The 113,423-nt window shown below is 62.3% G+C and carries 109 protein-coding genes (2 of these 109 cut by a window edge); 54 read left to right on the top strand and 55 right to left on the bottom strand.

Annotated elements, in window-relative coordinates:
* The 8 genes from kdsB to MOV80_RS03180 all read right to left on the bottom strand — a co-directional run.
* On the bottom strand, positions 1–390 hold the 5' portion of the coding sequence (gene kdsB / locus MOV80_RS03145) for a 3-deoxy-manno-octulosonate cytidylyltransferase (RefSeq protein WP_019100470.1). It extends 384 nt beyond the left edge of the window; 390 of the gene's 774 nt are visible here — the first part of the coding sequence; it begins with the start codon at positions 388–390; the stop codon falls past the left edge of the window.
* Positions 387–569: a Trm112 family protein gene (locus MOV80_RS03150; protein ID WP_043591984.1), complete on the bottom strand. Its 183-nt coding sequence runs from the start codon at positions 567–569 to the stop codon at positions 387–389. Before MOV80_RS03150 ends, kdsB begins: the two co-directional genes overlap by 4 nt.
* Positions 559–1,581, bottom strand: a complete 1,023-nt coding sequence (gene lpxK / locus MOV80_RS03155) for a tetraacyldisaccharide 4'-kinase (protein WP_249604829.1) — start codon at positions 1,579–1,581, stop codon at positions 559–561. The genes MOV80_RS03150 and lpxK overlap by 11 nt, the downstream gene beginning before the upstream one ends.
* Positions 1,582–1,585: 4 nt before the next feature.
* Positions 1,586–1,999, bottom strand: a complete 414-nt coding sequence (locus tag MOV80_RS03160) for a biopolymer transporter ExbD (RefSeq protein WP_043591986.1) — start codon at positions 1,997–1,999, stop codon at positions 1,586–1,588.
* A gap of 2 nt (positions 2,000–2,001) precedes the next feature.
* Positions 2,002–2,616, bottom strand: coding sequence for a MotA/TolQ/ExbB proton channel family protein (locus tag MOV80_RS03165; protein ID WP_107731578.1), 615 nt, complete (start codon positions 2,614–2,616; stop codon positions 2,002–2,004).
* A gap of 581 nt (positions 2,617–3,197) precedes the next feature.
* Complete coding sequence (locus tag MOV80_RS03170; protein WP_043591988.1) at positions 3,198–3,887, bottom strand: HAD family hydrolase; 690 nt, start codon at positions 3,885–3,887, stop codon at positions 3,198–3,200.
* On the bottom strand, positions 3,884–4,558 hold the full coding sequence (hda, locus tag MOV80_RS03175; RefSeq protein WP_043591991.1) for a DnaA regulatory inactivator Hda: 675 nt from the start codon (positions 4,556–4,558) through the stop codon (positions 3,884–3,886). Before hda ends, MOV80_RS03170 begins: the two co-directional genes overlap by 4 nt.
* Positions 4,559–4,568: 10 nt before the next feature.
* On the bottom strand, positions 4,569–5,663 hold the full coding sequence (locus MOV80_RS03180; protein ID WP_019100717.1) for an AI-2E family transporter: 1,095 nt from the start codon (positions 5,661–5,663) through the stop codon (positions 4,569–4,571).
* A gap of 85 nt (positions 5,664–5,748) precedes the next feature.
* Between MOV80_RS03180 and purM the strand changes: the two genes are divergently transcribed.
* From purM to MOV80_RS03235, 11 genes are all read left to right on the top strand, one after another.
* Positions 5,749–6,786, top strand: a complete 1,038-nt coding sequence (gene purM, locus MOV80_RS03185) for a phosphoribosylformylglycinamidine cyclo-ligase (protein ID WP_249604830.1) — start codon at positions 5,749–5,751, stop codon at positions 6,784–6,786.
* A 13-nt stretch (positions 6,787–6,799) separates the two neighbouring features.
* Positions 6,800–6,982, top strand: a complete 183-nt coding sequence (locus tag MOV80_RS03190; RefSeq protein WP_019100719.1) for a hypothetical protein — start codon at positions 6,800–6,802, stop codon at positions 6,980–6,982.
* Positions 6,979–7,608: a phosphoribosylglycinamide formyltransferase gene (gene purN / locus MOV80_RS03195; protein WP_019100720.1), complete on the top strand. Its 630-nt coding sequence runs from the start codon at positions 6,979–6,981 to the stop codon at positions 7,606–7,608. Before MOV80_RS03190 ends, purN begins: the two co-directional genes overlap by 4 nt.
* A 4-nt stretch (positions 7,609–7,612) precedes the next feature.
* Positions 7,613–8,785 (top strand): DUF3108 domain-containing protein, encoded by a 1,173-nt coding sequence (locus MOV80_RS03200; RefSeq protein ID WP_249604831.1) that lies wholly within the window; start codon positions 7,613–7,615, stop codon positions 8,783–8,785.
* Entirely contained in the window at positions 8,775–10,031 is a 1,257-nt protein-coding gene (locus tag MOV80_RS03205) for an RsmB/NOP family class I SAM-dependent RNA methyltransferase (protein WP_081554313.1), read from the top strand. The genes MOV80_RS03200 and MOV80_RS03205 overlap by 11 nt, the downstream gene beginning before the upstream one ends.
* 111 nt (positions 10,032–10,142) lie before the next feature.
* The gene (locus tag MOV80_RS03210; protein ID WP_019100723.1) at positions 10,143–11,522 is read left to right on the top strand and encodes a chloride channel protein; all 1,380 of its coding nucleotides are present in this window, start codon (positions 10,143–10,145) and stop codon (positions 11,520–11,522) included.
* An 86-nt stretch (positions 11,523–11,608) separates the two neighbouring features.
* Positions 11,609–11,920 (top strand): Grx4 family monothiol glutaredoxin, encoded by a 312-nt coding sequence (gene grxD, locus MOV80_RS03215; RefSeq protein WP_019100724.1) that lies wholly within the window; start codon positions 11,609–11,611, stop codon positions 11,918–11,920.
* 124 nt (positions 11,921–12,044) lie between these two features.
* Complete coding sequence (locus MOV80_RS03220; protein ID WP_051002576.1) at positions 12,045–12,857, top strand: EAL domain-containing protein; 813 nt, start codon at positions 12,045–12,047, stop codon at positions 12,855–12,857.
* A gap of 137 nt (positions 12,858–12,994) precedes the next feature.
* Positions 12,995–13,627: a uracil phosphoribosyltransferase gene (gene upp / locus MOV80_RS03225; protein WP_019100726.1), complete on the top strand. Its 633-nt coding sequence runs from the start codon at positions 12,995–12,997 to the stop codon at positions 13,625–13,627.
* Between the two features lie 74 nt (positions 13,628–13,701).
* Complete coding sequence (locus MOV80_RS03230; protein WP_039754110.1) at positions 13,702–14,172, top strand: GNAT family N-acetyltransferase; 471 nt, start codon at positions 13,702–13,704, stop codon at positions 14,170–14,172.
* Positions 14,173–14,218: 46 nt separating this feature from the next.
* Positions 14,219–15,463, top strand: a complete 1,245-nt coding sequence (locus MOV80_RS03235; RefSeq protein WP_019100728.1) for a uracil-xanthine permease family protein — start codon at positions 14,219–14,221, stop codon at positions 15,461–15,463.
* Positions 15,464–15,663: 200 nt separating this feature from the next.
* On the opposite strand, the gene MOV80_RS03240 is transcribed toward MOV80_RS03235, so the two are convergent.
* Positions 15,664–16,563 carry a LysR family transcriptional regulator gene (locus tag MOV80_RS03240; protein WP_039754100.1) on the bottom strand — a complete coding sequence of 300 codons (900 nt, stop codon included), beginning with the start codon at positions 16,561–16,563 and terminating at the stop codon, positions 15,664–15,666.
* Positions 16,564–16,757: 194 nt separating this feature from the next.
* On the opposite strand from MOV80_RS03240, the gene MOV80_RS03245 reads away from it, so the two are divergent.
* The 4 genes from MOV80_RS03245 to MOV80_RS03260 all read left to right on the top strand — a co-directional run bounded on the left by MOV80_RS03245 (position 16,758) and on the right by MOV80_RS03260 (position 17,881).
* Positions 16,758–16,925, top strand: coding sequence for a hypothetical protein (locus MOV80_RS03245; RefSeq protein WP_019100730.1), 168 nt, complete (start codon positions 16,758–16,760; stop codon positions 16,923–16,925).
* A gap of 32 nt (positions 16,926–16,957) precedes the next feature.
* A complete protein-coding gene (locus MOV80_RS03250) occupies positions 16,958–17,128 on the top strand; it encodes a hypothetical protein (RefSeq protein ID WP_019100731.1) in 171 nt (56 codons plus the stop codon).
* A gap of 152 nt (positions 17,129–17,280) precedes the next feature.
* A complete protein-coding gene (locus MOV80_RS03255) occupies positions 17,281–17,469 on the top strand; it encodes a hypothetical protein (RefSeq protein WP_019100732.1) in 189 nt (62 codons plus the stop codon).
* A gap of 244 nt (positions 17,470–17,713) precedes the next feature.
* Positions 17,714–17,881: a hypothetical protein gene (locus MOV80_RS03260; RefSeq protein WP_162896996.1), complete on the top strand. Its 168-nt coding sequence runs from the start codon at positions 17,714–17,716 to the stop codon at positions 17,879–17,881.
* A 43-nt stretch (positions 17,882–17,924) separates the two neighbouring features.
* Here MOV80_RS03260 and MOV80_RS03265 read toward each other — a convergent pair whose 3' ends face one another.
* Positions 17,925–18,428: a GNAT family N-acetyltransferase gene (locus MOV80_RS03265; protein WP_019100734.1), complete on the bottom strand. Its 504-nt coding sequence runs from the start codon at positions 18,426–18,428 to the stop codon at positions 17,925–17,927.
* A 161-nt stretch (positions 18,429–18,589) separates the two neighbouring features.
* On the opposite strand from MOV80_RS03265, the gene MOV80_RS03270 reads away from it, so the two are divergent.
* Both MOV80_RS03270 and MOV80_RS03275 read left to right on the top strand, forming a co-directional pair.
* Positions 18,590–19,141 carry a hydrolase gene (locus MOV80_RS03270; protein WP_118268588.1) on the top strand — a complete coding sequence of 184 codons (552 nt, stop codon included), beginning with the start codon at positions 18,590–18,592 and terminating at the stop codon, positions 19,139–19,141.
* A gap of 465 nt (positions 19,142–19,606) precedes the next feature.
* The gene (locus MOV80_RS03275) at positions 19,607–19,942 is read left to right on the top strand and encodes a DUF2322 family protein (RefSeq protein ID WP_043592017.1); all 336 of its coding nucleotides are present in this window, start codon (positions 19,607–19,609) and stop codon (positions 19,940–19,942) included.
* A 76-nt stretch (positions 19,943–20,018) separates the two neighbouring features.
* Here MOV80_RS03275 and rplI read toward each other — a convergent pair whose 3' ends face one another.
* The 9 genes from rplI to MOV80_RS03320 all read right to left on the bottom strand — a co-directional run bounded on the left by rplI (position 20,019) and on the right by MOV80_RS03320 (position 28,266).
* On the bottom strand, positions 20,019–20,468 hold the full coding sequence (gene rplI / locus MOV80_RS03280) for a 50S ribosomal protein L9 (RefSeq protein WP_043592018.1): 450 nt from the start codon (positions 20,466–20,468) through the stop codon (positions 20,019–20,021).
* A gap of 21 nt (positions 20,469–20,489) precedes the next feature.
* Positions 20,490–20,717 (bottom strand): 30S ribosomal protein S18, encoded by a 228-nt coding sequence (gene rpsR, locus MOV80_RS03285; RefSeq protein ID WP_043592020.1) that lies wholly within the window; start codon positions 20,715–20,717, stop codon positions 20,490–20,492.
* A 5-nt stretch (positions 20,718–20,722) separates the two neighbouring features.
* Complete coding sequence (priB, locus tag MOV80_RS03290) at positions 20,723–21,022, bottom strand: primosomal replication protein N (protein WP_019103684.1); 300 nt, start codon at positions 21,020–21,022, stop codon at positions 20,723–20,725.
* Between the two features lie 18 nt (positions 21,023–21,040).
* Positions 21,041–21,418 (bottom strand): 30S ribosomal protein S6, encoded by a 378-nt coding sequence (gene rpsF, locus MOV80_RS03295; protein WP_043592023.1) that lies wholly within the window; start codon positions 21,416–21,418, stop codon positions 21,041–21,043.
* A 341-nt stretch (positions 21,419–21,759) separates the two neighbouring features.
* Positions 21,760–22,062, bottom strand: coding sequence for a hypothetical protein (locus MOV80_RS03300; protein ID WP_019103591.1), 303 nt, complete (start codon positions 22,060–22,062; stop codon positions 21,760–21,762).
* 25 nt (positions 22,063–22,087) lie between these two features.
* Positions 22,088–22,414, bottom strand: coding sequence for a metal-sensitive transcriptional regulator (locus tag MOV80_RS23405; protein ID WP_043592068.1), 327 nt, complete (start codon positions 22,412–22,414; stop codon positions 22,088–22,090).
* Between the two features lie 92 nt (positions 22,415–22,506).
* Positions 22,507–24,003 carry a multicopper oxidase family protein gene (locus tag MOV80_RS03310; RefSeq protein ID WP_118266634.1) on the bottom strand — a complete coding sequence of 499 codons (1,497 nt, stop codon included), beginning with the start codon at positions 24,001–24,003 and terminating at the stop codon, positions 22,507–22,509.
* Between the two features lie 175 nt (positions 24,004–24,178).
* Entirely contained in the window at positions 24,179–24,934 is a 756-nt protein-coding gene (gene rlmB, locus MOV80_RS03315; RefSeq protein ID WP_019103594.1) for a 23S rRNA (guanosine(2251)-2'-O)-methyltransferase RlmB, read from the bottom strand.
* Positions 24,935–25,002: 68 nt separating this feature from the next.
* On the bottom strand, positions 25,003–28,266 hold the full coding sequence (locus MOV80_RS03320; protein WP_249604832.1) for an EAL domain-containing protein: 3,264 nt from the start codon (positions 28,264–28,266) through the stop codon (positions 25,003–25,005).
* A 312-nt stretch (positions 28,267–28,578) separates the two neighbouring features.
* Between MOV80_RS03320 and mfd the strand changes: the two genes are divergently transcribed.
* The 3 genes from mfd to MOV80_RS03335 all read left to right on the top strand — a co-directional run bounded on the left by mfd (position 28,579) and on the right by MOV80_RS03335 (position 35,096).
* On the top strand, positions 28,579–31,983 hold the full coding sequence (gene mfd, locus MOV80_RS03325) for a transcription-repair coupling factor (RefSeq protein ID WP_249604833.1): 3,405 nt from the start codon (positions 28,579–28,581) through the stop codon (positions 31,981–31,983).
* 670 nt (positions 31,984–32,653) lie between these two features.
* Positions 32,654–34,006, top strand: a complete 1,353-nt coding sequence (gene xseA, locus MOV80_RS03330) for an exodeoxyribonuclease VII large subunit (RefSeq protein WP_019100244.1) — start codon at positions 32,654–32,656, stop codon at positions 34,004–34,006.
* A gap of 370 nt (positions 34,007–34,376) precedes the next feature.
* On the top strand, positions 34,377–35,096 hold the full coding sequence (locus MOV80_RS03335; RefSeq protein WP_118266629.1) for a hypothetical protein: 720 nt from the start codon (positions 34,377–34,379) through the stop codon (positions 35,094–35,096).
* A 157-nt stretch (positions 35,097–35,253) separates the two neighbouring features.
* Here MOV80_RS03335 and MOV80_RS03340 read toward each other — a convergent pair whose 3' ends face one another.
* Entirely contained in the window at positions 35,254–35,595 is a 342-nt protein-coding gene (locus MOV80_RS03340) for a DUF6616 family protein (RefSeq protein ID WP_019100242.1), read from the bottom strand.
* A gap of 274 nt (positions 35,596–35,869) precedes the next feature.
* Between MOV80_RS03340 and MOV80_RS03345 the strand changes: the two genes are divergently transcribed.
* Positions 35,870–36,319 carry a hypothetical protein gene (locus MOV80_RS03345; protein ID WP_152596947.1) on the top strand — a complete coding sequence of 150 codons (450 nt, stop codon included), beginning with the start codon at positions 35,870–35,872 and terminating at the stop codon, positions 36,317–36,319.
* 60 nt (positions 36,320–36,379) lie between these two features.
* On the opposite strand, the gene MOV80_RS03350 is transcribed toward MOV80_RS03345, so the two are convergent.
* Entirely contained in the window at positions 36,380–37,777 is a 1,398-nt protein-coding gene (locus tag MOV80_RS03350) for an amino acid permease (protein ID WP_043592678.1), read from the bottom strand.
* 573 nt (positions 37,778–38,350) lie between these two features.
* Here MOV80_RS03350 and MOV80_RS23410 point away from each other — a divergent pair.
* Positions 38,351–39,748, top strand: a complete 1,398-nt coding sequence (locus MOV80_RS23410; RefSeq protein WP_107731570.1) for a methyl-accepting chemotaxis protein — start codon at positions 38,351–38,353, stop codon at positions 39,746–39,748.
* Positions 39,749–39,815: 67 nt separating this feature from the next.
* Here MOV80_RS23410 and adhE read toward each other — a convergent pair whose 3' ends face one another.
* The 3 genes from adhE to MOV80_RS03375 form a co-directional block, all read right to left on the bottom strand.
* On the bottom strand, positions 39,816–42,485 hold the full coding sequence (gene adhE / locus MOV80_RS03365) for a bifunctional acetaldehyde-CoA/alcohol dehydrogenase (RefSeq protein ID WP_118266625.1): 2,670 nt from the start codon (positions 42,483–42,485) through the stop codon (positions 39,816–39,818).
* A gap of 429 nt (positions 42,486–42,914) precedes the next feature.
* Positions 42,915–44,030: a carbonic anhydrase gene (locus MOV80_RS03370; RefSeq protein ID WP_240333854.1), complete on the bottom strand. Its 1,116-nt coding sequence runs from the start codon at positions 44,028–44,030 to the stop codon at positions 42,915–42,917.
* A 158-nt stretch (positions 44,031–44,188) separates the two neighbouring features.
* Positions 44,189–44,554 carry an ester cyclase gene (locus tag MOV80_RS03375; RefSeq protein ID WP_081574635.1) on the bottom strand — a complete coding sequence of 122 codons (366 nt, stop codon included), beginning with the start codon at positions 44,552–44,554 and terminating at the stop codon, positions 44,189–44,191.
* A 328-nt stretch (positions 44,555–44,882) separates the two neighbouring features.
* On the opposite strand from MOV80_RS03375, the gene MOV80_RS03380 reads away from it, so the two are divergent.
* The 3 genes from MOV80_RS03380 to MOV80_RS03390 all read left to right on the top strand — a co-directional run bounded on the left by MOV80_RS03380 (position 44,883) and on the right by MOV80_RS03390 (position 47,778).
* Positions 44,883–45,815: a LysR family transcriptional regulator gene (locus MOV80_RS03380; protein ID WP_081574633.1), complete on the top strand. Its 933-nt coding sequence runs from the start codon at positions 44,883–44,885 to the stop codon at positions 45,813–45,815.
* A gap of 93 nt (positions 45,816–45,908) precedes the next feature.
* The gene (locus MOV80_RS03385) at positions 45,909–47,093 is read left to right on the top strand and encodes an FAD-dependent monooxygenase (protein ID WP_019102669.1); all 1,185 of its coding nucleotides are present in this window, start codon (positions 45,909–45,911) and stop codon (positions 47,091–47,093) included.
* 247 nt (positions 47,094–47,340) lie between these two features.
* Complete coding sequence (locus tag MOV80_RS03390) at positions 47,341–47,778, top strand: hypothetical protein (protein ID WP_161523207.1); 438 nt, start codon at positions 47,341–47,343, stop codon at positions 47,776–47,778.
* Between the two features lie 7 nt (positions 47,779–47,785).
* Here the strand turns inward: MOV80_RS03390 and MOV80_RS03395 are convergent, their stop codons facing one another.
* The 5 genes from MOV80_RS03395 to MOV80_RS03415 all read right to left on the bottom strand — a co-directional run bounded on the left by MOV80_RS03395 (position 47,786) and on the right by MOV80_RS03415 (position 53,498).
* Complete coding sequence (locus MOV80_RS03395; protein ID WP_043592691.1) at positions 47,786–49,222, bottom strand: HDOD domain-containing protein; 1,437 nt, start codon at positions 49,220–49,222, stop codon at positions 47,786–47,788.
* A gap of 50 nt (positions 49,223–49,272) precedes the next feature.
* Positions 49,273–50,373, bottom strand: a complete 1,101-nt coding sequence (gene aroC, locus MOV80_RS03400) for a chorismate synthase (protein ID WP_043592693.1) — start codon at positions 50,371–50,373, stop codon at positions 49,273–49,275.
* A 57-nt stretch (positions 50,374–50,430) separates the two neighbouring features.
* A complete protein-coding gene (locus MOV80_RS03405) occupies positions 50,431–51,075 on the bottom strand; it encodes a 2OG-Fe(II) oxygenase (RefSeq protein ID WP_052052151.1) in 645 nt (214 codons plus the stop codon).
* Positions 51,076–51,134: 59 nt separating this feature from the next.
* Complete coding sequence (locus MOV80_RS03410) at positions 51,135–52,052, bottom strand: alpha/beta fold hydrolase (protein WP_249604834.1); 918 nt, start codon at positions 52,050–52,052, stop codon at positions 51,135–51,137.
* A gap of 234 nt (positions 52,053–52,286) precedes the next feature.
* Positions 52,287–53,498 (bottom strand): MFS transporter, encoded by a 1,212-nt coding sequence (locus MOV80_RS03415; protein WP_249604835.1) that lies wholly within the window; start codon positions 53,496–53,498, stop codon positions 52,287–52,289.
* A gap of 119 nt (positions 53,499–53,617) precedes the next feature.
* On the opposite strand from MOV80_RS03415, the gene MOV80_RS03420 reads away from it, so the two are divergent.
* Both MOV80_RS03420 and MOV80_RS03425 read left to right on the top strand, forming a co-directional pair.
* Positions 53,618–55,297, top strand: coding sequence for an SgrR family transcriptional regulator (locus tag MOV80_RS03420; RefSeq protein WP_249604836.1), 1,680 nt, complete (start codon positions 53,618–53,620; stop codon positions 55,295–55,297).
* A 108-nt stretch (positions 55,298–55,405) separates the two neighbouring features.
* Positions 55,406–55,837, top strand: a complete 432-nt coding sequence (locus tag MOV80_RS03425) for an Hsp20/alpha crystallin family protein (RefSeq protein ID WP_249604837.1) — start codon at positions 55,406–55,408, stop codon at positions 55,835–55,837.
* A gap of 83 nt (positions 55,838–55,920) precedes the next feature.
* On the opposite strand, the gene pepN is transcribed toward MOV80_RS03425, so the two are convergent.
* Complete coding sequence (gene pepN, locus MOV80_RS03430) at positions 55,921–58,545, bottom strand: aminopeptidase N (RefSeq protein WP_249604838.1); 2,625 nt, start codon at positions 58,543–58,545, stop codon at positions 55,921–55,923.
* Positions 58,546–58,627: 82 nt separating this feature from the next.
* Positions 58,628–60,406, bottom strand: a complete 1,779-nt coding sequence (locus MOV80_RS03435; RefSeq protein WP_118266618.1) for a PDZ domain-containing protein — start codon at positions 60,404–60,406, stop codon at positions 58,628–58,630.
* 470 nt (positions 60,407–60,876) lie between these two features.
* Between MOV80_RS03435 and ccoN the strand changes: the two genes are divergently transcribed.
* From ccoN to MOV80_RS03495, 12 genes are all read left to right on the top strand, one after another.
* On the top strand, positions 60,877–62,301 hold the full coding sequence (gene ccoN, locus MOV80_RS03440) for a cytochrome-c oxidase, cbb3-type subunit I (protein ID WP_019102680.1): 1,425 nt from the start codon (positions 60,877–60,879) through the stop codon (positions 62,299–62,301).
* Positions 62,302–62,317: 16 nt separating this feature from the next.
* Positions 62,318–62,932, top strand: coding sequence for a cytochrome-c oxidase, cbb3-type subunit II (gene ccoO, locus MOV80_RS03445; RefSeq protein WP_019102681.1), 615 nt, complete (start codon positions 62,318–62,320; stop codon positions 62,930–62,932).
* A gap of 3 nt (positions 62,933–62,935) precedes the next feature.
* The gene (locus MOV80_RS03450; protein WP_019102682.1) at positions 62,936–63,127 is read left to right on the top strand and encodes a cbb3-type cytochrome c oxidase subunit 3; all 192 of its coding nucleotides are present in this window, start codon (positions 62,936–62,938) and stop codon (positions 63,125–63,127) included.
* Positions 63,124–64,041: a cytochrome-c oxidase, cbb3-type subunit III gene (gene ccoP / locus MOV80_RS03455; protein ID WP_019102683.1), complete on the top strand. Its 918-nt coding sequence runs from the start codon at positions 63,124–63,126 to the stop codon at positions 64,039–64,041. Before MOV80_RS03450 ends, ccoP begins: the two co-directional genes overlap by 4 nt.
* A gap of 154 nt (positions 64,042–64,195) precedes the next feature.
* Positions 64,196–65,647 (top strand): cytochrome c oxidase accessory protein CcoG, encoded by a 1,452-nt coding sequence (gene ccoG / locus MOV80_RS03460; RefSeq protein WP_019102684.1) that lies wholly within the window; start codon positions 64,196–64,198, stop codon positions 65,645–65,647.
* 3 nt (positions 65,648–65,650) lie between these two features.
* A complete protein-coding gene (locus MOV80_RS03465; protein WP_019102685.1) occupies positions 65,651–66,178 on the top strand; it encodes a FixH family protein in 528 nt (175 codons plus the stop codon).
* Positions 66,178–66,597, top strand: a complete 420-nt coding sequence (locus tag MOV80_RS03470) for a YbaY family lipoprotein (RefSeq protein WP_019102686.1) — start codon at positions 66,178–66,180, stop codon at positions 66,595–66,597. The genes MOV80_RS03465 and MOV80_RS03470 overlap by 1 nt, the downstream gene beginning before the upstream one ends.
* A gap of 440 nt (positions 66,598–67,037) precedes the next feature.
* Positions 67,038–68,414, top strand: a complete 1,377-nt coding sequence (locus MOV80_RS03475) for a peptide MFS transporter (protein WP_019102795.1) — start codon at positions 67,038–67,040, stop codon at positions 68,412–68,414.
* A 178-nt stretch (positions 68,415–68,592) separates the two neighbouring features.
* Complete coding sequence (locus MOV80_RS03480; protein WP_118266616.1) at positions 68,593–70,077, top strand: glycosyltransferase family 39 protein; 1,485 nt, start codon at positions 68,593–68,595, stop codon at positions 70,075–70,077.
* A 1-nt stretch (position 70,078) separates the two neighbouring features.
* Positions 70,079–71,092, top strand: coding sequence for a glycosyltransferase family 2 protein (locus MOV80_RS03485; protein ID WP_019103429.1), 1,014 nt, complete (start codon positions 70,079–70,081; stop codon positions 71,090–71,092).
* Entirely contained in the window at positions 71,089–71,496 is a 408-nt protein-coding gene (locus tag MOV80_RS03490; protein ID WP_118266614.1) for a GtrA family protein, read from the top strand. Before MOV80_RS03485 ends, MOV80_RS03490 begins: the two co-directional genes overlap by 4 nt.
* A gap of 53 nt (positions 71,497–71,549) precedes the next feature.
* The gene (locus MOV80_RS03495; RefSeq protein WP_052052152.1) at positions 71,550–72,371 is read left to right on the top strand and encodes a ChbG/HpnK family deacetylase; all 822 of its coding nucleotides are present in this window, start codon (positions 71,550–71,552) and stop codon (positions 72,369–72,371) included.
* 18 nt (positions 72,372–72,389) lie between these two features.
* Here MOV80_RS03495 and MOV80_RS03500 read toward each other — a convergent pair whose 3' ends face one another.
* Together MOV80_RS03500 and MOV80_RS03505 are read right to left on the bottom strand one after the other, a co-directional pair.
* Positions 72,390–73,076 carry a TIGR01621 family pseudouridine synthase gene (locus MOV80_RS03500; protein WP_043592716.1) on the bottom strand — a complete coding sequence of 229 codons (687 nt, stop codon included), beginning with the start codon at positions 73,074–73,076 and terminating at the stop codon, positions 72,390–72,392.
* Positions 73,069–73,575: an acyl-CoA thioesterase gene (locus tag MOV80_RS03505; RefSeq protein ID WP_019103425.1), complete on the bottom strand. Its 507-nt coding sequence runs from the start codon at positions 73,573–73,575 to the stop codon at positions 73,069–73,071. The genes MOV80_RS03500 and MOV80_RS03505 overlap by 8 nt, the downstream gene beginning before the upstream one ends.
* A 153-nt stretch (positions 73,576–73,728) precedes the next feature.
* On the opposite strand from MOV80_RS03505, the gene MOV80_RS03510 reads away from it, so the two are divergent.
* On the top strand, positions 73,729–74,394 hold the full coding sequence (locus MOV80_RS03510) for a putative metalloprotease CJM1_0395 family protein (RefSeq protein WP_019103424.1): 666 nt from the start codon (positions 73,729–73,731) through the stop codon (positions 74,392–74,394).
* 181 nt (positions 74,395–74,575) lie between these two features.
* Here the strand turns inward: MOV80_RS03510 and MOV80_RS03515 are convergent, their stop codons facing one another.
* Positions 74,576–76,960: a heavy metal translocating P-type ATPase gene (locus MOV80_RS03515; RefSeq protein ID WP_249604839.1), complete on the bottom strand. Its 2,385-nt coding sequence runs from the start codon at positions 76,958–76,960 to the stop codon at positions 74,576–74,578.
* A 144-nt stretch (positions 76,961–77,104) separates the two neighbouring features.
* Between MOV80_RS03515 and MOV80_RS03520 the strand changes: the two genes are divergently transcribed.
* Positions 77,105–77,575, top strand: a complete 471-nt coding sequence (locus tag MOV80_RS03520; RefSeq protein ID WP_019103421.1) for a Cd(II)/Pb(II)-responsive transcriptional regulator — start codon at positions 77,105–77,107, stop codon at positions 77,573–77,575.
* The gene (locus MOV80_RS03525; protein WP_249604840.1) at positions 77,572–78,231 is read left to right on the top strand and encodes an OmpA family protein; all 660 of its coding nucleotides are present in this window, start codon (positions 77,572–77,574) and stop codon (positions 78,229–78,231) included. The genes MOV80_RS03520 and MOV80_RS03525 overlap by 4 nt, the downstream gene beginning before the upstream one ends.
* Positions 78,232–78,411: 180 nt before the next feature.
* Here MOV80_RS03525 and MOV80_RS03530 read toward each other — a convergent pair whose 3' ends face one another.
* Together MOV80_RS03530 and MOV80_RS03535 are read right to left on the bottom strand one after the other, a co-directional pair.
* A complete protein-coding gene (locus tag MOV80_RS03530) occupies positions 78,412–79,095 on the bottom strand; it encodes an LrgB family protein (protein WP_249604841.1) in 684 nt (227 codons plus the stop codon).
* Complete coding sequence (locus MOV80_RS03535) at positions 79,085–79,516, bottom strand: CidA/LrgA family protein (RefSeq protein WP_019103418.1); 432 nt, start codon at positions 79,514–79,516, stop codon at positions 79,085–79,087. The genes MOV80_RS03530 and MOV80_RS03535 overlap by 11 nt, the downstream gene beginning before the upstream one ends.
* 121 nt (positions 79,517–79,637) lie before the next feature.
* Between MOV80_RS03535 and MOV80_RS03540 the strand changes: the two genes are divergently transcribed.
* On the top strand, positions 79,638–80,528 hold the full coding sequence (locus MOV80_RS03540) for a LysR family transcriptional regulator (RefSeq protein ID WP_081554345.1): 891 nt from the start codon (positions 79,638–79,640) through the stop codon (positions 80,526–80,528).
* Positions 80,529–80,555: 27 nt separating this feature from the next.
* A complete protein-coding gene (locus MOV80_RS03545; protein ID WP_019103416.1) occupies positions 80,556–81,008 on the top strand; it encodes an LEA type 2 family protein in 453 nt (150 codons plus the stop codon).
* Between the two features lie 87 nt (positions 81,009–81,095).
* Here the strand turns inward: MOV80_RS03545 and MOV80_RS03550 are convergent, their stop codons facing one another.
* Together MOV80_RS03550 and MOV80_RS03555 are read right to left on the bottom strand one after the other, a co-directional pair.
* A complete protein-coding gene (locus MOV80_RS03550) occupies positions 81,096–81,530 on the bottom strand; it encodes a hypothetical protein (RefSeq protein ID WP_081574618.1) in 435 nt (144 codons plus the stop codon).
* Between the two features lie 116 nt (positions 81,531–81,646).
* Positions 81,647–83,533 carry a methyl-accepting chemotaxis protein gene (locus MOV80_RS03555; protein ID WP_052052154.1) on the bottom strand — a complete coding sequence of 629 codons (1,887 nt, stop codon included), beginning with the start codon at positions 83,531–83,533 and terminating at the stop codon, positions 81,647–81,649.
* A 292-nt stretch (positions 83,534–83,825) separates the two neighbouring features.
* On the opposite strand from MOV80_RS03555, the gene MOV80_RS03560 reads away from it, so the two are divergent.
* Positions 83,826–84,470, top strand: a complete 645-nt coding sequence (locus MOV80_RS03560) for a TetR/AcrR family transcriptional regulator (protein WP_019100709.1) — start codon at positions 83,826–83,828, stop codon at positions 84,468–84,470.
* 115 nt (positions 84,471–84,585) lie between these two features.
* Here the strand turns inward: MOV80_RS03560 and sucD are convergent, their stop codons facing one another.
* From sucD to MOV80_RS03625, 13 genes are all read right to left on the bottom strand, one after another.
* A complete protein-coding gene (sucD, locus tag MOV80_RS03565) occupies positions 84,586–85,470 on the bottom strand; it encodes a succinate--CoA ligase subunit alpha (RefSeq protein ID WP_043592732.1) in 885 nt (294 codons plus the stop codon).
* 27 nt (positions 85,471–85,497) lie between these two features.
* Entirely contained in the window at positions 85,498–86,670 is a 1,173-nt protein-coding gene (gene sucC / locus MOV80_RS03570; RefSeq protein WP_019103254.1) for an ADP-forming succinate--CoA ligase subunit beta, read from the bottom strand.
* Positions 86,671–86,869: 199 nt separating this feature from the next.
* Complete coding sequence (gene lpdA / locus MOV80_RS03575) at positions 86,870–88,303, bottom strand: dihydrolipoyl dehydrogenase (protein WP_019103255.1); 1,434 nt, start codon at positions 88,301–88,303, stop codon at positions 86,870–86,872.
* 49 nt (positions 88,304–88,352) lie between these two features.
* Positions 88,353–88,535 (bottom strand): hypothetical protein, encoded by a 183-nt coding sequence (locus MOV80_RS03580; RefSeq protein WP_019103256.1) that lies wholly within the window; start codon positions 88,533–88,535, stop codon positions 88,353–88,355.
* A gap of 54 nt (positions 88,536–88,589) precedes the next feature.
* Complete coding sequence (odhB, locus tag MOV80_RS03585) at positions 88,590–89,831, bottom strand: 2-oxoglutarate dehydrogenase complex dihydrolipoyllysine-residue succinyltransferase (RefSeq protein ID WP_019103257.1); 1,242 nt, start codon at positions 89,829–89,831, stop codon at positions 88,590–88,592.
* Positions 89,832–89,883: 52 nt separating this feature from the next.
* On the bottom strand, positions 89,884–92,712 hold the full coding sequence (locus MOV80_RS03590) for a 2-oxoglutarate dehydrogenase E1 component (RefSeq protein ID WP_039756046.1): 2,829 nt from the start codon (positions 92,710–92,712) through the stop codon (positions 89,884–89,886).
* A gap of 199 nt (positions 92,713–92,911) precedes the next feature.
* Positions 92,912–94,204 carry a citrate synthase gene (gene gltA / locus MOV80_RS03595; protein WP_039756047.1) on the bottom strand — a complete coding sequence of 431 codons (1,293 nt, stop codon included), beginning with the start codon at positions 94,202–94,204 and terminating at the stop codon, positions 92,912–92,914.
* Between the two features lie 53 nt (positions 94,205–94,257).
* Complete coding sequence (locus MOV80_RS03600) at positions 94,258–94,506, bottom strand: succinate dehydrogenase assembly factor 2 (RefSeq protein ID WP_019103260.1); 249 nt, start codon at positions 94,504–94,506, stop codon at positions 94,258–94,260.
* Complete coding sequence (locus MOV80_RS03605; protein ID WP_019103261.1) at positions 94,503–95,213, bottom strand: succinate dehydrogenase iron-sulfur subunit; 711 nt, start codon at positions 95,211–95,213, stop codon at positions 94,503–94,505. The genes MOV80_RS03600 and MOV80_RS03605 overlap by 4 nt, the downstream gene beginning before the upstream one ends.
* A 13-nt stretch (positions 95,214–95,226) precedes the next feature.
* A complete protein-coding gene (sdhA, locus tag MOV80_RS03610) occupies positions 95,227–96,999 on the bottom strand; it encodes a succinate dehydrogenase flavoprotein subunit (protein ID WP_249604842.1) in 1,773 nt (590 codons plus the stop codon).
* Positions 96,999–97,343, bottom strand: coding sequence for a succinate dehydrogenase, hydrophobic membrane anchor protein (gene sdhD, locus MOV80_RS03615; RefSeq protein ID WP_043592734.1), 345 nt, complete (start codon positions 97,341–97,343; stop codon positions 96,999–97,001). Before sdhD ends, sdhA begins: the two co-directional genes overlap by 1 nt.
* Positions 97,337–97,711 (bottom strand): succinate dehydrogenase, cytochrome b556 subunit, encoded by a 375-nt coding sequence (gene sdhC, locus MOV80_RS03620; protein WP_019103264.1) that lies wholly within the window; start codon positions 97,709–97,711, stop codon positions 97,337–97,339. The genes sdhD and sdhC overlap by 7 nt, the downstream gene beginning before the upstream one ends.
* Positions 97,712–97,946: 235 nt before the next feature.
* Entirely contained in the window at positions 97,947–98,681 is a 735-nt protein-coding gene (locus MOV80_RS03625; RefSeq protein ID WP_249604843.1) for a GntR family transcriptional regulator, read from the bottom strand.
* 211 nt (positions 98,682–98,892) lie between these two features.
* Here MOV80_RS03625 and MOV80_RS03630 point away from each other — a divergent pair, with 211 nt between their 5' ends.
* From MOV80_RS03630 to MOV80_RS03650, 5 genes are all read left to right on the top strand, one after another.
* A complete protein-coding gene (locus MOV80_RS03630; protein ID WP_019103266.1) occupies positions 98,893–99,873 on the top strand; it encodes a malate dehydrogenase in 981 nt (326 codons plus the stop codon).
* A gap of 116 nt (positions 99,874–99,989) precedes the next feature.
* Positions 99,990–101,094, top strand: a protein-coding gene (gene prfB, locus MOV80_RS03635; protein ID WP_114152232.1) for a peptide chain release factor 2 whose coding sequence is annotated in 2 segments (ribosomal slippage) — positions 99,990–100,070 and positions 100,072–101,094 — 1,104 coding nt in all. Because the reading frame shifts where the segments join, the coding sequence is not laid out codon by codon here.
* 72 nt (positions 101,095–101,166) lie between these two features.
* Positions 101,167–102,672, top strand: a complete 1,506-nt coding sequence (lysS, locus tag MOV80_RS03640; RefSeq protein ID WP_039756050.1) for a lysine--tRNA ligase — start codon at positions 101,167–101,169, stop codon at positions 102,670–102,672.
* A 293-nt stretch (positions 102,673–102,965) separates the two neighbouring features.
* A complete protein-coding gene (locus MOV80_RS03645; protein WP_019101864.1) occupies positions 102,966–103,289 on the top strand; it encodes a monooxygenase in 324 nt (107 codons plus the stop codon).
* Positions 103,290–103,436: 147 nt separating this feature from the next.
* Positions 103,437–103,880 carry a hypothetical protein gene (locus tag MOV80_RS03650; protein ID WP_249604844.1) on the top strand — a complete coding sequence of 148 codons (444 nt, stop codon included), beginning with the start codon at positions 103,437–103,439 and terminating at the stop codon, positions 103,878–103,880.
* A gap of 8 nt (positions 103,881–103,888) precedes the next feature.
* On the opposite strand, the gene MOV80_RS03655 is transcribed toward MOV80_RS03650, so the two are convergent.
* Positions 103,889–104,878 (bottom strand): aldo/keto reductase, encoded by a 990-nt coding sequence (locus MOV80_RS03655; RefSeq protein WP_043592738.1) that lies wholly within the window; start codon positions 104,876–104,878, stop codon positions 103,889–103,891.
* A gap of 103 nt (positions 104,879–104,981) precedes the next feature.
* Here MOV80_RS03655 and MOV80_RS03660 point away from each other — a divergent pair, with 103 nt between their 5' ends.
* A complete protein-coding gene (locus MOV80_RS03660; protein ID WP_043592740.1) occupies positions 104,982–105,899 on the top strand; it encodes a LysR family transcriptional regulator in 918 nt (305 codons plus the stop codon).
* Positions 105,900–105,912: 13 nt separating this feature from the next.
* Here MOV80_RS03660 and MOV80_RS03665 read toward each other — a convergent pair whose 3' ends face one another.
* On the bottom strand, positions 105,913–106,854 hold the full coding sequence (locus MOV80_RS03665; protein ID WP_081574614.1) for a sensor domain-containing diguanylate cyclase: 942 nt from the start codon (positions 106,852–106,854) through the stop codon (positions 105,913–105,915).
* 30 nt (positions 106,855–106,884) lie between these two features.
* The gene (locus MOV80_RS03670) at positions 106,885–109,695 is read right to left on the bottom strand and encodes a bifunctional diguanylate cyclase/phosphodiesterase (RefSeq protein WP_043592742.1); all 2,811 of its coding nucleotides are present in this window, start codon (positions 109,693–109,695) and stop codon (positions 106,885–106,887) included.
* A 254-nt stretch (positions 109,696–109,949) separates the two neighbouring features.
* Between MOV80_RS03670 and MOV80_RS03675 the strand changes: the two genes are divergently transcribed.
* The 3 genes from MOV80_RS03675 (at position 109,950) to MOV80_RS03685 (ending at position 113,136) form a co-directional block, all read left to right on the top strand.
* Positions 109,950–111,269, top strand: coding sequence for a TRZ/ATZ family hydrolase (locus tag MOV80_RS03675; RefSeq protein ID WP_081554359.1), 1,320 nt, complete (start codon positions 109,950–109,952; stop codon positions 111,267–111,269).
* A 2-nt stretch (positions 111,270–111,271) separates the two neighbouring features.
* On the top strand, positions 111,272–111,970 hold the full coding sequence (gene ubiG / locus MOV80_RS03680) for a bifunctional 2-polyprenyl-6-hydroxyphenol methylase/3-demethylubiquinol 3-O-methyltransferase UbiG (RefSeq protein ID WP_019101267.1): 699 nt from the start codon (positions 111,272–111,274) through the stop codon (positions 111,968–111,970).
* 497 nt (positions 111,971–112,467) lie between these two features.
* The gene (locus tag MOV80_RS03685) at positions 112,468–113,136 is read left to right on the top strand and encodes a GntR family transcriptional regulator (protein ID WP_019101268.1); all 669 of its coding nucleotides are present in this window, start codon (positions 112,468–112,470) and stop codon (positions 113,134–113,136) included.
* On the opposite strand, the gene MOV80_RS03690 is transcribed toward MOV80_RS03685, so the two are convergent.
* A protein-coding gene (locus MOV80_RS03690) for a LysR family transcriptional regulator (RefSeq protein WP_240333852.1) crosses the window boundary here: on the bottom strand, positions 113,119–113,423 show its 3' portion. 613 nt of this gene lie beyond the right edge of the window; the window shows 305 of its 918 coding nt (coding positions 614–918); its start codon lies beyond the right edge, outside the window — the gene reads right to left on this strand; it ends in the stop codon at positions 113,119–113,121. The two genes, MOV80_RS03685 and MOV80_RS03690, sit on opposite strands and share 18 nt — an antisense overlap.

Here is a 113,423-nt window from a genome sequence, read left to right on the forward strand (position 1 = left end):
ATGCGCCAAGGTCGCCACCGGCGCGTCGCCGGCGGCCAAGAGCGCCGCCAGTTGGTCGATCAGTGCCGGGTTGATCAGCGGTTCGTCGCCTTGGACATTGACCACGATCTCATCGTCGGCCAAGTTCAGCGCCTGCGCCACTTCGGCCAGCCGGTCGGTGCCGCTGGCGTGGTCGGCGCGCGTCATCAGCGCTTCAATGCCGTGAGCGCGGCAAGCGGACAGCACATCGTCGTGGTCGGTGGCCACGATCACCCGGCTTGCGCCGCTCTTGGCCGCCTGCTCGGCAACCCTCGCCACCATGGGTTTGCCGGCGATGTCGGCCAGCGGCTTGCCCGGCAAGCGGCTGGATGCCAGACGCGCGGGAATCACCACGCAAAAGCCGCGGCTCATTTTATCTCTTCTTCCGGCGCCAGTTCGCGGGCCTCGGCTTCCAGCATCATCGGAATGCCGTCCTTGATCGGGTAAGCCAGCCGGTCGCCCTTGCAGATCAGTTCCTGCTTGGCCTTGTCGAAAACCAGCGGTCCCTTGCACAACGGGCACACCAGAATATCCAGGAATTTAGCGTCCATGTTTTATCTTCAGTCGATCCAGAATCCAAGCGCTCAGATCAGGCTCCAACTCCGCCTGAACCGGCAAAACCCATAGTCTAGCACGCTGCGCTGCATCATGAATCACCCGCCGCAGCTTGACCGCGTCCTTGCTAGTGACGATCACCGCGTCCATGCCGGCCGGCAGGTCGGCGGCTTCGAACTGATGATGATCTGGCCAGGCCAGACAAAGCTCCGGCCGCAAGCCCAAGCCGGCCAGCGTGTCGAAAAAGCGCTGCGGGTGGCCGATGCCGGCCATCGCCGCCAAGCGCAAGCCGGAGAAATCCGCCGCCGCTCGCGTCTCGTCGGGCGCATCCAGCCGCTGCAAGGGTGCGGGTCGCAGACGCATGGCAAAACGTCGCGGCCCGGCCGGCAGAGCCAGGCCGGCGGCATCGCCGCCATTGACCACCACCGCATCCACCGACCCTAGCCGCGACCACGGTTCTCGCAAAGGCCCGGCGGGCAACAAGCGGCCGTTGCCCCCTCCGCGCGCGCCATCCAGCACCACAATCTCCAGATCGCGGCTTAGCCGATAATGTTGCAATCCGTCGTCGGTCAATATCAGCTGCACATCAGGGTTCAGCGCCAGCAGATGGCGGCCGGCGGCGACGCGGTCCCGCCCCACCACTACCGGCGCGCCGCCGGCGGCCAGCAGGAGCGGCTCGTCGCCCACCTCCTCCGGCGAACTATCCGGCCGCACCAGCGTGGGCTGGCGATGACTGCCGCCGTAGCCGCGGCTGATCACGCCCGCCTTGACGCCGCCTTGTTGCAAATCGCGCAACAAGGCCAAGGTCAGCGGCGTCTTGCCGACGCCGCCGACATTGATGTTGCCCACCACCACAACCGGCGCGTCCAAACGTTCGGCGCGCAGCCAGCCGCGGCGGTAAGCAAAGCGCCTGGCCGCCGCCAACAGGGCAAACAGCCCTTCCAGCGGAGCCAGAAGGGCTGTCAGCCACCAACGCGGCCGATACCATTGCCGTTCTATCCAATGCATGCTGCTATTGCGAACGGGTGGCGAAGGTCAACTGGTTGAGCCCGGCCTCGCGCGCCGCCTCCATCACCGTCACCACGGATTGGTGCGTGGCCTTGGCGTCGGCGTTGACAATGACGATGACGTCGCTCTTGCCCGCCGCGTCGTCCTTCAATTTATTCAACAAAGCCGCCTTGTCGCCGGCGGCGAGTTTCGCTTCGCCCACCGCCATCTCTCCGTTGGCGGCTACCGCCACGGTGATTTCCGACGACTTGGTCTTGGCCTGCTCGCCCTGAGCGGCCGGCAGATTGATCTTGAGTTCGGCGAACTTGGAATAAGTGGTGGTGACCATCAGAAAGATCAGGATCACCAGCAGCACGTCGATCAGCGGAATAAAGTTGATCTCGGGCTCTTCGCGGCTGCGGCCTCGGCGGAAATTCATGCTCAACTCCCGTTTTTACGCTCGCCGTGCAGCACTTCCACCAGCTTGACCGCCTGCGACTCCATCTCCACCAACAAGCCATCCACCTTGGAGCGGAAATGACGATAGAACATCATGCTGGGAATGGCCACGATCAGGCCGAAAGCGGTGTTGTACAGCGCGATGGAAATGCCGTGCGCCAGCGCCTGCGGGTTGTTGCCGGCCGGCGACTGCGAACCGAAGATCTCAATCATGCCTATCACCGTGCCCAACAGGCCCAGCAGTGGCGCCATCGCGGCGATGGTGCCCAAGGTGGTCAGCAAGCGCTCCAACTGGTGCGCCACCACGCGGCCCTCGTCCTCGATGGCTTCCTTCATCACTTCGCGATTGCCGCCGACGTTGCGCAAACCGGCGCAAAACAGCCGGCCCAGCGGCGAATGCGCCTGCAGTTTGCGCAACAGCTCCTCGCTGGCGCCGGCGCGGCGGTATTCCTGCAAGGCCTGCCCCAGCAGGCCCTCCGGCGCCACGCTGCCCTTTCTCAGGCTGAACAACCGTTCAAAGATAATCGCCAGCGACACGACCGAGGCGGCGATGATGGTCCAGATCGGCCAGCCGGCCGCTTCAATGATTGACCACACGAGGGGGTTCTCCGAAAAACGATTGCAAACACTAGGGTCCGCCGCGCCGGCTCGACTCTTGCGAAACCCGGAGCGACAGACCCTGAACTTTAGCGGCATCCATGCAGATTCAGCAACCGGCGCCGCCGCGCGCGGCCGTCGCCGCAACCGCAAACAGACGCTTAGAACCTGTTTACGATCTGCTGCGCGTCGGCGATACGGCGTTGAAACCCGCTTCGAAATGCTCATGTACCACGCGTACATTCCGCTTTCTCAGCCGTTTTCGCCTTGTCTCGCCTTAGCTCGCGAGATTGTAAACACGTTCTTAGCGACGAAAACTGCGCAGAGTTGTCAACAAAGCCGCCTAAACCCATCTTTTATAAAGGCTTTCGAATACTCGCCTTATTTCGTCGGCGGCGCTCGAAACTCAACTTGACGAAAGCCGCGCCAGGCAAGGATTTCAAGCAAATCTATCAATTTCGCGACCATGATTGGGCACTGCCGCTTTTTTAACCTTTGCCAGCAAAAGCCAAGCCCCGGCAAGCAATCCACACTGTTATCCACAAGGTTATTCAGCCGCCGCTGTGGATAATTGCCTCGCCTCAATCGCGCAAGGAAATCACGCGCCAGTCCTGCTGCTCCGCGTAAGCGCGCAAGGTGTCGTCCGGATCCACCGCCACGGGGTGGTCGACCAGCTTCAGCAAGGGCAGATCGTTGTGCGAATCGCTGTAGAAAAAGCTCTGGCCGTAGCTGTTCATGCTCAAGCCGCGCTCATCCAGCCACTGCTGCAAACGGGTGATCTTGCCCTCCTGGAAACTGGGCACGCCGCTAACGCGGCCGGTAAAGCGTCCATCCTCCTCTTCTTCCAGCTCGATGGCGATCAGGTGCTCCACGCCCAGCTCGCGGGCGATCGGCCCGGTGATAAAGCGGTTGGTGGCGGTGATGATGATGATCTCGTCGCCCTGAGCCGCGTGCGCCGCCAGCAAATCGCGCGCTTTGCGGGTAATGATGGGCTTGATGTGCTGCTCCAGGTAGTCCGCGTGCAAGGCGTCCAGCTCTGCGCGGCTGAAGCGCTTCAAGGGCTCCAGCGCGAAAGCCAGATACTCGTGGATGTCCAGCGTGCCCTGCTGGTACTGCTGATAGAAATAATTGTTGCGCTCGTCGTAATGCGCTTGCTCCAGAATGCCGCGCTGGATCAGAAAACGCGGCCATTCGAAGTCGGAATCGCCCGCGATCAGGGTGTGGTCGAGGTCGAACAGCGCCAAGTTGCGCAATGCGGTGGTATTGGTCATGGTTCCGGGCTTGCGGTTTGCAAAACGTTTTTCACCAGCGGCACGGTGATCGGCCGCCTCATGGCCAGAGAGTAGCGGTCCAATATGTCAATCATGCCTATCAGGCTGGACAGGTCGCGCCGCCAATGCGTCAGCAAGTAGCGGTAGACATCGTCCGGGATCGACAACTGACGGCTGGCGGCGTGGCTGCGCAGCGCGGCCAGTTTGTCCTCGTCCGACAGCGCCTTGACCTCGAACACCAGGCCCCAGCCCAGCCGGGTGCGCAGATCGTCGCGCACCGCCAGGGCCATCGGCGGCTGGCGGCCCGCCATCAACAGCCGCGACTCGCCGCTTTCTTTCAGCGAGTTGTAGAAGGAAAACAGGGTAATCTGGTCGTCCGGCGCCAGGTCGTCGACGTGGTCGACGGCGATAAAGCTGGCCTCGCGCGCAAAGTCAGGCAGATGCTCGGTCTTGCCGTCCAGATAGATGGAGGCGCGCCCCAGCCGCTCGGCGTGGGCGATCCAAGCCTGCAGCAAATGCGTCTTGCCGCAACCTGGCTCGCCCCACAGATAGATGAAGCGCTCGCCGGCCTCGGCCGTCAGCGCTGTGATCACCTCGCGGTTGCGTTCGGCCAGGAAATTATCGAAGGCCGGCAAGGGGGTGGGCGTCAAATCAAGTATTAACTGGTCCAAGTGAAGGCGATCAAACTGGGTTTTGATGTCTATTTCTGATTTTACGCTGATAAAAGCGTGTGTTGAAATACGCGCGCGCCAGAAAGCGGCATATCACCAAGGTGGCGGCCGCCATCGGCAAGGCCAGCAGCAGGCCTGCGAAGCCCAGCAACTGGCCGAAAGCGAGCAAGGAAAAGATCACCGCCACCGGCGATAGGCCGATGCGCTCGCCCACCAGCCAAGGGGTGATCAAAAAGCTTTCCAGCAACTGGCCCGCGCCGAACACGCCCAGCACCAGCAGCACATCGCCGGCGGAATCAAACTGCAGCGCGGCGGCCAGCCCGGCCAGAGCGAAGCCGAGAAAAGTGCCCAGATAAGGGATAAACACCAACAAACCGGCCACCACGCCGATGGCGATGCCGGACTCCAGCCCCAGCAAGGCCAGACTGGACGCGAAAATCAGCGCCATGATCAGCATCACCGACAGTTGCCCGCGCAGGAATTCGCCCAATACCCGGTCCAACTCCCCCGCCAGGGACTCCACCTCGCCCGCCCAGCGCCGCGGCACCAGCGTGGCCAGCGTCGCGGCCATCCGCGGCCCATCCTGCAGGAAATAAAACAGCAGCACCGGCAACAACAGCAGGTTGAACAACAGGCCGGCCAGCATGAAGCCGCTCTGGGTCGCCCGCAGCGCCACCGCCGACAGCGCGCCCTTCAAAGCGCCGGCGTTGGCGGCCAGCACTCGCTTCCAGCCGGCCGCGTCCAGTTCCAGATGGATGGCGAACTCGGTACGCAGCCAGGGCAGCACCCGCCCCTGGGCGAAATCCGCCAAGACAGGCAAGCGGTCTATCAAGCCCTGGGTCTGCTTGAACAGCATGGGCGCCACCACCAGCAACAGGGCGATGGTGGCTGCCATGCCGGCCAACGTCAACAGGCCGGCGGCCAAAGGCCGCGGCAAGCCTTTCCCGGCCAGACAGCGCATCGCCGGGTTGAGCACATAAGCCAGCACCGCGGCCACCGCGAACGGCGTCAGCGCGGCCGCCAACTGCTGCAACAGCCAGCCGGCGAACAGCAAGGCTGTTGCGCCGATGACCCAGGGAATCAGACGGTTTTGGGAGCGTTTCATCGCGACTTCAGTTAAAATGTGCTGCTTTCGCGTCGGCGAAAGCTTGATGTAAAAATACTTCAAGTTTGCAGAAAGCGAGTTTACCTTGAACACCACTTCCCTCAGTTACCGTGATGCCGGCGTCGACATTGATGCCGGCGACGCGCTGGTCGAGAACATTAAGCCTTATGCCAAGCGCACCATGCGCCCGGAGGTCATCGGCGGCATCGGCGGTTTCGGCGCACTGGTGGAGATTTCCAAGAAATACAAGGAGCCGGTGCTGGTTTCCGGCACCGACGGCGTCGGCACCAAGCTGAAACTGGCCTTTGACTGGAATCGTCACGATACCGTGGGCATCGACCTCGTGGCAATGAGCGTCAATGATATCCTGGTGCAAGGGGCGGAACCGCTGTTCTTCCTCGACTACTTCGCCTGCGGCAAACTGGACGTGCCCCAAGCCACCGACGTGATCAAAGGCATCGCCGCCGGCTGCGAACAGGCCGGCTGCGCGCTGATCGGCGGCGAGACGGCCGAAATGCCCGGCATGTACCCGACCGGCGAATACGATCTGGCGGGCTTCGCCGTCGGCGTGGTGGAGAAGAGCGCCGTGATCAGCGGCCGCGACATCGCCCCCGGCGACGTAGTGCTGGGCCTGAAATCCAACGGCGTGCACTCCAACGGCTACTCGCTGGTGCGCAAGATCATCGAACGCGCTCAGCCGGATCTGGACGCGCCGTTCGAGGACGGACGCAGCCTGCGCGACGCCATCATCGCCCCCACCCGCATCTACGTGAAACCTTTGCTCAAACTGATGCAGGCGCTGCCGGTCAAGGGCATGGCCCACATCACCGGCGGCGGCATCACGGAGAACACCCCGCGCGTGCTGCCGGAGCATGTCGTCGCGCAGATCGACGCCGCCGCCTGGCCGCAGCCCAAGTTGTTCCAGTGGCTGCAGCAGGAGGGCAAGGTCGATAGCCAGGAAATGTACCGCACTTTCAACTGCGGCATCGGCATGGTCGTGATTGTGGCGGCGGAGAACGCCGATCAGGCCGCCGCGTTGCTGCAAGGCGAAGGCGAAACCGTGTACCGGATCGGCGCGGTGCGCGCCCGCAATGGTGACGAGCATCAAACCCAGATCGCCTAAAGCGCTGCGTTGGATGCTACTGGCGCCGCTGGCCCTGCTGGCGGCGTTTGTCATTTATCGCGAGGCCGTCATCCTGGCCGATCTCGACCGCTGCCTGGACCAGGGCGGCAGCTGGCACGAACAGCAGTTGCGCTGCATCACGGATGCCGCCGACTGGGAACACTATCTGGCAACGTCTCCGTCGATTCCAACATGAAGAATATCGTCATCCTGATTTCCGGCCGCGGCTCCAATATGCAGGCCATCGTCGACGCCAATATCGCCGGCGCGCGCATCGCCGCGGTGATTTCCAATCGCCCAGACGCCGCCGGCCTCGCCTGGGCGGCCGAGCGCGGCATCGCCACCGCGGCGCTGGACCACAAAACCTTCGCCAGCCGCGAGGACTTCGACGCCGCGCTGGCGCAGCTGATAGACAGCCACCAGCCGGATCTCGTGGTGCTGGCCGGCTTCATGCGCATTCTCAGCGCCGGCTTCACCCGCCGCTACGAAGGCCGCATGCTGAACGTGCACCCGTCCTTGTTGCCGGCCTTCACCGGCCTAAACACCCACCAGCGCGCGCTGGAAATGGGATGCAAGGTAGCCGGCTGCACCGTGCACTTTGTCACCGCCGAACTGGACCACGGCCCCATCGTCGCCCAGGGCGTGGTGGAAGTGCTGGACAGCGACGATGCCGACACACTGGCCGAGCGCGTGCTGAAACTGGAACACCAGCTCTACCCGGCCGCCGTGCGCCGCTTCGTCGCCGGCGAACTGAACATCGTCGCCGGGAAGACCTCCAGCCGCGCCTCCGTTGCCGGCAGCCTGATGGCGCCCGCGCCCTGAATCCATGAAAAGCCGTCGTCTGATCCTGCTGGCCCTGGCCCTGTCGCTCGCCATTCATCTTGGCGTGCTGGGCTCCGGCCTGCTGCCGGAGGTGCGGCTGGAGCTGCCGCCGGACCAGGATTTGCGCGACATCAGCGTCAAGATGCAGGCGCTGGACGCCGACGAACCGGCGGCCAAGACAGCGCCGCAAGGCGCCGTGGCCCAATTGCGGCCGGCAGCGCCCAAACCGGCGCCGGCCAAGCCCAAGCCCGCCGCCAAGAAGGCGGAAGCCTCGGCGCCGCAGGCGGCGTCGGAACCGGTCGTCGCTCAGGCGCGGCCAAGCAAGAAGGCCAGCAGCGCGCCGGCGGCGGAGCCCAAACCCGACGCCTCCATGCCCAGCGCGGAAAGCAAAACCGCCTCATCGGCGCCGATCGCCGATAATATGGCGGCGAACGACAAGGACGAGGCCAGCGCGCCGACGGCCGAAGCCGCCGCCGCCGACGATGGCTATCTCCACCCCAAGAGCAAGCTGCGCGGCTTCCCCCGTCAAGCCACGCTGGGCTACCAGGTGTTCTACGGCTCGGCGATGCTGGGCACCGGCACGCTGGACTGGAGCCGCGGGGACGGCGGCTACCGGCTGGACATCAACGCCAACCCCTTTATCGGCCCCAAGCTGCGCTATCTTTCCGAAGGCCGTTTCAAGAGCAAGACCGGCTTGCTTCCGGACAGCTTGCAAGCCTGGCGCGGCGGCCAAGTCAAAGAGTCCGCGCATTTCGACTACAATGCGGGTCAGCTGCGCTACGGCGATCAAGGCGACAAACTGATGGATCTGAAGCCCGGCGCGCAAGATGTGTTCAGCCTCGCTTTCCAGCTGGGGCTGAAAGGCGGCGAACTGGGACCCGAACCCATCCAGATCACAACCGGCAAGAAAGTGTACGAATACCCGATGCGCCCCAGCGGCGAGGCCGATTACGACACCGGCGCCGGCAAGATCCGGGTTATCGTATTCCGCGCCCAGGGCGACGGCGACATTAATGAATTCTGGCTGGCGCCGGAGTTCTCTAATCTGCCGGTGCGCATCCAGCGCATCGACAAGGATAAACGGATTGACCTCAGGGCCGTCCGCATCGACGTGAACGGCGCGCCGCAATGGAAGCTGCCGCCGCAACCCACGAGAAAACACAAGAATGACTATTAATCACCATCAACTGAAACATATCGAAACCGTCATCGGCCAGATGATCCGCTTCGACAGGCCTGCCGACGCGGTGTTGTCGGCTTATTTCCGCGAACACAGCAAGCTGGGCGCCAACGACCGCCACATCATCGCGGAAACCGCTTTCGGCGCGCTGCGCCGCCTGCTGCAATTGCGCGCGCTGATCGCGCCGGACAAGGCCACCCCGCGCCGGCTAGCCCTGGTGGCCCTGCTGAAAATCCACAAGCTCAACGTCAAGGAGCTGGGCGAGGCCGCCAGCGCCGGCGAAAAGGAATGGCTGGGCCAGATCAAGGGCAAAGTCTTGCCGGCCAGCCTGGAAGTGGACGCCGAGCTGCCGCAATGGGTGATTGAGCGCCTGGGCGAACAAACGCCGGAACAGGTGATCGCGCTGGGCAAGGGCCTGGCGGAAGGCGCGCCGCTGGACCTGCGCGTCAACACCATGAAGATGAAGCGCGACGAATTGCTGGGCCGCTTGCAGGCGGACGGCCTCGAATGCGAGGCCACGCCCTACTCGCCGCTGGGCATTCGTCTGAAAACCAAGCCTTCGCTGGCCAAGCACGAGCTGTTCAAAGCCGGCGTGTTCGAGGTGCAGGATGAAGGCAGCCAACTGCTGGGCCTGATCACCGGCGCGCGTCGCGGGGAAATGGTTGTCGACTTCTGCGCCGGCGCCGGCGGCAAAACCCTGCTGCTGGGTGCGCAGATGGCCTCCAGCGGCCGCTTGTACGCTTTCGATGTTTCGGAAAAACGGCTGGCCAAGCTCAAGCCGCGCCAAGCGCGCTCCGGCCTGTCCAATGTCCACCCGCAATTGCTGGCCTCGGAAAACGACACCAAGGTCAAACGCCTGGCCGGCAAGGCCGACCGCGTGCTGGTGGACGCGCCTTGCTCCGGCCTGGGCACCCTGCGCCGCAATCCGGACCTGAAATTCCGCCAAAGCCCGGACAGCGTGGCCGAACTGAACGCCAAGCAGGCCTCCATCCTGGCTTCCGCCTCCCGCCTGGTCCGCGCCGGCGGCCGCTTGGTCTACGCCACCTGCAGCTTGCTGCCGCAAGAAAACCAAGACATCGTCGCCGCCTTCCTGGCGGACCACCCCGATTTCAAACTGGTGAAAATGGACGAGGTGTTGGCGGAACAGAAGATCCCGCTACAAATGGGCGACTACCTGGAACTGAAGCCACAGTTGCACAATACCGACGGTTTCTTCGCCGCCGTACTGGAAAAAAACGCCTGAGCATGCCTCAACCCCGGCCGCTGATGCGCCCGGGGTTTGTCTTTCAACTCAATACGCCTTACCATTGAATATTAGAAAAAACTCACATATTCTTCCGCAAAGGCCGGCTCCATGCCAGACTCCCCCACTGCCAGACAAGTCCGCAGCCGCGTCCAGCGCCGCCTGCGCTACCTCTACTTGTCCGCAGTCCTGTGGCGCCGCCACATCCCGATCTGGACCGCCGCCATTCTGATTGGCCTGATGGCCAGCGTTTTCGCCAACGGCAGCCATCTGTCGCACGCTATCTTCACCCGCATCTACGATAATTCGCCTTACTGGAGCCTGCTGATCACCCCGGCCGGCCTGGCGCTGGCCATCTGGCTGATGCGACATTACTTTCCCGGCTCCGCCGGCGGCGGCATCCCGCAATCCATCGCCGCGCTGGAAGGCGGCATGCAGGCGCTGCGCGAACGCATTCTGACCATACGCGCCGCGATCGGCAAAATGCTGCTGACCCTGATCGGCATCAGCTCCGGCGCCACTTTCGGCTACGAAGGCCCCATCGTGCAGGTGGGCGCGGCGATCAAGTATTCGCTGAACCGCCACGCGGCGCTGCGCCACGAAGGCGCGGCTCGCAGCTTCATCCTGGCCGGCGGCGCCGCCGGCGTGGCCGCCGCCTTCAACGCGCCGCTGGCCGGCATCGTGTTCGCCATCGAGGAGATGGGCCGCACCTTCGACTTGCGCGCCAGCTCCACCATTCTGCTGTCGGTGATCGTGTCCGGCCTCACCGCCACCGCCATCCTCGGCAATTACAGCTATTTCGGCATGGTGTCGGTGAATATGGAGCTGGAGCAATCCTGGCTGGCCATCCCCGTCTGCGGCATCATCGGCGGCCTGCTCGGCGGCGTCTGCTGCCGCATCATGCTGGCGCTGACCCAGCGCCTGCCCGGCCCGCTGCACGGCTGGCGGCTGCAAAAGCCGGTGCTGTTCGCCGCCGGCTGCGGCCTGGCGCTGGCGGTGATCGGCATCGCCAGCGACGGCGTCACCTTCGGCACCGGCTATTTCCGCGCCCGCGAAATCATCGAGGGCAGCGGCGCCGGCATGCAGGGCTACGGCCTGCTCAAGCTGCTCAGCATGTTCATCAGCTTCATCAGCGCGGTGCCGGGCGGCATGTTCGCGCCGTCGCTGGCGGTGGGGGCCGGCTTCGGCCTGAACATGGCCAATCTGCTGCCCTTCCTGCCGCAGACCCTGATCGTGCTCTTGGGCATGGTGGGCTTCTTCGCCGGCATGACCCGCGCGCCGATGACCGGCTTCATCATCGTGATGGAAATGACCGACTCCTCGGCGATGATCATCCCGCTGATGGCCACCGCGCTGCTGGCGTCCAATGTGTCGCGGCTGATCACCCGCCGCGCGCTGTACGACGGCCAGGTGCACATCTTCCTGCGCCAGTGGCACGCGAACCAACCGCAGCCAGCCAAGCAAATTGACCCGCGGGCGGACGAAAAGTAAAATAACCCATTGAAACGCTCGGGTATTTCGCCGAAGTCAGGCGCAAGACCCGCAGCCAGATTGACGATCCAAGCAAGGACCACTGAATGAGCGCGCAACAAACCATCCAGCAAACCGTGACCGACAACCCGGTAGTGCTGTTCATGAAGGGCTCGGCCCAATTCCCGCAATGCGGCTTCTCCTCCCGCGCGGTGCAAATCCTCAAGGCCTGTGGCCTTGAACAGTTCGTGACCGTGGACGTGCTGCAGGACGCCGACATCCGCCAGGGCATCAAGGACTTCTCCAACTGGCCGACCATTCCGCAGCTCTACGTCAAAGGCGAGTTCGTCGGCGGCTCCGACATCATGTATGAAATGTTCCAGAACGGTGAATTGCAAGAGCTGCTGAAAGACCTGTAAGCACCTCTCCCCGGTCCCGGCCAACGCCGGGACCTTTGTTTTTGCAGCGGAATTTACCGTTTCGAAAACACCCGCCATGTCATACAATCAGGGTGACATCCGCTTGCCCGACCCAAACCGCCCCATGCCGACACATCAGGAAACCAAAGCCGCCCTCAGCCCCGCCAGCGCCATGCCCATCGAAGAGATCTGGCGCGCGCTGGTCAACGATCAGCTCATCCCCTGGTTTCAACCGATAGTCGAAATCTCCAGCCGCAAGGTGATCGCGGCCGAAGCGCTGGCGCGCTGGCAGCACCCGGCGCTGGGCGTGCTGTCGCCGGTCAGCTTCGTGCCGGCGATGGAAGAGCGCGGCATGATCCGCGAACTGACCGAACTGATCCTGGAAAAATCGCTGTACGCCTGCAGCGATTGGCAGGAACGCGGCCATGACATTCCGGTCACCATCAACCTGACCTCGATGTCGCTGGACGACGACAGCCTGTGCGAGCAACTGCTGCAGAAAGTGCGCATTCTGGGCCTGGAGCCAGCCAAGCTGACCTTGGAGTTCTCCGAATCCACCTTGCGACAGCACTGGCAGAAAGCCGACGCGCAGCTGGCCCAGTTGCGCACCGCCGGCTTCGGCATCGGCATCGACGAATTCGGCATCGGCGTCACCCTGACAGACAAACTGCTGATCAGCCATTTCAGTCTGTTGAAAGTGGATCGCGCCTTCGTCCAGGGCGTCAGTTCCAACCAGCATCTACAAGCCATACTGCGCGAAGACATCGGCCTGGCCAAAGCGTCCGGGCTCACCACGGTGGCCATTGGCGTGGAGGACACCGCTGATCTGGCCACGCTCGCCGAACTAGGCTGCGACGCGGTGCAGGGCTATATCTGCAGCCCGCCGCGGGCCGCCGCCGAATTCTTGCAGTGGATTTCGGAATGGGAAAAGGGGTAAAATACCGCCCCATACCAAATGCCCCGCAGGCAGCCCAAGACCTTCCGAGGCTGTCGGCTTCATATAACTAATACTAAGAGCTGCTTTTGGCGCGCCCTCGCCGAAAGCAGCTCTTTGCCAAGGTATGGGAACGTCTCATGAACATCACCGTCGTCCAGCATCCGCTGGTGCAACACAAACTCGGCCTGCTGCGCGAAGCCGATACCAGCACCATGAAATTCCGCCAGTTGACCCAAGAACTGGCGCGCCTGCTCGCCTATGAAGCCACCCGCGACTTCGAACTGGAAAGCGTCACCATAGACGGCTGGTGCGGCAAGATCGATGTCCAGCAAATCAAGGGCAAGAAAGTCACCGTAGTGCCTATCCTGCGCGCCGGCATCGGCATGCTGGACGGCGTGCTCGACCTGGTGCCTTCCGCCAAGATCAGCGTGGTTGGACTGGCCCGCAACGAGGAAACGCTGGAGCCGGTGTCCTATTTCGAGAAGTTCGTCGGCAATCTGGACGAACGCATCGCCATCATCATCGATCCGATGCTGGCCACCGGCGGCTCGCTGGTCGCTACCATAGACCTGCTCAAGCGCAACGGCTGCAAACAGATTAAGGCCGTGGTGATGGTGGCCGCGCCCGAAGGCGTGAAGATCGTCAACGACGCCCATCCGGACGTGCAGATCTACGCCGCCTCCCTCGACAGCCACCTGAACGAACATGGCTACATCATTCCCGGCCTGGGCGATGCCGGCGACAAGATCTTCGGCACCAAGCAAGCCTGATCATGAGCCATTCCAGCGCCGCTGCTCCCGTTTCGGACGCGGCGTTTTTTTGCGCGCCTCATCCGGTCTCAGCCATGACAATACGCCCCGCAGCCGCCAGCGACTTGCTCGCCATCTGCCGTCTTGCCGACGAAATCAATCTGCAGCACCACCTTGCGTTGCCGCACACTTTCGCCGATAACGGCGCCGCAGACCGCGACAGCGCGTTCTGGGCCGGTCAGCTGAACACTCCCAACGCCGGGCTGCTACTGGCGGAGACCGATGGCGAGGTCACCGCTTTCATCGCCTTGACCCTGCAGGACCTTACCCTCCCCTTCCTGCTGCCTCGACGCATTTGCCGTGTCGCCACGCTAGTGGTCACGGCGGAGCGGCGTGGGCAGGGCCAGGGTTCAGCCTTGCTGAACGCGGCCGAGGACTGGGCGCGGCGACATTCGGCCGACGAGATCCGGCTAGAGGTGAAGGATTTCAACCAAGCCGCGTTGAACTTCTACTTGCGCCGAGGCCTGGAACCGCAAGCGCGCATTCTCGGCAAGCGGCTGCTTTAGGCCAGCCCCCCCCATTCAGACAGAGACGACCCCAGAGGCTAAAATCATGCTCCAACAACTCAAGCTGGCTGTGTCCGGCGCCCAGATCCTGTTCGTCGCCTTTGGCGCGCTGGTGCTGGTGCCGCTGCTGACCGGCCTCAATCCGGCGATGGCGCTGCTGGGAGCCGGCATCGGCACCCTGCTGTTCCAGTTGTACACCGGGCGCCAAGTGCCGATCTTCCTCGGCTCCTCCTTCGCCTTCATCGGCCCCATCATCTATTCGATGCACACCTGGGGCCAGGGCGCGACGCAGTTCGGCCTGTTCTGTGCCGGCTTCATGTACTTCCTGTTTTCCGCCGTGGTCCGCTGGCGCGGCATGGCCTTCGTCAACCGGCTGCTGCCCCCGGTGGTGATCGGCCCGGTGATCATGATCATCGGCCTGTCGGTGGCCACCGCGGCCTCCGGCATGGCGATGGGCCTCGCCGGCGGCAAGCAGGTCACGCCTTACGCGGTCTCCATGCTGCTGGCGGCGATCTCCCTGACCACCACCATCATCGTGTCCATCTTCGCGCGCGGCCTGTTCAAACTGGTGCCCATTCTGGCCGGCGTCATCGTCGGCTATATCGCCGCCGCGCTGTTTGGCGTGGTGGACTTCGCCAAACTGGCGGCCGCGCCCTGGTTCGCGATGCCGGCCTTCCACAGCCCGGAAGTCAACTGGGCGGCCGCGCTGTTCATGCTTCCGGTGGCCATCGCTCCGGCCATTGAACATATCGGCGGCGTGATGGCGATAGGCGGCGTCACAGGCAAGGACTACACCCAATCGCCCGGCCTGCACCGCACCCTGTCCGGCGACGGCCTGGGTGTCTGCGTAGCCGGCCTGATCGGCGGCCCTCCGGTGACCACGTACGCCGAAGTCACCGGCGCGGTGATGATCACCCGCAACTTCAATCCGGTCACCATGACCTGGGCCGCGCTGTTCGCCATCGCCATGGCCTTCTTCGGCAAGTTCAACGCGCTATTGCAGTCCATCCCGCTGCCGGTGATGGGCGGCATCATGGTGCTCTTGTTCGGCACCATCGCCTCCATCGGCCTGAAAACCCTGATCGAGGCCAAGGTGGACCTGATGGAACCGCGCAATCTGGTGATCATCTCGGTGGTGCTCACCTCCGGCATCGGCGGCCTCAGCCTGAAGCTGGGGGATTTCGAGCTGGCTGGCGTTGGCCTTTGCTCGCTGCTGGCCATCGTGCTGAACCTCTTGCTGCCCAAGCAGGCCACCAGTCACGACGGCATCGTCGAGGGCCAGGACATCTAAGAGTCTGTTCATAATCTGCTGCGCTTCGTGAGGCGTGACACGGTGAGTACCGCTTCGAAATGCTCATGTACCACTTGACCATGCCGCTTTCTCAGCGGTTTTCGCCTTGTCTCGCTCTTGCTCGCTAGATTTTGAACTGGCTCTAAGAACCTGCCCGCGGCACGCATGCCCGGCCGGCCTCCTCACGGACGCCGGCTTTTTCACGGCCGGAGTTCGCCCGCTTCCACCGCCTGCTCCAAACGCTGAATGAACCACTGCAACGCCTTGCCAGGCTGTGCCTGCTTCCAGGCAAAGCACATCTGGTGGTCCGGACTGTCCTCGGCCACTTCCTTGGCCACCAGATCCCCGCTGGCCAGATAAGGCCCCACCATGGAGCGCGGCAGATAGCCGCTGCCCAGGCCGGCCAGGATCACATCCAGCTTGGCGAGGCTGCTGTGCACGGTCAGCACATCCTGACCATCGAGCAAACCTCCGGTGCGCGGCTGCAAGCGTCGTGAAGTGTCGCCTATCGCCACTGCGCGGTGCTGACGCAGCACATGCGGCGGCAGCGGCTTATCCTCCGCCGCCAGCGGATGACCGGCGGCCACCACCAGCACAAAATCGTAACTGCCTATGGTGCGGGTGAAATAGTCGCCGGGAGGCGGCATATTAGGCGCGCCTATCACCAGATCGGCGCGGTCGTCGTACAGGGCGTCCCAAGTGCCGCCGAAAATCTCGCTGCGGAAAATCAGTCGCGTGGCAGAAGCCAGTTGATCGAATTCCGCGATCAACGGGATTACCTGGCCAAAGTCCACCAGATCCCCGATTACGATGCGCAACTGATGCTCCCAGCCCTGGGCTTGCTTGCTAACCCTCAGCTCCAGCTGACGCGCCGCGTCCAGCAGATGGCGGCCGTCCTTGAGCAGACGCTCGCCGGCCGGCGTTAGCCGGGCGCGGTGTCCGCTGCGATCGTATATCTGCACGCCCAAACTCTGTTCCAGCTTCTGCACGGTGTAAGTCACCGCGGACGGCACCCGGAACAAAGCATCCGCTGCGGCGGCGAAGCTGCCGTGGTTGTCGATGGCGTCCAGCACCAGCAAAGCGTCGAGTGATAGTTTCATATTCAAATTTACTGATGGTTCAGTGCAAATCATTCCGCTATCTGCGGCTAAAAAACATCCTTAATATTCAGTCACTAAGTCGCTCAGCCTGCCAGAGCGGGCAGCTCGACTCCTTAGCGGAGCACCGGATCGATTCTAGCATTTTGAACATCCAGGCCGCCGCCAAGCCACTTAATCGCACAAGGATTTTGACCATGTTGAAGCAAACCGTTATCGCCGCCCTGTCTCTGATCGTTCTGTCCGGCGCAGCCGCAGCCGGCGGCGAAGGCGCCAGCAACGCCCGTGAAATGCGCGAGCGCATGCAAACCCAGATCGCCGCCAAGCAGGCGCAAACCCCAGCCCAGGCTCAGCAAGCCAAATAAGCGCGCCTCCCACACTTTACAAGGAATTCCCCATGTTGAAACACACCGTTATCGCCGCCCTGTCTCTGATCGTTCTGTCCGGCGCCGCCACAGCCGGTGGCGAAGGCGCCGGCAACGCCCGCGAAATGCGCGAACGCATGCAAGCCCAGATCGCCGCCAAGCAAGCTCCGGCTCCGGCCCAGACCAGCCAGGCAGGCCGCTAATCCAGCTTTGTAAACACGATCAAAGTTCATTAGCACACGATCACAATCGTTTACCGCACTGCGGCAAAGCCCGCCATAGAATGTCGACTCAAGCCCTGTCGCCGGACCCAAACAGTCCGGCCGTGGCAAGATCGCAATGAAAGGAAATCACCATGAAGAAAACCGTACTCACCGCACTATCCCTGATCATCTTGTCCGGCGTAGCCATGGCCGGAGGCGAAGGCGCCAATAACGCCCGCGAAATGCGCGAGCGCATGGATGCCCAGATCGCAGCCAAGCAAGCCGCCGCTTCTCAGCAAATCCCAACAGCCGGCGCTCAGACCAACCAGTCCGCCAGCTAAGATGGCAAGCCGCCCCTCCCGCCGGCGCTCCGCGGCGGGAGGCCAAGCCCCCCGCGAAACGCGATTCACACTCGTTTGCAAATTGATCGCCGCCATGACCGGACAAAGTCCCGGCACTCACTAGAATTCAATGGCGATGCAGGCCGCTAAAACAGCGACAAGCTTCGCCAGGCCCTTAGCCGACCTCCGTCGACGCCCTGCGCCGAGCCGGTCGACCGGTCGATTTGCCATGAAAGGAAACATCATGCTGAAGAAAACCGTACTGACCACTCTGTCCCTTATCCTGCTGTCCAGCGCCGCGATGGCGGGCGAAGGGTTGTCCAATATGTGGGAAATGCGCACGCGCATGGACGCGCAATTGCAAGGACAGCAGCAGCAAGCGCCGCAAGCGCAAGACGCAGCCGGCAAGTAAACCGCGCGACACTCAGCCAGCGCCCGCCCACGCGGGTGCTTTGTCATTCCGGCCGGCGCAAGCGCGCCATGATCAGCGTGTCTTCATAACGGCCGGCGCGCAGCTGCTCCATCCGCCGCCGCCCTTCCAGCTCAAAACCGAATTTGCGGTACAAGGCGATCGCCGGCTCGTTGTCGTGCACCACCGCCAGCTCCACCCGCAGCAGCCCCAGCCAGTTGTCGGCCAGCTCCAGCACCGCCCTCAGCAATGCCGATCCCACGCCGCGGCCATGCCAGTCCGGATGCACGACGATGAACAGGGCGGCCGCGTGCCGGATGCGCGGACGCTCATTGCCGATCAGGCCGGCGTTGCCTATGACCCGACCCTCGGCGTTGCAGGCCACCAGGGAATGCACGTGCGGCTGCGTTTGCGCCAGCTTCCGCCGCCAGTCGTCCACCGATTGGTAAGGCAGTTGCAAAGTATTGGCCACCACTTCCTCCAACACCATCATCGCCGCCAAGGCCGGCGCATCCTCCGGCTCAACCTTCCTGATCAGTAAATCGTGCATAACATTCCCCCGAAGATTGCAATTCAGAAATCACCATCATGACTGGGAGAAGCTTGCAACGGCAAGAGCGATGACAATCAGATGCCGTGATGGCGCATGTCCGGGCCAAAAGCGGTATCCTGAACACCGCGACCAAGACCAATAAGCAAAAGGAGAATAGGATGCTGATGCACAAGGAACAGGCCAGCCTGCTAGTGGTGGACATCCAGGAAAAGCTGGCGCCGGCGGTAGTGGACGCGGCCGGCATGGCGGCGCGCTGTCGCTGGCTGATAGGCGTGGCCGCCGATCACGGCCTGCCGGTAGTGTTTTCCGAGCAATACCCGCGCGGCCTGGGGCATACCCTGCCGGAACTGCTCGCCCAAGCGCCCGACTCGCAAGTGGTAGAGAAAACCCACTTCTCCTGCGTTGCGGCGAACTGTCTGCCGGAAACAGTCCTGCTCCGGCCTCAAACCATCGTTTGCGGCATGGAGGCCCACGTTTGCGTGCTGCAAACCGTACTGGAGCTGCTGGAACTGGATAAACAGGTCTTCGTGGTGGCGGACGCGGTATCCAGCCGCAAGGTGTCCGACATTGAGCTGGGTTTGCAGCGGATGCGAGACGCCGGCGCCGTCATCGTCAGCAAGGAAATGGTGTTGTTCGAATGCCTGCGCCAAGCCGGCGGAGAGCACTTCAAGCGAATGAGCCAGCGTTACCTGGTGGGCGAGCAGCCATAACGCAAAAATGAAACGGGGCCGTCGGCTTCGCCGATCGACCCCGATCCAAGGCGGCTTTGCCGCTCTCTTATCCCCTTTGGAGACTGGCGCGAGACGCTGGGCCATGCCCTGGCGTCACCAGATCGCTTTATATTTAGCAATTGCCGTGCCAAGTTAACAGTAACTGGCCAAGCCATTGATTAATTAATACCTTTGCAACACAAGGCCGCTCAAAGCATGGTGTAATGAATGCCTGCGGACACAAATTGCACCAAATCAAGGCAAAAACCCCAATAGGACGCACCAAAAAAGTGCAATGCGCGGCGACGGTCTGAACTTTCTCAACCTCTCCTACGCCTAATATCCGACTACACTCGGCGGTTTTGCATCCGGCCCAGATTTGCTCCACAGGCCACCTGCAACACCCCGCCACTCAACGGGCAGCCGCCGCAGCCCGCCACGATAACGACAATAGGAAAGCACATCATGCAAGCAAGCGTTTTCAAGGACATTCTCAACACCCTGCCCTCCATCGACGATATCCGCGCCATCGTGCTGCTGGACGCCAGCGGCGAGCCGGTCGGCCGTTTGGAAAATCAGCCCGGCACCGCCGGTTCGGTACGCGTCTACCATGCCCTGATCAAGAACCACGGCCACATTGACCGCAAGGCCGCGCGCGAAGGGCTGGCGCTTTACGCTGAACATACGCCGGACGCCCGCGCCAATCCGGGCAAGCACCCCAATATCGACCGCCTGCTGTCCATCGCCGAGGCCGACGCCCCCGGCCTGCGGGCGCGCCTGGTACTGAACCAGGACGACTGAAACGCCCCGCGCGCCCAAACAAAAAGCCCGCTCGGATGAGCGGGCTTTTTCGTAAAGCGATTCCCGAAAGCGGAAATTAAGCTTCGGCAACAACCACGATCTTGATCGGGGTAACAACGTCGTGATGCAGAGCGATCTCGATGTCGTACTCGCCGATGGCCTTGAACGGGCCGTTCGGCAGGCGAACTTCGAAACGCTTAACCGGCACGCCGAAGGCGGTCACGGCTTCAGCAACGTCGACGTTGGTCACGGAACCGAACAGACGACCGTCAACGCCGGCTTTCTGAGCGATGGTGACAACCGCTTCGTTCAGCTTCTCGGCGCGGACCTTGGCGTCAGCCAGGATCTCGGCTTGCTTGGCTTCCAGTTCGGCGCGGCGAGCGTCGAACTCTTTCAGGTTGGCTTCGGTAGCGCGCTTGGCTTTGCCTTGCGGAATCAGGAAGTTACGACCGTAACCATCCTTGACTTTAACCACATCACCCAGTTGACCCAGGTTGGCAACTTTTTCGAGCAGAATGATTTGCATCTTTTAAGTTCCTTTCCCGGCTTAGTGCTGGTCGGTGTACGGCAGGAAGGCCAGGAGGCGAGCACGCTTGATAGCAGTGGTCAGCTGACGCTGGTAGCGGGCCTTGGTGCCGGTGATGCGAGCCGGGATGATTTTGCCGTTTTCGGCGATGAAGTCCTTCAGGAGATCAACGGATTTGTAGTCGATTTCCTTGATGCCTTCTGCCGTGAAGCGGCAGAACTTCTTGCGCTTGAAGAGTTGACGAGCCATTTTGACTAACCTTTTACAAATTCAACATATTCGATATTGAGCACTAACCGCGGATTCCTGAGGCTGCGCTGGGACAGAAAGCCGGTGAGGTTCACCGTGTTTCCCGCCAGTTTCCCGGAAAACTTCCGGGCTTCTTCGCCTATCAGCACGGCCTGTATTTCGCAGGCCACATCCCGATCAAAACCGTGAGCTGTCTGTCTGGACTGATGCTTGAGCCACATTTCCAATACCGGCAAGCCGGCGGGGGTGTATCTCAGCGCATCCTCGCGGTCGACCGTGGCGGTCAGAGCCAGACGGTTCTGCAAGACTTCGCTCCTCGCCTATTAGGCGGAAGCTTCAGCCTCGGCTGCCGGCTGCTGGGCGTCCAGCAGGTTCTTGGCCTTTTCGTCCTTCATCATCGGGGACGCTTCGGTAACCGCGCGATCCAGCTTGATGGTCAGGTGACGCAGAACAGCGTCGTTGAACTTGAAGGCGTGTTCGATCTCGGCCAGGGTTTCGGACTGGCACTCTACGTTCATCAGAACGTAGTGAGCTTTGTGCAGCTTCTGGATCGGGTAAGCCAGTTGACGGCGGCCCCAGTCTTCCAGACGATGGATCTTGCCCTCAGCGGCCAGAACCATGCCCTTGTAGCGCTCGATCATGGCCGGAACCTGTTCGCTCTGGTCCGGGTGGACGATGAACACGATTTCGTAATGACGCATGTTAACTCCTTGTGGCTATTGAAGCCTTTTGCCATGCAGTTGCAAAAGGCAAGGGGTTGAAACCGCGGCATTCTACGCGCTTAGGCGGTGACAAGCAAATAAAATCAGTGCCTTCCGCGCCGCGGGGTATGCGTATGTGGCAAAAACGGCGGCTTGGCGTCTGCAAGAGTCCCGAGGGCGTGGACAAACGGATTCTCAGAGCCTGTACAAAGGCTCGCGAACCAGGGCGAGACAAGGAGAAAACGAGCGAAAAAGCCGAGTGTACGAGGGGTACATGAGCATTTTGAGCTTGTACTCACCGTGCAACGCTCCACGAAGCGCATCAGACTTTGAACAAGCTCTCAGAGCTTTTTGTCACGCGAGATGTCCACCACCACCCCATTGCTCAAGGTCACGGTGGTGGTGTAGGGAACCGCGTCGTTGGCAAGCCAGGACAGCGTACGGGTACTAGTTTCCACCACCGTGTTGGCGTCCTTGGTTTTGACCGTCGGACCGTTGCTGCTGTAGTCGGGGGCGCCGGTCTGAGATACCAGCTCGGCCTCGGACATGCCCTTATGCAGCTTGATGTAGACCTCGAACGGGATAGGCCCCGCCGTGGCCAGCGCGGAAACGAGAGAAAGCAAAACAGCGAGCGGGGTTTTCATACGTACTCCTTTGCGGCGGCGCGGTTCAGCGCACTTTTTTGACCACATCTATCAGTTCGGTCACCATGCCGGTGGCGTCGCCCTGATGCAGCGCGCGCGCCACGCAGCCTTTCATGTGATTTTCCAGCAGTTGCATGGACACCGCGTCCAACGCCGACTTCACCGCCGCCACTTGGGTCAGGATATCCACACAGTAGCGATCCGCCTCCACCATGCCGCTGATGCCGCGCACCTGGCCCTCAATGCGCGCCAGCCTCTTGACCAGCGCGCTCTTCCCCGGCTGCACCACGGTTTTATCGGAAAGCGGGGCCGCTGCGTCGCAACAGCCGTCCTGCGGTTTTTCTTGCGTCATGTCCATCCTAATCCAAGCGGGTTCAAAGCGAGCCCGGCCATGCTTAAAACAGGCCGGGCAACAATCATTGTGACGCAGTTGCGCACGGCCGCCTAGGCCTCTACTTTCAGCATGCCCATCATCCCGGCGTCCTCGTGTTCGAGGATGTGGCAGTGGAACATGCGCAGGCCTGGCATGTCCTGACGGAAACGCAGTCGCAGCGTCTCCCCGGCGGAGACATTGGCCACGTCGCGCCAGGCCAGGAACGGTTCATCGCGCCAGACGCCGTCCTTGCGGCGCGCCAGCGCCTGGAACTGGGTGCCGTGAATGTGGAAGGGGTGGTCCATATCCGCTTGGTTCACGATCTCCCACTCTTCCACCACCCCCACCTTGCCCACAAAGTCAGCCCGTCCCATATCGAAGGTTTTGCCGTTAATCAGGAACATCGCGGCGGGATTGGCCATATCCTCGGACAGCACCACTTTGCGCCGCACCGCGGGCTCGCCCAAGAGCTCGATCTCGCGCAGTCTCGCCGGCAGCTGCGCAGTGGTTTCGGTCTCGGCCCCGCGGCGCAGCTCCAGCAGCGTCAAGGTGTCTTCCTGCTCGGCCGACATCATCTTGCCGCGCCGATACGGCAGGGCCAACAGGCCGGCGCCATGACCAGGCGCGAAGCGTCCGGTCACCACCAGCTCGGCGCGGGCACCGGGCGGCAGCGAGAGGCTGTCGATGCGGCGCGGCCGCTGCAGCAGGCCGCCGTCGCTGCCGACCAGTTCCAGTTCATGGCCGGGCAAGGCCAACTTGAGCACGCGCGCACTGGTCGCGTTCCAGATCCGCCAGCGTTGACGCTCGCCCGCGCCCAGCGTCAAATGCGGTCTCCAAGCGCCGTTGACCAGCACGAACTGGCCTTCGCGGCCGTCCATGCGGTCCGCTTCGCTGCTGGCCGCTATCTTGCCTTCGGCGTCCAACTTCAGGTCCGACAACACCAGCCTTTGCTCCGGCAGATGCGCCAGCGGATCGCTGCGGCTCTTGACCACGAACACGCCGGCCAGCCCCATATACACCTGCTCGGCGGTATGGCCGTGCGGGTGCGGGTGATACCAATAGCTGCCGGCGCAGCCTTGCGGCAAGGTGAAACGGTATTCGCGGCTCTGCCCCGGCGCCACAGGGTCTTGCGGATTGCCGTCCTGGTCCGCCGGAATCGGCAGGCCGTGCCAATGAATGGTGGTGGGCTGGGACAGGCGGTTTTCGAAATGCAGCCGCACCTCGTCGCCTTCAAACACTTCTATCGTAGGTCCCGGCACCTGGCCGTTATAGCTCCAGAACACGGTAGCGGGCTTGCCCGGCAGCAGCGGCAACGCTTGCGCGCCGGCGCTCAAACCAGCTTGAAACACGCCGGGGGCCGCACTCTGATTGCGCAGCAGCGGCAGGACCGGCAAGGCAAGGCCCGCCGGCAGGCCAAGGCCGGCCGCGGCCGGCGCCGTCTCCGCGCCCATCGCGCCATGCCCCATCGCGCCATGATCGACGGCTGACGGCTGCGCCGCCCAGGCCTGCCGCAGCAGCGGAACCAAGGCCAACGCCGCGCCGGCGCCGATGAATCCACGTCTATCCATCACTGCACTCCTCTCTTAATAGGATACCCAGGTAAGGTATCAACAAGACTATGGCTGCGCCAGATCGGTTCCAAATTCTGTCTACTTTTTTAGGCCGGCATCTGATCACAGTCAAACCGAGCGCCCAAAGAAAAGCCCCCGCGTTGCGGGGGCCTGGTTTTCGGGACAACCGGAATCAGTCGGCCTTGGCCTGGGCCAGCGTGCGCTGGCGACGGCTTTCCGACAACACCATGCCGGCGGACACCGACACGTTCAGGCTCTCCACGGTGCCGAACATCGGAATGGACACCAGCACGTCGCAGTGTTCGCGGGTCAGCCTGCGCATGCCCTCGCCCTCCGAGCCCATCACCCAGGCCAGCGGGCCGGCGGCGTCGCAGTGATAGAGGTCGGTGTCCGCCTCCATGGTGGTGCCGGCGATCCAGATGCCGGCGTCTTTCAGGTCTCGCAAAGTGCGCGCCAGATTGGTGACCGTGATATAGGGAATCACTTCCGCCGCGCCACACGCTACTTTGGACACAGTGGCGTTGAGGCCGGCGGAACGGTCCTTGGGCGCGATCACCGCGTGCGCGCCCATCGCGTCCGCCACCCGCAGGCAGGCGCCAAGATTGTGTGGATCAGTCACGCCGTCCAGAATCAGAAGCAAGGCCGGCTCGCTCAGATTATCCAGCACGTCGTCCAGGTGCACGAAATTGCGGCTGGCGTCTATGGTGGCCGCCACGCCCTGGTGGCGGGCGTTGCCGGTCATGCTGTCCAGGCGCTCCTTGTCGACGATGTGCAGCTTGATGCCTTCCTCGGCGGCCTTGTCTATCACCGCCTTGGCGCGGGCGTCGTGGCGGCCGCCGGCCAGCCAGATTTCCAGCAGGCTCTTGGGGTTCTGCCACAAACGGGCATTGATGGCGTGAAAGCCGTGGATCAGGCGTTTGTTGCTCATGGCGATTCTCTAATGACAATCCCGCCATTTTAGAGCGCGCGGCGGTTCAGGGCAAAACCGGCTTGCTTTCAGCTGCCCAGCACCTCCACGCCGGACATCAGCTCCAGTTGCCGCTGCTCGCCCACGGCGACGATGCCGGCCAGCAAGGCAGGCAATTCCGCCGCCGGCACCGGGCGGCCAAAATGATAGCCCTGCAGCAAGGCGCACCCCTTGCTGGTAAGGAATTGCGCCTGGCGCTCGCTCTCCACCCCCTCCGCCACCACCTGGAATTGCAGCTTGCGCGCCATCGCCAGGATGGCCTCGGCGATGGCGGCGTTGTCGCCGTCGTCCGGCAAGCCTTCAACGAAGGATTGATCAATCTTCAAAGTGTCCAGCGGGAAACGCTTCAGACTGGACAATGAGGAATAACCCGTGCCGAAATCATCGATGGACAAGCCCACGCCCAAGGCCTTCAACTCGCCCAGTTGGCGCACCGCCTCCACCGGGTTGAGCATGATCATGCTTTCGGTGATTTCCAGCTCCAGCCGCGCGGCGGACAGGCCCGCGGCCCTCAGCGCGTCCGCCACCTTGAACGGCAGCATCTGCTGTTCAAACTGGCGCGCGGACAGGTTCACCGCCAGCCGCGGCACCGTCAGGCCCTGACGGTCCCAGGCCGCCAACTGGCGGCAGGCCTCTTGCAGCACCCAGTCGCCGATGGGTTTGATCAGGCCGGTTTCCTCCGCCAGCGGGATGAAGCGGCCCGGCGGCACCAGGCCCAGTTGCGGATGGCGCCAGCGGATCAGCGCTTCCGCGCCCAGCACCCGGCGGCTGACCGCGTCCACCTGCGGCTGGTAGTGCAGCTCCAGTTCGCCGCGCTCCAGCGCCAACCGCAGGCCGTTCTCCAGCAGCAGGCGTTCGAAGGTCTGGGTGTTCATTTCCGCGGCGAAGAACTGATAGGTGTTCTTGCCCGCCTCCTTGGCGCGGTACATCGCCACGTCCGCGTTCTTGAGCAGGGTCTGGGCGTCGGTGCCATCGTTGGGATAGACGCTGATGCCTATGCTGCCGGTGACGTAGACCTCGTGGTTTTCCAGCCGCAGCGGCTGGCCCAGCGCCGCCAGCGTGTCTTCTGCGGCGGCCACAAGGGCGGCGGCGTCCTTGAACCCTGTCATCACCAGGGTGAACTCGTCGCCGCCCAGCCGCGCCAGCAAACCCCGCGCGCCCACCGCCCGCTGCAAACGCAGCGCCGTCTCGCGCAACAATTCGTCTCCGGCCTGATGGCCGAAGGAGTCGTTGATCAGCTTGAAACGGTCCAGATCGATGAACATCACCGCAAGCGAGCCGCTGGCGCAATCCAGGCTGATGATGGCTTCGTCCAGCCGCGCGGTCAGGCTGCTGCGGTTGGGCAGTTGCGTCAGCGGATCGTGATTGGCCAGAAACTGCAAGCGTTCCTCGGATTGCTTGCGCAAGGTGATGTCGGAAAATACCGCCACGTAGTTGCTGAGCGCGCCGCCGGCGTCGCGCACCGCCGAGATCGCCAGCTCTGCCGGATACCACTCGCCGCTCTTGCGGCGGTCCTGCATCTCGCCCTGCCAATGGCCGCGGTCCGCCAGCGCTTCCAGCATCGCCTGCCGGCCCAGCTGCTTCTGATCTCCAAAGATGCGCGACACCTTGCCCAGCGCCTCGTCCTCGGCGTAGCCGGTAATCCGGCTGAAAGCGTGGTTGACCGCGATGATGCGCGCCTCGGCGTCCATCAGCAGAATGCCTTCCGCCGAGTTTTCGAACACCTTGGCCGCCAGCCGCAGATTGGCGTCCGCCGCCAACCGTTCGGAAATATCCATCACCACGCCGATGATGGCCTTCTTGCCCTCGTAATCGAACAAGCGGCTGTGGATCTCCACGTCCACCACCACGCCGTCCTTGCGCACCGCGCGGGTGCCGTACTGCAGCACCGCGATGTTCTCGCGGTAGCGCTTGACGATCTGCTGGCGGATGCGCACCGCCTCGCCCGGCACCAGCAACAGGTCCATCGGCATGCCTTCCAGCTCCTTGGGCTGATAGCCGACAATGGCCGCCAGCTTGGGATTGGCGTAGATCAGCTTCTCGTCCTGCAGGATGTAAATGCCTACCAGCGATTGCTCCACCAGAGCGCGGTAACGCTCCTCCGCCTCGCGCTTGGCCTTTTGCTCCTGACGGGTCTGAGTGATGTCGGTATCCACGCTGCCCACCCCGGCCGGGCGGCCATGAGCGTCGAACAGGGGAAACTTGGTGACCAACAAATGGCTGAGCACCCCGTTGAACAAGAAGCTCTCTTCAAACTGGCGCGGCTCCAGGCAGGACAGCACCACCGCGTCCTGCGCGCGAATTTGCGCGGCGTCCGCCGCGTCGAACAGCTCTTCCACCGTCAAGCCCTGCATGCCCTGAGGCGAGCGGCCCACCCGCCGCGCATAGGCGGCGTTGGCCAGCAGGAAGCGGCCGTCCAGCCCCTTCAGCGACATCATATTGGGACTATTGTTGACCAGGGATTCCACCCTGGCGCGAAATTCACGCAGCGCGCTCTCGTTCTGGCGATGGCCATCGGCCAACACCGATACCAGCAGAGTCGCGCAGCTCAAGGCCAAGGTCAGCGCCACCTCGCTGGCGCCGTTGAGCACGCTGGCGTGCATGGTCAACTCCGGCGCCAGCACGTACAGCGACAACAGACCGAGCACCCAGGCCCCCACCAGCGCCGCGCCGCGAAAACCCACGCGGAAAGCAGCCCACAACATCAGAGGAAAGAACACCAGTTGGCAGGGCAGCGAATAAGCGAGGCTACTGCCCAGCAGGCTAAGCCACGCCACGCAGGCCAAAGCCAGGATCAGGCCGGTTTCCAACACCTGACGCCGCGTCGGCGTTGCGCCGGACGCATACAAGGCCGGCGGCACGCACAAGGACAGGGCCAGCCCGGACACGCCCCAAGCCTGCGCCGCCCACGACCACAAACCCTCCATGCCGAACCAGCGCCATCCGGCGCCGGCGGCCAAACCGGCCAGCAGAACCGACGGATAGCAGGCCAAGCGCAGCAGCAGCCGCAATAAGTCCGCCGGCTGACGCACCGCCAGCCCTCCGCGCAAGCCGGCCGCGTACAGACCGGGCACCAACGCGTACAGGCTGATCAGCAGCAGAGCGGCCCATTGCGGCGACGACCATTGAGCGGCCAGCGCGGCGGCGGCCAGCGGCCACCACCAGGACTGCCGCCAACCGCGACGCAAAAGACGATAACTCCATACGCCGTGAGCCAGAAAGGCCGCCAGCGAAAACCCCAATACCGGCTCGCGCGGCCAGAATGCCGTGCACGCCAAAAACCCGAGAAACACCGCCGCGTCCCGGCAAGCCGATCCGACTGTCACACCACCCCGCCCCCGTTCGCGCCGGCGCTCTGCCGCGCGCCGCAATTAACTTTGCATTAAAAAATCAAATGCATATATGCCAAATGAAAAACAAAACCACCCGACTGACATACAATATATGCAATTGCCGGATGCAGCCAGACAATGCCGATGAAAATATTCACCCCGCCGAACACAAGCCGCGCCGACCTTGCGCAAGCCCAGCGAACGGCGCGCGGCGGACGGCTGCTATAATCCCGAAACCGCCAAGCCCGAAACCGCCAAAACTAGTGAAGCAGCATGTTGGATAATCTCCCGCGGATACCTCCCGCCAGTCAGAAAACTCGTCACGGACGCCTGCCCGCCGGGCTGGACGCCAACATCGTCGCCCGCCTCGCAGCCCAGCGGCGTCCGCTGCTCATCCTCGCCGCCGACGCGCAATCCGCCCAACGCCTGCAAGCCGAGGCCCCATTCTTTGCGCCCTCGCTGCGCGTGGCGCTACTGCCGGACTGGGAAACCCTGCCCTACGACCACTTCTCCCCCCACGGCGAACTGGTCAGCGAACGGCTGGCCACCTTGTGGCAGATCCATCAGCGCGAATGCGATGTGATCATCGCCCCGGTCGGCACTGCGATGACGCGGCTGGCGCCGATAAGCTATTTGCTGGGACGCACCTTTTTCCTGCAGACCAAGCAGCGGCTGGACGTGGAACAGCTGCGCGCCAATATGGTCACCGCCGGCTACCACCACGTCACTCAGGTGATGGCCCCGGGAGAATTCTCCATCCGCGGCGGCTTGATCGATCTGTTCCCAATGGGCTCGGCGCTGCCTTACCGCATCGATCTGTTCGACGACGAAATCGACAGCCTGCGCACCTTCGATCCGGACAACCAGCGTACCCTGTACCCGGTACCGGAAATCCGGATGCTGCCGGCGCGCGAGTACCCGGCGGATGAAAGCGGCGTCACCGCCTTCCGCCAGCGCTACCGCGAACGCATCGAAGGCGACCCCAGCAAAAGCCGCATCTATAAAGACGTCTCTCAAGGCCTGTGGCCGGCCGGCATCGAATACTTCCTACCGCTGTTCTTCGACGACACCGCCACTCTGTTCGACTACTTGGGCGACGACGCGCTGATTGTGTTGCACCATGATGTGCAACACGCCGCCAACGTCTTCTGGCAAGACGTGGAAAGCCGCTACGACATGGCGCGCGGCGATCTGGAACGCCCGGTACTGCCGCCGGCCGACATTTTCCTGCGCCCGGACGAACTGATGGCGCGGCTCAAACCCTACGCCCGCATCGAACTGGCCGGCGACGGCGAGCTCGCGGAAGGCTGCGCCCCGCTGCCGGAGCTGGCGGTGGAGCGCCGCGCCGAGCAGCCAATGCACAAGCTGGACGCCTTCATCCGCAGCGGCCGTCAGCGCATCCTGATTACAGTGGAAAGCCTGGGCCGCCGCGAAACCGTCCACCAGTTCCTGCAAGAGCACGGCATTAAGCCGCGCCCGGTGGACGGCTGGGCCGAATTCATCGCCGGCGAGATGCCGCTGGCGCTCTGCGTGGCACCGCTCTACACCGGTTTCGCCCTGCCCGGCGCCGGCATCGCCGTAGTCACCGAATCCGAGTTGTACCAACATGTGGCGCGCAGCCACACCCGCCGCAAAAGCGCGCGCGCCGGTTCCGACTCCATGCTGCGCGACCTGGCCGAAGTCAAGGCGGGGGATCCGGTGGTGCATGAGCAGCACGGCATCGGCCGCTACGTGGGCCTGGTGTCCATGGACCTGGGCGAAGGCGAAACCGAACTGATGCAACTGGAGTACGCGGACAGCGCCACCCTCTATGTGCCCGTCAGCCAACTGCACCTGATCTCCCGCTACGCCGGCGGCGCGGCGGACCAGATCCACCTGCACAAGCTGGGCAATCCAGCCTGGGAAAAAGCCAAGAAACGCGCCGCGGAAAAAGCCCGCGACACGGCCGCGGAACTGCTCAACCTCTACGCGCAACGCGCCGCACGGGAAGGCCACAGCTTCAGCCTGTCCCATCAAGACTACGACGCCTTCGCCGCCGGTTTCGGCTTCGAAGAAACCCCGGACCAGGCCAGCGCCATCGAAGCCGTGGTTCAAGACATGTGCTCCGGCAAGCCGATGGACCGGCTGGTCTGCGGCGACGTCGGCTTCGGCAAGACCGAAGTGGCGCTGCGCGCCGCCTTCGTCGCTGTCCTTGGCGGCAAACAGGTGGCGGTGCTGGTGCCCACCACCCTGCTGGCGGAACAGCATTTTCAGAATTTCTCCGACCGCTTTGCCGACTGGCCGGTGAAAATCGCAGAACTCTCCCGCTTCCGCAGCGCCAAGGAAAGCAAGGCCTCGCTGGCCGGCCTGGCCGACGGCGGCATCGACATCGTCATCGGCACCCACAAGCTGGTGCAGCCGGACATCCAATTCAAGAACCTGGGCCTGGTTATTATCGATGAGGAGCACCGTTTCGGCGTGCGCCAGAAAGAACAGCTCAAACGGTTGCGCGCCAATGTGGACGTGCTGACGCTGACCGCGACGCCGATTCCGCGCACCCTGTCAATGGCGCTGGAAGGGTTGCGCGACTTCTCCGTCATCGCCACCGCCCCCAGCCGCCGGCTAGCGGTGAAAACCTTTGTCAGCCCGATGGCCAACGGCGTGATACGCGAAGCGGTACTCCGCGAACTCAAGCGCGGCGGCCAGGTTTTCTTCCTGCACAATGAGGTGGACACCATAGAAAACATGCGGGAAAAACTGGCGGAACTGGTGCCGGAAGCACGCATTGGCGTGGCCCACGGTCAATTGCGCGAGCGCGAGCTGGAACAAGTGATGCGCGACTTCCTGCAGCAGCGCTTCAATGTGCTGCTGTGCTCTACCATCATTGAAACCGGCATCGACATCCCCAACGCCAACACCATTCTGATCAATCGGGCCGACAAGTTCGGCCTGGCCCAGCTGCACCAGCTGCGCGGCCGCGTCGGCCGCAGCCACCACCAGGCCTATGCCTATCTGCTGACGCCGGAAGGCATCACCAAAGACGCGATGAAACGGCTGGAGGCCATCCAGATGTCCGAGGAGCTGGGCGCGGGCTTCTACCTAGCGATGCACGACCTGGAAATCCGCGGCGCCGGCGAGGTGCTGGGCGAAGGCCAATCCGGCGAAATGCAGGAAGTGGGTTTCTCTCTGTTCACCGAAATGCTCAAACAGGCGGTGCGCGACCTCAAAAAAGGACGCACTCCGGACCTAGACGCGCCACTGGGCGTCACCACTGAAATCAATATGCACAGCCCGGCGCTGCTGCCGGACGGTTATTGCCCCGACGTGCACGAACGGCTGGTGCTGTACAAGCGGCTGGCCACCTGCGAGAGCGAGCAGGAAATCGACGACATTCACGAAGAGCTGATCGACCGCTTCGGTTTGCCGCCGCAAACCGTCAAGACCCTGATAGACAGCCACCGCCTGCGCCTGCTGGCCAAGCCGCTGGGCGTGCAAAAGCTGGACGCCAGCGAGGTAGCCATTCAGGTTCATTTCGTCAAGAACCCGCCGATAGACCCTATGAAGATCATCCAGTTGCTGCAAACCAAGCGCAATTACCGGCTGGCGGGCCAGGACAAGCTGCGCGTGGAGGCCGATATCCAGGACGTGGCGCTGCGCGTGGTCAGGGTCAAGGAACTGCTGAAGGAGCTGAGCGCCTAAGAACCTGTTTACGATCTGCTGCGCTGCAGCGATACGGCGTTGAAAACCGCTTCGAAATGCTCATGTACCACTCGTACATTCCGCTTTCTCAGCCGTTTTCGCCTTGTCTCGCTTTTGCTCGCGAGATCGTAAACACGTTCTAAGAGCGGCCAACAAAACGTCTGATCTTGCGTTGCACCGCCTTGCCTCAGCCGTGAAACTGATTGTTGTTAGCCGATCTGAAGAAGAGGTTCACGATCTCGCGACGGATCATGAATCTTTCCTTCGGTGCACCAGCGACGGTCAAGCCAAAAGCATAACCGTCCGGCAAAACCAAGCCGTCGGCATCCGCCCCGGACGAAAGAAGAAAGCGCTTACTTGAGCAATATCAAGACAAACGAGGACAGCGACTCTGAGGCAAAAAGCCTTGCCCCTTGTTTTTACAGGAAAAATTAACGTCACAGGATTGAAACCGAAAACCCTGTGGATAACTTTGTTGATAAAACTGTGCAAATATGCTCTCAAGCCAAGCGCCAAGCCGTTTTGGGCCGGAGCCCGCCCTGGATAAGAAAACAATCAAGTTATTGATTTTGTTGAATTTTTTAGAGATATCAAACGCTACGCAAGCCAAGCTGCAACTCGCTTTAGCTGAAAATATTTTCCACCCACCGCTGTGGATCACTTGACAACCATGTTTTTTACCGCACCCCAGAACGACGTCATCAGCGTCTCCTCCCTCAACCGCATGGCGCGCGATCTGCTGGAAAGCGGACTACCGCCGATGTGGATAGGCGGAGAGATCTCCAACCTCACCCTGGCCGCGTCCGGGCACGCCTATTTCTCCTTGAAGGACGGCGGCGCCCAGGTCCGCTGCGTGATGTTCCGCGGCAAGGTGTCGCAACTGCCCTTCCGCCCGGCCGAAGGCATGCAGGTGGAGCTCAAGGGCACCGTCACCCTGTACGAGGCCCGCGGCGACTTCCAGATCAACGTCGATCAGATGCGTTCCGCCGGCCTGGGCCGCCTGTACGAGGCCTTTGAAAAGCTCAAGGCCAAGCTGCAAGCCGAGGGCCTGTTCAATCCCGCGAACAAGCGCCCCTTGCCTGCCCACCCAGCCGCCATCGGCATCGTCACCTCGCCGGCCGCCGCCGCCTTGCGCGACGTGGTCAGCACCCTGCGCCGGCGCATGCCCGGCATCCCGGTGATTCTCTACCCGGCCCAGGTGCAGGGTGAAGGCTCCGCCCAGCAAGTAGCCGACGCCGTCCGCCGCGCCGGCGAACGGCGCGAGGTGGACGTGCTCATCGTCTGCCGCGGCGGAGGCAGCATTGAAGACCTGTGGTCGTTCAACGAGGAAATCGTCGCCCGCGCGGTGGCCGCCAGCCCCATTCCCACCGTCAGCGGCGTCGGCCACGAAACCGACTTCACCATCTGCGACTTCGTCGCCGACAAGCGAGCCCCCACGCCCACCGCCGCCGCGGAACTGGTTTCCCCCAGCCGCGAACACCTGAACGCTCAGCTCGAAACCGCCAAGCGCGGCCTGGAACGCGCACTCGGCCGCCTGCTCACCGACAAGTCTCAGCAACTGGATTACTTGGCGCGTCGGCTGGCTCATCCGGGCGAAAAGCTGCAACGCCAGCGCGAGACGCTCCAGCGTCAGCAAGAACGGCTGCAACGCCGGCTGAGCGGTCTGTTCGAACAACGGCGCTGGGCGCTGCAACTGGCGGACAGCAAGCTGCAGCGCCGGCGGCCGGACCTGGTGCATGCAGCCCAAGCCATGGACCGTTTGCAAACCCGGTTGCAACGCGCGCGCCAGGACCTGCTCATCCGGCAAACGCAGAAGCTGGACACCCTGGCCGCCACCCTGTTGGCGCTCAACCCTGAAGCGGTGCTGGCCCGCGGCTACGCCATCGTGCAAAAACAGGACGGCACCGCGGTCAAGTCCCCGAAAGAGCTCCGCAACCACGAACGCGTCAGCCTGCTTCTGGCCGAAGGCAGCACCGAGGCTGTGATTGACCATCCACAAGGCGCGCAGCCCAGCTTGTTCTGAACCCAAGCTGCGCAGCCAAAAGCGAATGGGGGGCCGTGGCCCCCGTTCGCCAGAGCTTCGGCGCAGCCTGAATATCCCCGCGGCGCCAAGCCGCAAAACAATGACGATTCGCTTGAGATGCCAAAACGTTTACTCATTTGATATTTAACTGCGCTAGCATCCGGCGCGGGAAATAACGCCAAGCGCGTCTTGCCCATTCGTCTTTGAGTCTGTTTACGATCTCGCGAGCAAGGGCGAGGCAAGGCGAAAACAAGCGAAAAAGCGGAGTGTACGAGTGGCACATAAGCATTTTGAGTTTGTACTCACCGTGCAACGCTTCACGAAGCGCAGCAGACTTTGAACAGCTTCTTACCGCAGCCAGGGAAGCTTCATGTCGCCGGTACACAAGTGGGAAATCACCGTCGCCGCCAGCGGCTACTGTCCCGACCTCGCCCATAATTTCTTCGGCAACGACATCGACCTGGGCTACGAAAACGACCACATCGGCATGCAGTTCTACGCCTATTCTCGCCATATCGACGAACTGAGCACGTTTCCCAACGTCTCTTGCAGCTGCTGCTCAACGACCAGCGTCAGCAGCATGCCGGTCCAGTTTCTGGGCTTCAGCGCTTACGAAAACGGCTGCCGCTATCCCATCAGCGCCCACCGGATCGAAGAAGAACCGTTCAGCCACAACCCCAGGATCGACCAGATTCACACCCGCTACGAGAATTCCCGCCAACGCTACCCGTCCTATCTGCTCTACCTGGCCAAGCACGACCCCTGCCTGCGCGATCTGCTGTTCCTGCTGGGGCTGATCTCCACCAACACCACGCTGGAAAATGTGCTGGCCTGGAGCACGCTGTACAAGATACTGGACAGCGTCAAACACTACGCCAAGGACATCGACGCCTTCGCCGACCCGGAGCAGCTCAGCCTGTTCACCGCCGCCTGCAACAACACCAGCATCCTGGGCATCTACGCCCGTCACGGCGCGTCGGAGAACCCGCCGCCCAAGCGCGCGCTCACCGATATCGACGACGCCAGCGCGCTGATCGCGGGCATGACCGCACGCTTCTGCCGTAGCTACATCGCAGCCAAATATTCCTGAAAAACGGTTGCCGCTCTCGCAACCAATGGCATTGCGGGTTTTCGTGGGGGTACAGCGGCCGGCCAAGTCCACGCCTGCCGGAGCCCCCCATGCCCGAATCTAGCGGAGCCTTCGAACACATCCTGGCCGCCTATGAGCCGGCAACCCGCGGCCTGCCTTACTTGACCTGCAGCAGGTCCGCCAGATGAACGTCCACGCCGCCGGCCGCGCCCACCGCGTTGACGTGGTCGAAATAATCGTACCAACCGCTGGCGCGGATACCGGCCAGCATCGCCTCGCAGGCCTCTTGGCTCGGCAGGCTCCACACGCCCAGGAAACGATAGGGCACAGCCTGATCCGCGTCGGCGGAAATCTGGCTTAAAGTCAGCAATTGAATGCCCAGGCCAGGCAGCGCCTCGATATTAGTTTTGACTTGGTCCAGGAAATCGGTGCGGTGCAAAAAACTCAAAGCCAGCCAAGCCGGCTTTGGGCTGTACAGTTCCACCAGATAATGCGCCATTTAGGGTCTCCATGAGCATGAACAGCCGAAGCCGCGTCCTCCAGATTAAGCCGCGCTCGGCTTCACATGTCATTGCATCTTATTGCCAGCTGAAAAACTTTGATGTTATAAAAAGCATCCGCCCGCTCCCATTGGAATTTCGGTGAGCGGCGCACAGCCACCGCGGCTACCGCCGCGCCAGCCAGATCCCCCAACAAGAGCATTCCGCGCGCCCCTCCCTGCCTGGCAGCAGCCGGGCGTCGGCGGCATTGCCATCGCAGGACAAAGATTCATCATGCAGTGTAGACACGCCCTATTGCTGTCGCTGGCCGCCTTGAGCGCGAGCCTGACGGCGGCACCCCTGCCTTCTTACGACTTCGCCTTGAAAGATCCGTGGGACGCTCGCGCCAAACCATCAATGAAGCCGACGGATAAAAAGAACAAGCCGCTCAAGTTCAAAAGCGCGGTGCAGTTGAAAGACCTGGACGCCGGCCCTGATTTTTCGGTCAAAGCGGATCTGAGCACGCCCAGCATGCGGGAACGGAGGCAAAGAGAGCGGATGCAGCATTGCATCGGCATCAACCCGCCCCCGGGTTGCCCCAGCGCCGGCTTCAACCCGCTGCCGCGTTGCTTCGGCCAGAGCAATTGCGAGCAACACGCCCCCCCGCCGGCTCATCCGCTCAGCGGCCCCACCCGGCAGCAGCCGGGAGATTACTCGCTGCGCGGCAGCTGGCTGCCGCGTTGAGACGCAAAAAACCCGCTCCTTGCGAGCGGGTTTTTCATTGCGGCTGGAAGCGGGCAAACGTCAGCGGGCGTTTTGCGCCAGCCGCGCCACTTCCTCGGCGCTGCGCTTGTGGTAGCCCAGCAGATAGTAGGCCACCACAAGGAAGGCCAGCCAACCCGGGCCAATAATCAAGGCGATGCGAGTGTCCGGGAAATAAGCCATCAAGCCCACCACTAGGATCAAGAATCCCATTGCGATGTAAGAACCATACGGCCAAAACGGCATCTTGTAGGCCAGCGCCGCCAGCTGCTCGCGGCTCAGAGTGCGACGGAAGCGCAGTTGGGCCAGCAGAATGATCACCCAGGTCCAGATCGCCCCAAAGGTGGAAATCGCGGTCAACCAGGTGAATACCTCCTTGGGCGCCAGGTAGTTGAGCAGCACGCCCATCAGCAGCGCGAATACCGACATCAGCAAGGCGAACACCGGCACGCCTTGGCGCGACACCTTGGCGAACACAGGCAGCGCCTGCTGTTGCTGGGCCAGGTTGTACAACATGCGGCCGGTGCTGAAAATACCGCTATTGCACGAAGACAGCGCGGCGGTGAGCACCACGAAGTTGATGATGCCGGCGGCGGCGGGGATGCCCAACTGCTCGAAAGTCAGCACGAAGGGGCTGCCGCGGGTGCCCAGTTCATTCCACGGGTAAATAGCCAGAATGACGAACAGCGCGCCGATGTAGAAAATCAGAATGCGCCAGAATACCGAATCCACCGCGCGAGCCAGCGCTTTTTTCGGGTTCTTGGCTTCGCCGGCGGTCAGGCCCAGCATTTCCACGCCCAAATAAGCGAACATCACCATTTGCAGCGACATCAGCACGCCGCTGAAGCCGTTGGGCATGAAGCCACCGTGACTCCATAGATTGGAGATGCCGGTGGCCACCCCGCCGTGGCCCAGGCCGAACACGATCATGCCCAGGCCGCCGATGATCATCAACACAATAGTGACGATTTTGATCAGTGCGAACCAGAACTCGAATTCGCCATAGGCCTTGACCGCGATGAAGTTGACGCCGCCCATGGCCACCAGCGCGGCCAGGGCCCAATACCAGGCCGGAATGTCCGGGAACCAGATACCCATGTAGACGCCGACGGCGGTGATTTCCGCCATGCAAGTCACCAGCCACAGAAACCAATAGTTCCAGCCAGTCAGGTAGCCGGCCAAGGGGCCGAGGTAATCCAGCGCGTAACGGCTAAACGATCCGGCCACCGGGTTATGAATGGCCATTTCTCCCAGCGCGCGCATGATCAGGAAGATGGCGAAGCCGCCTAGGGCGTAAGCCAGCATGATGGCGGGGCCGGCCATTTTGATGGCGGTGGCCGACCCCAGAAACAGGCCGACGCCAATGGTGGCGCCAAGAGCCATGAGGTTGATATGCCGCTCTTCCAGTCCCCTGTGCAGGGAGTCCTGAGCAGGTTGCATAGTTGCTCCTTTAACTGTCTTTGTATTGCGTAAGGGTTGAGGCCTTGGCGCTTAGAACCCGTTTACCATCTGCTGCGCTTCGGCGATACAGCATTGAAAACACCCTAAAAATGCTCATGTACCACGAGTACATTCCGCTTTTTCGGTCGTTTTCGCCTTGTCTCGCTCTTGCTCGCGAGATCGTAAACACGTTCTTAGAGCCTGTTCACGATCTCGGGAGAGCATTTCGGAAAAGGCACTCACGGTGTAACGCTCCGCAACACCCAGCAGGTCGTAAACAGGTTCAAGAGCAGCGCCGCCGCCGATGTTATGGCTTGGGATTGTCGTTGTAACCCATAACACATGGGGCAGGAGATTACCTCAAGACCTTTGTCATGTCATGTTTCAGAATATAGATACGCGCAAGAAGCATAAATACGACTCTTAATGCCGATTCCCCCGCATCGGCGCCAACATCCCCCTGCGCGCAGCCCACCACCGGTCTTGATCTTCGGCATCCAATAGTCCTACCAAAGCCGACAGGTGCTATCAATAAAGCGTTGAATCGGTTTATCGAGCCGGGAGCATGCACCTATGCGGCACCACAGCCTCAGCCTGAAGCTCAACCTGGCCTTCATGCTCATCATGTCCGTCCTGCTGGCGGCGTTCGGCGCGCTGGACTACTGGCGCACCCAACAGGAATTGCGCCAGGCGCTGGACAGCGAAATCGCCGCGATCGGCGCGCGGCTGGCGACAAACCTGGCCGGGCCGATGTGGAATTTCGACAGCGCCCAAGGCTTGCGGGTGCTGGAGGCGGAGATGGGAAAACGCGCGCTCCGCGGCATTTTCGTCCGCGACGCCAACGGCGCGCCGTTCGCAGGTTACCGCCGCGAGGCCGACGGCTCGCTGCTTCGCGTCGGAAAGCCGGCCTCTGATGCGGATATGACCCGCGAACGCATCGTGGTCTTTCACGACGGCGCGACCGCGCGCACTGTCGGCAAACTAAGCCTGCAAGTGTCCACGGAAGAAATCCGCGAGAAACTGCACGCGGTACTGTGGCGGGTATCGGCGGAAATCCTGCTGCTGGATCTGGTCACCGTCATGGTGCTGTCCCTGCTGGTGCGCCGCCTGCTGCATCAGCCCATCCGCGAAGTGAGCCAAGCCCTGCACGCCATCGCCGATGGCGATCTGACCGCACCTCCGCGCTACACCAGCCAGGACGAGCTGGGCGACCTGGCAGAATCCACGCGCCGGCTGGTGGCTAAGCTGGCCGGCATTCTGGGACATATCGACGCCTTCTCCTCGGACCTGGCCAACGCCGCGCGTCAGATCAGCCAGGCAGTGGACACACTGAGCCAGCAAGCGGCAGAGCAGGCCAACAACATCGACAAGAACAGCGCCAGTCTCGAACAGATCTCCGCTTTCGTGTGGAAGAATCGGGACGATGCCCGCACCACGAACCAGATGGCCAGCGACAGCAGCAGGCATGCGGCTGCCGGTGGCCAAGCGGTGGACGAAACCATCGCCGCGATGTGGGATATCGCCAATAAAGTGCTGATCATCGACGATATCGCCTATCAAACCAATCTGCTGGCGCTGAATGCGGCGATAGAGGCCGCGCGCGCCGGCGAACACGGCCGCGGCTTCGCGGTGGTGGCAGGAGAAGTGCGCAAGCTGGCGGCGCGCAGTCAGCAGGCGGCCAAGGAAATCAGCCAGCTGACGCAAAGCAGCGTGCGCCGCGCCGAACACGCGGGCGAACTGTTCAACCAGATGTTGCCGACGATACAAAGCACCGCCAGCTTCGTGCAAGACATCAACCAGTCATCCAACCAGCAAGCGCTGCAGGTGGAACAGATCAATCAGGGCGTCAGCGAAATCAGCCGGTCGATGCAAGCCAACGCCGCGGCGTCGGAACAACTGACCGCCACCGCGCGCGGCATGAGCGAGCAGGCGGTGGAGCTGGCGCAGACCATAGGCTATTTCAAATACTGAGCCGGCCGTTGCGCAAAGAAAAAACCGCCGGGCTGACGCGCGGCGGCTTGAAGGGCGGCTGCGGGGCTCACACCGCCTTGAGCTTGCCCTTGGCCGGGCGCTCCTCGGGCTTGGCTTCCGCGCCCGCTTCGCGCTCCCAGCTTTCCTTGTAGGCGCGGCCGTAATAGCTGTCCAACAGCAGCTGCTTCAATTCGCTGATCAGCGGGTAGCGCGGGTTGGCGCCAGTGCACTGGTCATCGAAAGCGGCTTCCGCCAGCAAGTCCACCTTGGCCAGGAAGTCCGCCTCGGCCACACCGGCGGCCTGAATGGACGCCGGAATGTCCAGCGTGCGCTTGAGCGCGTCCACCCATTCGATCAGCTTCTCCACCCGCTCGTGGTCGCGACTGGCTTCCAGGCCCAGGTGGCGGGCGATTTCAGCGTAGCGCGCCACACTCTTGGGCCGGTCGTACTGGCTGAAGGCGGTCTGCTTGGTCGGCACATCGGCGGCGTTGTAGCGAATCACATTGCTGATCAAGAGCGCGTTGGCCAGGCCGTGGGCCAGGCCGAATTCGGCGCCAATCTTGTGCGCCATCGAATGGCAAACGCCGAGGAAAGCGTTGGCGAAGGCGATGCCGGCGATGGTGGCGGCGTTGTGCACCTGCTCGCGCGCCTTGGGATCGCCGGCGCCGTTGCGATAGGCGGACGGCAGGTAATCCTTCAACAGCTTCAGCGCCTGCAAAGCCTGCGGGTCCGAATACTCGTTGGCCATCACAGAAACGTAGGCTTCCAGCGCATGAGTCACCGCGTCGATGCCGCCGAAGGCGGTCAGCGACTTGGGCATATTCATCACCAGATTGGCGTCGACAATGGCCATGTTCGGCGTCAGTTCGTAGTCGGCGATCGGGTATTTGACCCCGGTGTTCTCATCGGTGACCACGGCGAACGGCGTCACTTCCGAACCGGTGCCGGAGGTGGTGGGCACCGCCACCAACTCCGCTTTGCGCCCCAGTTTAGGGAACTGGTAAATCCGTTTGCGGATGTCCATGAAGCGCAGCGCCAAGTCTTCGAAATGCACTTCCGGATGCTCATACATCACCCACATGATCTTGGCCGCGTCCATCGGCGACCCGCCGCCCAAAGCCATGATCACGTCAGGCTTGAAAGCATGCGCCAGGTCCGCGCCCTTGCGCACCACCGCCAGCGTCGGATCGGCAGGCACCTCGAAGAACACCTCCACCTCCAAACCCATTTTCTTCAGCAGACGGATAGGCTCGTCCACGAAACCATTGTCGAACAGATACTGGCCGGTGACGATCAGGCAGCGGCGTTTGCCGGACAGGTCTTCCAGCGCCACCGGCAGGCAGCCGCGGCGGAAATAAATGGACTTGGGCAGCTTATGCCACAGCATGTTTTCGGCCCTCTTGGCCACGGTCTTCTTGTTGATCAGGTGTTTGGGGCCTACGTTTTCCGAGATAGAGTTGCCGCCCCAGGAGCCGCAGCCCAGGGTCAGCGACGGCGCCAGGCTGAAGTTGTAGAGATCGCCGATGCCGCCTTGCGAGGACGGCGTGTTGATCAGGATGCGCGCGGTTTTCATCTTGTCGCCAAAGTAGCGGATGCGCTCTCCTTGCAAGTCCTGATCGGTGTACAGCGCCGAGGTGTGGCCGATGCCGCCCATCGCCACCAGCGCCGCGGCCTTGTCGCAAGCGTCGATGAAGTCGCTGGCGCGGTACATCGCCAATGTCGGCGACAGTTTTTCATGGGCAAAGGCTTCGGCGGCGGATACATCGCTGACTTCGCCGATCAGCACCTTGGTGGCCGGCGGCGTTTCGATGCCAGCCATCGCTGCGATCTTGGCCGCGCTCTGGCCGACGATGGCGGCGTTGAGGCCGCCGTCCTGCAGAATCACCTTGCGCACCGCCTCCGCTTCGCGTTTGGACAGGATGTAGCCGCCGTGCTTGGCGAAGCGCTCGCGCACCGCCTCGTAGATTTCGTCGACGATGATGACGGACTGCTCCGACGCGCAGACCACGCCGTTGTCGAAGGTCTTGGACATCAGGATGGAGGCGACGGCGCGCTTGATGTCGGCGGTCTCGTCTATCACCGCCGGGGTATTGCCGGCGCCGACGCCGATAGCCGGCTTGCCTGAGGAGTAAGCGGCCCGCACCATGCCCGGCCCGCCGGTGGCCAGGATCAGATTGAGGTCAGGGTGGTGCATCAGTTGATTGGACAAGGCCACCGAAGGCTCGTCTATCCAGCCGATGATATCCGGCGGAGCGCCGGCCGCCACCGCCGCCTGCAACACCAAACGCGCAGCTTCGCAAGTGGAGCGCTTGGCGCGCGGGTGCGGCGAGAAAATGATGCCGTTACGCGTCTTCAAGGAAATCAAGGCCTTGAAAATGGCGGTGGAGGTGGGGTTGGTGGTGGGCACGATGCCACAGATCAAGCCGATCGGCTCGGCGATGGTGATGGTGCCGAAGGTGTCGTCCTCGGCCAGCACGCCGCAGGTTTTATCGTCCTTGTACTTGTTGTAGATGTATTCGGAGGCGAAGTGGTTCTTGATCACCTTGTCCTCCAACACGCCCATGCCGGTTTCCGCCACCGCCATCTTGGCCAGCGGTATCCGCGCGTCCGCGGCGGCCAGCGCCGCCGAGCGGAAGATGTGGTCCACCTGCTCCTGGCTGAAGCCGGCAAACGCGGCCTGCGCTTTTTTCACACGCGCCACCAGCGCGTCCAATTCCAATTCATTGCCTACGGTCATTTCAAGTCTCCCAAACAGTTAAACCTGTTGCGGCGAGAAAATGACTAATTGGTGACAATTTATTTTCATTTATGAAAATATAATCTAGACAATATTATTGTCCATTCACCGCTCATTCTCATCGCTTAAAAACTTTCTTGTAGCAAGCGCATTACATCAATACGCTTTCAACGCAGAAAACCCTGTCGCCCGCAAACGCGAAACCATAGCGGCGGCATCAATAAGCTCATGCTAAGCGAAAAAACGATATTCGTTTTTGCGCATTGCCAAACAAATACGGATTAAGCGGAGAAAAAATGTCCCAACCGGAATCATGAGGGGAAAAGCGCGCGCATCCGCTGTAATGGAGACGCTACCGCGCCGACGCCGCGCAAATAGAATGGCCGCCTGACGGCGGCCATGGCGGCAAAGCAAAAAAGCGGCGTGCCGCTATTTCATAAAGCTGTATTTAAAGAACTGGCCGGCGCGGGTCATTTCACGGATCTTGGCCGGATCGGTCTCGCCGTTCAGATTGGTGATCACCAGCTTGCCATAGCCTTGCTTCAGATCGTTGCGGAAGTCGTAGAACGCGCCCAGCACCGCCAGCTTGCCGGCCTCCACTTCGCCGGCGTAGGTCATGATCGCAGTTTCCACTTGGTTGTTGACGTTCAGCAGCGCGCCGTTGGTGGGGTCAATGCCCTTGGGAATATCGATGGTGGCCAACTCTTTGCGTATCGCCGGCTCCAGAGCGCCGTAGTCGCCGGAGGCGGCTTTGATCGCACCGCAGGCGGCATGGCCGATGATGATCAGCAAGGGGGTATGCAAATGCCTCACCCCGTACTCCACCGAGCCCTCGGCGGTGGCCAGTTGATTGCCGATGTCGCGCACCATGAACAGATCGTTGACCGCGTCGGCGTGAAAGGCGTTGGTTTGCACCCGGGAGTCCGAGCAGGTCACCACGGTGGCGCGCGGGCTCTGATGCTCGGCGAATCGCTCGAAATAGGCCTTGTCGTGCGACTTCATATAGCGGGCGTTGGCTTCGACGATAGCGTCCACCACGCCGCGCACTTGCTGGGCTTCGGAGGCGAGATGCGCACCGGCGTGCGCGTCACCGTGCTCGGCCGGAGCCGCCTTGCGCTTGGGCTTGGCCACGCGGCGCTTTTTCACCGGCGCATGCACTTCCGGGCTGGGCTCGCTCAAATTCTTGGCCGCCGGCGGCGGCGCCATCTTCACCGCCGGCTCCAATTTCTCCGGCGGCTTGGTTTCGGCATGTTTGGCCTCAGCGGGCTTGCCCTCGGCCGGCTTGGCTTCCGCGTGCTTCGCTTCGGGCTTGGCCTCCGCTTTAGCGGCCGGCTTGGCTTCGGGCTTGTGTTCCGCTGCCGGAGCTGCCGGCTTGGCCGGTTCCGCCTTATGGGCGTCGGGCGCCGCCGGCTTCAACTTCAGCGGCAACTTGATCACCGTCTTGGGTTGAGACCCTTCGGCCGGCGCGGCCTCTTCCGCCCAAACCTGAGCCGTCAACAACAGCAGACAAAGCGCCAGTTGGCGCTTGCGTCCAAGCATCCCCATTTACAGCTCCTTATTGTCATCTTGGCGGTCATTATATTTATGCAATATCGGCCATGTTTGATAAAACTGAAAGACGATATTAATTGACCTGCAATTAATACAAAATTATGACAATAACTTAAACAAGAGATGCTCCGCATGCAAACCGCGACTACGACTCAGCTGCTTTGTATCCAATACTCGACAATGCGTCCCTCCTCCACCCGATAGCAGGCGCTGCCGATTTGCCGCACCGGCTCGCCGCTGCCGGCCAGATTTCGCCCAATCTGAGTCCAGCGCGCGTACGCCTTGTCTCCGTCCACCAGCAGTTCGTCCACCCGAAGTTCGAAAGCGCCGTAGTCGCGCAGGAACTCGCGCACGTGCGCCGCGTAATCCGCCGGGCTGCGCTCCAGCGTGTACGGCGACTCCGCCACCAGTTGATGCGCCAATACCTTAGCCGCCAGATAGTCGCTCGCCGCATCCGGATTGCGTCCGGAACGCACCTCGTTCAAAAACCCCGTTACTACCGCTCTGGTATCCCGCATTTTCGTTTCTCCTCGATTCAACATCACGGTTAATGAAATACTCGTCGGTTCCGGGCGCAATCGACCGGATTGGCGCACTGCCGCCCCCCGCTCAACGCCGCATACCTCACGCGCTCCAGCTCCTCGGTTTCGTCGCGAAGCGCGCGCTGCGCGTGGGCCCGCATGCCCTCCCACCACAAGCGGCCCAGCCGCCCCCAAAACCGACCCCAAGCCCCCTTGATCCCCCATGCCATGATGCGCTCCAATTGTTCTGCTATTGATCAAGAAAGCATGCTAATCTACATGCCCATACAATAAAATCCGTGAAATACCCACACACTGTTCTGAAATGAAAACAAACCACCCTCCCTCTCCGGATGCTCTGCTGGCCTTCGACGCGCTGGCCCGCCACGGCAGCTTCACCGCGGCGGCCGACTCGTTAGGCTGCGCCAAAAGCCGCGTCAGCCAATTGGTCAAACAACTGGAACTGGAGCTGGGCACGGTGCTGGTGCTGCGCAATACCCGGCGCGTGGCGCTGACCGAGGCCGGCCAACGGCTGGCCATACACGCGCGCCAATTGCGCGAGATGCTGGACCGGGTGCGCGGCGACGTGGGCAATGTTCAGGATTGCGTGGAAGGCCCTCTGGTGATCAGCTCCGCCTCGGCCTTCGCCCAGTTCCTGCTGGTGCCCATTTTGTCGGAGCTCTCCAATCAGTACCCGGGGCTGGAGATGCAGTTGCAAGTGGAAAACCGGCTGCAAGACCCTGTGGCCGAAGGACTGGATTTTTGCGTGCGCACCCGTAATGTCTACGACGACGGACTGGTGGCCAAACCGCTGGGCTTCATGCGCGAAACCGTCTACGCCTCGCCCGGCTACCTTGCGCAAGCCCCCAGACTGGAACACCCGGAGGACTTGTGCCTGCACCGCGTGCTGTACGACTCCAGCAAGGCCCCCAGCGAAACAGTGGAATGGGCGCTGGAAAAAGACGGCGTCTATGTGCGCATGCCGGTACGGCCGGTGCTCAGTTGCAATCAGTATTCTCCGCTGGTTTCCGGCGCGGTGGCCGGCTGTGGCCTGGCGCTGCTGCCCCACTACGTGGCCAACAGCTTTCTCGCCACCGGCCAGTTGGTGCCGGTGCTGCCGGGCTGGAGCCACGACTGCTGGCCGGCTTTTCTGGTCTACCCTTACCGGCACCCGTTGCCGCGCAAGAACGAGGTATTCATCCAACACGTGGTGCCGCGGCTGCGCGCGCTGCTGGCGGCGGAACCGCAAACGGCTTGATCCAGACCAAAACGCGCGGCACCTCCTATGGGCTATGCTGGCGCGCGACCCGGCGCTCGGGAAAAGCGCGGGCAAACGATTGGAAAGGGATTTATGCAACACAGCGATATTCTCATCGTCGGCGGCGGCATGGTGGGCTCGGCGCTTGCCGCCGCGCTGTCCGGCCACGGCCTGAGCATTGCGGTGCTGGAGCAGACGCCGCCCGCCCCGTTCGACGCGACTCAGCCGCCGGATCTGCGGGTTTCGGCGATCAGCCCCGCCTCGGCGCGTTTTCTGGCGGGCATCGGCGCCTGGGACGCGGTCCTGGAAATGCGCGCGGCCCCCTATCTGCGCATGCAGGTGTGGGAAGGCGAGGAAACCGACGGCACGCTGTTCACCGCCGAGGAGGCCGGCGAAGCGGCGCTCGGGCACATCGTGGAAAACCGAGTGGCGCAATTGGCCGCCACCCAAGCCCTGCTGGGAAAAGCGGACATCGACTATCTGGCGCCGGCCGCCATCCGCCGCATCGTCTACCAGCCCTTCGCCTCGCGCGTGGAACTGGAGGACGGCCGTCAGTTGAGCGCCCGCTTGCTGGTCGCCGCCGACGGCGCGCGCTCATCGGTGCGCGATGCCGCCGGGATCGGCGTCACCAGTTGGGATTATCCAATGCACGCGCTGGTGGCCTGCTGCGAGCAGGAACAAACACAACAGGACATCACCTGGCAACGCTTCACCCCCACTGGCCCGCAAGCCTTTTTACCGCTGACCGGCCAATACGGATCCTTGGTCTGGTATCACCGCCCTCCGGAAGTCCAGCGTTTGCTGGCGCTGGACGAGGCGGAACTGGCCGCGGCCTTTCACGCTGCCTTTCCGCGCAAGCTGGGCAATATCCGCCGCATCGTGGCCAAGGGCAGCTTTGCGCTGACCCGCCGTCACGCGCAGCGCTATGTCAAGGACGGCGTGGCTCTGGTGGGCGACGCCGCCCACACCATCCACCCGCTGGCCGGCCAAGGCGTGAACCTGGGCTTCCAGGACGCGGCCAAACTGGCCGAAGTGATCCTTGAAGCCGCGGCCCAAGGCCGGGATTTTGCCGCCGTCGACGCGCTGCAGCGCTACCAGCGCGCGCGCAAACCGGCCAATCTGGCCATGCAAACCGCGATGGACGGCTTCTGCTATGGTTTTGGCAACGACATTGCCCCGCTGCGGCTGGCGCGCAAGCTGGGGATGCGCCTGGCTAATCACGCCGGCCCGCTGAAGCGCGAAGCGATACGCTACGCGCTAGGGTTGAGGGGCGGCTGACGCCACACGCATTTCTCCTTGCTCGCCACGGCGTCATCGCGGTTTAGCGGCTATGCTGAAGCGTTCGGACTTCATCCCCGCCAGCGCCGCTTTCACGGCTGGCCGGCCACCGCTCAAGGAGACTGCCCAATGAAACGCCTGCCCTTGCTGGCCGCGCTGGTTTGCGCCTTAGGTTCGCTGTCCACGCCTGCCTTGCCCTTCTCTCTTCCACACGGCCCGCTGTTCAGCCAGGCAGGTGGCAGTGGACATGACGGAGGAGGAGGTTCCGGCGGCGGTGGACATGAAGGCGGAGGCGGCGGTTCTGGCGGAGGTGGGCATGACGGCGGCGGGGGCGGTTCCGGCGGAGGCGGACATGACGGCGGAAGCGGCGGTTCCGGTGGCGGCGGACATGACGGTGGCGGGGGCGGTTCCGGCGGAGGTGGACATGAAGGTGGCGGCCCAGGCTCCGGCGGCAATCACGAGGGAGGCCCGCAAGGCGGCCATGCTCCCGGCAATGCCGACGGCGGCCCGCAGCATGGGGCCCCTCCCGGCGGAGCGCCTCATGGCGAACCTCCGGGAGATCGTCGCGCGGCGCCAGGCGCCGACGACGCGGCCGCTCAGAACAAAGGCCAGCAATAAGCCGGCGGATAGAACAAGGCCGCGCCTAAAGGCGCGGCCTTGTTTATGGTCCGGAGGCGATAGCTAACCCCCTCTCAGACCGCCTCCACATTGTTATGAACCTCGCTATCGCGCAACACTACCTGCGCCCATACCGCAGCATCCATATAGTACTGGTTGACCAAATCGACGTCGAAATCCAGCACCTTGGCCAACGCCTCGATCTGTTCAGTGTCACCCTGCTCGCAAGCCAGCGCCATCGACAGGAAAGGCGCGAACATGCCGCGTTGTTCCACCACCGCCTCGCGCACAGGCGAGGCCAGCTCCAGTGGGTCCAGTACATCGGGGAAAGGCGCGCCCAGCAAAACGTCCAGCATGGAAAACATGCCGGTGAGGAATAGATGCTCGGCCTCCACACGGTTACCGCGGTAGCTGCCCATGCGCTCCAGCAAGCGGGCGCGGATCAGTGATTTTTCCAGCAGCGACACCGCGGTGCCGTCGTCCTTGCGCGAGGTGAACAGCAGCATGGACAGCCACTTGAACAAGGTTTCCCGGCCCAGCAGCAGCAAGGTTTCCTCAATGGTCTGCACCTTGCGCGACAGGCCGTGCACCGGCGAATTCATGAAACGCAGCAATTTGAACAGCAGCACGGAGTCCAGCTTGAACTGGGTTTCGATCTCGGCGGCCGCGGCATTGGCGCGCAACATGCGCATGATTTGCAGCACCCGGGTCTGGCTGGCATCCACCTTGCCGCCTTCCAGCGCGCGGACGGTGGCGATGAAAGGCCCGTGGAACAGGGCGAAGCGATTATGTCCCGGCCCGCGCAGACAGACATCCAGATCCTCCGCGGTGCCGACATTGCGCGCCATCCAGCGCACAGTGGGGTAACGCTTGGGCAATTGATCCAGGATGGGCTCCAACACCTTGGCCGACGGCGCGTCGAAATCCAGAATCATGAAGTCCATGCGGCTGAAAAGATCGTTCTGCAGATGGGCCGGCAAGCAGCCCGGATCATAGGCGGCCGGCTCCAGCGCGAAACGCATCGCTTTTTGCTTGAGCGCGTCCAGCCGCTTGATCATATCCTCGGACACCGAACCGGTCTGCGACGGCTCCAGCACGAAGATCACGCTGCTGGCCGGCATATTCGACAGCATCGGCTCGTCCAGGGTGTCGATGGAGATATGGACAAAGGCGCGGCGGAAGGCCAGCAAGCGGAAAATGTCCATATTCTGCAGGGTGCTGAGCATCAGCCTGTCAAACTCCTGCTGCTTGCCGGCTGCGATATTGCGCTTGCCCTGACGCACAAAGAAATCGTAAGCCACCACCCGCTGCAGCCTGTCCATCACCGGCTGATGGGAAACGAAGCCCAAAGTGGGCGGCAAATCCAGCGGCGGCGCGTTCTCCAACTGCCGGCTGGCCGGCGAGTCGTGAGCCAGCTCGGTGAACGGCGCGGGCACAGGCTGTTCGTCGCTCGTGGAGTCCGAAGATTTCTTCATACGGCCGGTCAGGCCGCTGATCAGATTTTTCAGCATGTTCCATCCTACCGGATATGCCGGCGTCGTCCCGGCTTACGGTTTACAGTCTAGCCGATTCGGCCGGCAATTCTGGGAGTATCTACCGAAACATCGCCGCATTGCGCGCGATGACGCATAGCGTGGTCGATCAACACCAGCGCCAGCATCGCCTCTGCGATGGGGGTAGCTCGGATGCCGACGCAAGGATCGTGGCGGCCGTGGGTTTCCATGGTCAGCGGCTGGCCTTGCTTGTCTATCGAGCGGCGCGGCTGGGCGATGGAAGACGTCGGCTTAATGGCGATGGACACCTCGATGTCCTGGCCGGTGGAGATCCCGCCAAGCACGCCGCCGGCGTGATTGCTGGCAAAGCCCTGTGGCGTCAGTTCGTCGCCGTGCTCGCTGCCGCGCTGGGTCACGCAGCCAAAGCCGGCGCCGATTTCCACGCCCTTGACCGCGTTAATGCTCATCATTGCGTGGGCGATGTCGGCGTCAAGACGGTCGAACACCGGCTCGCCCCAGCCCACCGGCACGTTCTCGGCCACCACCCGCAGCCGCGCGCCGATGGAGTCCAGACTCTTGCGCACGCTGTCCATATAGCTCTCCAGCTGCGGCACCACCTCGGGGTCTGCTGCAAAGAAGGGATTGCCGGACACATGCTCCCAAGCTTTGAAGGGAATGGCCACTTCCCCGATCTGAGTCATATGGCCGCGGATAACGATGCCGTAGCGTTCATGCAGCCATTTCTTGGCGATGGCGCCGGCGGCCACCCGCACCGCCGTTTCGCGGGCGGAAGAACGGCCGCCGCCGCGCGGGTCGCGGATGCCGTACTTATGCCAATAGCAATAATCCGCATGACCGGGACGGAAGGTGTCGGCGATATTTCCGTAGTCCTTGCTGCGCTGATCAGTATTGCGGATCAGCAGCGCGATCGGCGTGCCGGTGGTCTTGCCCTCGTACACGCCGGACAGGATTTCCACCGAGTCCGGCTCGCGGCGCTGGGTGACGTGACGGCTGGTGCCGGGCTTGCGCCGGTCCAGTTCCGCCTGGATGTCGGCTTCGTTGATCTCCAGCCCCGGCGGGCAGCCGTCCACCACGCAGCCAATGGCCGGGCCGTGGCTTTCGCCGAAGGAAGTCACCGTGAACAACAACCCCATGGTATTGCCTGACATCTTCACTGTCCTTTGTATTCGGAATCCTTGGCGAAGATTCTAGCACGACCCGCCAGGCTACCAGCCGGCCGCCGTCGCCATGCGGCGGCGAAACCAACCGGTGATGGACAAACGCTGCCGGCCGGCCGGCAACACTTCATGCCAGAAGCGGTCGGACAAAAACAGCGCCAGGGTGCCGGCTTCCGGCCGGACATCGACATGACGCTCGCCCTCCTCGTCCAGGTACAGGCGCATCTCGCCGCCGGCCTCGGCCGGCCAGTCATCGTTCAGATAAAGCACCGCCGTCAGCGCGCGCGCGTCGTCATCGCGAAAGCGGTCCAGGTGTTTTTTATAGAAAGCGCCCTGCGGATACACGGCGAAGTGGGACTCCAAGTCTTCCAGGCCCATGTAAAACGCCTGGTTGACCGCCTGTCGGACGGCATCCAGCTTGGAGAAATACAAGGAGGCGGCGGAGTCCGCTTGCTCCGGCTCCAGCCACAGCACCGAATCCGAACGGATTTCACTGCGGCGGTTCTGCTGCGCGGCGCGCCCAACGGCGGCCTCATGGAATTTTCCCTGCTGCCAGTTGATCAGGCACTCCTCGCGCAGCAGGCGGATTTCTTCAACGGTGAACAGGCTGCGGTCCACGACCCAGCCCTGTTCGGCAAGGTTGTCGATAACGGGCCCCAGCAAATAGGGCGAAACTTCAAAATCTTGTGTCATGGTTCATTCTCCCAGGCGCGATTTCTACCACAGCCGCGCCTCCAGGAAAATGTGATTTATCAGTAATTTTCGACGACCTCCTCGTAACGCCCATGCAGCCATGCCAATACCAGCGGGAAATGGTCCCGGATGGCATCAGGATGGGTCAATAATGACACATGGTTGTAGTCGTGCAGGTGGCCGGCGCGCCGCGACAGCAGACGCAGCCGCGACAGATGCGGGCCGGATTCATCGCGAAAACGGCGCACGTCTTCAGGATGGCCGCGACAGGGATCGTTGCCGGCGGCAAAGTACAAGACTGGCGGCAAGCGCGCGCTTTGGGCGGCGGCGCCGTAGTCGAAGCCGTCGTCGCTATCCACCCAGGGCTTGGGCTGCGCCCACAGCTTGCTTTGCAGATGACTCTTGTCGCTCTCATCGTCCGCCCCCAGCCGGATGCGCCGCGCCGGCAGGTAGCCGAACAGGCGTATCAACACACGCGAGGCGATATTCCACATGAAGTCCACCTCCACCAGCTTGTTCAGATTGCGCACCCTCACGCTGCGCTTGCTGCCGAAGTAGACCAGGCTGGCCACTTGCTCCGCCAGCTCGGGAAAACGGATCAGGCAGCTGGACATGTGCACGCCGCCCCAGGAATGCGCCATCCAATGCACCGGCGCGCCGTTCTTGAGTTCGCGAATGTGGCGATGCAGCGCCGGCAGATCCTCGCAAATGGTCTCGGTCTGCCCGTGGCGCGAAGCGCGGCTGATCTTGGGCTGGCTGCGGCCGCGGCCGCGCAGGTCGGCCACAAATACATCGCAGCCGGCCTCGGCCAAATAATGGGCCAGCCCTCGACCGGACTCGCTGTAAAAAGTGCGGCCGTTGGCCATCACCCCGTGCAGCAGCAACACCGGCGGGCCGTCCTCCCGGCAATAAATGCGTTTCAGATACAGTTGCTCGTCGCCCACCGCGACAAAGTGGTCTTGCTGGCGCTTTTCCATGCGTTCTCCTCGTATCGGCGTCTGCTTCGTCGTCTGCGCGACGATTCAAACAAGCGCTTGATCATGACAAAAAAGTCGTCAAAGAGAAAGCTCGCCACGCGTCACAACCGGTACTCCATCTCGCAAGCCAAGACGAAAACGGCGGAGAAAGCGGAACGTACACACCGTACATGAGCATTTCGAAGGGGTTTTCAGCGCCGTATCGCCGACGCGCAGCAGATCGTGAACAGGTTCTCAGATCTTCAAAGCCGCAGCCTGCCAGCACCCGATGCCCCGGGCCTGTCGCAAGGCCTCGCCGCGCAACGCCAGCCACCAGGCCAGCGCGCACAAGCTCGCCATCACAGCGAACAACACCCCGCCGGACGCGCGGGCCAGCATCCAGCCGGCCAACATCGGCCCCAACGCCCCGCCCAGGCTGGCCAGATTCTGCGCGCCATAGTAGACGCCTTTGCAGTCCTCCGGCGCGATCGCGTCTATGTACAGGTATTCGGCCGGCACCAGCACGATCTCCCCCACGGTGAACACCAGCATCGCAGCGCACATGCCCAGCAGCCCGCCGGGCGCCCAGCCCAAGCCCAAAGTCCCCAGCCCCAGCAGGAGGAAGCCGGCGCCGATGGCTTTCATCAAACCGGAGCCCCTGATCCGCCGGCCCAGCGGATATTGCAGCAAAACCACGCCAACCGCGTTGCAGCTGATCAGCGCCGACATCCAACGCAACACCTCGGCCTCCGGCAGCGACTGCATCAGATACAGGGGCAGATAACTGGAAAAGCGGGCGTACACCAAGTTGGCCAAGGCACAGCTCAGGGTGAACAAGACCAGCACCCGGTCTTGCCGCAAACGGCCCAGCGTCGCCAGAAAGCCCGGAGCCGGCGCGCCGGCCTCCCGGCGAGGCGCACAGGAGCCGCGCGGGGTCGCCAGGCCTCCCGCCGCGGCCAACACGATCGCGCACCAGAACGGCCAGTCGCCTCCCCAGGCCAGCAGCAGGCTGCACAGCAGCGGCCCCAGCGCCCAGCCCACGTTGGCCAGGGTGTAGCGCAAGGAGAAAGCCTTGCCGCGCCGCTCCGGCGGCAGCAAATCGCTGATCAAGGCCTTGATCGCGATGCTGTGCACCGCCTGGCCGATCTCGCTGAGCGCCAGCGCCAACGCGCTCCACCACAACTGCTGGCTCAGCGGCAGCACTAGATAATTCAGCGCGATCAACGCCACGGAGCCCAACAGCACCGGCCGCCGCGGCCAATGATCCAGCAAATGGCCGCCGTACAAGCCCATCAAGGCGGACAGCAGCAAGACTCCGCCCAGCAGCAAACCGGTCTGCTCGCCGTTCAAGTTCAGTTGCCGCCCCAGAGTCAGCACCAGCAAGGGCGCGATCACCGCCCGGCTCATCGTCAACAACCAGGAGCTGGCCAGCAAGCAACGCACCTGGATTTCTTTTTCGTCAATCATGCCAACGCCTATGCAAACAGGAAGTTCCCCCAGTATCCTGCTAAAAGCGGAATGCAAAAATGGATGAAAACAGAACAAATCGCTTCCGCTTTTAGCGGAGTCCTCAGCGGGAAGCAGACATGAAGCTGGAACAACAATATCAGGCGCTGCATCAGGCCTACGCCGACCGGCAGCCCGCGCAGCCGGGGCTGGCCGAACTGTGCGCACTGTGGAAGTGCAGCGAGCGCAACGCCCGTTTGCAACTGGCCAAGATGCGCGCGCGCGGCTGGCTGTCCTGGGAGCCTGGCCGGGGACGCGGCCGCAAATCGCGGCTAAGCCTGCTCTGCCCGCCGGAACAACTGGAATGGCAGCGTCTGCAGCGCCTGCTGCGCGACGGCAAACTGGAGCAGGCCTTCGCCCAATTGCCGCCGCAACGGCGCGAACAATTGCTGAGCGCGCTGCCGCAATACCTGGGCAGCGCCGCGCAAGGCCGCTGTCTGCGCATCCCGATACCGCATGCGCCGTTGAGCCTGGACCCGGTCACCGTCAGCGGCCGACTTGAGTCCCATCTGGTCCGGCAGATATTCGACCGGCTATGCCGCTTCGACCGCGCCTTGCAAAGCCTGCAAGGCGGTCTGGCCCACCACTGGGAGAGCGACGCCGAGGCCCGACGCTGGCGCTTCTGGCTGCGCCCCGGCCTGCAATTCCACGATGGCGCGCCCTTGCAAGCCGACGCTGTGGCCGCCAGCCTGTTGCGCCTGCGCGAACCGGACAACCCCTATCAGCGGCAATACCGCCATCTAAGCTCGGTCGAGGTCCACGACGTGCTGTCCTTCAGCTGCAGCTTGGACGACGCCGATTTTCTCTGGCCGCAGCGGCTGGCCACCGCCAACAGTTCCATCGTCCCCTTGCGGCGCAATGCCGACTTCGACCGCCTCCCGATAGGCAGCGGGCCGTTCCGGGCGCTGCGTCACAGCGAGCAGCGTCTGAGCCTGGCCGCCTTCGCCGGCCATTACCGCGAGCGGGCGCTGCTGGACGAGATCGAACTGTGGTTCATTCCCTCCGGCGACGACGGCCAAGACTTCCACCTGCGCCTGGATTACGCCAACGACGACGCCAACGGCACGCTGCAGTCGGCCTGCACTTATCTGCTGCTGAATCCGGCGCTGCCTGACAGCGAGCGCGCGCCGCTAATGCGCTGGCTGGCGGAGCCCGCGCTGGTCCTGGCCAACGACGCTCTGCAAACGCCAGCGCAAGGCCTGCTGCCAGGCTGGCGCCACCCCTTGCCGCAAGCCGAGCGCCGGCCTAGGCTCAACCATACCCGGCTGCGCCTGTTCCATTACGACCTGCCCTGCTTCCCGCCGCTGGCCGCCGCCATCCGTCAACGCCTGGCGGGACTGGCCATTGAGTTGGAGATCCACGCCCTCAGCCGACTCGCTTTTTTTCACGACCAGGACTGGTGGCGGCAGGCCGATCTCATGCTGTGCAGCGAGGTACTGCACGACGATCGCGACTATAGTTGCCACGAGTGGCTGGGCACCCGGCAACCGTTGCAGCGCGGCCTGAGCGCGGAGGCGCAGGCGCGGCTGAACGCGCAGTTGCGGGATATTCAGCGCCAAGCGGACAGCAGGCGGCGCATGGCCGGATACGCCGCCATCGGAGATTGGCTGTGCGCGGAAGGCTGGGTGCTGCCGCTGTCTCATGAGCGCCAGGGGCATCAGGCCAGCCCGCAACTGGCCGGCCTGCAAATGAGTGAAAACGGCTGGACCGATTTCGCCGGCCTGTGGCTGCGGCCTGTCCCATCGGACTGGCCGGCGTGAATCGCGCCGAATTCCTCCCTCGCGGGGGCTTGAGAATCGGCGCGGCGTCCCTATATCGACAACAGGGCCCGTTACACACCTAAACCATTGATCAAAAAGGAGAGTAAGATGAACATCCTGCCTTCCCGCGGCAATGTTAGCCTGTTTGACGAACTGTTCCGCGACTTCACCCCCGGCTTCTTCATCAAACCGCTGCACGGCGATCCGCTGCCCAGCCAGATCAAGATCGACGTCAAGGAATCCGAAACCCAGTTCACCGTTCACGCGGATATTCCCGGCGTCAGCAAAGACGACATCCACGTGGAAGTGGACGGCCCGCTGGTTACCATTAAGGCGGAGGTGCGCCAGACGGACAGCGAGCGCAAAGACGAACGCCAACTACGCACCGAGCGTTTTTACGGCGCGGTATCGCGCAGCTTCCAACTGCCGGCGGAAATCGAACGCAACGCGGCCAGCGCCAAATACGAAAACGGCGTGCTCAGCCTGACGCTGCCGAAGAAACAAGGCAGCCAAGGCGGACAGCGGCTGCGCATAGAATAAGCCTCGCGGCAAATACGCCTCGTCGGCCATGAAAAAAGCCCCGGTTTGAAACCGGGGCTTTGTTTTCAGCAGCGCGAGGCGGCTCAGGCTTCCAAAATCTTGGACACGATCTCGTACACGTCCTTGGACAGCGGCTGCCCGGCCAGACGCTGCAATTGCTCGCGCATCAGCGCCTGACGCGCAGGCTCCAGCTTTTTCAGCCGGCGGAAGGCGTTGACGATGCGGCTGGCCACTTGCGGATTGATCGCGTCCAGCGCCAGCACCTGATCGGCCAGGAAGCGGTAGCCGCTGCCGTCGGCGGCGTGGAACAAGGCCATATTGGCGCCAAAGGTGCCAATCAGCGCGCGCGCCTTATTGGGGTTCTTCAAGGTGAAGGCAGGATGCTGCATCGCCGCCTGCACATGCTCCAGCGTGCCCGGCAGCTGGCTGCTGGCCACCAGCATGAAGAACTTGTCCATCACCAGGGCGTCGCCCTGCCAACGGGAGGCGAAAGCGGTGAAGCAATCGTCGCGTTCGGCGCCGTCGCGATCGCGCAAGGCCAGCATCGCGCCCATCTGATCGGTCATATTGTCCGCCTCCCGGCACTGCTTGGCGGCGGCTTCCGCCGGCCAGGCGTCGTCCAGGCGGTTCAACATGGCCAACGCGCGGTTTTTCAGATCGCGCTTACCCGCGTCTTGCGGCTTGTAATCGCGGGTCTGGCTCAGCTCGTACGCCTCGCGCCACTCGCCGCGCAGCGCCTGCGCCAACTCGTCCAGCACGAAATCGCGTACCTGATGGATGCTTGCCGGATCGGCCTCCTCCACCATCTCCAGAATTTCCGCCTCGGAAGGCAGGGCCAGCATCAGAGCCTTGAACGCCGGATCGGCGACATGATCCTTAAGCACCGCGCGGAAGGCGGCGACGAAGGTCTCCGGCAACTTCAACTCGCCGCCGGCGGCCAGCGTCGCCAACAGCTGCTTGAACAGGCGCTCGGCCAAGGTTTGACCGGCTTCCCAACGGCTGAAGCTGTCGCTGTCGTTGGCCATCAGGAAAGCCAGTTGGTCGTCGCGCCAATCGAAATCCAGCTTCACCGGCGCGGAGAAACCGCGCAGCAGCGAAGGCACCGGCTCGGTCGGTACGCCGACGAAGGTGAAGCTCTGCTCCGCCGCCTTGACGTCCAGCACACGGGTGCCGCCCTGCGCTTCGGCTTCGCCCTCCAGCTGCAGCGGCAGGTCGGCACCGTCGGCGCCCACCAGGCCCAAAGCCAGCGGGATGTGGAACGGCTGCTTCAGTTCTTGCCCCGGCGTGGGCGGGCAGGATTGACGCACATTCAACGTATAGCTACGCGCCACGCTGTCGTAGCGACCGCTGACGCTGAGCACCGGGGTGCCGGCCTGGCTGTACCACAAGCCGAACTGGCCCAGGTCCACGTCGTTGGCGTCGGCCATCGCCGCGCGGAAGTCGTCGCAGGTCACCGCCTGGCCGTCGTGGCGCTTGAAGTACAGGTCCATGCCCTTACGGAAGCCGGCCTCGCCCAGCAGGGTGTGATACATGCGCACCACTTCCGCGCCTTTTTCATACACCGTCATGGTGTAGAAGTTGTTCATCTCGATATAGCTGTCCGGGCGGATGGGGTGCGAGGTGGGGCCCGCGTCCTCCGGGAACTGGTGAGCGCGCAGGCCCTTGACATCCTCAATGCGCTTGACCGCGCGGCTGCTCATGTCGGCGCCGAACTCCTGGTCGCGGAACACGGTCAGGCCTTCTTTCAGCGACAGCTGGAACCAGTCGCGGCAGGTGACGCGGTTGCCGGTCCAGTTGTGGAAGTATTCGTGGCCGATCACCCGCTCCACGCCCTGGAAGTCGGCGTCGGTGGCGGTGTCCTTGCGCGCCAGCACGTACTTGGTGTTGAAGACGTTGAGGCCCTTGTTCTCCATCGCCCCCATATTGAAGTCGCCGACGGCGACGATCATATAGATGTCCAGATCGTATTCCAGGCCAAAGCGCTGCTCATCCCACTTCATAGAGTGCTTCAAAGACTCCATCGCGTGCTGGGTCTTGTCCTGATCGGCCGGTTCGGTCCAGATCTCCAGCGCCACTTCGCGGCCGCGCATGGTAACGAACTTGTCCTTCAGCGCCGTCAGCTTGCCGGCCACCAAGGCGAACAGATAAGACGGTTTCTTATACGGGTCCACCCACTTCACCCAGTGGCGCTTCTTGTCCACCATGCCCTCGCCCACCTTGTTGCCGTTGGAGAGCAGCACCGGGAATTTGTGCTTGTCCGCCATGATGGTGGTGGTGAACTTGGCCATCACGTCGGGACGGTCCAGGTAATAGGTGATTTTGCGGAAGCCTTCCGGCTCGCATTGGGTGAACAGATTGCCGTTGGACGCGTACAAACCCATCAGGCTGGTGTTGGCCGCCGGGTCGATCTCGGTCTCCACCTCTAGGATGAAGCTGTCGGGCACGCCGCGCACGGTCAGTTGTTCGTCGGCCAGCGCGTAGCCGCTTTCGTCCAGGCGCTCTCCGTCCAGCGTTACCGCCACCAGCGCGGCACTGCCGTCCAGCACCAGATCGTCCTGGCGCGCGGCCTTGTCGTTGCGGGTCACCACCAGGCGCGCATGCACGCGGGTGGCGTCGTCTTCGATGTCGAAGCTCAGATCGACCCGGTCGATCAGAAAAGCGGGGGCTGCGTAATCGTTGCGATACTTGACTTGCGGCTGTTGAGCCATGTCTACGTCTCCTTCGATGCCGGCTGCGCCGGTCTTGGCTGGAGGGGAACCGCGCCGGGGAACGGCACCGTCCCGATGAATGTTAGCGGCGCAGCCACCGGGCGCCGTCGTCCTGCAACAGCAACCGGCAGGCGTCGGCAGGCGCGGCTTGCAGCTCCACTTGCACGCTGATCAGTTCGTCGCGGCGGAACCAATGCAGTTTAAGCTTATCGCCCGGCTGATAACGCGCCAGCGCCTTGTCCAGATCCACCGCTTTGAGCTTGTCTATCGCCACGATCACGTCGCCGCCGGACAGGCCGGCGCTTTGCGCCGCGCCGCCGTCGTAGACATTGAGCACACGCACGCCCTGGGCCTCGGCCACAGCCTTGACCCCCAGGCTGGCCGGCGCAGGCTTGCCGCTCAGCGCCAGACCGCCACGGTCGCCGGCGTTGGCCGCCGGCTCGAAGCGCAGCTCCACGCCCTGGGCCGCCAACAGTTCGGCCAGCGGCAGGGGCTCAACGCCGCGCAGCGCGCGATCGAAAAAGGCCTTGAGATCCAGGCCGGTAACGGCCTGCGCCTGTTTTTCCCACTCGTCCTCGGCCAAACCCTTGCCGTCGTCCAGCCACTTGCGCCACAGCGCCCGCATCACATCGTCCAGCGACTGACGGCCCTGGCTGTCGCGGCGTATGGTCAAGTCCAGCGCCAACGCGGCCAGCGCGCCCTTGGTGTAATAGCTGACGATGCTGTTGGGGCTGTTTTCGTCTTGCCGGTAATATTTGGTCCAGGCTTCGAAACTGGATTGCTCCAAGGTCTGCTTCAGGCGGCCGGCGCCGCGCTCCACGCCGCTGATGGTTTCCGCCAGCAGGCCCAGATAGCGCTTTTCATCGATCAGACCGCAGCGCACCAGGCTCAGGTCGTCGTAATAGGAAGTGATGCCCTCAAAGGCCCACAACAAACGGGTGTAGCCTTCCTGGTTCAGATCATAGGGCGTGAACGCCGCCGGCTTCATCCGCTTGACGTTCCAACTGTGGAAGTATTCGTGGCTGATCAGACCCAACAGTTTCAGATAGCCGTCGCCGATCTCCTCAACGCCCTGTTGCGGCAAATCGTCGCGGTTGGCCACCAGCGCGGTGGAAGCGCGATGCTCCAGACCGCCGTAGATGTCTTTGCCGACGAAAAGCATGAACACATAGCGCTCGAACGGAGCCGGCTCGCCAAACAATTTGATCTGGTATTCGCAAATTTTCTTGGTGTCGCGCGCCAAGCGCTTGAGGTCGGCGCGGAAACGACCGGAGACAACGAATTCGTGCGGTACGCCGCAGGCTTTGAAGCTGACTCGCTCGAAGGCGCCCAACTCCACAGGATGGTCGATCAACTCGTCGTAGGAAGCCGCCTGATAGCCGCCGAAGCCGGTTTTCTTGTCCGCGCCGCGCGCCGGCAGACTGGTCGCCACTTTCCAATCGGCGTAGGCCTTGCCTTCCGGCGGCAGGATCTCCACCGCGCAGGCCTCGTTTTCATAGCCGTCCACCGCCAGGAAAACGCTGCTGCCGTTATAGAAGCCGCGCTCCGCGTCCAGATACGCTCCGCGCACGGACAGATCAAACGCATAAACTTTATAGCGCAGAACCAGCACGCCCTTGACCGGCGCGGCTTGCCAGCTGTTTTTTGTCAACTGGACCAGCTGCACCGCTTTTCCCGCGGATTCCGCGCGAATTTCCACAATATGCCTGGAGAACTCCCGGATCATGTAACTACCGGGAATCCAAGCCGGCAAGGAGAAAATCTGGCCGTTCTTTGCGGGTTTGGAAACGGTCAGGACGACCTCGAAAAGATGCGCCTCAGGGGCGCGGGGACATAGGGTGTAGCGGACGGAAACGGTCATGATCTGCCTGCAATCGTTGCAAAACCTTCTTATTTTAGCACTTGCCGCGGGTAAACGCTGCGTTTTATGACATCTTGATCCAGGTCAAGAAGGCTGGGCCGCCAGACAATACAATCTCGCCAGTAGCAACAGTATTTGCAAGAACTGTCACGCTCGCTTGAGACATAAATAAAGACAAATGGGAAAGCGACATCCCCGGCCGTCCAAACTGGCCCGATATGGGTAATTGATTTAGAATGCCGGGTTAACTAAATGGGGAAATTGCGCTGTCGCAATACGGGATGAACTGCTAATACAGACATCAGTACCGCTGCGATCTGGGTCAAGCGCTTGATTTTAATAAAAGTCGTTTTCCCTACGGCTTCGTCTGGATACAGTCACATCAGTACAGATTGGGACAGTCGCCCGGACTTCAAGCCGTCGATTAGATATGTCACGTTCTGAGTTAGCAACCTTGGAGAAAACCCTAAATGGAAACGCAATCCACTTATAACTATAAGGTGGTGCGCCAATTTGCCATCATGACCGTCGTGTGGGGCATTGTCGGCATGTTGGTGGGCGTCATCATTGCGGCCCAACTGGTCTGGCCCGATTTGAACTTCGGCCCATGGTTCCACTTCGGCCGCCTGCGCCCGCTGCACACCAATGCGGTCATCTTCGCCTTCGGCGGCTGCGGTTTGTTCGCCACTTCCTACTACGTAGTGCAGCGTACCTGTAACGTCCGGCTGATCTCCGACAAGCTCGCCGCCTTCACCTTCTGGGGCTGGCAACTGGTGATCGTGCTGGCCGCCATCACCTTGCCGCTGGGCCTGACCACCAGCAAGGAGTACGCCGAGCTGGAATGGCCGATCAAGCTCCTGATCGCGGTGATCTGGGTTGTTTACGCCATTGTTTTCTTTGGCACCATCGCCATCCGCAAGGTCAAACACATCTACGTGGCCAACTGGTTCTACGGCGCCTTCATCCTGGCCGTGGCCCTGCTGCACATCGTCAACTCCGCCTTCGTGCCGGTGTCGCTGTGGAAATCCTACTCCGCCTACTCCGGCGCCGTGGACGCCATGGTGCAATGGTGGTACGGCCATAACGCCGTGGGCTTCTTCCTGACCGCAGCCTTCCTGGGCATGATGTACTACTTCATCCCGAAACAGGCTGGCCGTCCGGTTTACTCCTACCGCCTGTCCGTAGTGCACTTCTGGGCGCTGATCTTCACCTATATGTGGGCCGGCCCTCACCACCTGCACTACACCAGCCTGCCGGACTGGACCCAATCCGTAGGCATGGTGTTCTCCCTGGTGCTGCTGGCCCCGAGCTGGGGCGGCATGATCAACGGCATCATGACCCTGTCGGGCGCTTGGCATAAGCTGCGCACCGACCCAGTGCTGAAATTCCTGGTGGTATCGCTGTCCTTCTACGGCATGTCCACCTTCGAAGGCCCGATGATGTCGATCAAGACCGTCAACGCCTTGTCTCACTACACCGACTGGACCATCGGCCACGTGCACTCCGGCGCGCTGGGCTGGGTGGGCTTCATCACCATCGGTTCCATGTACTACCTGATTCCCCGCCTGTTCGGCCGCGAATCCATGTTCAGCCTGAAGCTGGTTGAAGCCCATTTCTGGCTCGCCACCGTCGGCGTGGTGCTGTACATCGCCGCATTGTGGATCTCCGGCGTGACCCAGGGCCTGATGTGGCGCGCGCTGAACCCGGACGGAACCCTGACCTACGCTTTCGTTGAGGCGGTCAAAGCCACCTATCCGTACCACTTCGTGCGTCTGCTCGGCGGCTTCCTGTACCTGCTCGGCATGTTCCTGATGGCCTACAACACCTTCCGCACCGTAACCGCGGGCCGTGCCGTAGACGCCAAGATCCCGGCCATCACCGCCCACGCTCATTGAGGCGCAAGGAAACATCATGGATAAGATACAAAAACTGATCGAAGAACACGTCGGCTATCTGATCGTGTTCACCCTGCTGGTCGTCAGCGTGGCCGGCCTGGTGGAAATCCTGCCGCTGGCCTTCCAGAAATCGACCACTCAGCCGGTGGCCGGCGTCAAGCCCTACACCGCCGTGCAACTGGCTGGCCGCGACATCTACATCCGCGAAGGGTGCCACACCTGCCACACGCAGATGATACGTCCGTTCCGCGCTGAAACCGAACGCTACGGTCATTACTCCGTGGCCGGCGAGTCGGTCTACGACCACCCCTTCCTGTGGGGCTCCAAGCGCACGGGCCCGGACCTGGCCCGCGTGGGCGCCCGCTACTCCGACGAATGGCATCGCGTGCACCTGATCAACCCGCGCGACGTGGTTCCCGAGTCCAATATGCCGGCCTTCCCGTGGCTGGCCAAGAATCTGGCCGACGCCGACATCGTGCCGACCAAGATGAAGGCGCTGCGCCTGGTGGGCGTTCCCTATACCGACAAAGACATCGCCGAGGCCAAAGCCCAGGTGGAAGGCAAGTCGGAAATGGACGTGCTGGTCGCTTACCTGCAAGGCCTGGGCCTTGCCTTGAAGAACGTTCGTTAAGCCATGGACTGGGTAACCATCGGGCGCTCGCTGTTCACGGTAGTGTGCTTTGCATTCTTCATCGTGGTGCTGGGCATCGCCTACAGCAAGCGCTCCAAGAACCGGTATGAGGATGCGGCCAACTTGCCCTTCCTCGACGACGACAAGGTGCAGGAAGCGGAACAAGACCAAGCTTCCAACGGAGCAAAAAAATGAGTGATTTCGTGAGCGAATTCTGGAACATCTGGATCACCGCGATCGTGCTGGGCGGCCTCGTTTGGCTGACCTATCTGGTGTTTTCACAATCCAAGATCAAGGTGCAAAAGGGCGAACAGGTTGAGATCACCGGCCACGTGTGGGACGGCGACCTTTCCGAGTACAACCACCCGCTGCCGCGCTGGTGGATGTTGATGTTCTACGTGACCCTGGCCTTCGCCGTGGTCTATCTGATCCTGTACCCTGGCCTGGGCACCTGGAAAGGCGTGTTCGGCTGGACCTCGGTAGACCAGTACAAGAAGGAACGCGCGCAGGCGGAAGCCAAGTATCAGCCGCTGTACGACCAATTCCTGAAACAGGACGTCAAGGCCGTGGCCGCCGACCCCAAAGCTCAGGAAATGGGCAAGCGCCTGTTCCAGACCTACTGCGTGCAGTGCCACGGTTCCGACGCCCGCGGCGCCAAGGGCTTCCCCAACCTGACCGACAATAAGTGGCTGTGGGGCGGCGATATCAAGACCATCCACACCACCATCTCCGAAGGCCGTCACGGCCAGATGCCGGCCTGGGGCGCGGCGTTCGGCGAGGAAAAGGTCAAGGACGTGGCCAACTACGTGCTATCCCTATCCAAGCGCAAGCATGACGCGGAGCGCGCGGTGCGCGGCAAGGAAACCTTCGCCACGGTCTGTATCGCCTGCCACGGCGCGGACGGCAAGGGCAACCCGCAACTGGGCGCCCCCAACCTGACCGACAACAACTGGTTGTACGGCGGCAGCGAGAAAACCATCATCGAAACCATCACCAACGGCCGCAACAACCAGATGCCGGCCTGGAAAGACTTCCTGGGTGAAGGCAAGGTGCATCTGTTGACCGCTTACGTCTGGGGCTTGTCCAACAACCCCAAAGCGCCGCAATAAACCGGTACTGATCTACTGCCCGCTCATGCGGGCAGTATTCTTTCGCGAGGATGTTATATGATTTCATATAACATCTCCGCTCCGATGCAGCCGCGCATTTCGCCAAGCCCATATCCCCATGGCCTTGGCCAAATCCGCAGAGAAGGAAACGCCCATGTCCGATTCGCTCAAGGAAATCCCGATCAAGGTAGAACCGCCGCGCCAAGCCGGCTCGCAGCCCGAGGCCACCGAGACCGTTTCTCTGTACGAGTCGCAAACCAAGATTTATCCGCGTGCCGTCAAAGGCCTGTTCAACAATCTGCGCGTGCTCTTCGTCGTCGGCACCCAGTTGGTTTTCCTGGGCTTGCCCTGGCTGAACTGGAACGGACGCCAGGCGCTGCATTTCGATCTGATCGAGCGCAAGTTCTATCTGTTCGGTCTCACCATCTGGCCGCAGGACTTCGTCTATCTGGCCGCGCTGCTGATGTGCTGCGCCTTCGGCCTGTTCACTTGGACCACCATCGCCGGCCGGCTCTGGTGCGGCTACTCCTGTCCGCAGACGGTTTACACCGAAATCATGCTGTGGATAGAACAATGGGTGGAGGGCGACCGCGGCAAGCGCATCAAGCTGGACAAGGCGCCGATGAGCTTGCGCAAATTCCGCCTCAAGTTCACCAAGCACGGCTTGATGATTCTGTTTTCACTGTGGACCGGCTTCACGCTGGTGGGTTACTTCACGCCGATCCGTGACCTGGTCGCCGCCGCGCCCCGCTTCGACTACGGTCCGTGGGAAACCTTCTGGATGTTCTTCTACGCCGGCTTCACCTATCTGCTGGCCGGCTTCATGCGCGAACAGGTCTGCAAATACATGTGCCCGTACGCGCGCTTCCAGAGCGTGATGTTCGACGCCGACACCCTGATTATTTCCTACGACGAGAAACGAGGCGAGCCGCGCGGGGCGCGCAAGAAAGGCAGCGACCCCAAGGAGCAAGGCCTGGGCGCCTGCATCAACTGCAGCATCTGCGTTCAAGTCTGTCCGGTGGGCATCGACATCCGCAACGGCCTGCAATACGAGTGCATCGGCTGCGCCGCCTGCATCGACGCTTGCGACGAAGTGATGGACAAAATGGCCTATCCGCGCGGCCTGATTCGCTACACAACGGAAAATGCGCTGGAAGGCAAATACCCTGAGAAGGCCATCGCCTCCCGGCTCAAACGTCCTCGCGTGATTCTGTATACGCTGGTACTCGCCATCGTCATCGCCACCGCCATCGGCTCCATGTGGATGCGCAAGCCGTTCAAAGTGGACGTGATCCGCGACCGCGCCTCGCTGGTGCGTGAAACCGATGCCGGCTGGCTGGAAAACACCTACATCATTAAAATTATCAATACTACGGAACAGAATCAGCATTTCAGGATCACAGCATCGGGCTTGCCCGGCCTGAAAGTGCAGGCCGACCGCGGCGATATCGCCGTTGCAGCCACCGGCAACACCGACGTCACCGTCCACGTGCAGGCCGATCCGCAGTACGCGACCAAAGGCAGCCATGAAATCCGCTTCCTGATCCAGTCCATCAACCACCCTTCCCTGCAAGTGGAAGAGAAGTCCAGCTTCATCGGAGAGTAATACATGCAGCATACCGCCCCCGCTCCGCGCCCTTGGTACCGCGAACCCTGGCCCTGGATTCTGTTCGGCCTGCCGCTGGTGTCCGTCATCGTCGGCGTGATGTTCCTCGCCACCGCGATCCGCACCGACGACGGCCTGGTCACCGACGACTACTACAAGAAGGGCAAGGCCATCAATATGGAACTGCGCCGCGACAAGCAAGCCTTCAATATGGGCTTGAGCGCACAGCTGATGGTGGGCACGGACCAGCGCACGCTGCGGCTGATCACCACCAGCAAGGTGCCGCTGCCCGCCGTCATCACCATGCGCATGGTTCACCCGGCGCAGGACGACTTCGACCAACAGGTGGAAATGCGCCAGGCTGGTCCCAACCTCTACCAGGCCGTGCTGCCGGCGGTGCCGGTCAAGGCCAATCATTGGTACATCCTGCTGGAAGACCAGGCCAAGCAATGGCGGCTGCAGGGCGAATGGAAGCCGGCCGAAGGCCAGACCGTTTCCCTCGGCCACCAAAACCTGGAGCCGGCGGACTGATGATGAAGCGACTGACCCGCTCCCTATGCGCATTGGCTCTGGGCCTGGCCTTGAGCGCAGCCCACGCCGGCGGTTTCGTGCCAGCCTATCTGACCGGCAATATCGCGCCTCAACAGAGCGCCACGCTGTCCCAGGCCAAGGACGTGCTCGTCAAAGTGCGCCTATTGGATCAAAGCCGCCAAGACGCGCCGCCCCAACTGCTGGCGGAGCAGATCCTGGAAAAACCACGCAGCATTCCGGCGGACTTCTCCCTGTGTTACGACAAGCAGGCGATCAAGCCCGATGGTCGCTATGTGGTGGAAGGCCAGATCTTTGTGAACGGCGAACTACGCTACAACAGTAGCCGCCAGACCGAGGTGCTGCGCGCCGGCGCCGACGAACATCCGCAACTGAGGCTGGACACCGTCGGCGGCAACTAAGCCGCCCCTCCTCCAGGCCCTGCTTCCCGCAGGGCTTTTTCTTTCCCCGCCCCCGCCGCAACGCCGATTGAGTGTTGCTGTTTTGCCTCAGCATCGCCGCGTAGAGACGCAAACCGTTCCGCAGGCCCCCATCCAGCCACAAACACGCATAAACCCTTCTCCCGACGGGATTTTCGACAATAGCCCAAATACGAAGCCGCACTGCATCCATGTCATTTTGCTTACAAATAAATATGACAAATGGAGACAGTTAGTGACGCATTTACTCTATTAATTACGATTGTATGGCAGTAAAGATTAAAAAATTTTCACATACAAACATTTCCTAGTTATTATCAAAAATTGCCTACAAAATCCAAGGCAATTAAAAAATACAACAACACCTCACTCGACCTTGCTCGTTCAAGTGGTGTCACTCAAGTCACACAAGGAAATAATCTATGTCGACCACTTCGCATCCCAAAGGGCTCTACCTGCTTTTTGTGACCGAAATGTGGGAGCGCTTCAGCTATTACGGCATGCGCGCCATTTTCGTGCTGTTCATGATCAAGGCCCTGATGTTCGACAAGGCTCACGCCGCCGACATCTACGGCACCTATACCGGCCTGGTCTATCTGACTCCGCTGATAGGCGGCTATATCGCCGACCGCTACTGGGGCAACCGCCGTTCCATCTTGGTGGGCGGCGTATTGATGGCCATCGGCCAGTTCATGCTGTTCTTCTCCGGCTCTTTGCACGACAGCAATGTGCAAAGCGCCGCCTGGCTGCTGTACGGCGGCCTGGGCATGCTGATCGCCGGCAACGGCCTGTTCAAGCCGAATATTTCCTCAATGGTGGGCCAGCTCTATCCTGAGGGCGACAAACGCGTCGACTCCGCCTTCACCATCTTCTACATGGGCATCAACGCGGGCTCGCTGATCGCGCCCTTGGTGTGCGGCACCCTGGGCGATACCGGCCACCCGGCCGACTTCAAGTGGGGCTTCATGGCCGCCGGTTTCGGCATGCTGCTGAGCCTGGTGATCTTCTCGCTGTTCAAGAATAAATATCTGGTGACCCCGCAAGGCAAGCCCATCGGCATGGCGCCCAAGCGTCACCACGACAGCGGCGAGAAAGTCGTACACGCCCCGCTCACCCGCGTGGAGAAGGAGCGCCTGGCGGTGATCCTGCTTGTGTCCGCCTTCGTGATCTTCTTCTGGTCCGCCTTTGAGCAGGCAGGCGCCTCGCTGACCTTCTTCGCCGAAGAACAGACCAATCGCAATGTGCTCGGCTTCACCGTGCCGGCCTCCTACTTCCAGTCGATCAACCCGATCTCGGTCGTGATTTTCGCGCCCATCTTCGCCCTCATCTGGACCAAGCTGGGCCAGAACAACCGCGAGCCGAACTCGCCGGTTAAAATGGCGCTGGGTCTGTTCTTCCTTGCGCTGGGCTACTTGGTGATCGCCTTCGGCGTCGAAGGCTTGGAGCCGGGCGTTAAGGTCAGCATGCTGTGGCTGGTCAGCCTGTACGTGCTGCACACCTTCGGCGAGTTGTGCCTGTCCCCCATCGGCCTCTCGCTGGTGGTGAAACTCTCCCCAGCCCGCTTCACCGGCCTGATGATGGGCATCTGGTTCCTGTCCAACGCCGCGGCCAACAAGTTCGCCGGCACCCTGTCGGAACTGTATCCGGACCCGAGCAAGCCGGTGCCGCACTTCCTCGGCTATGCCATCAACAATCTGCATGATTTCTTCATGCTGTTCGTGGCCATGGCCGGCGTCAGCTCGCTAGTGCTGTTCGCACTGTCGTACAAACTGAAGAAAATGATGCACGGCCTGCAATAAGCGCCGCGCGGCCCCGCAAGCCGGGGCCGCCAGCAAGATCCCAAAGCCGGCCTCCGCCGGCTTTTCGCTTATTCCGCCATCCACACAGGAGCGGGAAAAGGCTTTATCATACGGAGCTTCCGGCTCCTGACTCATACTCGCCGCCGCGCCCGCGCGCGCCGACGGCACCGCATCCCGAATGAAACTATCGACCCTTCCCCGCTGGCAGCAATGCGGCATCGCCGTCTTGCTGCTGTTGCTGCTATTCCGCCTCATCGGCCTGTGGACGATTCCGCTGACCGACACCACCGAGGCGCGCTACGGCGAAATCGCCCGCAAGATGCTGGAAACCGGCAACTGGGTAACACTGTGGCACGATTACGGCATCCCCTTCTGGGCCAAGCCGCCGCTTTCCAGCTGGTTGTCCGCCGCCGGCATGGCGCTGTTCGGCGTCAATGAAGCCGCGGCGCGGCTGCCTTCGCTGCTGCTGGCCATCGCCACCCTGGGACTCTGCGCTCACCTGATGCTGCGCCGCAGCGGCCGCGAAGCCGCCATGGCCGCCGCGCTGATCCTGGCCAGCAGCCTGCTCTTCCTCGGCGCCGCCGGCACGGTGATGACAGATCCGGCGCTGTTGTTCTGTGTAACGCTGAGCCAGGCCGCCTTCTGGCACGCTATTGCACGGGGCAGCCGTGGCTGGGGCTATGTGTTCTTCGCCGGCCTGGGGCTGGGCTTGCTGGCCAAAGGGCCGCTGGCGGTAGTGCTGGTGGGCATGCCCATCTTCTTCTGGGTATTGCTGCGCAATCAGTGGCTGGCGCTGTGGCGCAAGCTGCCATGGATCCGCGGCACTCTGCTGATGTTCGCCATCGCCGCGCCTTGGTATGCGCTGGCGGAGCTGCGCACGCCTGGCTTCCTGGATTACTTCATCATGGGCGAGCATGTCAGCCGCTTCCTGGACTCCGGCTGGAAGGGCGACAAATACGGCTTCGCCCACGCCACCCCGCGCGGGATGATCTGGCTGTACACGCTGGGGGCCATTTTCCCCTGGTCCGTCGCCATGCTGGCCTGGCTGGCGCGCCACGGCGCCAAGCTGCCTCGCCTTCGCCGAGACGACGACGGCTGGTTGCTCTATCTGGCCTTGTGGACGCTGATGACGCTGCTGTTCTTCAGCCTGTCCGGCAACATTATCTTCCCCTACTCGCTGCCCATGCTGCCCGGCTGCGCGCTGCTATTCGCCGAGCTGTGGCACCGCGCGCGCGGCGGCGACGCGAAGCGCAGCGCGCTGCCCGGGATAGCCGCGATCGGCGCACTGTTGATGCTGACGCTCCTGGCCTTCAACCACTACGACGGCAACCGCTACCTGCGCACTCAAAAACAGGTGGTCGCGGGCTGGCTGGCACAACAGCCGAGCGCGGACAGCGCCCTGATTTATTGGAGTGGCCGCCGTGAATTTTCCGCGGAGTTCTACTCCCACGGCCGCGCGCGCACCACGCAGGATCCTCAGCAACTGCGCGCTTGGCTGGCCGGCAAGGCCGGCAGCTTCATCGTCTGCGACGTCAACGGTCTCGAACGGCTGCCCGCCGACGTTCGCGCTCGTTTCACCGAGCGCGCCCGCTTCAACATCATGAGCGACACCATGTTGCTGCTGGCCGATACCGCGCCGGCGGCCCCGACCGAGGCCAATTAATATGAGCAACGCCTTCGTCCCTCCTTATCTGCTTGGCCTGCGCGCCAAAGAACGTCCGGCCGATCCGCTGGTCAGCTGCGTGGTGCCCGCCTACAACGAATCCGCCAACATCGTGCCGATGCTGCAGACCCTGCATCAGTTGCTGAACGACGCCGGCTACCGCCACGAACTGGTGGTGGTGGACGACGGCAGCCGCGACGACACCGTGGAGCAGGTGCTGACCCACGCCGCGGAACTGCCGGTGACGCTAATCCAGCTGTCCCGCAACTTCGGCAAGGAGATCGCGCTCACCGCCGGCGTCGACCATGTACAAGGCGACGTAGCCGTGCTGATCGACAGCGACTTCCAGCACCCGCCGGAGATGGTGCCGGTGTTTCTGGAGGAATGGCGCAAAGGCTACGACATGGTCTACAGCGTGCGCAGCAGCCGCGAAGACGAGTCGCTGGCCAAGCGCCTGTTCACCCATGCCTTTTACCGCCTGGCCAACAGCGGCAGCCGCCATAAGATGCCCGCCGACACCCAGGACTTCCGCGTGCTGGACCGCTGCGTGGTGGAAGCCTTGCGCCAGATGCCGGAGCGCAACCGCTTCATGAAGGGTTTGTATCACTGGGTGGGCTTCACCCAACGTCCGATGCCGACCCAGACCCGGGAGCGCCGCGCCGGCCAAAGCAGCTTTAACTACCGCCGGCTGCTGGATTTGGGCATCACCGGCCTTACCGCCTTCTCCAATATGCCGCTGCGCATCTGGACCGTGATCGGCTGCCTGATTTCGCTGTGCTCCATCGCTTACGCGGCCTGGGAGCTGACCCATACCCTGCTGTTCGGCAATCCGGTCAGCGGCTGGCCAACGCTGGCGGTGGCCATCAGCTTTCTCGGAGGGGTGCAACTGCTGTCCATCGGCATCCTCGGCGAGTATATCGGCCGCATTTTCGACGAGGTCAAACAGCGCCCCACCTATCTGGTCAGCCGCATCAGCGGCCCGGGAGCGAGGGATGCGGGGAACCCCGCCGAATGAGCCGCGAATTGTTCTGGTTCGGCGTGGTCGGCGTTTCCGCCATGATGGTGCACTTCGCCATGGTGGCTTGGGTGCTGGTGCCGCTCGGCATGGCGCCGCTGCTAGCCAATGTGCTGGGCTTTCTGCTCGCTTTCCAGGTCAGCTACTGGGGTCACCGGCAGCAGACCTTCCAGGCTCGGCATATCCCCCATCGCCAGGCCTTGCCGCGCTTCTTCGGCGTTGCCTGCCTGAGCTTCATCGTCAACGAGGCGATGTACGGCCTGCTGCTGCGCTTCACGCCGCTGAATTATCGCGCCGCGCTTTTGCTGGTGCTGATCGCCGTGGCGGCGCTGACCTTCGCGCTCAGCAAGTTGTGGGCCTTCCGCGGCGCGCAGCCGATACAAAAACCACACATAAACCCTTAATTTCCAGCACAAACGGATATAAAACTTTATCCGCTTGCCCCGGTCACACCCCCATGACAAAACGACTGACACTCTGCGCCGACGACTTCGCACAGTCCGACGCCATCAGCGCCGGCATTCTGGAGCTGCTGGCCGCCGGCCGCCTGTCCGCCACCAGCGTGATGAGCCAGGCGCCCAGCTGGGCCAGCCACGCCTCCGATCTCAAAGCCTTCGACGGCAAAGCCGACATCGGCCTGCATTTCAATCTGAGCCATCCCTTTGGCGATCAGGCCCGCCCCTTATCGCACTGGCTGATGAAAAGCCAGTTGCGCCAGCTGTCGCGCCCGACGCTGCGCGATGCCGCCGCCATGCAAATCGATCTGTTCTGCCAACATTACGGCCGACTGCCGGACTTCATCGATGGCCACCAGCATGTGCATGCGCTGCCGGTGGTCCGCGACGCCTTGTTCGAAGCCATTGTCCAGCGCTGGCAGGGCCAGGCGCTGCCCTATCTGCGCGCGCCGGATCGTCTGGGCCACCCCGGCGACAACCGGCTCAAGGCGCTGGTGCTGCGCAGCGTCAGCACCGGTTTCGACGACGGCGCTCGCGAGCAGGGCTTCAGCACCACGCCTTGGTTTGGCGGCATGTACTCGCTGACGCCGCAAGCGGACTTCGCCGGGCTGATGCAGCAGTGGCTGGCTCGCAGCCCGGACCGGGGCCTGATCATGTGCCATCCCGGCCACTTGGCCATGGATAAAGACGACCCGATTGCCGCGACGCGGGACAAGGAATTCCGCTTCCTCGCCAGCCAGGCCTTCGCCGATCTCTGCGGCCAGTACGGCGTGGAATTGGCCCGTTTCGACAAGGCCGCTCCCACCACTCCTCTGGCGGCCTGAGCGGGCCGCGGCCGGCCCTCACACTGCCGGCCAGTTCAAATCCCAGGGGGCGCCCAAGCCTTGCAACATCGCACTACAGACATCGGACAGGAAGGCCTCCCCCTGGCTCGGCCGACAGACAAAGCTGAACTGCTCTCCCTCCAGTTCGAAGCGCAAGGCGTAGGCGTGTAGATAGCCCCTGTCCGCCGGCGCGCCGCCGTAGAGCAGATCGCCCAGGATAGGCGCGGATTGCGATTTCAAAGCCACTCTCAACTGATGGGTCTTGCCGCTGCGCGGCCGCAACAGGAATAAGCGCAGGCCCGGCTGCAACGAATAGCTGAAGAACTGCGTCACCGCCGGGTTTTCCTGACTGTTCAGCAAACGCCAGGCGCCTCCGCGCCCCTTGCCCATGTCCCCCGCCACCTTGCCCTGTTTCTTGCTCGGCTTGCGGTCGGACAGCGCCAGATAATATTTCTCGATCTCTCTCCCGGCGAAGGCTTCGCCCAGCCGCGCCGCCGTCTCTGCCGAACGCGCCACTAGGATCAAGCCGGAAGTGATGCGGTCCAAGCGGTGCACCGGCCACAAAGCCTCGTCGCCCAGGCCGGCGCGCAAAGCCTCCATCAGACCAGCCTCCTCGCCGTCGCGGTGAAAGCTGACGCCGGGCGCCTTGTCCAACAGATAGAAACGCGGATCGCTATGCAATAGGGTGAACGCCGCCTCAGGCATCGGCACCGTCCTGGCTAGAGGCTTGGCGCATGCGCTGCTCGGTTTCCATCCGCATCTTCTTGCGAATTTCCGCATCGCGGAAACGGTGCTGCTGCTCCGCCGTTTCCAACGACAGCGGCGGCACCGGCACCGCTTTGCCGTTCTCAAACGCCACCATGGTGAAGTAGCAGCTATTGGTGTGGCGCACCGTGCGCTTCTGAATGTCTTCCGCCACCACCTTGATGCCCACCTCCATCGAGGTGCGCCCCACATGATTGACGCTGGCGAGAAAGGTCACCAGTTCGCCAACGTGAATGGCCTGCTTGAACAGCACCTGATCCACGGACAGCGTCACCACGTAACAGCCGGCGTAACGGCTGGCGCAGGCGTAAGCCACTTGGTCCAGCAGCTTCAACAACACTCCGCCGTGGACATTGCCGGAAAAATTGGCCATGTCCGGCGTCATCAACACCGACATCACCAGCTCGCGCTGACTCGCCTGCTCCACTTGCTGCGCCATGTTTCGCTCCCAAAAAATCCGAAACCGCCTATTGTGCCCCCATCCCTCCGTTTTAAACAGTTTTTGCCCATGCTGCTTGGTAAGACTTTTGATTTGGGCAAAGCCGGCCTATAGCGGCTAAACTGAGAAATATCAAGCTAAAACCGTGAATTCATGAGCCTTTCCGGAATATCCAGCTACGGCGGTTATGGCGGCTACGCATTACAGACCAGCCACGGCCCCAACTGCCAGTGCCCGGCTTGCCAGCAAAGCCTGGCAAGCGCCGCGGCGCCGGTGGGGACAGCCGCATCCGGAAACCGCGCCGGCAACGCCGATGCCGCTCCAGATCAACCGGATCAAGCCAAACCCAACGCCGCGCGCGGCATCGACGGCAAGCCGCTGGACGAGCAGCAGCAAAAACAAGTGGAAGCGCTGAAGGCCCGCGACAGCGATGTGCGCCAGCACGAACAAGCGCATCTGGCGGCCGGCGGCGCGCTGGCCGGCGGCGGCGCCACCTATAGCTATCAGCAAGGCCCGGACGGCAAGCAATATGCGATAGGCGGCGAAGTCGGCATCCGCCTGGCGCGGGGCAGCACCCCGCAAGAAACCATAAGCAATGCCCAGACCGTGCAGCGCGCCGCGCTGGCGCCGGCCGACCCCTCCGGCCAGGACCGCGCGGTGGCTGCCGCCGCCGCGCAGATGGAACAGCAGGCGCGCATTGAACTGATGCAGCAGCAAGCCGGCAAGCAGGGCTTGAGCCCGCTTCAAGCGCGGCAGAAAATCAACAGCCCCGAGCAACAAGGCCCGGGGCTGGGGTCCAACATCGATACCTACGCCTGAGAGCCTGTTTACGCTCCGCTACGCTGCGGCGGGATCGTCAGGCAAGGGCGTCGAAACCCGCTTCAAAATGCTCATATACCGCATGTACATTCCGCTTCTTCAGTGGCAAGCCCTTGTCTCGCCCTAGCTCGCCAGATCGTAAACACGTGCCAGATTCAGGCGACATCCCACGCCATCTCCCTCACTCCGCCTTGCGCACGCCGCGCGCCAGCCGCAGACCGTTGGCGATCACCACCAGGCTGGTGCCCACATCGGCGAACACCGCCATCCACAAGCTGGCCATACCCAGCATCGCCAATACGAAGAACACCAGCTTGGTCAACAAGGCCACCGCGATGTTCGCTTTCAGCACCCGCGAAGTGCGCCGGGCGTGGCTGAGCAAATCAGCCAGCTTGGCCAGCTTGTCATCCATCAAGGCCACGCCGGCGGTTTCCAGCGCGCTGTCGGAACCGGCCGCCCCCATGGCGATGCCCAGGTCGGCCCGGGCCAGCGCCGGCGCGTCGTTGACGCCGTCGCCCACCATCGCCACCATCTTGCCGGAGGCTTGCAAACGGACAATGCGCTCCAGCTTGTCTTCCGGCAACAAACCGCCGTGGGCTTCTACGATGCCGGTCTGCGCCGCCACCGCCTGCGCCACCTGCTGGTTGTCGCCGCTCAACATCACCGTCGCCACGCCCAACTTGGCCAATTGACGCAGAGCCGCCGGCGCTTCCGGACGAATCCGGTCCGCCACCGCGATCACGCCTAGCGCCCGCTCGCCCTCCAGCAACACCAAGGCGCCCTGTCCCGCCAACTCCAAGCGCGACAGCTCGGCCAGCAAGGCCTCGCTCAAAGCGCCCTGCTCCCGAGCCAGCCGGCTGCTGCCCAAAGCCAGCTTCCGGCCGTCCGCCAAGCCGCTGACGCCGCGCCCGGCCTGCTCGCTGACCTGTTCCGCCTCCGGCCAGGATAGGCCTCGCGCGTTCGCCGCCGCCAGCACCGCCTTGGCCAGCGGATGAGTAGAGTGCGCGTCCAGGGCCGCTGCCCAACGCAACAACTGATCCTGATCCACCTCGGCCAGCGTCACCACGCCCGTCACTTGCGGTTCACCCTCGGTCAGGGTGCCGGTCTTGTCGAAACACACCGCATCTATCCTGGCCGCCATTTCCAGCGGCGCGCCGCCCTTGATCAGCAGGCCGTGCTTGGCGGCGGAGGCCAAGGCGCTGACCACGGTCACAGGCGTGGCGATCACCAGCGCGCACGGGCAGGCGATCACCAGCATCACCAGCGCGTTGTAGACCGCCTCGTTCCAGCTCAGCCACCCCAGCATAGGGGTAGACACGGCAAACACCAGCGCGGCCGCCAACACCACCGGGGTGTAAACCTCGGCGAAGCGGTCGATAAAACGCTGCGTCGGCGCCTTGCTGGCCTGAGCATTGCGCACAGTGTCGATGATGCGCGCCAGCACGCTGCCGTTGGCCCCCGCCGTGATCAGCACTTCCACCACGCCGCTGCCGTTGATGCTGCCGGCGAAGACCGCCTCGCCCGGAGACTTGTCCACGGGCAGGCTCTCGCCGGTGATAGGCGCTTCGTTGAACGCGCTGTGGCCTTGTTCGATGCGGCCGTCCAGCGGCACTCGCTCGCCCGGACGCACCCGCACTCGGCTGCCCGGCGCCACGTCGGCGGCCGGGCGCTCCACCCATTCGCCGCCGCTCTGTACCCAGGCGGTTTCCGGCGCCAGCGACATCAAGGCTTTGACCGCTTCGCCGGCGCGCGCCAGCGACATCGCCTCCAGCCGCTCGGCGATGGCGAACAGGAACAACACCATCGCCGCCTCCGGCCATTGGCCAATCAGCATCGCGCCTATCACCGCCACCGACATCAGGAAATGGATATTGAGCGTGCGGGTGGACAGCGCGATCCAGCCCTTTTTCAGCGTGGGAATGCCGCCCAGCAAGATGGAGGCCAAAGCCAACGCCGCGCTGCCCCAGCCCTGGTCCGCTCCGCTGAGCCAGGCCACGCCTTCCGAACCCGCCGCAGCCAGGCCGGACAAGGCCAGCAGCCAGTTGCCCCGGCGCGAAGCCTTGGGCTGCTCCACCGGCGCCGAGGCGTCGCTCAGCTCCACCGCCTTCATGCCCACCTTGGCGATGGCTTGTTTAACGCCGTCCAGATTGGGCAGGTCGTGACGCACCAACAACACCCGCTCGATAAAGTTGAACTCCAGCGCGGCCACCCCGACCATGCCGCCCAAAGCCTTTTCAATCAGCTTGGCCTCGGTCGGGCAGTCCATCGCCTGGATATGCAAGCGCGCTTGCTGCCGGCCGCCCTCGCCCAGCGCCACCGCGCGCGGCGCTTCCGCGCCGTGATCATGGCCTGAGCAGGACTTGCCGGCATGATCGTGTCCGTGGTCGTGCGTGTGACCATGATCGTGGTCATGATCACGCTCACGCGCCGGCATCGCCGCCTCTAATTTGTGGCCGCAGCAATCGTCCGCCTGGCGCGGATCCGGCTTGCCCTCTCCTCCCCGGCAAGAAGCATGGCCGACATGCGGCGCAAGCCCGCGTCGCTGTTTTTGCGCTGGTTGGAACATGGTTGCCTCCCTTGGTCGGATTAATATAGCCTCATTGCAAACCCTATAGTCGCTACAGGGTCAAGCTTTTTTGCTAAAATCCCATCATCCGGCGGGAAATCGTCGCCATCGCCCCATCGTCGGGCGTTTTGCGGGAGAACTGAGATGCTGATTGGAGAACTGGCGCGCCAGACCGGCTGCGAAGTGGAAACCATACGTTATTACGAGCGTGAAGGCCTGCTGTCCGCGCCGCTGCGCAGCGCCTCCGGCTATCGCCGCTACAACGCCGAGCAATTGGGCGAACTGAATTTCATCCTGCACTGCCGTTCCTTGGGCATGTCGCTGGCCGACATCCGCCAACTAGCCGCGTTCAAGGCCGACTCCTCGCTGGCCTGCGACGACATCAACCAGCTGATAGACCGCCAGGTGAGCAAGGTCCATCAGCAAGTGGAGAGCTTGCGTCTGCTGGAACAACAGCTGCTGGCGCTGCGCGACCGCTGCCACGACCATCACACCGTGGCAGAATGCGGCATCCTGCAAACCCTGGTGGAAGCGTCCGAAGGCGAACCTTGCGTCTGTCACACGCCCTTCGGCCAGGATCCGCACCCTCACCCCCATTCCGTGGAGAAGCAATGACCCGTTTGTTCAAGCCCGCCACCGCCGCCGCGACTCTAGTCGCGCTGGCCCTGTCCGCCTGCACCACCAACCCTCAAACCGGCCAGACCGAAATCAGCAAGACCGCGCTCTACGGCCTGGGCGGCGCGGCGGCCTGCGGCCTGGTGGGCGCGCTGACTCATGGCGGCAAAGGCGCCCGCAATTCGGCGCTGGCCTGCGGCGCGATCGGCGCCGGCATCGGCGGCTATATGGATTACCAGGAAAAACAACTGCGCGAGAAGCTGAAGAACAGCCAGATCGCGGTCGAGCGCATTGGCGACCAGCTCAAACTCTCCCTGCCCGACAACATCACCTTCCCCACCAACAGCTATCAGTTGAACGCCAGGGTGCAAAAGCCGCTGGGCGATATCGCCGGCGTGCTGGTGCAATTCCCCGACACCTCGATCACCGTGGCCGGCCACACCGACAGCACCGGCGCCGCCGCCTACAACCAGACGCTGTCGGAGAAACGCGCTCAGTCGGTGACCGAATACCTGCAGGGTCAGGGCGTCAACTCGGTGCGGGTGCGCACCATGGGCTACGGCGCGACCCAACCGGTGGCCAGCAACGCCAGCGAAAGCGGCAAAGCCAAAAACCGCCGCGTGGAGATCATGATCACGCCGCAGCAAATGGGTTGAACCCACGGCAGGCATCCAAGCCCGGCTCCGGCCGGGTTTTTTCACGCCCCAGGCGGCTGATGGGCAAAAAAAATGGGCCAACCCACTGGGTCGGCCCTAACAACGCTCGTTTGGGGAGATGAGGAGAAACCACCGCACGCCACCCCACGGGAATGCGGTCACAACAAGTACACACACAAACTACAACAACAAACCTATCAGCGGCGCGGCGAACACCGTCGCCAAACCGCCCAGCATCATGGTCAGGCTGGCCACCACGCCTTCTTCCGCGCCCAGTTCGCTGGCCTTGGCGGTGCCGGCCGCGTGGGCGGCGGCGCCGAACAAGGCTCCGCGCGCCAGACTGGAGCGCAGCGGCATCCAAGCCAGCATCACTTCGCCCAACAACATGCCGCACACCCCGGTCATCACCACGAACACCGCCGTCAGGTCCGGCGAAGCGCCAATGCCGGAGGCCGTGGCCAAAGCGAACGGAGTGCTGATCGATCGCGGCGCCAGGCTGCGCTGCAACAAGTCGGACAAGCCCAGCAGTCGCGCCAGCCAGATCGAGCTGAACACCGCCACCGGCATGCCCACCAGCACGCCGCAGCTCAGCGACAACCAGTGCCGGCGTATCATCGCCCGATGCTCGTAGATCGGCACCGCGAAAGCCACCGTGGCCGGCCCCAGCATCCAGGTCAGCCAACGGGTGTCTTCGAAATACACCCGGTATGGCACCTTGGCCAAGACCACCAGCACAATCACCAACAGCGGCACCGCCAGAATCGGGGCGCTCCACCAGCTGCGCTTTTTCAGATAAAACTTTTTGACCAGTTCGTACAAAACAACGGTAATCAGCAAACTGGCCAGTGCAATCTCATGCTCCATGCGTCTTCACCTGTTTCTGGCGGCCATGCCAGCGCAGGGCCACTTCCAAGCGATAACATTTATCCACCACCCAGGAGGTCGCCGCCATCACCAACAAGGTGGACAACACGATCACCGCCACAATCCGCAGCCCGGCGGCCATGATCACGTCCGGGTACTGGATCACCGCCACGACGGCGGGGATGAAGAACAACAACATTTCAGCCAACAACCAGCGGGCGCCGCTGCGGCACCAGGCCAGTGGCAACCAGCCCAGCCAGAGCGCCGCCAGCACCAGGAACATCCCTAGCACGCCGGCAGGCACCGCTGGCAGGAAATGGCTGCTCAATTGACTGGCCGCGATCCACACCACGCTCAGCAAGGCCACCTGACCGATGGTCAGCGCCACTTGCTTGAATGCGGAAAGATTCGGATTTGCCATGATTGAGCCACTACACAACACAGGGAGTGGTTCGAGTATAGAGCGCCGCCATGCATTCAAAAAATGAATTAAAATTATTTCACGCATTCCAATCTGGAATGCATGATCCGGACAAGCACATATGGACATCCGCGCGCTGCGCTATTTCATCGAGGTGGTCAAACGCCAAAGCTTCACCAAGGCGGCCGAAGCCCTCTATGTGACTCAGCCCACCATCAGCAAGATGGTGCGCCAGCTAGAGGAGGAATTGGGCTGCCCGTTGATCCTGCGCGAGGGCCGCAGCTTCCGACTCACCGACGCCGGCCGCGCCACTTATGAGCGCGGCCTGGATGTGCTGTCGGCGATGAACCAGTTGAAAACCGAGCTGTCCGACCTGTCTGCGCTCAAACGCGGCGAGCTGGTGGTCGGCCTGCCCCCCATGGTGGGCGTGGCCTTCTTCGCTCCGGTGGTCAGCAGCTTCCGCCAACGCTATCCGCAGATCGAACTGAAAATGGTGGAAGACGGCGCGCTGGCGATCGAGAGCAGCGTGCGCAGCGGCGAACTGGAAATCGGCGTGGCGGTGCTGCCGGTGGACAACCAGGCTTTCGATCAATTCGCCGTGGTGCGCGATCCGCTATGCCTCGTGGCGCCGGCCGGCTCGGAGTGGCGTGGGCAGAGCGTGGTGCGGCTGGAGCAGATCGCCAATCAGCCCTTTGTGCTCTACCCGCAGGACTTCACGCTGGCTCGCCGGGTCAGCGACGCCTTTCGCGAGCTGGGCCGCCCGCTGCATGTGGTCGGGCGCAGCGCGCATTGGGACTTCATCGTCGAACTGGTGTCGGCCCACATGGGCGTCACCCTGCTCCCGCGCTCCATCGTGGAACGGCTGGACCGCTCGGCCTACGATGTGATCCCGCTGGCCGAGCCCAAGCTGGTCTGGCACCTGGCGCTGATCTGGCAAAAGAACGGATACTTGTCGCATGCGGCGCGCGCCTGGCTGGCGGTAACCCGCGATGTGCTGGGCGGTTTGGAATAACGCCGGTCAACCCAAGGAACACCGAATATGAAACGATATCTGAGCGTCGCCCTGTTCGCCCTGCTGCTAAGCGGCTGCGCGGCCTTGAACTACCAGAAACCACAAGTCAGCATCGCCGACGTCAAACCTGGCAAGGCCACGCTGTTCGAACAAAGCTTCGAAGTCAGCCTGCGGGTCAGCAACCCCAACAATCTGGCCTTGAACGCCAAGGGCATGACCCTGGAACTGAACGTGGCGGGAGAGAAGCTGGCCACTGGAGTCAGCAATCAGGCCATCGCCGTACCTGCTCTGGGCGAAGGCGTGGTCACGCTGCAATTGCACACCTCGCTGGCCGGCTGGCTGAAGCAGATAGGCAAGGCAATGGAGGCCGGCAACGGCGGCAAGCTGGAATATCAACTGAATGGCACGCTGGAAGACTTGAACGGCATGGGCCGAGTACCCTTCCGCAGCAAGGGCGAGTGGAAGCTGCCCGGCCAGTAAACGCCCCGTCGTCGCCTTGCGCGGTCTTGCCGGCGTTTCCGGGCCGCTGCTATCTGCCCGCGGCCCCGTCGACGACGGGGCCGACACTCACTGCCGCGGCACCGCCACGCAGTTGTTGCCCTCGAAGCTGACGGTTTCCACCAGCTGGCTCTTGGGATTGACCACGAAGTTGGTGGTGCAGCTGTAATGGGTGGAGCCGCCGCCTATCATGCCGGTATTGACCCAGCGTCCCGGCGTTTCTATGGTCTTGGTCTGGCCATTCTCGTTGTAAGTCACCTTGGCGCCCGGCTCGTACACGCGGTTTTCGCGCAGCGGCTCGCGCTGGGTGAACTCTTTGCTGTAGGTGTAGAGCATGTTGCCGTTCGGCATCTTCAGCGTTTTCTGCGGCGCGCCCCACTCCGCCAGCAATTGATTCACGTCGCGGCCCTGCCAGTAGTACGCCTTCTGCGCATAGCCTTCCTGCGTCGGAAAGGTGCCGCAGGCGGTCAGCAGCAACGCCGACACCATCATCAGTCTTTTCATCCGAAATCCTTCAATCCCCGTTTCACTATCCATAGCATAACAAAACGCCGGCCCCTGAACGGAGCCGGCGCAGTGTGACTGACCATGGGGCCGCGCAAGAGTTTCCTTGCGCGGGTTTACAGACGGAAACGGTTGAAGGTGCTTTGCATCCCCCGCGCCAGATCGTTCAAGGCGCTCAGCGTCTGCATTGCCGATTGCAGCGCGGCGTCGGAGTCGATGATCTGGTTGTTGATCGACTCGGTGCTCTGCGCCATCGCCGTGGTGGCGTTGTGCTGCTCGCTGGTGGACAGGGCCACATCGCCGATCTTGTCTATCACTTGCTGCATCGCGTCGCCAATCGCGGTCAGCCGCGCGCGCGCCTGGCCGGTCAGATCAACGCTGGCGTCCACCGCGCCGACAGTGGTATTCATGTTCTGCACCGCCTTGCCGGTTTCGCCCAAGATGTTTTCCACCATCTGACTGATCTCCACCGTAGCCTGACCCGTGCGCTCGGCCAGCTTGCGCACTTCGTCGGCCACCACAGCAAAGCCGCGGCCCTGCTCGCCGGCGCGCGCCGCCTCGATCGCCGCGTTCAAGGCCAACAGATTGGTCTGGTCGGCAATGTCGCGGATTACATTGGTGATCTTGGAGATCTCCTGCGAGCGCTGTTCCAGCGAGGCCAGCAGGCTGGATAGTTCGCCCACAGATTCGCTGGTGCGCGACATCTCGCTGCTGATGCGCTGCATATCGTTGGCGCTCTCGCGCGAATGTTCGCCGGTATTGCGCGCCAAGCTGTCGGTTTCGCGGGTGGCGTCGGCGATGTGGGAGATGCTCACCGTCACTTCTTCGATCGCCGCCGCGTTGGAGCTGGAAATGTCCGCCAGCACGTGGGAATCATCGGCCAGGCGTTTCACCGCGCCGCTGACTTCGATCACGCCTTGGGTCAGTTGTCCGGCCTCGTCGCGCAATTCGCGGAACATGCCGTTCAGGCGTTGCACGAACTGGTTGAAGGCCTGCGCGGTCTGCGCCACCTCGTCCTCGCCGGCCACTTCGATGCGGCGGGTCAGATCGCCTTCGCCCTGGGAGATTTCGCGCATCGCGTCGCGCACCTGGAACAGGCCCTTGAGCAGGCGGCCCAGATAGGCGGAGCTGAAGGTCAGCATCACCGCCAGCACGATGGCGACGGCGCCGGCGATCAGCCAGATGATGCCGTTGACCTGGGAGGAAATCACCTCCTCGTCCGCGGCAACGCCCATCACCCAGTCGGAGCCGGCGATAGGCCGCAAGGCCACCATATAAGCGCCGCCGTCGATGTCCACGCTCTTGGCTTGATCGCTTTGCAGCAGGCTGGCGAAAGCGGCGTCGTCCAGCGCCGGAATCACGCTGCCGATGGGCTTGAGCTCATTGCCTGGCTTGGGGTAGGCGATGATCTTGCCCTGTTTGGTCAGCAGAAAGGCATGGCCTTTGCCGGCCAGCTTGATGTCCAGCACCGACTTGACCAGCTTGTCGATCAGAATATCGCCGCCCACCACGATGTCCTGGCCCTTGACCTTGTCGGCGATGGTGATCACCAGTTTGTCCTTGGTTTCCGGTTCGGAGTCCTTGTACGGATCGGTGACGATCAGGCCGTCCTGAGCCTTGGACTGCTGGAACCACGGACGTTGCGCCGGCTGGTAGTCGGCGCTGGGCTTGGGACGTCCCGGCACCGAGTATTTCATGTCGCCGGTCGCGCCGTTGCCGGCGTAAATCACGTTGAAGCCGCCACCCTTGGCCAACTGCTGCAGATAGTAGCTGACCTGCGCGTCGTCGGCGTGGCTGAGGCTGGCGCTGATCAGATTCTTGCGAACCGACAGCCATTCGGACACGAAGCCGCCCTGTAGCTGGGCGACCTGGTTGATCTCCCGCTCCGCTTCTTGATAAGCGTGGGAGCGGATATTCAGGCAGGCGGTGATGGTGATGCTGAGCGTGGCGACCAGAATGGACACCGCTGTCAGCAGCGTGAGCTTGTGACGGATGGAGCGCATGATAAGCCGTTGCTGATAAAAGCGTTATTATCCGTCATACGAGATGTCATGCATTGTTAAAAATAACAATGTCTTTAAATATTTGCGCATGTTTTAAATCAAACTACCACCTCAATCATGCGTTTCAAATACTCGTAACGCCTGCAAACCTTATCTTGCCGACGCTTGCGTCACAAAATGTCGACAATTTGCCCTAACCACGACAATTTCACCCCAATTTGAGCGATACTTGCGCCTGGACGCGGCCACGGCAATGGGCGGCGCCCGGTTATTTAGACAGAAAGGGGCCAAGATGAGTAAAAGCGGCGAACGGTCGCAAACCTTTCAAAACATCATTGACGCCAGCCTGCAGCTGTTCAATCAGGAGGGCGAGCGCGTCATCACCACCAATCATATCGCCGAGCGGATGAATATCAGCACCGGCAAGTTGTACTATCACTTCCGCAATAAGGAAGAGATCATCAGCGAGCTATACCAGCGCTACGTCAAAGGCATGGCGGAGCAGCTGTCGGCCGCGCTCCGGCACAGCAACTCGATCGAGGCGATGGTGGGGGCGATGGAAAAAACGCTGCGGCACATCTGGAGCTTCCGCTTCCTGCCCAAGAGCATGCCCAGCCTGTACTACCTGCACCCGGAGCTGGCGGAAAATCACCAACAGTTGTCCCGCGGCCAGTTGGCCGGCAAGCTGGCCCAATTGTTCGCCCGCCTGCGCGAACAGGGTGTGCTGCTGGGCGACGACAAGCAACTGGCTCATCTGGTCCAGCACTTTCAGATGGTGCAGACTGGCTGGGTAACCACGCTCAAGCACTCCGCCACGCCCAGCGAGCTGGAGCGCATGGTAAAAGACGGCTGTCGCAGCCTGCTCTATCTGCTGACGCCTTACGTCGATCCGCGCTACCGGCCGCCGTTCGACCGCGTCTGCGCGCGCTACGCCTGAACGGCGACGCATAAAAAAAACACCCCTGGCGAGCCAGGGGTGTTTTGCATGCGGCCTTAGAATCCATCCACGATCTCGCGAGCTAGAGCGAGCGCGGCAGATCGTGAACAGCTTCTTAGATCATGCCCTTGCTTTTCAGCAGCTCAAACATGGTTTTGCCGATTTCCGCCGGGCTGCGGGTGTAGGCGATGCCGGCCTTCTCGAAGGCCTTGAACTTCTCTTCCGCCGTGCCCTTGCCGCCGGAGATGATGGCGCCCGCATGGCCCATGCGCTTGCCCTTGGGAGCCGTCACGCCCGCGATGTAGCCGACCACCGGCTTGGTCACGTAGGACTTTGCGAACTCGGCCGCCTCTTCCTCGGCGGAACCGCCGATTTCGCCGATCATCACGATGGCGTCGGTGTCCGGATCATCCTGGAACAGTTTCAGCGCGTCGATGTGGCTGGTGCCCGGGATCGGGTCGCCGCCGATGCCGATGCAGGTGGACTGGCCCAGACCCAGCGCGGTGGTTTGCGCCACGGCTTCATAGGTCAGAGTGCCGGAACGGGACACGATGCCGATGCGGCCCGGGTTGTGAATGTGCCACGGCATGATGCCGATCTTGCACTCGCCCGGGGTGATGATGCCGGGGCAGTTCGGGCCGATCAGGCGGATGCCGGCTTCGTCCACGGCTTTCTTCACGTACAGCATGTCCAGGGTGGGCACGCCTTCGGTGATGCAGACGATCAGCTTCACGCCGCTGTCGATGGCTTCCAGGATGGAATCCTTAGCGAAGGCCGCGGGCACGTAGATCACCGAGGCGTCTGCCTGGGTCTGACGCACGGCGTCCTTCATGGTGTTGAACACCGGCAGGCCCAGGTGCTCGGAACCGCCTTTGCCCGGGGTTACGCCGCCTACGACCTTGGTGCCCACTTTCAACGCCTGCTCGGCGTGGAAAGTGCCGTTCTTGCCGGTGAAGCCTTGCACCAGCACTTTGGTGTCTTTGTTTACCAATACGCTCATTTTGTATTCCTCAGCTCAGTGCGGGTCTCAGGCAGCGGCCTTGACGGCGGCGACGATCTTCTCGGCAGCGTCGTTCAGACCCTGGGCGGAAGTCAGTTTCAGACCGGAGTCGTCCAGGATCTTGGCGCCCAGCTCGGCGTTATTGCCTTCCAGACGCACCACGACCGGCACGGTCACGTTCACTTCCTTCACCGCGGCGATGATGGCTTCGGCGATCATGTCGCAACGCACGATGCCGCCGAAGATGTTGATCAGCACGCCCTGCACCGAGGTATCGGCCAGGATCAGCTTGAAGGCTTCGATCACGCGCTCTTTGGTGGCGCCGCCGCCCACGTCCAGGAAGTTGGCCGGTTGGCCGCCCTTCAGCTTGATGATGTCCATGGTGGCCATCGCCAGGCCGGCGCCGTTCACCATGCAGCCGATATTGCCTTCCAGCGCCACGTAGTTCAGGTCAAACTCGGAAGCTTTCACTTCGCGTTCGTTTTCCTGGCTCTTGTCGCGTTGCGCCAGCAGTTCCGGGTGGCGGTACAGCGCGTTGGAGTCCAGGTTGATCTTGCCGTCCACGCAGGCCAGCTGGCCGTTTTCACGCAGTGCCAGCGGGTTCACTTCGAACAGGGCGAAGTCGTTTTCGACGAAGGCCTTGTAGGCGCCCAGCATCAGCTTGGTGAAGGCGGCAACTTGCTCGCCCTTCAGTTCCAGCGCGAAAGCGGCGTCGCGAGCCTGGAACGGCTGCATGCCCACCAAGGGATCGATCTCGATCTTGATGATCTTTTCCGGGGTTTCCTCGGCTACTTTCTCGATTTCCACGCCGCCTTCGGTGGACACCATGAACACCACGCGCTGGCTGCCGCGGTCAACCACGGCGCCCAGGTAGAGTTCACGCTGCACCGGGTACATGTCTTCGCACACCAGCACGCTGTTCACAGGCTGGCCGGCGGCGTCGGTCTGGTAGGTCACCAGGTTCTTGCCGATCAGGCCTTTGGCCACTTCGGCGGCTTCTTCGCGGCTTTTCACCACTTTCACGCCACCGGCCTTGCCGCGGCCGCCGGCATGCACCTGAGCCTTGACGACGGCGAATTTACCGCCCAGTTTATCGTAAGCGGCAGCGGCTTCTTCCGGCGTAGCGGCCAGAATGCCCTGTTGCACCGGCAGGCCGTATTTGGCCAGCAGCTCTTTCGCTTGGTATTCGTGCAGGTTCATCTATGGTTTCCTTTCGGAGAAATGGATGGCGGGCTGAAACCGACGCCCCTATTTCTTTGAGTCGCTTGTAAACCTTTAATGTATCTGGCGCGCGCCGTCACCCCCCAGGCTGACCGGCGTCGCCGCATACTCCGTCAACCGGCCCCCAAGGGAGCCGTTTTGCCGAGCCGTGCGCGATTGTACACGACCCGGCGAACGCTTAGCCGTGCAAAGCGCGCTTGTCGGCGGCCAGAGCGGCTTCGTGTATCACTTCCGACAAGGACGGGTGGGCGTGGACAATGCGCGCCAGGTCTTCGCTGGCGGCCTTGAACTCCATCGACACCACGCCTTCGCTGACCAACTCGGACACCATCGGGCCTATCATGTGCAGGCCCAGGATGCGGTCGGTCTTGGCGCAGGCCAGGATCTTGACCGTGCCTTGCGCCTGGCCCAGACCCAGCGCGCGGCCGTTGGCGCCGAAACCGGAAGTGCCCTTCTTGTACTCTACGCCCTCGGCCTTCAACTGCTCCTCGGTCTTGCCGACCCAGGCGATCTCCGGAGAAGTGTAGATCACCCACGGAATCACGCCGAAATCCACGTGCGGCTTCTGGCCGGCGATACGCTCGGCCACGGCCACGCCCTCTTCCGACGCCTTGTGCGCCAGCATCGGGCCGCGCACCACGTCGCCGATCGCCCATACATTGGGCAGATTGGTGTGGCAATGATCGTCCACCGCCACAAAGCCGCGCTCGTCCAGTTGCAGGCCCACCGCATCGGCGCCCAGGCCCTGGGTGTTGGGCACGCGGCCGATGGACACGATCAGCTTGTCGAACTCGGCCTTGACCGCTTCGCCGTTCAGTTCGTAATTGACGGTGACGCTCTTCTTGCCGGCCTTCACTTCGCCGATCTTGACGCCCAGCTTGATGTCCAGGCCGGTGTCCTTGGTCAGGGTCTTGAAGGCTTCCTTGGCGATCTGCTGGTCGGCCGCGGCGAGGAAGGTCGGCATCGCTTCCAGGATGGTCACTTCGGCGCCCAAACGCTTCCAGACGGAGCCCATTTCCAGGCCGATCACACCGGCGCCGATCACGCCCAGGCGCTTGGGCACATCCGTCAGCGCCAGCGCGCCCTCGTTGTCCAACACCAGCTTGTTGTCGGTGGCCAGGCCCGGCAGCGCGCGCGGGCTGGAACCAGTGGCCACGATCACATGGCCGGCTTCCAGGGTGTCCACCACCTTGCCGCCGTCGCTGACCTCGATCACCCACTTCTCGCCTTGACGGCCCTTGAAGCTGGCCAGGCCGTGGATGTTGGCGACCTTGTTCTTCTTGAACAGGAAGCTGATGCCCGCGGCGTTCTTGGTGATGATGTCGGTCTTGCGCGAAATCATCTGCGCCACGTCCATCTTGGCGCCGGAGACGCTGATGCCGTGCTTGGCGAAATCATGCTGCACCGCGTGGAAGTTTTCCGACGACTGCAGCAGCGCCTTGGACGGAATGCAACCGACGTTCAGGCAGGTGCCGCCCAGCGACGCCTTGCCTTCCGGGTTTTTGAACGCATCCACGCAGGCGGTGTTGAAACCCAGCTGGGCGGCGCGGATGGCGGCTACGTAACCGCCGGGGCCGCCGCCGATCACCACTACATCAAACGATTGGCTCATCTTGTTTTCCTTTGTCGGTGGCGGGCGCGCGGCCCGCCGGCTGCCGGGTCTACTTGCCGACCTTCAGCAGCAGAATGCCGAATGCGATCATGAACAGACAGAGAATGCTTTTGCCGATCAAGCTGTACAGGTCTTCGCGCACACCGTTTTGGCGTTTTTTCCAGGTCAGCCAGCCTATGGCCACGCCGGCCAGGATGGCGGCAATTCCGTAAAACCAGTCGGGCAACTGCATTCAAGCTCCATTCATCGCAAGACAGGCCGGGAGCGCGCCCCCGGCCGCGGGTGATTACAAGTCGAGGATCAGGCGGGCCGGATCTTCAATCGCGTCCTTGATCGCCACCAGGCTCAGCACGGCTTCGCGGCCGTCGATGATGCGGTGGTCGTAGGATTGGGCAAGATACATCATCGGACGCACCACCACTTGACCGTTCTCAACCACGGCGCGCTCCTTGGTGGCGTGCATGCCCAGAATCGCGGACTGCGGCGGGTTGATGATGGGGGTGGACATCATCGAACCGAAGGTGCCGCCGTTGGAGATGGTGTAGGTGCCGCCGGTCAGTTCTTCCACGGTCAGCTTGCCTTCCTGGGCGCGCTTGCCGAAGTCGGCGATCTGCTTCTCGATGTCTGCCAGGCTCAGTTGGTCGGCATTGCGGATCACCGGCACCACCAGGCCGCGCGGGCTGCCCACGGCCACGCCGATGTCGAAGTAGCCGTGATAGATGATGTTATTGCCGTCCACCGAGGCGTTGACGATCGGGTATTTCTTCAGCGCGGCGACCACGGCCTTGACGAAGAAACCCATGAAACCCAGCTTGATGCCGTGTTCCTTCTCGAAGCGATCCTTGTACTTGGCCCGCAGGTCCATCACCGGCTTCATGTTCACTTCATTGAAGGTGGTGAGAATGGCGTTGGTCTGCTGCGACAGGATCAGGCGCTCGGCCACGCGCTGACGCAGGCGAGACATCGGCACGCTCTGTTCCGGACGGTCGGACAGGATGGCGGCGACATTGACCGCGGCCGGGGTGGCGGACAGCGCGGCGCCGGCTGCGGCCGGAGCCAGCACCGGACCGGCCTGTGCCGGGGCGGCTTGCTTAGCGGCCTGCACGTCTTCCTTCAGCACGCGGCCGTCGCGGCCGGAACCGGCCACCTTGGACAGGTCGACGCCGGTTTCCGCGGCCAGTTTGGCGGCGGACGGCATGGCGGCGGCGCCTGCCGGGGCGGCGGCGGGAGCCGGAGCAGCTGCCGGGGCCGGAGCGGCCGCTGCCGCCGGAGCCACGTCGCCGGCCTTGGCGGCGGTGTCGATCTTGGCGATCAGTTGGCCGGACACCACGGTGGCGCCGTCTTCCACGATGATTTCAACGATCACGCCTGCCTGGGGCGCCGGCAGTTCCAGCACCACTTTGTCGGTTTCCAGATCGATCAGGTTCTCGTCGCGGCTGACGGCTTGGCCAACCTTCTTGTGCCAGCTCATCAGCGTGGCTTCGGATACGGACTCGGGCAGTTGCGGGACGGTGACTTCAATCAGCATGTTCTTCTCCATGTAGAGGCAGCCCTCCGGCTGCCTCGAACTCATTCAGTGGTTATTTGGCGACCGACATGGCTTCTTCAACGAAAGCCTTGAGTTGGGCGACGTGTTTGCTCATATAGCCTACGGCCGGGGAAGCGGACGACGGACGGCCGGCGAACGACAAGGACTGCTTGGCCCCCAGCAGGCCTTCCAGGCGGTGACGGATCTGGTACCACGCGCCTTGGTTGCGCGGCTCTTCCTGCACCCACATCACTTCGCGAGCCTGCGGGAAGCGCGCCAGCTCAGCGGCCACCTGCTCGGTCGGGAACGGGTAGAGCTGCTCGATGCGGACGATGGCGATATCGTCGTCCAGGCCGCGCTCCTTGCGGGCGGCGGCAAGGTCGTAATACACCTGGCCGGCGCACAGCAACACGCGCTTGACCTTCTTGGCGTCCTGCACCACCGAGTCGCCGATCACCGGGCGGAAACTTCCGCTGGTGAACGCTTCGATCGGGCTCATCGAATCCTTGAAGCGCAGCAGGCGCTTGGACAGGAAGATCACCAGCGGCTTGCGGTACGGACGCAGCACCTGACGACGCAGCATGTGGAACATCTGCGAAGCTTCGGACGGCATCACCACTTGCATATTGTGCTCGGCGCACAGTTGCAGCCAACGCTCCAGGCGCGCGGACGAGTGCTCCGGGCCCTGGCCGTCGTAGCCATGCGGCAGGATGGTGGTCAGGCCGCACAGACGGCCCCACTTGGTCTCGCCGGAGGAAATGAACTGGTCGATGGCCACCTGGGCGCCGTTGGCGAAGTCGCCGAACTGAGCCTCCCAAATCACCAACTGATCCGGAGCGGAACAGGCATAACCGTATTCATAGGCCAGCACCGCTTCTTCGTTCAGGATGGAGTCGATCACCAGAAAATCAGCCTGGTTGTCGGACATATTGCGCAGCGGCACATAGCTGCCCTGGTCCCAGCTCTCACGGTTCTGGTCGTGCAACACCGAATGGCGGTGGGAGAAAGTGCCACGGCCGGAGTCTTCACCGGACAGGCGCACGCCGAAACCGTTGGTCACCAGGCTGGCGTAAGCCAAGGTCTCTGCCATGCCCCAGTCCGCGTTCTGCTCGCCGGCGGCCATCGCCTTGCGCGCGGCCAGCACCTTCTGCACCGTCGGGTGCAGCTTGAAGCCCTCCGGCAGCGAGGTGAACTTGTCGGTCAGGCGCTGGATGTCGGCCTGCGGCAAGGAGGTGTCGGTCGGGTGCGCCCAGTGGGTGCCGAGGTACTGGCTGAAGTCCAGCGCGTGCTCGCGCTTGTAGTTGGTCAGCGCGGTCTGCTCTACGTGCTCGCCCTTGTCCAGCGCGTCGCGGTAGGCCTGGATTTGCGCGTCGGCTTCTTCCGCCTTCAGCACGCCTTCCTGCACCAGACGCTCGGCGTACATCGCGCGCACGCCCTGATGCTTGGCGATTTTCTTGTACATCATCGGCTGGGTCAGGAAGGGATCGTCGCCCTCGTTGTGGCCCAGCTTGCGATAGCACACCAGATCGATGACCACGTCCTTCTTGAAGGTCATCCGGTAGTCCAGCGCGGCCTGCATCACATAGCAGACAGCTTCCGGATCATCGCCGTTGACGTGGAAGATCGGCGCTTCGATCATCTTGGCCACGTCGGTGCAGTACATCGTCGAACGGATATCGCGGGTGTCCGAGGTGGTGAAGCCCACCTGGTTGTTGATCACGATATGGATGGTGCCGCCAGTGCCGTAGCCGCGGGTCTGCGACAGGTTGAAAGTGCCCTGGTTGACGCCCAGACCGCCAAAGGCGGAGTCGCCGTGAATCAATACCGGTACCGCGGTCTTGCGTTCCGTGTCCTTGCGGCGCTCTTGACGCGCGCGCACCGAGCCCTCCACCACCGGGTTGACGATCTCCAGATGAGAAGGGTTGAAGGCCAGCGACACATGCATCGGGCCGTCGGCGGTCGGGATGTCCGACGAGAAGCCCATGTGGTACTTCACGTCGCCGGAAGCCATTTGCTGGGCGGCCTTGCCTTCGAACTCGGCGAACAGGTCGCGCGGCAGCTTGCCCAGGGTGTTGACCAGCACGTTCAAACGGCCGCGGTGAGCCATGCCGATGATCAGTTCCTGCACGCCCTGGCCGGTGGCGTTCTGGATAAGATGGTCCAGCGCGGCGATAGCCGACTCGCCGCCTTCCAGCGAGAAGCGCTTCTGGCCGACGTATTTGGTGTGCAGATAGCGTTCCAGCGTCTCGGCGGCGGTGATCTGCTTCAGGATGCGCTGCTTCTTGGCCGCGTCGTAATGCGGCGTGGACAGGTCGCCCTCGAAGCGCTTTTGCACCCAATGCTTTTCATCCGACTTGGTGATGTGCATGTACTCGACGCCGATATTGCCGCAGTAGGTCTGCTTCAAACGCGCCAGAATGTCGGACAGCGGCATCTTCTGCGGGCCCACCAGCGAGCCGGCGTTGAATTGCACAGCCATGTCGGCCCCGGTCAGTCCATGGGTAGCCGGATCCAGTTCGCGCACCAGTTCCTGATCCATGCGCTTGAGCGGGTCCAGGTTGGCCTGGCGGCTGCCCAGCACGCGGTAGGCGGAAATCAATTTCAGCACCCCCACCTGCTTTTGCATGGTGTCCCATTCAGCCCCGCTGCTGGCGCGCTGGCCGGCGGCCGGCTTCTTGGCCAGCTGAATGAAGGATTCCTGGATCGGCATGTGCGGCACATCGCGTTCGGCAGCGCCCGGCGCTTGCGCCAGCTTGTCGAAATAGTCGCGCCACTCATTCGGAACGGAATTGGCGTCAGCGAGGTACTGTTCGTACAGCTCCTCGATGAACGGTGCATTCCCACCGAACAGGTAAGAATGGCTGTACATGGATTGCATCATGGGGCTACCCTTTGTCGTTTCTGTTCGGAATCCGGCCAGCTACGCCCTGGCGCGAACTCCCTGTTGCAGCATGGGGAAAACGCTATCGGAAAAACTTTCTTGTTGTGCTTCCCATAACATTCTGACCCTGCCCCGGCCCGCCTTCGGGCCGGAAAAAAAGGCTGACTGAAGCCCTGCTCCAGCCAACCCTCGTTCCTGCTTACTTGCGTTTCTCCACCGGGGTGAAATCGCGGCGGGGAGCGCCGGTGTACAACTGGCGCGGACGGCCGATCTTCATCGCCGGATCGGAGATCATCTCGCTCCAGTGGGCGATCCAGCCCACGGTGCGGGCCAGCGCGAAGATCGGGGTGAACATCGACACCGGGATGCCGATCGCCGACAACACGATGCCGGAGTAGAAGTCCACGTTCGGGTACAGCTTGCGCTCGATGAAGTACGGATCGGACAAGGCGATCTTTTCCAGCTCCATCGCCAGCTTGAACTTGGGATCGTTGTGCAGGCCCAGTTCGTTCAGCACTTCGTCGCAGGTCTGCTTCATGATGGAGGCGCGCGGGTCCATGTTCTTGTACACGCGGTGGCCAAAGCCCATCAGCTTGTAGCGCTTGTCCTTCACGCCCTGCATGAAGTCGGCCACGTTTTCCACGCTGCCGATCTCGTCCAGCATCTTCAGCACGGCTTCGTTGGCGCCGCCGTGAGACGGGCCCCACAGGCAGGCGATGCCGGCGGCGATGCAGGCGAAGGGATTGGCCCCGGAGGAGCCGGCCAGACGCACGGTGGAGGTGGAAGCGTTCTGCTCATGGTCCGCGTGCAGAGTGAAGATGCGGTCCAGCGCGCGCGCCAGCACCGGGTTCACCTTGTACTCTTCGCACGGGGTGGAGAACATCATGTGCAGGAAGTTTTCCGCGTAGGTCAGGCCGTTTTTCGGGTAGGAGAACGGCAGGCCCTTGTTGTAGCGGTAAGCTTGCGCGGCGATGGTCGGCAGCTTGGCCACCAGGCGATGCGCGGAAATGCGGCGATGTTCCGGATTGGAGATGTCCAAGGAGTCATGGTAGAAGGCGGACAGCGCGCCCACCACGCCCACCATCACGGCCATCGGATGCGCGTCGCGGCGGAAGCCCTTGAACAGGCTCATCAGCTGATCATGCAGCATATTGTGGCGCATGATGCCGCGTTCGAATTCCTTGCGCTGCGCCGCGGTCGGCAGCTCGCCGTTCAACAGCAGGTAGCAGACTTCAAGATAATCGCTTTTCTCGGCGAGTTGCTCGATCGGGTAGCCGCGGTAGTAGAGCTGTCCCAGATCGCCGTCGATAAAGGTGATGCCGGACTCGCAGCTGGCGGTGGCCAGGAAGCCCGGGTCGAACGTGAACATGCCGGTTTTGGAGAAGGTGCGGATGTCTACGACATCCGGCCCCAAAGTGCCGCTCTGGACCGGCAAATCCAGAGTTTCCTTACCCTCGTTGTATGTGAGCGTTACTTTGCGATTAGTTTCCACAGCAATACTCCCAGTCGGTTTATGGTCGTTGTAATTGGGGTGATGCATAGCCGTCAGAGCGAGCGGAGAATCGCCACGATGGCCATCTCTTCAGGATCGTCCAGATCGGCCTTGCCGCTGACGACATCCAGAAAATCGGTATCGGGCAAATCCAGCAACCGCCTATAAGCCTCAATCTCAGCCGGGGCCAACTGGTCGAAGGGGCCGGCGAAGAACTTCTCCAACACCAGATCCAGCTCCAGTAGCCCCCGCCGGGACCGCCAACGGATCCGCTTGAGTTCAATCGGATCGTAGGCGGTCATACTGCACGCTTGACCATCAGGTCCTTGATCTTGCCAATCGCCTTGGTTGGATTCAGGCCCTTGGGACACACGTCCACGCAGTTCATGATGGTGTGGCAACGGAACAAGCGGTACGGATCTTCCAGGTTGTCCAGACGCTCCTTGGTGGCTTCGTCGCGCGTGTCCGCGATGAAGCGGTAGGCGGCCAACAGACCGGCCGGGCCGACGAACTTGTCCGGGTTCCACCAGAAGGACGGGCAGGACGTCGAGCAGCAAGCGCACAGAATGCACTCATACAGGCCGTCCAGTTCCTTGCGGTCTTCCGGCGACTGCTTGCGTTCGCGCTCCGGCGGCGGCGTGTCGTTGATCACGTAGGGCTTGATCGAGTGGTACTGCTTGAAGAACTGAGTCATGTCCACGATCAGATCGCGGATCACCGGCAGACCCGGCAGCGGACGCAGCTCGATCGGCTGTTTCAGGTCGCGGAAGTCGGTCAGGCAGGCCAGGCCGTTCTTGCCGTTGATGTTCATCGCGTCGGAACCGCAGACGCCTTCGCGACAGGAGCGACGGAAGCTCAGCGTGTCGTCCTTCACCTTCAGCTTGACCAGCGCGTCCAGCAGCTTGTGCTCGGTGGAACTCATCTCCACGCTGATGTCCTGCATGTACGGCTTGGCATCGGTTTCCGGGTTGTAGCGGTAGATGCGGAATTTGACGGTTTCGGTAGTCATCTTGATGGCACCCTTAGTAGGAGCGGGTCTTCAGCGCGATCGTATCGACCGACAGCGGCTTCAGGGTGACCGGCTTGTAGTCCAGACGGTTGGCTTCGCGATACCACAGGGTATGCTTCAGCCAGTTCTTGTCGTCGCGGCCGTTCGGGGTTTCCTCGGAGTCCTTGGCGTCGTCGCGCACATGGGCGCCGCGGCTCTCGGTGCGGGCATTGGCCGAGATCATCGTGGCCTTGGCCACTTCGATCAGGTTTTCCAGCTCCAGCGCCTCGATACGGGCGGTATTGAAGACATTGGACTTGTCGGAAATCTCGGTGCGCTGCACCATCTTCTCCACTTCCAGAATCTTCTCCACGCCTTCGGCCAGCATGTCCTTGAAGCGGAACACGCCGCAGTGCGCCTGCATGGTGCGCTGCATGGCTTCACGCGCATCGTTGACCTGCACGCCGCCGGTCTGGGTGTTCAGACGCTCAACACGGGCCAGCGAGCGTTCAACATCCGCCAGCGCCAGCTCCGGCAGATCTTCCGGCTGCTGCTTGATGAACTCGATCATCGAATTAGCCGAGCTCTTGCCGAACACCAGCAAATCCAGCAATGAGTTGGTGCCCAGGCGGTTGGCGCCGTGCACCGACGCGCACGCGCATTCGCCCGCGGCATAGAAGCCCTGCACTTTTTCGCCATGCACCACCACTTCGCCGTGGTAGTTGGTGGGAATGCCGCCCATTTGGTAATGGCAGGTCGGCACCACCGGAATCGGGGCCTTGATCGGGTCCACGCCGGCGAACTTGATCGAGATCTCGCGGATGCCCGGCAGCTTGGACATGATCACTTCCGGATCCAGATGAGTGATGTCCAGCAGCACGTGATCCTTGTTCGGGCCACAGCCGCGGCCTTCGTTGATCTCGGTCACCATCGCGCGCGACACCACATCGCGGGACGCCAGATCCTTGGCGTTGGGCGCGTAGCGTTCCATGAAACGCTCGCCCTGCGCATTGCGCAGAATGCCGCCTTCGCCGCGCACGCCTTCGGTGATCAACACGCCCGCGCCAGCCACGCCGGTCGGGTGGAACTGCCAGAACTCCATGTCTTCCAGCGGAATGCCTGCGCGTGCGGCCATGCCCAGGCCGTCGCCGGTATTGATGAAGGCGTTGGTGGACGAGGAGAAGATGCGGCCGGCGCCGCCGGTGGCGAACAGGGTGGCCTTGGCCTGGAACACGACGATTTCCGAAGTTTCCATTTCCATGGCGATCACGCCCTGGACATTGCCGTTGGCATCGCGGATCAGGTCCAGCGCCATCCATTCAACGAAGAAGTGAGTGTTGGCGCGCACATTGCGCTGGTACAGCGCGTGCAGCATGGCGTGGCCGGTCCGGTCGGCCGCGGCGCAAGCGCGACGCACCGGCTTCTCGCCGAAGTTCGACATATGGCCGCCGAACGGGCGCTGATAGATGGAACCGTCGGCGTTGCGGTCGAACGGCATGCCGAAGTGTTCCAGCTCCACCACCACCTTGGGCGCTTCGCGGCACATGAATTCGATGGCGTCCTGATCACCCAGCCAGTCCGACCCCTTGACGGTGTCGTACATATGCCAGTGCCAATGATCTTCCTCGGAATTGCCGAGCGAAGCGGACACGCCGCCTTGGGCGGCAACGGTGTGGGAGCGGGTCGGGAATACCTTGGACAGCACAGCTGTCTTCAGGCCGGCCTCGGACAATTGCAAGGCCGCGCGCATGCCTGCTCCGCCTGCCCCAACGATAACGGCGTCGAAATGACGAACAGGAATACCCATTACAGCCCCCAGACCACTTTAACGGAATAGATAAAACAGGAAACCAGCCAAACGATGGTGAACACGTGCAGCGCCAGGCGAACGCCCACCGGCTTCACATAGTCCATCCACAGATCGCGGATGCCCACCCATACGTGGAGGAACAGGGCGATCAAGCTCACCTGGGTCAGCAGTTGCACCCAGAACTGGCCGAAGAACGCCTTCCAACCTTCGTAGCCGGACGGCATGGTCAACAGGAACAAAGCCAAAGCCACGGTGTAGATCAACATGATCACCGCGGTGACGCGCTGCATGATCCAATCGCGCAGGCCATAGCCGGCGCCGACGACATTGCGGTTTACCATAGAGCAACTCCCAGAACCACGGTCAGCGCCAGGCTGACTGCCACAACGGTCTTGGCGGTGGCGCGGGCGGTCTGCAGTTCAAGACCTTTATGAATATCGAGGAAGAGGAAACGGATACCGGCACAGAAATGGTGCATATACGCCCACAACAGGCCGAGCAACACCAGCTTCATCAGCGGGTTGCCCACCACGGCGCGGTAGGTTTCGAACGATTCTGCCGAACTCAGCGAACCGTGCAACAGGTAAATCAACAGTGGGAGAGAAAAGAACAGCGCAACACCGCTGATCCGGTGCAAGATCGAGACGATGCCGGGAATCGGCAATCTGATCTTGGCCAGATCCAGGTGCTTTGGTCGTTGCTTCTGCATATGGCTTCCTTGGATGTTTTTAGAACCAAGAGGTTACACAACAGACGACCCGCTACGAGGCCGCCCGCCTGAAGGGCTCCGTTTTTGTTATGGCTGGATGCCCGTCATTACCGCTCATGCCGCACCAGGAATATCGCGGTGCAATATGACCCGGGGATTCTAGCAAAACTGGCTGGCCGCGGCCTGTCTTTCGCCGCCGGCCCAGCCGTCCACATCACGTCAAAAGCCCGCCGCGTCAAGCCCGGCGGGCGGTATAAGCCCAGTTGTGCGTCAAACAGTAACGCTGCCGCCACTCCAGCGGCACGCCCTCCATCGAGCCTGAAACCCGTATCAGGCTCAAGGCCGGCGCCTCGGCCACCATGCCGGTGACGCCGAGCAACGCGCTTTCCTCGCGCGGCAGCATCAGCGCGCGGAACTGCTCGCACAATACTTTCAAACGGATGCCGAAGCGCTGCTGCAGCGCCTGATACACCCCGGACGAACCGCGCAGCCAGCGCGCGTCCAGCCCGTCAAACTCGTCGGCCGGCAAGAAGGCCTCATCCACCGCGACCGGGATGCCGTGCCAGCGCCACAACTGCCGAACTCTCAATAAAGGCGCAGCGCGCCGCAATTGCAATGCCGCGGCCATGTCATCGCTGGCGTTGCCTCGCGAAATACCGAGGAACTCCCTCGCCAGATCGTCCGGCTGCTCGTTGAACAGCCCCGGCGTCAACAGCAGGCCTTCGCCCCATTCGCTGGGCGCCGGCGCCACGAAAGTGCCCCTGCCCTGCGCGCGATACAAAAGACCATCGGCCACCAGTTCGCTCAAAGCCTTGCGCACCGTGCCCTGGCTTGCGCCCAGCTCGTCCGCCAAATCCCATTCACTGGGCAAGGCATCGTTTTCCTGCCACTCGCCATCGCCGATCCGTCGCAGCAACTGCTGCTTGATTTGGCTGTACAGCGGCTGTCTACGCAGCGGTCGATCTGTCATGCTCTCTGTTGTATCACCAAACAAATCAAGCGTAAAGACAAGTCTTATATAAGACATAAGACTTTGCCCCCCCCTATCAGCTTTTCTGATGAGGATTCCACCCCCACATTGGCTATACTCCGTGTTACACTCAGCCGCACAAAAGCATTCAATGCTGCAGAGCAACATCTGCATATCGTCATTATCGGATACATCAAAGGAGAGTCCGCCAATGAAAGCTCCCGTTCGCGTCGCCGTCACCGGCGCAGCCGGCCAAATCGGCTACAGTCTGCTGTTCCGCATTGCCAGCGGCGAAATGCTCGGCAAGGATCAACCGGTCATCCTGCAACTGCTGGACCTGCCGCAAGCTCAAACCGCCCTCAAGGGCGTGATGATGGAATTGGAAGACTGCGCCTTCCCCCTGCTGGCCGGCATGGTCGCCACCGACGATCCGAACGTGGCCTTCAAGGACGTCAAGGTCGCGCTGCTGGTAGGCGCCCGCCCGCGCAGCAAGGGCATGGAGCGCAAGGATCTGCTGGAAGCCAACGGCGCCATCTTCACCGTGCAGGGCAAGGCGCTGAACGACCACGCCGCCCGCGACGTGAAAGTGCTGGTGGTGGGCAACCCGGCCAACACCAACGCCTGGATCGCGATGAAGTCCGCTCCGGACCTGAATCCGAAAAACTTCACCGCCATGTTGCGTCTTGACCACAACCGCGCGCTGTCCCAGATCGCCGCCAAAACCGGCAAGCCGGTGGCCGCCATCGAGAAGCTGGCGGTATGGGGCAACCACTCGCCGACCATGTACGCCGACTACCGCTTCGCCAGCATCGCCGGCCAGCCGGTCAAGGCCATGATCAACGACGAAGCCTGGAACCGCGACGTATTCCTGCCCACCGTGGGCAAACGCGGCGCCGCCATCATTGAAGCGCGCGGCCTCTCCTCCGCCGCTTCCGCAGCCAATGCCGCCATCGACCACGTCCATGACTGGGTGCTGGGCAGCAACGGCAAGTGGGTGACCATGGGCATTCCGTCCGACGGCTCCTACGGCATCCCGGAAGGCGTGATGTACGGCTTCCCGGTTGTATGCGAAAATGGCGAATACAAGATTGTGCAAGGTCTGGAAATCGACGAGTTCAGCCGCGAGCGGATGAACTTCACCCTGGCCGAACTGGAAGAAGAGCGCGCCGCCATCGCTCACCTGTTTGGCTGATCCATCCCAAGTCTTTTCAGCAAAAGCGCACCTTACGGTGCGCTTTTTTGTCTTTGATCAAGACCCGATTTCCCGACTGCCTATATTTAACAGACTGCCATTTGGAGTTGAGCATGATTGAAGTCGAAGTACTGAACCAAATCGCGGCCAAGATCGACGACCTGGCCACCCGTGGCGCCGATATCCGGGGGTATCTTTGACTACGACGGTAAAAAAGACCGTCTGGAAGAAGTATCCCGCCTGACCGAAGACCCGGATATCTGGAACGACCCCAAGCGCGCTCAGGAACTGGGCCGCGAGCGCAAACAGTTGGAAGACGTGGTGCTGGTGATCGACGAGATCAGCGCCATGGTCAGCGACAGCGCCGAACTGTTCGAGATGGGCCGCGCCGAAAACGACGACGACACCATCCTGGCCGTACAGGCCGATCTGGACACCGCCGAAGCCAAGCTCGCGCAGCTGGAATTCCGCCGGATGTTCCACGACCCGATGGACCCGAACAACTGCTTCCTGGATATCCAGGCCGGCGCCGGCGGCACCGAGGCTCAGGACTGGGCCGGCATGCTGCTGCGCATGTATATCCGCTACGCCGAACGCAAGGGCTTCAGCGTGGAAGTGCTGGAAGAATCCGAAGGCGAAGTGGCCGGCATCACCAGCGCCACACTGAAGATCAGCGGTGAATACGCCTACGGCTTGCTGCGCTCCGAAGTCGGCGTGCACCGCCTGGTACGAGTGTCCCCGTTTGACTCCAACGCGCGTCGCCACACTTCGTTCTCCTCCGTCTTCGTCTACCCGGAAGTGGACGACAGCTTCGAGATCGACATCAATCCGGCCGATTTGCGCGTCGACACCTACCGCGCCTCCGGCGCCGGCGGTCAGCACATCAACAAGACCGACTCCGCCGTGCGCATCACCCACAATCCCACCGGGATCGTGGTGCAGTGCCAGAACGACCGCTCCCAGCACCGCAACCGCGACGAAGCGATGCAAATGCTGCGCGCCAAGCTGTACGAACTGGAACTGAAAAAGCGCAACGAGGCCAAGCAGGCGCTGGAAGACACCAAGACCGATGTGGGCTGGGGCCATCAGATCCGCTCCTACGTCTTCGACCAGTCCCGAATCAAGGACCTGCGCACCAGCTACGAAGTGGGCAATATCAAGGGCGTCATGGACGGCGACCTGGACGGCTTCATCGAGGCCAGCCTGAAACAAGGCGTCTGAGCCTAAACTCGCTTAACCCGGTCGTCGCCCGAGCGGCGGCCAACAGCCATTGCATTGAATTACGGAGTGAACATGTCTGAACACGAGCAAACATCGCCTAGCCAGGACGAAAACCAGATCATGGCGGAACGCCGTCAAAAGCTGAAAAGCATCCGCGAACAGCGGATCGCCTTCCCCAACGACTTCAAGCGCAGCCACTTCGCGCAAGTCCTGCAGGACACTCACGCCGGCAAGGAAAAAGAAGCGCTGGAAGCCGAAAAGATCGAGGTTGCCGTCGCCGGCCGCATGATGTTGAAACGTGTGATGGGCAAGGCCAGCTTCGCCACGCTGCAAGACGGCAGCGGCCGCATTCAGGCCTACATCTCCAATGACGGCGTGGGCGAAGAACTGCACGCCGAGTTCAAGCACTGGGACTTGGGCGATATCGTCGCTGTCAAAGGCACCCTGTTCAAGACCAAGACCGGCGAACTGACGGTACAAGCCAGCGAAGTGCGCCTGCTGTCCAAGAACATCCGCCCGCTGCCGGAGAAATTCCACGGCATCACCGATCAGGAAACCAAGTACCGTCAGCGCTACGCCGACCTGATCATGAACGAAGACAGCCGCCAGACCTTCATCAAGCGTTCCAAGATCATCCAGAAGGTTCGCGACGTGATGGTGGGCGAAGGCTATCTGGAAGTGGAAACCCCGATGATGCACCCGATTCCGGGCGGCGCCGCGGCCAAGCCTTTCGTCACCCACCACAATGCGCTGGACATGCCCTTGTACCTGCGCATCGCGCCTGAGCTGTATCTGAAGCGCCTGGTGGTGGGCGGCCTGGAACGCGTGTTTGAAATCAACCGCAACTTCCGCAACGAGGGGATGAGCACCCGCCATAACCCCGAGTTCACCATGATCGAGTTCTACGAGGCCTATAGCGATTATCAGCGCATGATGGAGATGACAGAGACCATCATCCGCGAATGCGCGCTGGTGTCCTGCGGTTCCACCACCGTCAGCTATCAAGGCAAGGAAGTGGATCTGGGCAAGCCTTTCGACCGCTTCACCATCGTCGGCGCGATCAAGCACTACAACCCGCAGTACACCGACGCTCAACTGGCCGACGCGGCCTGGGTGGCCAGCGAGATCAAGCGCCTGGGCGGCAAGCTTCCTCCCGCGCCGGGCCTGGGCAGCCTGCAACTGGCGCTGTTTGAGGAATGTGCCGAAAGCCTGTTGTGGAACCCGACCTTCATCATCGACTACCCGGTGGAAGTGTCCCCGCTGGCGCGCGGCTCCGACAGCAAGCCGGGCCTGACCGAGCGTTTCGAACTGTTCATCGTCGGCCGCGAACACGCCAACGGCTACTCCGAGTTGAACGACCCGGAAGACCAAGCCGCGCGCTTCCTGTCCCAAGTGGCGCAAAAGGACGCCGGCGACGACGAAGCGATGCATTACGACGCCGACTACATCCGCGCGATGGAATACGGCCTGCCGCCGACCGGCGGTTGCGGCATCGGCATCGACCGCCTGGTGATGCTGCTGACCGACGCGCCGTCCATCCGCGACGTCATCCTGTTCCCGCAAATGCGTCCGGAATAAGCGCCTCCCGCCTCCGGCACGATGAAGCCGCTCGCCAACCGCGAGCGGCTTTTTCATTCGCGCTCGTTCAAGGCCGCGCCAAGGCCGAAGCCGCATTTCGAAACAGTCCCGCCCACAGCGCTGCCGATTCCGATCGGGCCGCAGCCCTGCCCCCCTCGCTTGCTTGATCTCGGCCAGAGCGCGCCCGCGCCAGGCGAGTATTATGGCGATGCGCAACGCGGCGCCCTGCCCGGCGTCGCAAACCATGCAGGCCCGCTCCCCATAGGGTTCTTCTTCCCCAAGGAAACGCTTTCATGCCCAAACTGTTGCAAGTCCACTTCGACTACCCCGGCCCCTTCGGCAACGATATGAGCGCGCAACTGCAAGCTCTGGCGGCCTCCATCAATCAGGAACCCGGCTTCATCTGGAAGATCTGGACGGAGAATCCGCGCCGGCAAGAAGCCGGCGGCGTTTATCTGTTTGCCGACGAGGAAAGCGCGCAAGCCTATTTGCGCATGCATAGCGCCAGATTGAAGGCCTTGGGCGTAAGCGAGGTGAGCAGCAGAATCTTCGATGTCAACCCAGCACTCAGCCAGATCAACCACGCGGATTTCGTCTGCGGCCCAGTCTCGGGCTGAGTCGTCGGAAAGTTTTGCTTTTGTTTGCCAACCCCCTTTGCCGCCAACATTAGACATCATTCCGCCGTGCAACTTCGCGCATGCGCAATAGTCCCGGACGATATTGGCAGTACAACACTCGCTTGTACGACCAGAAGGACATTCGCCATGAAACGCCTATTCGCATTCGCCGCGCTGACCGCCTCGGCATGGTTCTGCGCCATGCCGGCCCAGGCCGGCGTCTCCATCGCCATCGGCCAGCCCGGTTTCTACGGCCAACTCACCCTTGGAGGCTTCCCGTCGCCGCAACTGATCTATCCGCAACCGGTGCTCATCCAGCCCGCTCCGGTATCGGTGGCGCCGATGTATCTGCGGGTTCCGCCCGGTCACATGAAGGATTGGCGCCGCTACTGCGGCCGCTACGGCGCCTGCGGCCGCCCGGTCTACTTCGTCCGCGACGAGTGGTACCGCCAAGTCTATGTGCCGCGTTACCAGCAGGTCCGGCACGGCCATGAGCACTGGCGCGAACATGATCAGCGCGAGTGGCGCGGCGGCGACGATCACGACCATGCCCATGAGCGCGACCGCCGCGACTGGCGGCGAGACCGCTAGGGCCCCGCTCAGCGCTGCACCGTCGCCATCACTTCGGCCGCGTAGCGCAGGCCGCTGACCGCCTCCGGTGGAAACAGCGCGTCGATCTCCGCCCGCTCCGCCGCGCTCAGCTCCACCGCCAGCGCGCCCAGGTTGTCGTCCAGATTGCGGATGCGGCGCGCGCCGGGAATGGCGACGATGTGATCGCCGCGCGCCAGCACCCAGGCCAGCGCCAATTGCGCCGGCGAGCAGCCCTTGGCCTCGGCCAAGGCCTTCACCCGGTCTACCAGCGCCAGGTTGCGTTGGAAATCCTCGCCGAGGAAGCGCGGATTGGCGCGCCGGTAGTCATCGGAGTCGAAATCGTCCGGGCTGCGGATCGCCCCGGTCAGAAAGCCGCGGCCCAGCGGGCTGTAGGCGACGAAACCGACGCCCAGTTCCCGGCACAAGGCCAGCGCCTCTTGTTCCGGATCCCGCGTCCACAAGGAGTATTCGCTTTGCAGCGCATGGATGGGGTGGACGGCGTGCGCGCGACGCAGAGTCTCGGGCGCGGCTTCGGACAAGCCCAGATAACGCACCTTTCCGGCGCACACCAGCTCCGCCATCGCGCCCACCGTTTCTTCGATCGGCACTTGCGGGTCCACGCGGTGCAGGTAGTAAAGGTCGATGACGTCGACGCCCAAGCGCTTGAGACTACCCTCGCAGCTGCTGCGCACGTACTCGGGCCGGCCGTTGACACCGCGCGCGGCCGGATTGGCTGGGTCCATCACGATGCCGAACTTGGTGGCCAACACCACCTCCTGACGGCGCGACTTCAACACTTGCGCCAATAATTCCTCATTGCGATAGGGGCCATACATATCGGCGGTGTCCAGCAGATTGACGCCGCGATCAAGCGCGTGATTCAGCGTGCGCAGCGATTCCGCATCGTCATGCGCGCCGTAAAAAGCACTCATGCCCATGCAACCCAAGCCCAGCGTGGAAACGGAAGGACCATTACGGCCCAGGGTTCGTTGCTTCATGTCTGCCATCTTTCGTGATCGGTTGAGATGCCTGAAGCATATGCGCTTGCCGTCACCGGAAAAATAGGCTTAATCTACATGTATTACGTAGAAAAACTTCACAATGACGCAAAACTCCCTGCATGCGCTGCAAGCTTTCCGCTTGATAGCCCGGCACGGCAGCTTCACCCGCGCAGCCGCCCAGCAAGAAATCACGCCCTCGGCCCTCAGCCAGACTCTGCGTCAGTTGGAGGCCCAATTGGGCGTGCGCCTATTGAATCGCACCACCCGCAAGGTTGGGCTCACCGAGGCAGGCCAAGCGCTGCTGGCGCGGATAACGCCGCTGCTGGAACAGCTGGATAGCGCGCTGGACGACACCCGCCAGTGGCAAGGACAGGTCAGCGGCACGCTGAAACTGACCTTGCCTCACACCGCCGCCAGCCTGCTGCTGTATCCGCTGTTGCCCGGCTTCATGCGCGCGCACCCGCAGCTGCGGCTGGAGCTGGACGTGAACAATCAATTGGTGGATATCGTGGAGCGGGGCCTGGATGCCGGCCTGCGCTTTGGCGAGAGCCTGCAACAAGACATGCAGGCGGTGGCGGTCAGCGCTCCGCTCCGCTTCTGCGTGGCGGCAAGCGCTGGCTACCTGCAGGCGCGCGGCACGCCCGAGCATCCGTCCCAGTTACGACAACATGATTGCCTGCGCTATCGCTTCGCCAGCAGCGGCCAGATCTACCGCTGGCAATTCGTCGACGCAGGGCGGCCATTCGAAGTCTCGGTGCAAGGCCCGCTAACCGCCAACGACACCGCGGCGGCGCTGCACGTCGCGCTGGGCGGTCTCGGTCTCGTTTATTTGCCGCAAGCGATGGCGGCGCCTCATCTGGCCGACGGAAGTCTGGTGAGCGTGTTGGAGGCTTGGATGCCGCCTGCGGAGGCCTTTTACCTGTACTATCCCCACCACCTGCATCAGCCGGCAAAACTGCGAGTGTTCATCGACTACTTGAGACAGGCCATGGCCAGCCCCACGACAGCCGCTCACTGACAGCCCGCCGGCATCATCCCTCCCGGCAACAATTGCGCCCGGCCGCCTTGGCCCGATACAAGGCGACATCTGCGCGCTGGAGCAAAGCTTCCACTTCCAGACCGGGCTGAACACAGACATGGCCTATGCTCAACGTCAATGGCACTGGCTGTTGCTGCCACAGCAGATTGGCGCAGGCGAGCCGCTGCCGGACACGCTCCGCCAGCGCCGCCGCCTTGGCATGGTCGGCGTCCGGGGCCAACAGCAGGAACTCCTCCCCGCCCCAGCGCGAACAGATCAAGTCCGGAAACGCCTCACGCAACAAACGCGTTGCTTCCACCAGCACATAGTCGCCGCCGTCATGGCCAAAACGGTCGTTCACCAGCTTAAAGTGATCGATATCGCACAGCAGCACGGCGAACGGCCGACGCGTCTGCAGCCATTGGAGCCAGGCGGACTCCAACTGGCGCACCGCCTCGCGGCGATTGATCAATCCGGTGAGAAAATCCGTGCGCGACAGACGCGCGTTATCGTCCATCATGCACTTGAGTTCGTCCACGTCGCGAAAGGTGACGATGTGCCAATTAGGCAGCAGGTCGGCGTGCAGTTGCGCGGTGACGATGAACCAACGCATCCGGCCATCGGCGCAGCACACATGCACCGTCATCTCCGCCAGGTTGCGGCCCAGCGCCAGACTGTCCTTCACCGCCTGCAACCAGCTCTGCTCCACCTCCAAGCGGTAAGCCGGATCGGGATAAGCCAAACGGAACCAGGCCTCCATGTCCGGCATCTGCTCCAGCGTGTAACCTATCTGTTGCAGGAACGCTCGGTTGAGGTATCGATGGATGCGCTGGCCGGGCTGGTCCAGCTTGGTGCCAGACTCAGAAATCAGGATGGGAATAGGCACGAAGTCCAGGCTGCGCGACAACACTTCCTTGCCGATATCCACCGCATCGTCGCCAATCCTGAAAGTCATCAGCGCACTCCCGCCCAGCCTTGGGTCAGCTCATTCCTGCGGCAACAGGCAGTCCTGAGCCAGCAGTTTGACGAACTCGTCCGCCGGTAGCGGCCGGGCGATCAAGTAGCCTTGCACGTACTCGCAGCCCTCGCGTTGCAGGAAGTGCCATTGCTCTATCGTCTCCACCCCTTCAGCCACCACCTTCATATTCAGGTTCTTGGCCATATTGATAATGGCGCGGGCAATGGCGGTGTCGTCGGCGTCGTGCGGAATGTCGCGCACGAAGGAGCGGTCGATCTTCAGCTTGTCCGCTTTGAAGCGCTTCAGGTAGGACAGGCTGGAATAGCCGGTGCCGAAGTCGTCGATGGACAGCTTCAACCCCATATTCTTCATATTGTCGATGGCCTGGATGGTGGCCATCGCATCCTCCATCACCACGCTCTCGGTCACCTCGATGTCCAGCGCATGGCCGGGCAGGCCGTTGGCGGCGAGCGCCGAGGTGATCTGCTCGGCCAGATCGGACTGGCGGAACTGCAAGGCGGACAGATTGATGGCCAGAGTCAATTCCGGCAGGCCCTGGCTGCGCCAGGCGGCCAACTGGCGCGTAGCCTCGCCTATCACCCAGTTGCCGATCTGAACGATGAAGCCGCGTTCTTCCGCCACTTCGATGAAGCGCACCGGCCCCAGCACGCCCAGTGATGGGTGATTCCAGCGAATCAGCGCCTCCGCGCCGATGATGCGTCCGCTGGCCATTTCCACCTGCGGCTGGTAATGCAGCACGAATTCCTCGCGCTCCAGCGCAAAACGCAGCTGGCTTTCGATCGCCAGGATTTCGCGAGCGCGGGCGTTGAGATCGGCAGTGTAGAACTTGTAACTGTTGCGGCCCGAAGATTTAGCGTGGTACATCGCCGCGTCGGCATTGCGCACCAAAGTTTCGTAGTCGCGGCCATCGTCCGGGTAAACGCTAATGCCTATCGACGGCGTGATGGTGATCACATGGTTGTGCAGTTCTATCGAGGCGGAGAAAGCATCGCGGATGCGCTCCGCCGCCAGCGCCGCTTCGCCGGGATCGGAAATCACCGGCAGCAAGACGATGAATTCGTCGCCGCCCTGACGCGCCAGCATCTCTCCCGGCCCCAGCACGCCCTTGATGCGGTCCGCCGCCACCTGTAGCAGGGTGTCGCCGGCAGTATGGCCCAGCGATTCGTTCACGGTCTTGAAGCGGTCCAGGTCCAGCAGCAACAGCGCCAGCCGCTCATTGTCGCGGCCGGCATTGTGGATCGCCAGCTCCACCCGGTCCTGCATGTGCACGCGGTTGGGCAGGCTGGTCAATACATCGAAATGCGCGAGGAACTGAATGCGCTCATCAGCCGCCTTGCGTTCAGTCAAGTCGCTGAAAATCGCCACATAGTGGGTGATTTCACCCAGGCTGTTGCGCACCGCGTTGATCGCCAGCCATTCCGGGAACACCTCCCCGTTCTTGCGCCGATTCCACAATTCGCCCTGCCAGGAGCCGTGGTCGGCGATGGACTGCCACATCTGCTCGTAGAACGGCTGGTCGTGGCGGCCGGAGGACAGCACGCTGGTCTTCTGGCCCAGCACTTCATGCTGGGTGTAGCCGGTGATTTCGGTGAAGGCGCGGTTGACGCTGCGAATGCGCTTGTCCGCGTCGGTGATCATGATGCCTTCCACGGTGTTCTCGAACACCTTGGCCGCCAGTTGCACCCTCTCCTCCGCCGCGCGTTTCTCGGAGATGTCTCGCACCATGCGCCATACCGCGTTGATGCGGCCGAAGGCGTCGCGCATCGCCACGGTCTTGACGCTGACCGGCACCGGATTGCCGAAGCGGTTGATATAGGTGGCCTCGAACTCGTCGCAATAGCCGAAACGCAGCACCTTGTTGTCCAGATTGAAGCGCTCCAGCGCCTCGCTCTCCGGCCCCACCAAAGTCCAGAAATTCTGCAGTTTGAGCTGATCAAGGCTGTAGCACATCAGGTTGAGGAAGGCGGGGTTGGCGTCTATCACCTGGCCGTCCAGCGAGCTGATCACGATACCGTCGAGGTTGGACCAAAACAACTCGCGGTATTTGTTCTCGGAGCGGCGCAGCGCGTCCTCCACCTCGCGGCGCCGGGAAATATCCGCCTCCAGCGCCAGCGTCTTGGCGCGCAGCTCGTCCAGCAAGCGCTTAAGCTCGGCTCGAGTCCATTCCAAATGCTTTCCGAGATGGCCGATCTCATCGCGGCGCTGCCATTCGAACGGCCGGTCCAGCTTGAGCTCGGCCAGCAAACGCGCCTGCTCGGTCAGCGCCTTCATCGGGCTGAGGAAACGCGAATGCAAAATGCTCATGATCAGCAGAATGGACAACACCAGTTGCGCCGCCAGAATCATCAGGATGTTCTTGATCTGGTTATTGAGAGCGATGGCGAGATGCTCATTATCGAATTCCAGCGTCACCTGGCCGATTTCCTCGCCGCGATAAATCACTGGTTTTTCCACGAAGGACACGCTGCCGATGCGGCGCTCCGCGCGTACCGAGGACAAGAATATCTGATTGGACTGGGTATCTGTGACGCGGATGGAAACCACCCGCGCGTCTTCCATCACCGAAGCGATCAAGGGATTGCCCGCCTGGCGGCTCAGGTTCCACAAAGGCTCCTGCATACCTAGGGCCACAATGTCCAGCAGGCGTTTTTGATCGGTTTCCAGCTGGGCGGTCAGTGCATCCCTTTGAATATTGAAGCTCAGATAACTGATGATGGACGCGGGAATCAGCAAGCCGAGCACTACGGCGATGAGAAAGACAGCCCTAAGGGATAGGCCGGTACTGGCTGTGGATTTATCGTCAGCGTGGTGTGCCATGTTTGCGTTTATTATCGCTCGCCATTAGCCGCAGGCAATTGAGCCCATGCGTCAGTTGTTCATATTTTCAAAAGTATACACCGGATAATCCCGGCAAAATGCTGGAATATTCACTAGTCATCGCCTTGTCAAGTTCGGATCCGGCAAGCCTTCCGCAGGCACGCTCCGGCGCCGCTTCCCACGCTCCGTCATTGCCTTGAATTTAGCCTCGGCCTACAATCCACGTCACTTCAAAATCGCGCCAGGATTGCCCCATGTCCCAGTCCCGTTATGACAAAGTTATCACCGCCCGCTGGATCATTACCGTAGAGGAAGACGGTGAAATCCTGGAAAACCACGCCATTGCTTTGAAGAATGGCAGGATTGCCGCGATTATTCCAGCCGACCAAGCCGGCGCGCTGGAGGCGGATCAACGCGTGGAATTGCCCAACCACGTACTGATGCCCGGCCTGATCAATCTTCACGGCCACTCCGCGATGACGCTCTTGCGCGGCCTGGCCGACGACAAAGCGCTGATGGATTGGCTGACCAACCATATCTGGCCGGCCGAAGGCAAACATGTCCGCGACGACTTCGTGTTTGACGGCGCGCTGCTGGCAATGGGGGAAATGATCCGCGGCGGCACCACCACCATCAACGACATGTATTTCTATCACGGCGCAATGGCTCGCGCCGGCCTGGCCTCCGGCATGCGCACCTTTGTGGGCTGTTCCATCCTGGAGTTCCCCACCAACTACGCCAGCAACGCCGACGACTACATCAGCAAATCGCTGGCCGAACGTCGCCAGTTCCTGGGCGAAGAACTGATCACCTTCACGCTGGCGCCGCACGCGCCTTATACGGTGTCGGACGACACCTTCGCCAAAGTGGTGACGCTGGCCGAGCAAGAAGACATGTTGATCCACTGCCACATCCACGAAACCGCGGACGAGGTGAACAACAGCGTCAAGGAACGCCATCAGCGCCCGCTGGCCCGCCTGCAACAATTGGGCTTGCTGTCCCCGCGTCTGATCGCCGCCCATATGGTGCATTTGAACGACGAGGAAATCGAAATCGCCGCCAAGCACGGTGTGTCGGTAGCGCACAATCCCTCGTCCAATATGAAACTGGCCTCCGGCATCGCCCCCATTCCCAAAATGCTGCAGGCAGGCATCGCCGTGGGCATAGGCACCGACGGCGCCGCCTCCAACAACAAGCTGGACATGCTGGCGGAAACCCGACTGGCGGCGCTGCTGGCCAAAGTGGGCACCCTGGACCCCACCTCGGTGCCGGCCGCCGCGGCCATCCGCATGGCCACGCTCAACGGCGCTCGCGCGCTGGGCATCGCAGACAAGGTTGGCTCGATCAAGGCCGGCAAACAGGCCGACCTGATCGCCATCGACCTCTCCGCCATCGAAACCGCCCCGGCCTTCGATCCAATCTCCCATGTGGTCTACGCGGCCGGCCGCGAACAAGTCAGCCACGTCTGGGTCAAAGGTCAGGCCCTTTTGGAGCAACGCCAACTCAAGACCCTGGACGAAGCCGCGCTCAAGGCTCGCGCCGAAGACTGGCGTCATCGCATCCTGGCGAAATAATCATGATCAATGTAGACGAAACCGAAATCGACAAATTCAGCCAACTGGCGCACAAATGGTGGGACATGAGCGGCGAATTCAAGCCGCTGCATGAAATCAACCCCCTGCGCCTGGGCTTCATCGACGAACGTGCGGCCATCACCGGCAAGCAAGTGCTGGACGTGGGTTGCGGCGGCGGCATCCTGGCGGAGAGCATGGCCTCGCTCGGCGCTGCCGTCACCGGCATAGACCTGGCCAAAAAGTCGCTGAAAGTGGCCCAACTACACAGCCTGGAGTCCGGCGTCGCGGTGGATTACCGCTGCGTGGCGGTAGAGGAACTGGCGGAGGAGTCCCCGGCAAGCTTCGACGTAGTCACCTGCATGGAAATGCTGGAACACGTGCCGGACCCTCAAAGCGTGGTGCGCAGCTGCGCCAGCCTGGTCAAACCCGGCGGCTGGGTGTTCTTCTCCACGCTCAACCGCAATGCCAAATCCTACCTGCTGGCGGTGGTCGGCGCCGAATACGTGCTGAACATGCTGCCTCGCGGCACCCATGAGTACGCGCGCTTCCTCAAGCCCTCGGAGTTATCGCGCATGGCTCGCAACGCCGGTCTGGATATGGACGCGGTCCGCGGCATGAGCTACAACCCGCTGACCCGCATCTACTCGCTGGGCGAAGATACCGCCGTCAACTATCTGATGGCCTGCCGTCGCCCGGAATAAGCGGCAAGAAAAAAGGCCTTCGCCAAAGGCGAAGGCCTGAATCACACTCCCGGTTCCACACCGGACACAACCCGCTAAAGTTCGCGAACGCCGCGCCGGCTTCAACGCCCTCGCGGGACGGCCCGCTTGCGGCGACATTCGGCTTGCGCCGCTCGTCGCCTGCTAGGCTGCTTTCCCCGCGCGGGCCGGCCGCCGGCCGAGTCCGCGAGACGGCGGAAATACCTCTCCGACGCCTCTCGCTTATTTTGATAGCCCCTCTCGTGTCAGCCATTTCAAACAAGCGTTTTAATCGTATGATTGATATGATGAATGCGCAAGCAAAACCTCAGTAATGCTTGTCTAGTGCGGCAAGTTGACAACAGTTGGCCTCAAAACCACTGATAATGTTTTGATAACAACAATCTGTCGGACAAACTACTGCCAGACAAACATTGCAGTTTGATTGCCCTCGCATATCAAACATAGGAAAATAATAATATTCTATTCCGGAGAGCAAGATGACGTTCAAAGCGAACGACTCACTGACCGAACAAATCGCCCAATACCTGGGCAAACAAATCATACAAGGCACGATGCAAGCAGGGGAGCGCATTCAGGAATTGCGCATTGCGTCGGAGCTGGAAGTCAGCCGCGGGTCCGTGCGCGAAGCTTTATTGATTTTGCAACGCCGCCATCTGGTGGAGATTTTCCCGCGCCGCGGCGCGGTGGTGTCCAGCATCACGGGTCAGGATGTGCGCCATTTCTTCGAACTGTGGTTTCTACTGCTGGATCAAGCCGTCTGTAACCTCGCCACCTCTTGGCAGAACGACGACCTGGCCCACTTCTTCGAAGTCACCACCCAGTTGGCCGAATGCAACCGCAAAGACGACTTGCAGGGCTTTTACGAACACGGCGTCGATTTCCTCGACACCTTGTACCTCTATGCCGGCAACCGCTACCTGGAACACACGCTGAAAGACTTGCTGCCGCTGACCCAGCGTTGTCTGTTCGCCATTTTGCGAGCCGGCAAGAGCCAAATGGAACAGACCCAACTCTTCCTGGAAAACCTGCTCAAGACCATCATCGCCCGCGACACCGCCAAATTACGCCAGATGGTGGCCGAATTCGGCCAACAATACAGCCAGCTGGCGCAGAGCGCAGCCGAGTCGCTAGCCGGACGCCATTGACGCCCACCGCCCGGCCAAGGCCCGGGCGGCATCCAACACCAACGCCTTCCCTTCGTCCCTGCGTTTGCCTGCGCGCCAAGCCATTGTCACCTCCCACTGCCAGGCAGGTAGATCTGCAATTTGCAGCCGGCGCAAAACACCGTCGGCCAGATCAGACTGAATCGACAACTCAGGCATGAAGCAAAGAAAGCCGTGGCGCAAAGCCAGTTCCCTGGCCGCTGACGCCGGCTGAACCGCATGGATGGGCTGGGCGACGGTGCGAGCCAGACGCAGCCGTCGTATCAGCT

Origin of the sequence: Chromobacterium sp. IRSSSOUMB001, assembly GCF_023507765.1 — a bacterium.
GTDB classification, from domain to species: Bacteria; Pseudomonadota; Gammaproteobacteria; order Burkholderiales; family Chromobacteriaceae; genus Chromobacterium; species Chromobacterium haemolyticum.

Bases quoted from the DNA above. Each gene is read 5' to 3' on its own strand.
- MOV80_RS03180 (WP_019100717.1), bottom strand. From the start codon at position 5,663: ATGAAACGCTCCCAAAACCGTCTGATTCCCTGGGTCATCGGCGCAACA.
- MOV80_RS03380 (WP_081574633.1), top strand. From the start codon at position 44,883: ATGAAAACAAACCACCCTCCCTCTCCGGATGCTCTGCTGGCCTTCGAC.
- MOV80_RS03310 (WP_118266634.1), bottom strand. From the start codon at position 24,003: ATGGATAGACGTGGATTCATCGGCGCCGGCGCGGCGTTGGCCTTGGTT.
- MOV80_RS03395 (WP_043592691.1), bottom strand. From the start codon at position 49,222: ATGCTGAAAAATCTGATCAGCGGCCTGACCGGCCGTATGAAGAAATCT.
- MOV80_RS03200 (WP_249604831.1), top strand. From the start codon at position 7,613: ATGAAAAGCCGTCGTCTGATCCTGCTGGCCCTGGCCCTGTCGCTCGCC.
- MOV80_RS03675 (WP_081554359.1), top strand. From the start codon at position 109,950: ATGTCCCAGTCCCGTTATGACAAAGTTATCACCGCCCGCTGGATCATT.
- MOV80_RS03345 (WP_152596947.1), top strand. From the start codon at position 35,870: ATGCAGTGTAGACACGCCCTATTGCTGTCGCTGGCCGCCTTGAGCGCG.
- MOV80_RS03600 (WP_019103260.1), bottom strand. From the start codon at position 94,506: ATGACCGCCTACGATCCGATTGAACTCAAGCGGATCCGTTGGCGGTCC.
- rpsF (WP_043592023.1), bottom strand. From the start codon at position 21,418: ATGCGTCATTACGAAATCGTGTTCATCGTCCACCCGGACCAGAGCGAA.
- MOV80_RS23410 (WP_107731570.1), top strand. From the start codon at position 38,351: ATGCGGCACCACAGCCTCAGCCTGAAGCTCAACCTGGCCTTCATGCTC.
- MOV80_RS03255 (WP_019100732.1), top strand. From the start codon at position 17,281: ATGAAGAAAACCGTACTCACCGCACTATCCCTGATCATCTTGTCCGGC.
- MOV80_RS03645 (WP_019101864.1), top strand. From the start codon at position 102,966: ATGCCCAAACTGTTGCAAGTCCACTTCGACTACCCCGGCCCCTTCGGC.
- rpsR (WP_043592020.1), bottom strand. From the start codon at position 20,717: ATGGCTCGTCAACTCTTCAAGCGCAAGAAGTTCTGCCGCTTCACGGCA.
- MOV80_RS03390 (WP_161523207.1), top strand. From the start codon at position 47,341: ATGACGGAGGAGGAGGTTCCGGCGGCGGTGGACATGAAGGCGGAGGCG.
- MOV80_RS03300 (WP_019103591.1), bottom strand. From the start codon at position 22,062: ATGAAAACCCCGCTCGCTGTTTTGCTTTCTCTCGTTTCCGCGCTGGCC.
- ccoN (WP_019102680.1), top strand. From the start codon at position 60,877: ATGGAAACGCAATCCACTTATAACTATAAGGTGGTGCGCCAATTTGCC.
- ccoO (WP_019102681.1), top strand. From the start codon at position 62,318: ATGGATAAGATACAAAAACTGATCGAAGAACACGTCGGCTATCTGATC.
- MOV80_RS03550 (WP_081574618.1), bottom strand. From the start codon at position 81,530: ATGAAAAGACTGATGATGGTGTCGGCGTTGCTGCTGACCGCCTGCGGC.
- MOV80_RS03230 (WP_039754110.1), top strand. From the start codon at position 13,702: ATGACAATACGCCCCGCAGCCGCCAGCGACTTGCTCGCCATCTGCCGT.
- MOV80_RS03405 (WP_052052151.1), bottom strand. From the start codon at position 51,075: ATGACACAAGATTTTGAAGTTTCGCCCTATTTGCTGGGGCCCGTTATC.
- MOV80_RS03370 (WP_240333854.1), bottom strand. From the start codon at position 44,030: ATGGGGATGCTTGGACGCAAGCGCCAACTGGCGCTTTGTCTGCTGTTG.
- MOV80_RS03190 (WP_019100719.1), top strand. From the start codon at position 6,800: ATGCTACTGGCGCCGCTGGCCCTGCTGGCGGCGTTTGTCATTTATCGC.
- aroC (WP_043592693.1), bottom strand. From the start codon at position 50,373: ATGTCAGGCAATACCATGGGGTTGTTGTTCACGGTGACTTCCTTCGGC.
- MOV80_RS03265 (WP_019100734.1), bottom strand. From the start codon at position 18,428: ATGCACGATTTACTGATCAGGAAGGTTGAGCCGGAGGATGCGCCGGCC.
- MOV80_RS03450 (WP_019102682.1), top strand. From the start codon at position 62,936: ATGGACTGGGTAACCATCGGGCGCTCGCTGTTCACGGTAGTGTGCTTT.
- sdhC (WP_019103264.1), bottom strand. From the start codon at position 97,711: ATGCAGAAGCAACGACCAAAGCACCTGGATCTGGCCAAGATCAGATTG.
- MOV80_RS03245 (WP_019100730.1), top strand. From the start codon at position 16,758: ATGTTGAAGCAAACCGTTATCGCCGCCCTGTCTCTGATCGTTCTGTCC.
- MOV80_RS03505 (WP_019103425.1), bottom strand. From the start codon at position 73,575: ATGGCGCAGCAAGTGGAGCAGGCGAGTCAGCGCGAGCTGGTGATGTCG.
- MOV80_RS23405 (WP_043592068.1), bottom strand. From the start codon at position 22,414: ATGACGCAAGAAAAACCGCAGGACGGCTGTTGCGACGCAGCGGCCCCG.
- MOV80_RS03580 (WP_019103256.1), bottom strand. From the start codon at position 88,535: ATGCAGTTGCCCGACTGGTTTTACGGAATTGCCGCCATCCTGGCCGGC.
- MOV80_RS03490 (WP_118266614.1), top strand. From the start codon at position 71,089: ATGAGCCGCGAATTGTTCTGGTTCGGCGTGGTCGGCGTTTCCGCCATG.
- MOV80_RS03220 (WP_051002576.1), top strand. From the start codon at position 12,045: ATGCCGACACATCAGGAAACCAAAGCCGCCCTCAGCCCCGCCAGCGCC.
- MOV80_RS03520 (WP_019103421.1), top strand. From the start codon at position 77,105: ATGCTGATTGGAGAACTGGCGCGCCAGACCGGCTGCGAAGTGGAAACC.
- MOV80_RS03480 (WP_118266616.1), top strand. From the start codon at position 68,593: ATGAAACTATCGACCCTTCCCCGCTGGCAGCAATGCGGCATCGCCGTC.
- ccoP (WP_019102683.1), top strand. From the start codon at position 63,124: ATGAGTGATTTCGTGAGCGAATTCTGGAACATCTGGATCACCGCGATC.
- rplI (WP_043592018.1), bottom strand. From the start codon at position 20,468: ATGCAAATCATTCTGCTCGAAAAAGTTGCCAACCTGGGTCAACTGGGT.
- MOV80_RS03435 (WP_118266618.1), bottom strand. From the start codon at position 60,406: ATGACCGTTTCCGTCCGCTACACCCTATGTCCCCGCGCCCCTGAGGCG.
- MOV80_RS03340 (WP_019100242.1), bottom strand. From the start codon at position 35,595: ATGGCGCATTATCTGGTGGAACTGTACAGCCCAAAGCCGGCTTGGCTG.
- MOV80_RS03210 (WP_019100723.1), top strand. From the start codon at position 10,143: ATGCCAGACTCCCCCACTGCCAGACAAGTCCGCAGCCGCGTCCAGCGC.
- ubiG (WP_019101267.1), top strand. From the start codon at position 111,272: ATGATCAATGTAGACGAAACCGAAATCGACAAATTCAGCCAACTGGCG.
- MOV80_RS03685 (WP_019101268.1), top strand. From the start codon at position 112,468: ATGACGTTCAAAGCGAACGACTCACTGACCGAACAAATCGCCCAATAC.
- MOV80_RS03625 (WP_249604843.1), bottom strand. From the start codon at position 98,681: ATGACAGATCGACCGCTGCGTAGACAGCCGCTGTACAGCCAAATCAAG.
- MOV80_RS03630 (WP_019103266.1), top strand. From the start codon at position 98,893: ATGAAAGCTCCCGTTCGCGTCGCCGTCACCGGCGCAGCCGGCCAAATC.
- grxD (WP_019100724.1), top strand. From the start codon at position 11,609: ATGAGCGCGCAACAAACCATCCAGCAAACCGTGACCGACAACCCGGTA.
- MOV80_RS03495 (WP_052052152.1), top strand. From the start codon at position 71,550: ATGACAAAACGACTGACACTCTGCGCCGACGACTTCGCACAGTCCGAC.
- MOV80_RS03415 (WP_249604835.1), bottom strand. From the start codon at position 53,498: ATGATTGACGAAAAAGAAATCCAGGTGCGTTGCTTGCTGGCCAGCTCC.
- MOV80_RS03555 (WP_052052154.1), bottom strand. From the start codon at position 83,533: ATGCGCTCCATCCGTCACAAGCTCACGCTGCTGACAGCGGTGTCCATT.
- rlmB (WP_019103594.1), bottom strand. From the start codon at position 24,934: ATGAGCAACAAACGCCTGATCCACGGCTTTCACGCCATCAATGCCCGT.
- lysS (WP_039756050.1), top strand. From the start codon at position 101,167: ATGTCTGAACACGAGCAAACATCGCCTAGCCAGGACGAAAACCAGATC.
- pepN (WP_249604838.1), bottom strand. From the start codon at position 58,545: ATGGCTCAACAGCCGCAAGTCAAGTATCGCAACGATTACGCAGCCCCC.
- MOV80_RS03170 (WP_043591988.1), bottom strand. From the start codon at position 3,887: ATGACCAATACCACCGCATTGCGCAACTTGGCGCTGTTCGACCTCGAC.
- MOV80_RS03655 (WP_043592738.1), bottom strand. From the start codon at position 104,878: ATGAAGCAACGAACCCTGGGCCGTAATGGTCCTTCCGTTTCCACGCTG.
- MOV80_RS03385 (WP_019102669.1), top strand. From the start codon at position 45,909: ATGCAACACAGCGATATTCTCATCGTCGGCGGCGGCATGGTGGGCTCG.
- MOV80_RS03535 (WP_019103418.1), bottom strand. From the start codon at position 79,516: ATGGCAAATCCGAATCTTTCCGCATTCAAGCAAGTGGCGCTGACCATC.
- MOV80_RS03425 (WP_249604837.1), top strand. From the start codon at position 55,406: ATGAACATCCTGCCTTCCCGCGGCAATGTTAGCCTGTTTGACGAACTG.
- MOV80_RS03275 (WP_043592017.1), top strand. From the start codon at position 19,607: ATGCAAGCAAGCGTTTTCAAGGACATTCTCAACACCCTGCCCTCCATC.
- lpdA (WP_019103255.1), bottom strand. From the start codon at position 88,303: ATGAGCCAATCGTTTGATGTAGTGGTGATCGGCGGCGGCCCCGGCGGT.
- MOV80_RS03540 (WP_081554345.1), top strand. From the start codon at position 79,638: ATGGACATCCGCGCGCTGCGCTATTTCATCGAGGTGGTCAAACGCCAA.
- ccoG (WP_019102684.1), top strand. From the start codon at position 64,196: ATGTCCGATTCGCTCAAGGAAATCCCGATCAAGGTAGAACCGCCGCGC.
- odhB (WP_019103257.1), bottom strand. From the start codon at position 89,831: ATGCTGATTGAAGTCACCGTCCCGCAACTGCCCGAGTCCGTATCCGAA.
- MOV80_RS03560 (WP_019100709.1), top strand. From the start codon at position 83,826: ATGAGTAAAAGCGGCGAACGGTCGCAAACCTTTCAAAACATCATTGAC.
- MOV80_RS03665 (WP_081574614.1), bottom strand. From the start codon at position 106,854: ATGACTTTCAGGATTGGCGACGATGCGGTGGATATCGGCAAGGAAGTG.
- MOV80_RS03530 (WP_249604841.1), bottom strand. From the start codon at position 79,095: ATGGAGCATGAGATTGCACTGGCCAGTTTGCTGATTACCGTTGTTTTG.
- MOV80_RS03420 (WP_249604836.1), top strand. From the start codon at position 53,618: ATGAAGCTGGAACAACAATATCAGGCGCTGCATCAGGCCTACGCCGAC.
- MOV80_RS03500 (WP_043592716.1), bottom strand. From the start codon at position 73,076: ATGCCTGAGGCGGCGTTCACCCTATTGCATAGCGATCCGCGTTTCTAT.
- MOV80_RS03650 (WP_249604844.1), top strand. From the start codon at position 103,437: ATGAAACGCCTATTCGCATTCGCCGCGCTGACCGCCTCGGCATGGTTC.
- MOV80_RS03525 (WP_249604840.1), top strand. From the start codon at position 77,572: ATGACCCGTTTGTTCAAGCCCGCCACCGCCGCCGCGACTCTAGTCGCG.
- mfd (WP_249604833.1), top strand. From the start codon at position 28,579: ATGTTGGATAATCTCCCGCGGATACCTCCCGCCAGTCAGAAAACTCGT.
- MOV80_RS03545 (WP_019103416.1), top strand. From the start codon at position 80,556: ATGAAACGATATCTGAGCGTCGCCCTGTTCGCCCTGCTGCTAAGCGGC.
- MOV80_RS03510 (WP_019103424.1), top strand. From the start codon at position 73,729: ATGAGCCTTTCCGGAATATCCAGCTACGGCGGTTATGGCGGCTACGCA.
- sucC (WP_019103254.1), bottom strand. From the start codon at position 86,670: ATGAACCTGCACGAATACCAAGCGAAAGAGCTGCTGGCCAAATACGGC.
- sucD (WP_043592732.1), bottom strand. From the start codon at position 85,470: ATGAGCGTATTGGTAAACAAAGACACCAAAGTGCTGGTGCAAGGCTTC.
- MOV80_RS03350 (WP_043592678.1), bottom strand. From the start codon at position 37,777: ATGCAACCTGCTCAGGACTCCCTGCACAGGGGACTGGAAGAGCGGCAT.
- MOV80_RS03160 (WP_043591986.1), bottom strand. From the start codon at position 1,999: ATGAATTTCCGCCGAGGCCGCAGCCGCGAAGAGCCCGAGATCAACTTT.
- MOV80_RS03465 (WP_019102685.1), top strand. From the start codon at position 65,651: ATGCAGCATACCGCCCCCGCTCCGCGCCCTTGGTACCGCGAACCCTGG.
- xseA (WP_019100244.1), top strand. From the start codon at position 32,654: ATGTTTTTTACCGCACCCCAGAACGACGTCATCAGCGTCTCCTCCCTC.
- MOV80_RS03590 (WP_039756046.1), bottom strand. From the start codon at position 92,712: ATGATGCAATCCATGTACAGCCATTCTTACCTGTTCGGTGGGAATGCA.
- sdhD (WP_043592734.1), bottom strand. From the start codon at position 97,343: ATGGTAAACCGCAATGTCGTCGGCGCCGGCTATGGCCTGCGCGATTGG.
- MOV80_RS03515 (WP_249604839.1), bottom strand. From the start codon at position 76,960: ATGTTCCAACCAGCGCAAAAACAGCGACGCGGGCTTGCGCCGCATGTC.
- purN (WP_019100720.1), top strand. From the start codon at position 6,979: ATGAAGAATATCGTCATCCTGATTTCCGGCCGCGGCTCCAATATGCAG.
- MOV80_RS03485 (WP_019103429.1), top strand. From the start codon at position 70,079: ATGAGCAACGCCTTCGTCCCTCCTTATCTGCTTGGCCTGCGCGCCAAA.
- MOV80_RS03670 (WP_043592742.1), bottom strand. From the start codon at position 109,695: ATGGCACACCACGCTGACGATAAATCCACAGCCAGTACCGGCCTATCC.
- MOV80_RS03150 (WP_043591984.1), bottom strand. From the start codon at position 569: ATGGACGCTAAATTCCTGGATATTCTGGTGTGCCCGTTGTGCAAGGGA.
- MOV80_RS03260 (WP_162896996.1), top strand. From the start codon at position 17,714: ATGCTGAAGAAAACCGTACTGACCACTCTGTCCCTTATCCTGCTGTCC.
- MOV80_RS03605 (WP_019103261.1), bottom strand. From the start codon at position 95,213: ATGACTACCGAAACCGTCAAATTCCGCATCTACCGCTACAACCCGGAA.
- lpxK (WP_249604829.1), bottom strand. From the start codon at position 1,581: ATGCATTGGATAGAACGGCAATGGTATCGGCCGCGTTGGTGGCTGACA.
- MOV80_RS03335 (WP_118266629.1), top strand. From the start codon at position 34,377: ATGTCGCCGGTACACAAGTGGGAAATCACCGTCGCCGCCAGCGGCTAC.
- MOV80_RS03240 (WP_039754100.1), bottom strand. From the start codon at position 16,563: ATGAAACTATCACTCGACGCTTTGCTGGTGCTGGACGCCATCGACAAC.
- sdhA (WP_249604842.1), bottom strand. From the start codon at position 96,999: ATGGGTATTCCTGTTCGTCATTTCGACGCCGTTATCGTTGGGGCAGGC.
- MOV80_RS03270 (WP_118268588.1), top strand. From the start codon at position 18,590: ATGCTGATGCACAAGGAACAGGCCAGCCTGCTAGTGGTGGACATCCAG.
- MOV80_RS03205 (WP_081554313.1), top strand. From the start codon at position 8,775: ATGACTATTAATCACCATCAACTGAAACATATCGAAACCGTCATCGGC.
- adhE (WP_118266625.1), bottom strand. From the start codon at position 42,485: ATGACCGTAGGCAATGAATTGGAATTGGACGCGCTGGTGGCGCGTGTG.
- MOV80_RS03250 (WP_019100731.1), top strand. From the start codon at position 16,958: ATGTTGAAACACACCGTTATCGCCGCCCTGTCTCTGATCGTTCTGTCC.
- MOV80_RS03235 (WP_019100728.1), top strand. From the start codon at position 14,219: ATGCTCCAACAACTCAAGCTGGCTGTGTCCGGCGCCCAGATCCTGTTC.
- MOV80_RS03375 (WP_081574635.1), bottom strand. From the start codon at position 44,554: ATGCGGGATACCAGAGCGGTAGTAACGGGGTTTTTGAACGAGGTGCGT.
- MOV80_RS03475 (WP_019102795.1), top strand. From the start codon at position 67,038: ATGTCGACCACTTCGCATCCCAAAGGGCTCTACCTGCTTTTTGTGACC.
- MOV80_RS03470 (WP_019102686.1), top strand. From the start codon at position 66,178: ATGATGAAGCGACTGACCCGCTCCCTATGCGCATTGGCTCTGGGCCTG.
- MOV80_RS03660 (WP_043592740.1), top strand. From the start codon at position 104,982: ATGACGCAAAACTCCCTGCATGCGCTGCAAGCTTTCCGCTTGATAGCC.
- upp (WP_019100726.1), top strand. From the start codon at position 12,995: ATGAACATCACCGTCGTCCAGCATCCGCTGGTGCAACACAAACTCGGC.
- MOV80_RS03410 (WP_249604834.1), bottom strand. From the start codon at position 52,052: ATGGAAAAGCGCCAGCAAGACCACTTTGTCGCGGTGGGCGACGAGCAA.